This is a genomic window from Kluyvera genomosp. 3, assembly GCF_011765685.1.
Lineage (GTDB): Bacteria > Pseudomonadota > Gammaproteobacteria > Enterobacterales > Enterobacteriaceae > Kluyvera > Kluyvera georgiana_A.
The window spans coordinates 3,831,086-3,945,817 of sequence record NZ_CP050321.1; the positions used below are offsets into that span (position 1 = coordinate 3,831,086).

Consider the following 114,732-nt stretch of genomic DNA (forward strand, 5'->3'; position numbering starts at 1 on the left):
AAGCGCGCCGTTTTATGCCATCAAACTCTTTACCGGCGATTTAGGCACCTCGCGCGGGCTGGTCACCACCGCCGACGCGCAGGTGATTAACCAGCAGGGTCAGCCTATCGATGGGCTCTATGCCGTCGGCAACGATATGGATTCGATGATGGCAGGCACCTATCCCGGCCCTGGCATTACCCTTGGACCGGCGCTCACGTTTGGCTATCTGGCCGCCCTGCATATGACTCAGACCTCACCCTACACTTCAGGAGAAACATCATGATCTACGAAAAACGTACTTACACCATCAATCCACTGAAGATGGCTGACTGGCTGGCGCTGTACAAAAGCGACGCCTACGCGGTGCAGACCGAGCATCTCGGCAAGCTGATTGGCTTCTTCTTCACCGAGATCGGCGTGGTGAATCAGGTCGTTCATATCTGGGCTTACGAAAGCCTGGACGACCGTCTGGTGCGCCGCGCGCGCATGGCACAGGACGAGCGCTGGCTGACCTTTTCACGTAAAAATCGCGAGCTGGCAGCGGTTGAACGTCTGGAGTCGGTGCTGATGCGCCCGACCGATTTCTCTCCGCTGCAATAAGGAGCCACGCATGAGCAGGCTCGTTGAGGTGGATATGCTGGTTATCGGCTCCGGCGCGGCGGGGCTGTCTGCCGCCGTAACCGCGGCGCTGCACGGCGCCCGGGTGCTGGTCGCCGAAAAAGAGTCGACGATTGGCGGCACCAGCGCCTGGTCCGGCGGCTGGCTGTGGATCCCGCAAAATCCGCTCGCCCGCGAAGAAGGCATTATCGAGGATGACGCGGCGCCGCTGGCCTATCTACAGGCCGAGATGGAGGGGCGTCCAGCCGATGCGCGTCTGCGGACTTTTTTGCGTTATGGGCCGGAGATGGTGGAATTTTTCCGTCGCCGTACCGCCGTGCAGTTCCTCTCCGGCAGCAAAATGCCGGACTTTCACAATAGCCGCGGCTCCGCCAACGGCGGTCGTTCGGTGACCGCCCAACCCTATGACGCTCGCGGGCTGGGCGACTGGCTGCATCGCCTGCGGCCGCCGCTGGAGACCATCAGCCTCGCCGGGATGGGCATCGCGGGAGGGACGGATATGGCGCACTTTTTTAACGCGACGCGTTCACCCCGTTCCGCGCTGTATGCCGCTCGACGCCTTGCCCGTCACGGCTGGCAGCGACTGCGTTACGGGCGTGGTCGTCATCTGGTGAACGGCAACGCGCTGGTGGCGCGCCTGCTGCGTTCGGCGCTCGACGCCAACGTCCATTTTCAACTCAATGCGCCGGTGACGCGGTTATTACAGGACGCCAGCGGTGTCACTGGCGCCATTCTCTGTAGCGATGACGGCGAGATTCAGGTTAACGCTCGCGCGGTAGTGCTGGCCTGCGGCGGCTTTCCACATGACAAACAGCTCTTGGCCGAACAGGTGCCGCACGCGGCGCAGGGCTATGGTCACTTTTCCGCCGCGCCGCCGGGCAATCAGGGCGATGGCATTCGCCTTGGTGAAACCGTGGGCGGGCAGTTTGACGATTCACTTAAGCACCCGATGGCGTGGGCACCGGTCTCCCGCGTGTCACTGGCCAGTGGAATACAGCTGGCGTTTCCGCATCTTGTTGAACGTGCCAAGCCGGGGTTTATCGCGGTGCGCGATAACGGCAAACGCTTCGTCAATGAAGCCGACTCGTATCATGACTTTATCGCCGCGTTGCTCAAGGCGACGCCGGAGGGAGAAAAACCGGCTGCCTGGCTGATTGCCGACAGCCGCGCGCTGCACCGCTACGGCCTTGGCCACGCGCGTCCGACACCGTTCCCGATAAAAGCCTGGCTGCGTACCGGCTACCTGCAAAGCGGCAACACGCTGGCGGAGCTGGCACAAAAATGCGGCATCGACGGTTCAGCACTCAGCGATACCGTCGCTCGCTTTAACGGCTTCGCCCGTCAGGCTCGCGATGACGACTTCCAACGCGGCGCATCGGCCTACAACCTCGCGCAGGGCGACGCCCGCCACCAGCCTAGCCCGACGCTGGGTACGCTGGAACAGGCGCCGTATTACGCGGTGCGAATTCTTCCCGGCTCGCTGGGTTCCTTCAGCGGACTGAAAACCGATGAACAGGCGCGCGTGCTGGACGGAGAACAACAGCCTATCCCCGGATTATTTGCCGTGGGTAACGATATGTCGAGCGTGATGCAGGGGTTCTACCCCAGCGGCGGCATCACGCTTGGCCCTGCCATGACCTTTGGTTATCTGGTGGGAAAAAACCTGGCCGCAAACATAACATCTTAAAAAAATTACGCATTTAGCCAGGGAAAGGCGCCAAACATAACAAAAAATCTTACCTGCAACTGTACTGGAGTCTGTATGAATATGCGTTCCCTCTCGCTAGCAGCACTCACCGTGCTGGACGTTTCACCGCCGGAACAGGTGCGTATCGCCGCGCTCACCGGCTACAGCCACGTGGGCATTCGTCTGTTGCCCGCAACGCCTGATGACCCTGACTACGACATGCTCGGCGATACGCCGACGGTACGCGAAACCCTGGCCGCGCTACGCGATACCGGGATACGCGTTTCCGACGTGGAGATTGTGCGCCTGACGCCGGACTTCAACCTTGATGCGCTGCGTCCGTTCCTCGAAACCGCCGCCCGGCTGGAGGCCCAACAGGTGCTGGTGGCCGGCAATGACGATAACCTGCGCCGCTGCGCGGACAACCTTGCCCGGCTGGCGCAGGCCGGAGAAGCCTATGGCCTGACCATGAACCTGGAGCCGATGCCGTGGACCCATCTTCCCACGCTCGCCTCCGCGCAGAAGTTAATTGCCGCCAGCGGGCAGCACAACGTTGGCATCCTCGTCGATGCCATCCACTTCTGGCGCGCGGGTGAGTCACTGGACGCGTTGCGTGCGCTGGCGCCACAGCAGCTGAACTACATGCAGCTGTGCGATGCCCCGGCGCGAATCCCCACAGACACCGGAGAACTGATTTACCAGGCCCGCTGCGCACGCCGGGTACCAGGCGAAGGCGAACTGGATTTGCGCGGCCTGCTGGCGGCATTACCGCCCACGCTGCCGGTTTCGCTGGAAGTCCCGCTGGACGGGGCTCAGGGAGCTTTACCGGCACAACAACGCGCAGCGCTGCTGTTTAACGCGGCACAATCCTTCCTGTAAACAGGAGTACGCTATGTCACAGACACAACGCCTGGATGTCAGAGAGTTAATCAATTCCAACCCGCTCAGCCGCTACCAGAAGCTGGTTATTTTCCTTGGTTTTTGCGTCATCGCGCTGGACGGTTTCGATATCGCCATCATGGGTTTTATCGCCCCCACGCTTAAACAAGAGTGGGGCGTCAGCAACCACGAGCTGGGCTTTGTCATCAGTACCGCGCTGATTGGCCTTGCGCTGGGCGCGCTTTTCTCCGGCCCGCTCGCAGATTGGCTGGGGCGCAAGAAAATCATCATCAACAGCGTGTTTTTCTTCGGTTTCTGGACCGTGGCGACGGCGTTTTCCCAGAACATTGAGCAGATGATCTTTTTCCGCTTTATGACCGGACTCGGACTGGGCGCGGCGATGCCAAACATGAGCACGCTGGTGTCGGAATACGCACCTGAGCGCAAACGCTCGTTTATCATCACCGTCATTTTCTGCGGTTTCACCTTCGGTGCCGCCATTGGCGGGTTTGCCGCATCATGGCTCATCCCGCAGTTTGGCTGGCACTCGCTGATGGCGCTGGGCGGCATACTGCCGCTGCTGTTTGCCCCCATTCTTATCTGGAAACTGCCGGAGTCCGCGCGTTTTCTGGTGATCAAGCAGGCGCCTGCCGCGCGGATCCACGCCATCCTTCAGCGTTTCTACCCCGGCCAGGTGAGTGAAAACGTGCAATTTATTTTGCCGCAACAGCCGATCAAAAGCAGCGCCATGCGCATTGTGCTGTCGCGCGAGTACCTGTTCGGTTCGCTGATGCTGTGGTTGGTCTATTTCATGGGGCTGTTCCTGGTCTATATCCTCGGCAGTTGGTTGCCAACACTGGTAAAAGAGATTGGCCTGACCGTCAGTCAGGCCGCAATCATGACCGCCATTTATCAGGCAGGCGGCACCGTTGGTTCGCTGTTTGCCGGCTGGCTGATGGATCGAATTGATCCGCATCGGGCGCTGGGCGTCATTTTCGCCGTGGGCGGATTATTCACCATGGCGATTGGCTACGCGGGGGTGAATTTCCCGCTGCTGTGCCTGCTGGCCTTCGTTAGCGGCGCGTGTCTGAACGGCGCGAATACCGGGATGAACGCCCTTTCCGCTCGCTTCTATCCCACGCAGGCTCGCGCCACCGGATCCAGTTGGATGCACGGCGTTGGCCGCATCGGCGCCATTCTTAGCGCCTTCGCGGGTGCAGAAATGCTGGCGCTGGGGCTCGATTTTAAATCGGTGTTCCTGATCCTCGGCATTCCGGCGGCATTGACCGTACTCGGTCTGGCCGCGAAAGGGTACTGGGCAGCAGGCCCGGTCGACGCTCGCTCATCTCTCCCTACCACGCTGCGGAGCCCATCATGAATCGTATTCGTCTTGCCGTGATTGGCGCTGGCGCCATCGGACGTAAACATATTGAGGTGATCAATCAAACGCCGCAGGCCGAGCTGGTCGCCCTGGCCGATCCGTCGCCACAAGCGCAGGCGCTGGCAAAATCACTCGGCGTGGCATGGTATGCCGACATCAACGATATGTTGGATCAGGCCAGGCCGCAGGGCGTGATTAACGCAACGCCGAACACTCTGCACGTGCCGTGCGCCATTGCCTGCGTGGAGCGGGGGATCCCGGTGCTGGTTGAGAAACCGGTCGCCGAATCTCCGGAGCGCGCGCGAGAACTGGTGGATGCGGCAACAAGGCACGGCGTCCCGGTGCTGGTCGGCCATCACCGTCGGCACAATGCGCTGACGGCGGCGGCAAAGTCGCTTATCGATAGCGGCGAATTGGGGCAGATTGTTGCCGTTTCGGCGCACTGGATCCTGCAAAAACCGGACGACTACTTCGATGTCGCCTGGCGACGGGAACCAGGGGCCGGGCCGCTGCTGGTGAATCTGGTGCACGATATCGATCTGTTGCGTTATCTGCTGGGGGAGATTGACGATGTGCAGGCGATGACCAGCAACGCCGGGCGCGGCTTCGCCAACGAAGACAGCGCGGTGGTCAACCTGCGCTTCGCCTGCGGCGCGCTGGGCAGCGCGGTGCTGAGCGACTGTGGCGTCAGCCCGTGGAGCTGGGAGATGAACTCGGCAGAGAACGCAGTCTACGCGCATACCGCGGAAAACTGCTATCTGATTTCCGGCAGCAAGGGGGCGCTGGCGATTCCGCAGATGCGCTGGTGGCGCTACGGCGAGCAGAGCGGTTGGCACGCTCCGCTGTTGCAGGAGACGCTGGCCGTCGAGCCCATCGACCCGTTTATTTTGCAGCTGCGTCATTTCCTGCAGGTGATTCGCGGTGAGGCAACGCCAATCATTGATGCGGCAGATGCGTTACGCTCGCTGGAAGTGATCGACGCGATCCGCCAGCAGGCGGCCTGATCGGAGACTGACCCGGCGGTTTCACGCCGCCGGGTTATCACTTATGCTGCTATTCCGCACAAATGATTCAATAATGTAATATTTGTTAATTAACCCTCTGTTTACCCTTCTCTCTCCCCGCACTACACTACTCCCAGCTTTTATATAGAGGTGGGAATGAACGATTACAAAATGACGCCGGGTGAGTTACGCGCCACCTGGGGTTTAGGGACCGTATTTTCTTTGCGTATGCTCGGTATGTTTATGGTCCTTCCGGTTCTGACCACATACGGCATGGCATTGCAGGGCGCCAGCGAGGCGTTGATTGGCCTGGCGATTGGCATTTATGGTCTGGCACAGGCGGTGTTTCAGATTCCCTTCGGGCTGATTTCGGACCGCGTTGGCCGCAAACCGCTGATCGTCGGTGGACTGGCGATTTTTGTTCTGGGCAGCGTGATTGCCGCGATGTCCGACTCCATCTGGGGGATTATTCTTGGCCGTGCCTTACAAGGCTCCGGGGCGATTGCCGCTGCGGTGATGGCGCTGCTTTCCGACCTCACCCGCGAACAAAACCGCACCAAAGCGATGGCGTTTATCGGCGTCAGCTTCGGTGTGACTTTCGCCATTGCGATGGTGCTGGGGCCGATTATTACGCATAAACTCGGTTTGCACGCGCTGTTCTGGATGATTGCCGGGCTGGCAACGCTGGGGATTCTGCTCACGCTGTGGGTGGTGCCGGACAGTAAAAATCACGTGCTCAACCGCGAGTCCGGCATGGTCAAAGGCTGCTTCAGCAAAGTGCTGATGGAGCCCAGGCTGCTGAAGCTCAACTTCGGCATCATGTGTCTACACATCCTGCTGATGTCCACCTTCGTCGCCCTGCCGGGGCAGTTAGAGTCGGCGGGTTTTCCGGCCGCTGAGCACTGGAAAATCTATCTGGTGACTATGGTGGTGTCGTTCATCGCGGTGGTGCCGTTTATCATCTACGCGGAAGTGAAGCGCCGCATGAAGCGCGTGTTCGTGCTGTGCATTGCCCTGCTGCTGATTGCTGAAATCGTGCTCTGGGGGTCCGGAAACTATTTCTGGGAACTGGTGGCGGGCGTGCAGATTTTCTTCCTCGCCTTTAACCTGATGGAAGCGCTGCTGCCGTCGCTTATCAGCAAAGAGGCGCCAGCGGGCTATAAAGGCACGGCAATGGGGATTTATTCCACCAGTCAGTTCCTGGGCGTCGCCATCGGCGGTTCGCTCGGCGGCTGGATTGACGGCCTGTTTGATTCACAAACGGTGTTCCTCGCCGGCGCGCTGCTGGCGACGGTCTGGCTGCTGGTCTCCATGACCATGCAGGAACCACAGTACGTCAGCAGCCTGCGTGTCGAGATCCCAAAAGACGTTGCCGCGGACGATGCGCTACGTGAACGCCTGCTGGCGACGGACGGGGTGAAAGAGGTGCTGGTGGTGGCTGATGAGCACTCGGCCTACGTGAAAATCGACAGCAAAGTCACTAACCGCTTTGAAGTTGAACAGGTGATTGCCGCCCATTAAGCGGCATCGGCCCACACGGTGGTGTGGGCCGTACTTTCGCCGTTAGTCGCGGAAGTTTTTAAACTGGAACGGCTGGCCGAGATCGCCACCACGCACCAGCGCCATTACCGACTGTAAATCATCGCGGGATTTCCCGGTCACACGAATCTCTTCGCCCTGAATTTGCGCCTGCACCTTCAGCTTGCTGTCTTTAATCAGCTTGACGATTTTCTTCTGCACCGCGCTTTCGATGCCCTGCTTCAGCTTAGCTTCGACAAACCAGGTCTTACCGCTGTGGACAAACTCTTCCGGCACATCGAGAGATGCGCCTTCAATGCCGCGCTTCAGCAGCTTGGCGCGCAGAATATCCAGCAGCTGGTTCACCTGGAAATCAGACTCGCTCAGCACCTTAATGGTTTTATTGGCTTCATTCAGCTCAATTTTCGCTTCTACACCGCGAAAATCGAAACGCGATTCAACCTCACGGGCCGCGTTATCCACACCGTTGCGCGCTTCCTGAAGATCAACTTCAGAGACAATATCGAAAGATGGCATCTTTTCCCCTCCCTTAGTTTCTTTTGCGTTGCATAATACCTACAACGCGGCATAACTCAACTTGTTATCCCCGGAAGCTCAGTGGATAGCGCTATACTCACACTCATTCGGGTCATCAGCGTGAAGTATGACATACCAGCAGCATCTGGTGTGGTAAGGAGGATGTTTGAAAATAACAGTATTGGGATGTGGCGCGCTGGGTCAGCTATGGATGACGGCGCTCTACAAAAAAGGATTTGAAGTACAAGGATGGCTACGTGTACCTCAGCCCTACTGTAGCGTCAATCTGATAGAGCTGGACGGCAGTGAGTTTAACCAATCGTTGACGGCCAACGATCCTGATTTTCTGGCGCAAAGCGATTTATTGCTGGTCACACTCAAGGCCTGGCAAGTCTCCGATGCGGTCAGAGCCCTGGCTTCACGTCTCCCACAAACTACGCCTATTTTGCTGATTCATAACGGTATGGGCACATTGCTGGAGCTGAACGACCTCAAGCAGCCGATTCTACTTGGTGCCACCACGCAGGCCGCACGGCGCGACGGGAACGTGATCATTCACGTGGCCAATGGCACTACCCATATCGGTCCGGCCAAACGCTACGACGCCGACTACAGCCAGCTGGCGGAAACCCTGCAAAACGTCCTGCCGGACGTGGCCTGGCACGATAATATTCACTCCGCCATGTGGCGAAAACTGGCGGTCAACTGCGTGATTAATCCCCTTACCGCGCTGATGAACTGCCCGAACGGCGATCTGCGTGGCCATCAGGAGCAAATTGCCCTTATCTGTGAAGAGGTTGCGCAGACCATGACGCGGGAAGGATTTCATACCTCTCCGGAAAGTCTGTTATTTTATGTGAACCAGGTGATTGACCTGACAGCAGAAAATATCTCATCGATGCTGCAGGACATCCGCGCGCTGCGCCATACGGAAATCGACTACATTACCGGTTTTCTGCTCAAGCGCGCGCGTGCGCACGGTATCCCCGTGCCGGAAAACACCCGCCTGTATGAACTGGTTAAACGTAAGGAGAGTGAATATGAGCGCGTCGGCACTGATTTGCCTCGCTCCTGGTAGTGAAGAGATGGAAGCCGTCACCACTATCGATTTATTAGTGCGTGGTGGTATTCAGGTCACCACCGCCAGCGTCGCCAGCGACGGCAACCTGACGATTACCTGCTCGCGCGGCGTGAAGCTGCTGGCCGACGCCCCGCTGGTGGAAGTGGCGGACGGCGATTTCGATATCATTATCCTGCCTGGCGGCATTAAGGGCGCGGAGTGCTTTCGCGACAGCCCGCTGCTGGTCGAAACGGTGAGGCAGTTTCATCTCTCCGGGCGTATCGTTGCCGCTATCTGTGCGGCAGCGGCGACCGTCCTCGTGCCGCATGATATTTTCCCCATCGGCAATATGACCGGCTTCCCGGCGCTGAAAGATAAAATCCCGCCAGAGCAGTGGATGGATAAACGCGTCGCGTGGGATCCGCGCGTCAATCTCCTCACCAGCCAGGGGCCAGGAACATCAATTGATTTTGGCCTGAAGATTATTGACCTGCTGGTCGGGCGCGAAAAGGCGTATGAAGTGGCGTCGCAGTTGGTAATGGCTGCGGGCATCTATAATTACTACGAAGCTTAATCAGCGGTCTGCCCGGCGGGCCGTCCTTTCGCCCCAACCGTGAGGGTTCGTAGTATGTCTGAACACGCGACCGATACCCGCGACTTATCCATTTCTCGTCTTCTGAACGCGCCCAGAGCCTTACTCTGGCGCGCCTGGACTGACCCGGAGCTGCTCAGCCAATGGTGGTGCCCCAAGCCCTGGACCACCGAGGTGCTCGCCTTTGACCTGCGCCCCGGCGGCGAATTTCATACGCTAATGCGCGGGCCTGATGGTGAAAGCAGCGATAATCCAGGCTGTTTTCTGGAAATCGTTCCGCAAGAAAGGTTGGTGATGACGACGATGCTGACCGCCGACTGGCGTCCGGCCACAACGCCGTTTGCCATGACAGTCATCGTCACCTTTGCCGATGAAGGCAGCGGCTGCCGCTATACCGCGCGGGTTCTGCATCCGGATGATGCTACGCGCGAACAGCATGAACAGATGGGGTTTTACGAAGGCTGGAATATCGTGATTACCCAGCTGGAAGCATTCGCCAATACGCTCAAGTAGCGCATTTGTCAGACTGATATAAAAAAACCCGGCCAGGCCGGGTTTTTCTTTTCGTTACGGACGATAAACCTTCACGTTTTCAAAGCCCTGCTCGCGCAGATACAGCGCCTGCAGACGGCTCATCACGCCACGCTCGCACCACAGCAGATAGGTTTTGCTGCGATCAAGGTCGCCAAACTGGGTGCTGAGTTTATAGAACGGCAGCGAAGCCACTTCTACGCCCTCTACTTTCAGCGGTTTGTCATCCTGCTCATCAACGGAGCGGATATCGAGAATCACGTCGTTGGCGCTAAAGCCGCTGACGGTTTCCACTTCCACCACCTCTTGCTGGGTCTGCTGGGCGATTTCGCGGATATCGACGTTGTTCGCTTCCGCCACCACTTTGTCGAGGATCGCAAAGTCGAAGTTCTCTTCTTCCGCTTCGATTTTCGCCTTCACCGCTTTGATGGTCGGGCTTTTTGAGATCACACCGCAGTATTCCGGCATGGTACGGGCAAAATCTTCGGTACCGATTTCACGCGCCAGATTGATGATGTGCTCTTTATCGTGCGAAATCAGCGGACGCAGAATCAGGGTGTCGGACACGTTGTCGATCAGACGCAGGTTGGTCAGCGTCTGGCTGGACACCTGGCCGAGCGCTTCGCCGGTCACCAGCGCCTGCACGCCGTAGCGTTCAGCCACTTTCGACGCCGCACGCACCATCATACGCTTGAGCACCACGCCCATCTGGCCGTCGTCGACTTTCTCGAGAATTTCGCCCACTACCGGTTCGAAGTTGATCGCCACAAAACGCACGCGATGCGAACTGCCGAAGCGGTTCCACAGGTAGTGCGCGACCTGACGAACGCCGATTTCATGCGCCGCGCCGCCAAGGTTAAAGAAGCAGTAGTGTACGCGGCAGCCGCGACGCATCAGCATATAGCTGGAAACGCCGGAGTCGAAACCACCGGAGATCAGCGACAGCACGTCTTCCTGGGTGCCAATCGGGAAACCGCCAATACCTTCATAACGTCCTTTTACCAGCAACAGACGATCGTTCTCGATTTCGAGATTGACGGTCACGTCCGGGTCGGTCAGCTTCACGCGCGCCGTTTCAATATGCTGGTTCAGACCACCGCCCACGTAACGCTCCACCTCAATGGAGGTGAATTCGTGCTTACCGCGGCGTTTTACGCGCACGCAGAAGGTTTTGTTTTCCAGCGCTTCGCGCCACAGTGGCAGCGTCTGCTCGAAAATATCGTGCAGGGAGGTGAACGGCACGTCTTCCACTTCGAGGATATGGTGAATCCCCGGAATGCGCGTCAGCGCGTCGCGGATAACCAGACGCTGGTTCTCATCTTTTGCGCGAACTTCGATGTGATCCCAGTGACGAACGACGGCGAGCGTTTCATCGTAGTGTTTAAGAACGTTACGAATGTTCCCGGTTAAAATTTTAATAAAGCGCAAACGCACAGATTGGCTTTTGATGGTGATTTCCGGGAACAATTTAATGATAAACTTCATGGCGGCAATGGTTCGTTGGCAAGCCCGACGGGCTTTGAGCAAAAAGATGTATCGCAGCGTACCAGCGGTCGCTACGTCCAGGACGCGGAGTATATCATCATCCCGCTGACCATTGCGTGTTATTTGCTTCACACTCAGACTCCGTTACCATAGACGCAGTCGCGACATAACAAGAGCCAAACATTCACTATGCCAAAGAAAAATGCAGCCCCGGCCAGTTTCGAAACCGCGTTAACCGAGCTGGAGCAAATAGTTAATCGTCTGGAAAGCGGTTCTCTGCCGCTGGAAGAGGCGCTGAACGAATTCGAACGCGGCGTGCAGCTGGCACGTCAGGGGCAGAGCAAACTGCAGCAGGCGGAACAACGCGTGCAGATTCTGTTGGCCGATAACGAAGATTCTCCCTTAACACCTTTCACGCCGGACGCTGAATAAATGGATTTTTCGCAACAGCTGGATGCCTGCGTCACTCAGGCGAACGACGCGCTGCGCCGTTTTATCGCGCCGCTGCCGTTTCAGAACACTCCACTGGTCGAGGCGATGCAATATGGCGCACTCTTAGGCGGTAAACGTCTGCGCCCGTTCCTGGTGTACGCCACCGGGCAGATGTTCGGCGTCAGCGTCGCCACGCTGGATGCGCCCGCGGCGGCGGTGGAGTGCATTCACGCCTATTCGCTGATGCACGACGACTTGCCGGCGATGGACGACGACGACCTGCGTCGCGGCCAGCCGACCTGCCATATTAAATTTGGCGAGGCGAGCGCAATTCTGGCCGGTGACGCGCTGCAAACGCTGGCGTTTTCTATACTCAGTGATGCGCCGATGGATAAGGTCCCCGACCGCGATCGCCTGGCGATGCTCTCCGAGCTGGCAACCGCCAGCGGCGTGGCGGGCATGTGCGGTGGCCAAGCGCTGGATCTGGAAGCCGAAGGGCAACAGGTTAATCTGGAAATGCTGGAACGCATTCATCGCCACAAAACCGGCGCGTTGATTCGTGCTGCCGTGCGCCTGGGGGCGCTCAGCGCGGGTGAACAGGGGCGTCAGGCGCTGCCGCTGCTGGACAAATACGCCGAAAGCATCGGTCTGGCATTCCAGGTTCAGGATGACATTCTGGATGTGGTGGGGGATACTGCGACCCTCGGAAAGCGCCAGGGTGCCGACCAGCAGCTCGGCAAGAGCACCTATCCGGCACTACTGGGCCTTGAGCAAGCCCGGACCAAAGCCAGTGACCTCATCGCTGAGGCTCGCCAGTCGCTAGAGCAACTGGCCGCACAATCACTGGATACCACAGCACTGGAAGCGCTAGCGAACTACATCATCCTGCGCGACAAATAAACAATAAATGAGTCTCAGATGAGTTTTGATATTGCCAAATACCCGACCCTGGCGCTGGTCGATTCCACTCAGGAGTTGCGCCTGCTGCCAAAAGAGAGCCTGCCGAAGCTGTGTGACGAGCTACGCCGTTACCTGCTCGACAGCGTGAGCCGTTCCAGCGGACACTTCGCCTCCGGGCTTGGCACGGTGGAGCTCACCGTGGCGCTGCACTACGTCTATAACACGCCGTTCGACCAGCTTATCTGGGACGTCGGCCATCAGGCCTACCCGCACAAAATTCTAACCGGCCGTCGCGACAAGATTGGCACCATCCGCCAGAAAGGCGGCCTGCATCCGTTCCCATGGCGCGGTGAGAGCGAATACGACGTGCTGAGCGTCGGCCACTCTTCCACCTCCATTTCCGCCGGTATTGGCATCGCGGTCGCGGCAGGCAGAGAGAACAAACAGCGTCGTACCGTCTGCGTGATTGGCGATGGCGCCATTACCGCCGGGATGGCGTTTGAAGCGATGAACCACGCAGGTGATATCAAGCCGGATATGCTGGTGGTGCTGAACGACAACGAAATGTCGATTTCCGAGAACGTCGGCGCGCTGAACAACCATCTGGCGCAGTTGCTCTCCGGAAAACTCTACTCCTCGCTGCGCGAAGGCGGCAAAAAAGTCTTCTCCGGCGTACCGCCGATTAAAGAGCTGCTCAAGCGTACCGAAGAACATATCAAAGGCATGGTGGTGCCGGGCACGCTGTTTGAAGAGCTGGGCTTTAACTATATCGGGCCGGTGGACGGCCACGACGTGCTGGGGCTGGTCAATACGCTGAAAAACATGCGCGACCTGAAAGGCCCGCAGTTCCTGCATATTATGACCAAGAAAGGTCGCGGCTATGAGCCCGCAGAGAAGGACCCGATTACCTTCCACGCGGTGCCGAAATTTGACCACACCAGCGGCAAGCTGCCCAAAAGCAGCGGCGGCCTGCCGTCATACTCCAAAATCTTCGGCGACTGGCTGTGTGAAACCGCAGCCAAAGACAGCAAGCTGATGGCGGTTACCCCCGCGATGCGCGAAGGCTCCGGTATGGTCGAGTTTTCGAAAAAGTATCCGGATCAATACTTTGACGTGGCGATCGCCGAGCAGCATGCGGTCACCTTCGCCGCCGGGCTGGCGATTGGCGGCAACAAACCTGTCGTAGCGATCTACTCCACTTTCCTGCAGCGCGCCTACGATCAGGTGATTCACGACGTGGCGATTCAGAAGCTGCCGGTCCTGTTTGCGATCGACCGTGCAGGCATCGTCGGCGCCGACGGGCAGACGCACCAGGGGGCGTTCGATCTCTCCTATCTGCGTTGCATCCCGGACATGGTTATCATGACGCCGAGCGATGAAAACGAGTGCCGCCAGATGCTGTATACCGGCTATCACTACGGCGACGGCCCAAGCGCGGTGCGCTATCCGCGCGGTTGCGGTACCGGCGCGGAACTGCAGCCACTGGCGAAACTGCCGATCGGCAAAGGCGTGGTGAAACGCGAAGGCGAGAAGCTGGCGATCCTCAACTTCGGTACCCTGCTCGCGCAGGCCGAAGCGGTCGCCGCGAAGCTGAACGCCACCCTTGTCGACATGCGCTTTGTGAAGCCGCTGGATGAAAGCCTGATTCTGGAAATGGCCGCGCGTCACGAATCGCTGGTGACGCTGGAAGAAAACGCCATTATGGGTGGCGCGGGCAGCGGCGTGAACGAAGTGCTGATGGCGCATCGCAAACCGGTGCCGGTGCTCAATATCGGCCTGCCTGATTTCTTTATTCCTCAAGGTACTCAGGAAGAGATGCACGCCGAGCTCGGCCTCGACGCCGCGGGCATCGAAGCGAAGATCGCGGCCTGGCTAGCATAATCCTCCCCCTCGCTCCTGCTATGCTTAAAGGTAAACCTCTTACCCGCTAGCAGGAGCTGAATCATGCAATACGATACGTTAGGACACACCGGCCTTCGGGTCTCTCGTCTTTGTTTGGGCTGTATGACGTTTGGCGAGCCGGATCGGGGTAAACATGCCTGGACGCTACCGGAAGACAGCAGCCGCCCGATTATTCAGCGCGCGCTGGAAGGCGGCATCAACTTTTTCGACACCGCCAACAGTTACTCTGACGGCAGCAGCGAAGAGATTGTTGGCCGCGCGCTGCGCGACTTCGCCCGCCGCGAGGACGTGGTGGTCGCCACCAAGGTCTACCATCAGGTTGGCGATCTTGAAGAAGGTCTCTCCCGCGCGCAAATTCTCCGCTCGATAGACGACAGTCTCCGCCGCCTCGGCATGGAGTACGTCGACCTGCTGCAAATCCACCGCTGGGACTACCGTACCCCAATTGAAGAGACGCTTTCAGCGCTGGACGAGGTGGTGAAATCCGGTAAAGCGCGCTTTATTGGCGCGTCTTCCATGCATGCCCGTCAGTTCGCCCACGCGCTGGCGCTACAGAAGGCCAACGGCTGGGCGCCATTTGTCACCATGCAGGATCACTACAACCTGATTTACCGGGAAGAAGAGCGCGATATGCTGCCGCTGTGCGCGCAGGAAGGCGTGGCGGTGATCCCATGGAGCCCGCTGGCGCGCGGACGCCTGACGCGACCGTGGGGTGAAACCACCGCACGGCTGGTGTCCGATGAGTTTGGTAAAAGCCTTTATAGCACTACCGAAGAGAACGATGAGCAGATTGCCGGTGAACTGGAACGCGTGGCCGAAGAGGTCGAGGCTAGCCGGGCGCAAACGGCGCTGGCGTGGCTGTTGAGCAAACCGGGCGTAGCGGCGCCGATTATCGGCGCATCGCGCGAGGATCAGTTGGATGAATTGTTGAACGCGGTAGATATTACGCTGACGCCAGAACAGATTGCGTCGATGGAAGCGCCGTATCAGCCGCATCCGGTGGTCGGGTTTAAGTAAGGTGCAAGGATACCCCTCACCCTAACCCTCTCCCCAAAGGGGCGAGGGGACTGTACGGTGCTGGTTTTTGACTATACCCAGCCGCACTGACTCGGTTTTCACCCTCTCCCTTCCAGGGAGAGGGCCGGGGTGAGGGTTAACGCCTCACAGGACGTGATGTCCCACCACATACAATATCGCGGCCGAAATGACCCCGGCGACGATGTCGTCGATCATAATCCCCATCCCGCCGTGGACGTTACGGTCAAACCAGCGGATCGGCCAGGGTTTCCACATATCAAAAATACGGAATACCACGAACCCCGCCAGCACCCATTGCCAGGTCATAGCCGGGATCGCCATCAGGGTAATCCACATCCCGATAAACTCATCCCACACGATACTGCCGTGATCGTGGGTGCCCATATCCCGCGCCGTGCGGCGGCAAATATAGACCCCAATACAGATACCGAACATCACCACCAGCGAATAAATTTGCAGCGGCAAAAACGTCAGCAGATACCAGAACGGAATGGCGGCAATAGAGCCCATCGTTCCCGGCACGATCGGGCTTAAACCGCTGCCAAAGCCCGTTGCCAGCAGGTGCCACGGGTTGCGCAAGTTCAGGCGGCTTTTTGCGATATCATTCTTAGCCAAAGTGATCGTACCCCTTCCAGTCCAGCGTCACCGCCTTCCCATCTTGTGTGAAATGCATGCCTTCAACATCGGCGCTAATCTGCCCGATGCAGGTAAACGGTGTCCCCAGTTGGCCCAGCGCCACTTCCAGCGCGCCGCGATTCAGCTCCGGCACGGTAAAGCAGAGTTCATAATCTTCACCGCCGGAAAGCGCCCAGCGGCAGGCTTGCTCTGTGGAGACATGGCGCTTCAGCGCTTCAGAATACGGCATGGCATCCAAGTCGATCCGCGCGCCGAGACCGCCGCTTGCCTTAAGGATATGCCCCAAATCGGAAATCAGCCCGTCGGAAAGATCGATTGCTGAACTGGCCAGATCGCGCAGCGCCTGCCCTTGCAGCACGCGCGGCGTTGGGCGCAGGTGACGCTGACGCAGATACGCCGCGTCTTCAGGGTTATCAATCACCAGCTGGTTGAGGATCAGCGCCAGCCCGGCGGCGCTATCGCCCGGCGTGCCGGTGACATAGATCCAGTCGCCCGGCTTCGCGCCCGAGCGCTTCAGCGCCCGGCCAACGGGTACGTAACCGTGAATACCCAGCGTCATTGACAGCGGCCCTTTGGTGGTGTCGCCGCCAATCAGCTGCATATCGTAGTAGCTTAACTGGTCAAACAGGCTGTCGCTGAATGCCTGCAGCCACTCTTCATCAACCGCGGGCAGGGTCAGCGCCAGCGTCAGCCACGCCGGATCCGCGCCCATTGCCGCGAGATCGCTCACGTTCACCGCCAGCGCTTTATAGGCCAGATCGGCCGGGTCGATATCGGGGAGAAAATGGTTGCCCGCCACCAGCGTGTCGGTGCTGATAGCCAGCGTCTGTTTTTCGGGAATATTGAGTAACGCGCAGTCGTCGCCGATTCCGGTGTCGACATCGAGACGGGCGTTTCGTACTCGGTCAAAATAACGGGCAATCAGGGAAAATTCGCCGCATGCCATACGTTATGCCTCAGCAGAAGGATAAAACAAGGCCGGGGGGATGGCGTTAAGCCACCCGCGCACCGGCCTGGAGATTACTTTTTGTGGGGACGAATAGCAGGAGCGGCTTTATCCAGCACGCCGTTGACAAACTTGTGGCTGTCTTCAGCGCCGAAGGTTTTCGCCAGCTCGATGGCTTCGTTGATGGCCACTTTGTACGGCACATCGTCACGTTTTGACAGTTCAAACAGTGCAATACGCAGTACGGCTTTTTCCACCTGGCCCAGCTCGTCGAGCAGACGGGACAGGTATGGCTTCATCAATCCGTCGAGGTACGCGCTGTTAGTCGCCACCCCGGACAGCAGTTCACGGAAGTACAGGACGTCAACGTCTTTCACGTCTTGTTCCGCCAGGAACTGGTATTCAACATCGGCGATGTCGTTCTGGGACAACTGCCAGGAGTAAAGCGCCTGGACGGCACACTCACGGGCGCGGCGACGAGCAGCAGGTTTCACGGATTTCCCCTTACAAAAATCAGGCCTTGATGGCTTTCAATACATTAATCATTTCAAGCGCGGTCAGTGCTGCTTCAGCACCTTTGTTACCGGCTTTTGTGCCAGCGCGTTCGATGGCTTGTTCAATACTTTCGGTGGTCAGAACACCAAAGGCTACCGGGATTTCGCTGTCCTGAGCGACGTGCGCCAGGCCATTGCTTGCCCCGCCAGCAACATATTCGAAGTGAGCAGTACCGCCACGGATAACCGTACCCAGCGCGATCACCGCATCGTATTTACCGGTTTTCGCCAGTGCGCCAGCCGCCAGAGGCAGTTCATAAGCACCTGGAACCCAAACAACGGTGATGTTTTCATCTTTAACCTGACCAATGCGCTTCAGGGCGTCGATAGCACCTTCCAGCAGGCTGTCATTGATAAAGTTGTTGAAACGCGCGATGGTGATGGCGACGCGAGCGTCCGGGGTAGCAACGTTAGCTTCAATAATGTTCATACTGTTCCTTTGGGTTCATTTGCCCCGCAGGGGGGCGGATTTTATCATAATATTCTGGGCGCTGCTTCCTCTAATTCGGAAAGCCTCACGCAGTCGTTAAATGCAGGCAGACATCCGGTCCAACCTGGCGTATCTCGTTGAATTTGAAATGGGGGGCGTCAGCCAGTTTCTCAAGCCCCGGCAGCACACATAATCCGCGCGCATCACTTCCTAACAGTTTAGGCGCGATATAGACGATAAGCTCGTCCACCAGCCCCGCCTGAATCAGCGCGCCGGCAAGCGTTGGCCCCGCCTCCACCCAGATGCTGTTAATCTGCTGTTTGCCCAGTTGCATCATCAGCAGCACCAGATCGAGATGGCCGTTATGCTCCGGCACTTTCAGCGTCTGCACGCCTTCCGGCCAGACGCGGGTATCATCTTCGGTACGTGCAAAGAGCGTTTCGCCCGGCTGATGCACGATGCGATGCTCCGGCGTCACGCGATTGCCGCTATCAATCACAATGCGCAGCGGCTGACGCAGATTTTCCTGCGAGTAGTTCGCCTGTGTTTCTGCGCTCAGTTCGTCCCAGCGCACGGTCAGCGCCGGGTCGTCGGCCAGCACCGTGGCGCTGCTGGTTAAAATAGCGTGGCTTTCGGCGCGCAGGCGCTGCACATCGCGACGCGCCTGTGGCGAGGTGATCCACTGGCTTTCACCGCTGGCCATTGCCGTACGCCCATCGAGCGATGCACCGAGTTTGAGCTGTACGTATGGAAAACCGGTACGCATCCGCTTGAGGAAGCCTTTGTTCAACGCTTCGGCCTCACTCATCATCAGCCCATGGCTGACTTCAATACCCGCCTGCTGTAAACGATACAGGCCGCGCCCCGCAACCTGCGGATTCGGGTCCTGCATAGCGGCAACCACGCGCGAGACACCCGCGGCAATTAACGCATCGCAGCACGGCGGCGTACGACCATGGTGGCTGCACGGTTCCAGCGTTACGTAGGCCGTTGCGCCTTTGGCCTTTTCACCCGCCATGCGCAGCGCGTGCACTTCGGCGTGCGGTTCACCGGCGCGATAGTGAAAACCTTCACCGACGATTTCGCCCTGATTGACAATCACGCAGCCGACGCGTGGGTTGGGATGGGTGGTAAAGCGCCCGCGCGCCGCCAGTTTAAGCGCGCGCGCCATGTACATTTCATCGTGCATAGCTTAGTCCTGTAAGCGGGCGATCTCTTCGCCAAACTCTTTGATATCTTCAAAGCTGCGGTAGACAGAGGCAAAGCGAATATAGGCGACTTTATCCAGCTTTTTCAGCTGTTCCATCACCAGATTACCCAGCAGTTTGCTCGGCACTTCGCGCTCGCCGGTGGCGCGCAGGTGCGATTTAATATGGTTAATCGCCATTTCTACGTCATCGGCGCTCACCGGGCGCTTTTCCAGCGCTCTCAGCATACCGCTGCGCAGTTTGTCTTCATTAAACGGTTCGCGCACGTCATTGCTTTTTACCACGCGCGGCATCACCAGCTCCGCGACCTCAAAGGTCGTGAAGCGTTCGTTGCACACCAGGCATTGCCGACGGCGGCGAACGGAGGAACCTTCTCCCACAAGACGGGAGTCAATCACTTTAGTGTCTACGGCGAAACAGAATGGGCAGTGCATACGACGTCCTGACGATGAGGGTGAGTGTAATGAAATCTATTTTACCCTGAACTGCGAAGACAACAAAGGCGGCATGTTTTTGAGACAATGGATCGATGCCATCAGCTCTATTGCACGCTACCATTGCGTTATCCCGAAGAGAAGGAACAGACAGAATGACAAGACGTTACCTAAGAATTGCCCTGCTGGGAAGCCTCGTCAGCCTGAGCGCCTGCGCGCAGCAGTCAGAAGTGAAACAAATGCATCAAAGCATTAGCGCGCTGAGCAGCGAGATGACGCAGCTTAACAAAGAAACGGTGAAAATCACTCAGCAAAATGCGCTGAACGCCAAATCGACGAAGGGCGCGTATCTGCTGCCGGGGGCCAATACCCCTGCCCGTCTGAATAGCCAGATAGGCACGTTGCGCATGTCATTGCGTAACGTTGCCGCCAACGCTCAAGGGACGGCGCTTACGTTGCGCATCTCCGGTGAGTCCAACGATCCGCTTCCGGCTTTCACCGGCACCGTGGAATGGGGACAGATCCAGGGCACCACCGAGCAGTATCAGGAAGTGAACGTGCAAAATCAGCTGTTCTCCGCCCCGGCCAGCGTGCTGGCGCCAAGCGACGTCGATATTCCGCTGCAGCTTAACGGCGTCACGCCGGACCAGCTGGGCTTTGTCCGCATCCACGACGTTCAGCCCGCCAACGCGCAGTAATCTCGCTAATCGGCACTGTGACATGCGGTGCCGCCCTTCCCCCTATGCTCCCTCTATTGACCACATTTCCTGTATGTAAACAATTGCAATAATTCACCCCATCAGTACAATCGCCGCGTCTAAACTACGCAAACGTGAACGCAATCGATTACGCGTTTGAAAAATGTGTGAAGTGTGACTGATTTTCGTGAGCAAGGATTCATATAATAGGCTCGCAGAAACACGAAACATTTTGAAAAACTTCGGTGATAAAAATCACTCTCTTTCGAATTTTTTTATTAGTGGCATAAATATGAAAAAAACATTACTGGCAGCCGGTGCCGCGCTGGCGCTCTCCGCATCTTTCACTGCTAACGCAGCAGGCGACTCTCAGCCGCAGTATGTCTCTGACTGGTGGCACCAGAGCGTAAACGTGGTAGGCAGCTACCACACCCGCTTCTCTCCGAAGCTGAACAATGACGTCTACCTCGAGTATGAAGCGTTTGCGAAGAAAGATTGGTTAGACTTCTATGGCTACATCGATATTCCGAAGACCTTCGACTGGGGTAACGGTAACGATAAAGGCGTCTGGTCTGACGGTTCCCCGATGTTTATGGAAATCGAACCACGCTTCTCTATTGATAAGCTGACCGGCGCAGACCTGAGCTTCGGCCCGTTCAAAGAGTGGTACTTCGCGAACAACTACATCTACGATATGGGTGACAACAAAGCCAGCCGCCAGAGCACCTGGTATATGGGTCTGGGTACCGATATCGATACCGGCCTGCCGATGGGCCTGTCTCTGAACGTGTATGCGAAATATCAGTGGCAGAACTACGGTGCCGCGAACGAAAACGAGTGGGATGGCTACCGCTTCAAAGTGAAATACTTTGTGCCAATCAGCGATCTGTGGGGCGGTAAGCTGAGCTACATCGGTTTCACCAACTTCGACTGGGGTTCAGATCTCGGCGACGAACCAAACCGCACCAGCAACTCCATCGCCTCCAGCCACATTCTGGCGCTGAACTACGATCACTGGCACTACTCTGTCGTTGCCCGTTACTTCCATAACGGCGGCCAGTGGCAAGGTGGTTCGAAAATGAACTGGGGCGAAGGTGATTTCAACGGTCAATCGACCGGTTGGGGTGGCTACCTGGTTGTGGGTTACAACTTCTAAGTTTTGCCTTACCGCACGGCTATGCTGTGCGGTAAGTTTTTCCACGCACGCTCGTCAATAATATTACTTCGCTTTTATATATCCCTCATAAATACAAAACAAATTAAAATAAATACATTTAATGAATTAAATTCACGCCCTTAATATATAAAAACCACTCAAACGCATATCCGATCACGCTTTTATTCAAACAACATCACCAGCTTGTGATCTATTTATCAATCCACATTAATGCAAATGGGAAAACGTTTTCTCTCTCCATATACTAAGCCCGTCCACAAATACGGAAAGAGCATGACCATAACGCATAACGACAGAAAAAAACTCACGATTAAAGATATTGCTCACGCTGCCGGAGTGAGTATTAGCACCGTATCGAAAGTAATAAACAGCACAGGTTCAATCAGTCACATAACAAAAGAAAGAGTTTTATCCGTTATTAATGAATTCGATTACAGGCCTAATGAAATTGCACGCGCGCTGCATCAAAAGAAAACATATACCATCGGCTTGTTATCAACAGATGATTACGGACGTTTCAGCTTACCTGTTTTAAAGGGTATTGAGAATGCCTTACTTGAAGCGCAGATTTCGGTATTTCTTTGTAACGCCAGCGGTTCGCCTCAGGAATTAAAGCGACACGTTGATTTACTGCTGGCAAAGCGCGTCGACGGTATTATCGTCACCGCAGCCAAAACGGATACCCGCGATCCGCTGCCGTTAAAGAAACACGATACGCCGGTGGTGTATGTCTATACCAACGTCGACGATGACAACGAACTCTGCGTTCTGCCTGACGATTTCGGCGCTGGCGCTCTGGCCTGTCGTCATTTAATCGAGCAGGGCAGCCAGAATATCGTGCAGATCGCCGGTCCGGCATATTATCTGGCGGTGCAGCAGCGTCATGAGGGCTACCGCCAGGAGATGAGCAAAGAGGGGTTGATCGTCAGAGCGCCTGAATATGGTTCCTGGACATCAGCACATGGTTATCGTGCAATGCAATCTATTCTTGCACGGTACCCTGAAATTGACGGTGTTATTGCTGGCAATGATTTAATTGGACACGGTGTTTTACAGGCGCTCTATGAATATGGGAAATCAGTTCCTGATAATGTCGCCGTGATCGGCTTTGATAACTGGCAGGTTATTACCGAATTATGTCGCCCGAAACTAAGCAGTATTGATTTTTGCCTGACGGAATTAGGCCGCGTCGCTGGCCAATGCTTAATAAAGAAAATAGATGGACACGATCTCAGGGGGAAAATTGCCGTCCCCTGTTTTTTACAACGCGGAGAATCAAGTTGTCGTTATTCTCAAAATTAATAAGAATGAGGTGTTTATGTTGTCTAAATTTATACATACCACCGTGGCTGCCTGTATTATATCCACATCACTCAGTGGATTAGCGCAAGCCAGAGAGACCATTACCTTCTGGGGCCGCTCGAATCAAACATCACTGGAACTGCTGGTTGATGCTTACAACAAGTCGCAGGATAAAGTTGACATTAAGCTAAATATGATTCCCGGCGAGTCGATGATGACCAAGCTCAGCGCTTCTATTGCCGCCGACAGCTCACCAGACCTTGTTTCACTCGATGTCTCCTTTCTTCCCCAGCTTAATGGCGCGGAACAGCTCACTGACCTCACCGACATTCTTGGCAATCGAGATTACGTGAAGCAGCTTAGCGGTTCGCTGAAAACCATCGGGGTTTATAAAGAGCGGCTGTATGGCATTCCTTTCTCTGCTGAATCATCACTTCTGTTTTATAACAAAAAGATTTTCCGCCTCGCCGGACTGGATCCGGAAAGACCGCCAGAAACGCTACAGGAATTACGCGAATACGCCGAAAAAATCACCCAGTTAGGCGACGGATACTACGGCTTTGCTATTCCCGGCACCTGCTCCGGTTGCCTGGCCTTTACATTCCTCCCTTATATGTGGGCCAACGGTGGAGACCTGTTTGCCAAAGAAGGCGCCGAATCGATTGTCATTTCCGAGAGTAATAAAAGGACGCTGGCATTCTTCCACCAGATGTACAAAGACGGCTTAATGTCCCCACTCTCCAAAGCAGACAGTTCACTTAACGACGGATTTGCCACAGGCAAAATCGGCATGGTTGGCACTGGCGCGTTTACCTTTAAGGTTTTCAACGATAACTATCCCAACCTTGAATACGGCGTAGGCTACTACCCTGGAGAGAAAAAAGGCGATTGGGCCTCGTTCGCGGGCGGCGACGCGCTGGCGATTCCGCTGGGCAGCAAACACCAGAAGGAGGCCATCGCCTTTATCGACTGGGCGATGTCAAAAGAGACCCAGATTGAGCTACTGGCGAAGAATGGCTTTGTTCCCACCCGCATCGATGCCAGCGATAACCGCTACAATCGCGAGGACAGCCGTTTCCTGCTAGCGACAAAAGCCCTGGCAAAAGGCCGCTCCGTCTACCTCCCCGCATTTAACGAAGCCATTAGCGCTCCCAGCAGTCCTTTTCTGACCTTAATACAGAAATCGGTATTCGAGGGGGATATTGATAACGCCCTTAAAACGGCCGATCAGAAGTTTAAGCAGATTATTAAGATGTCGCAGGAATAATCTAAATCAATACCTTATGCCCTAAATCCCGTTGGAAATATCTCTACGGGATTTATGTAAGCGCTTACATCACTAACATCATGAGGTGTTTATGGTTTCGAGAAAAATTGTTTCCACCGTTTCAATATGCGCTTTCAGCATCATGTTTAGCTGCGCGCTTCAGGCCAAAGAAGTGGTTAATTTTTGGGGCCGCAGTGAGCAATCATCGCTGCCCATGCTGGTCAATGAGTTTAATAAATCCCAGGATAAGATCACGGTAAAACTGAATGAAATTCCGAATATTCAGATGCTGACAAAACTGAGCGCAGCGGTCGCCGTGAACAATCCCCCCGACCTGGTAGCAATTGATCTGGTCTACTTTCCAGAACTTAACCGCTCCGAGCAACTCATCGATCTCACGGATAAAATCGGCACGATGGATTACGTGAGCCAGTTGAGCGACGCGCTAAAGGCCATCGGCAGCTACAACGGTAAATTTTACGCCGTCCCTTTTGCAGCGGAATCCTCCCTGCTTTTTTATAACAAGACGCTTTTCCGCGAAGCCGGATTAGATCCCAATCGTCCACCAGAAACGCTGGGAGAACTGCGCGAATATTCAGAAAAAATCCGTGCGCTGGGCAAAGATTATTATGGCTTCGCCATTCCAGGAACCAGCTCCGGCGGACTCGCCTTTACCTTCACCCCCTACTTTTGGGCAAACGGCGGGGATATTATTTCTGCCGATGGTAAAAAGTCCGTGGTCAACTCTGAAAACAATAAACGAACGCTCACCTTCTTCCACAATTTGTACAAAGATGGGCTCATGTCGCCGCTCTCCCGCACCGACTCCGCACTTAACGACGCGTTCAGTTCAGGAAAAGTGGCGATGGTGGGCTCCGGCGCTTTTACCTTTAAAGTCTTTAAAGATAATTACCCCAACCTCGACTATGGCGTCACCTATTTCCCTGGCGAGGAAAAAGGCAATTGGGCCTCCTTTACCGGCGGCGATGCTTTTGCTCTACCGGTGGGAAGCAAGCATCAACAGGCCGCTATCGATTTCATTAACTGGACGCTATCCAAACAGACGCAAATTGAGTTGATGGCAAAGAACGGCTACGTGCCCACGCGTATGGACGCCAGCGATAACCCCTATAGCCAGCAGGACCCCAAATATCTTCTGGCCAACAAAGCGCTGGCAAAAGGGCATACCCCTTTTCTGGTCCCCTACAATGAGACCTTCAATGCCATCAATAGTCCTTATCTAACCATGATCCAGAAAGCCGTTTTTGAAGGGAAAATTGATGAAGCCCTGAAAACAGCGGATCAGAAAATGAATCAGATTATAAAAATGTCGGAAGAGTAAGCGTGCTTACTGTCTGAATGAATACATTAATGAAACATTCTGCCGTAATGGCGGTTGGCAGAATGTTGACTGAGGCATCTGGAATGTTTGCTAAAACTCAACAACCGCAAGTGCAGTTTACTCACCAGACAGCATTGCCGGTATTCAGGAAAAATAACCGAAAGGGATATTTAGGTTTTTTATTCATCCTCCCCGTACTGGTCATTGTGGTGTTCTTTTTCATTACACCATTAATCATGACCGCATGGATGTCATTTTTTAAATGGCCGATGTTTGGCAAAACAAAATTCATTGGATGGATTAATTACACAAATATTCTCCAGGATGATGTCTTCTGGCACGCCCTGAAGTTTACGTTTATCTATGCGATCATTATGACTCCGCTTATTTTCATCTTTTCGATGATTCTCGCCTCGCTGGTAAAAGATAGTCATAAACCGGGCGTTTCCCTCTTTCGCAGCGTCTATTTTTTACCCACGGTCATTGGATTTGGCACAGCCAGTATTTTGTGGAAGTGGCTGCTGGATGTTCGCTTTGGCCTACTCAACCACCTTGCTGTCTCATTGCACCTGGTTGATTCGCCAATTATGTATCAGGACTCACTAAGCCAGGGCTTTATGGTCGTCGTGAGCATGGTGCTCTGGAAGACGCTGGGCTTCAATATGATCCTGCTACTGGTTGGCCTACAGGGCATCAGCAAAGATATCTACCAGGCTGCACAGGTCGACGGCGCCGTTGGCTGGCGACGGTTACGCTATATCACCCTGCCGTTAATGCGGCGGACCTTTATGCTGACGCTGATTCTCTCCGTCTCCGGATCGCTGCTGGCTTTTGATCAGTTCTACATCATCACTAACGGCGGGCCAATGGATCAAACCATAACCAGCGTGTTCTACATCTATAACAACTCATTTATTAATGGCCGCCTGGGCTACGGCGCTGCGCTCTCCATTATTCAGCTGTTTATTCTGATGGTGATTAGTGTTCTGCAAATCTGGTTATTACGCGACAAAGAAGGACGGGCATAGAATGAACGGGGATGTCGTCTTATACATCAAGAGAAAACAAAACGGGCTGGTGACGTTTCTCTTTTACGCTATTCACGGCTGTTTACTTATCGTCTTTCTCTATCCGCTGCTGTGCGTTGCGCTGGCGTCACTAAAACCCGCAGCCGATTTAGTATTGATGCCGCCCAAGTGGTGGCCCTCAATTTTCACGCTTGATAACTTCAATAAGATGTTATTTTCTAATGACAATATGTCCCGGGCGATTATGCTATCGGGTATTGTCTCATTTCTGACGGTTATCGGTACGGTCATTCTGTCGACGCTGGCCGGGTATGGTTTTTCCCGATTTACCTTCCGGGGGAAAAATGTTTTCTTTGTACTGATCTTATTAACCATGATGATTCCCTCGCAGCCAATCCTGACGCCGCTGTTTATCATCATTACCAAAATGGGTCTGCAAAATAATATTTTCGGTCTGGTATTGGTCTATATCACCTTCCAGCTACCGTTCAGTATCTTTATGATGCGTAACACGTTTGACAGCATCCCAAAAGAAATTGATGAAGCCGCAGAGCTGGACGGTTGCTCGCCGTTAAAAATTCTCTTTCGGGTCATGCCGCGGATGGTTTCACCGGGGATTGTTACCGTTATCGTGACAACCTTTATTGCCGCATGGAATGAATTTCTCGTCGCGCTAATATTTATGACCGACTCCGATAATTACACCATGCCCATTTTATTGCTGATGACCAGCGCTGGTAAATACGGCACCGTCGATTGGGGATTACTCCAATCCTGTACCGTATTTGCGATGCTGCCGTGCATTCTTATTTTTCTGTTTCTACAAAAACATTATGTCAGTGGTTTAACCAGCGGTGCGACGAAAGGTTAATGGCTCACGCCCTCTACTTTAAAAGGATATTTCGCATGAAGTTAAGTACTGTCTCAGCTATTCCGGGCACGCTATCATTTATCCCTCCCGGAAAAATCCTTCCTCAAGGCTGGCTGAAGCGCCAGCTGACGCTTCAGGCCCAAGGGCTATCCGGGCAACTGGAGGATATCTGGCCGGATGTCGGCGCGAACAGCGGCTGGCTTGGCGGCAGCGGTGAAAGCTGGGAACGCGGGCCCTACTACCTCGATGGCTTGCTGCCGCTCGCCTATTGCCTGCAGGATCGGTCGCTGATCGAACAGAGCCAGAAATGGGTAGAGTGGATGCTGAATAGCCAGGATAACGACGGCTGGTTTGGCCCACAAAACAACGTCGACTGGTGGCCGAGAATGGTGGCGCTGAAGGTACTAACCCAGTACGCCGACGCCACTGGTGACGCTCGCGTACTGCCCTTTATCCAGCGCTATTGCCACTATCAACTTCGGCATTTGCCCACACGTCCCCTGAGCGACTGGGGCAAAGCGCGCGCCGCCGACAATGTGCTGTCAGTGCTGTGGGCGTGGAAACAGCTACCAGAAGATGACTTGCTCCCTCAGCTGGCGAAAGTGTTGTTAGCACAAGGGGATAACTGGCCTGATTTTATTCTCCATCGGCTTCCTACCGGCCCGGTGACCTACTTCTCTCACCTCACTCATGTGGTTAACGTCGCCATGGGGATGAAATATTCCGCCATGCAGGACGACACACAGCAGCAGCGTCTGCGCCTGGAGGAAATTAAGCGCTGCTTCGCCGAGCTGGACATCTATCACGGCCAGCCGCAGGGAATATTTTCCGGTGATGAATTTCTGGCGGGCTCGGCCCCGGAGCAGGGTGTTGAGCTTTGCGCTATCGTTGAACTGATGTTCTCGCTGGAAAATATGCTGCGCATTTATGGTGATGCGCAACTGGCCGAACGGCTGGAGCGTGTCGCTTTCAACGCCCTTCCAGCTGGCGTCAGCGCCGATATGATGTCGCATCAGTACCACCAGCAACCTAACCAGATTGCTGCCAGCATCGCGCCCCGTAACTGGACCTACAGCGGCGATGACTGCAACATCTTCGGCCTGGAGCCGAACTTTGGCTGCTGCACCGCTAACTTCCATCAGGGCTGGCCAAAATTTTGCAATAGCCTGTTTATGCAGGATGAAGCGAACAACCTCGCCAGTATGGTCTACGCACCTTGCCGCGTCACTACCGACGCATGGGACGTCTGCGTGCAGACCGACTATCCGTTCAACACCGATCTAATCTTTACCGTAAATCATGCGCCGACGGGCGACAAAACGCTGTGGCTACGTATTCCCCAATGGAGTACCGGCTCAGCCATTACGGTAAACGGCGCCCCCCTGAGCTATAGCGATGGCAAAGGCTATTTTGCGCTCACCCGTGAATGGCGGGCCGGTGATGTTGTCACCCTGACCTTTGAACGCCAGGTTCGCACGGAAAGACGTATTCATAACGCCGTTAGCGTTTACTACGGCCCGCTGCTGATGGCGCTGACGCCCGGTGAAATCTGGCGGCCTATCCCTGGCGGCTCGCCCAGCGGCGACTGGGAATTGCAGCCGAAGAAAGAGTGGAACTATGCGCTGGATATTCATCCTCATCAGGGCGTCGTCGTCCGTGAACTACAGCTTCATGCTTCCGGAGAGCAGCCGTTCGCGCTGGAGTCCGCGCCGATTAAGCTTCGCCTTAGCGCTTACCGTTTGCCGACATGGAAGGTCGTCGATAATTCCGCAGGGCCGATGCCCAACAGCCCGGCGCACGCCGCCCTGAGCGTGCAGTCCTCGGTGCTGCTGGTTCCATACGGCTGCGCGCGGTTGCGTATCGCGCAGTTTCCGTGGCTGGACGGCCGTGAAAAACAGACTGACGTAGCGTAAGGACAAAACCATGGCAACAATAAGATTGGAGTCCGTCTACAAAGCCTATTCGGCAAAACAGGTAGTCATCAATAACATCAATCTGACCATCCAACAGGGCGAATTCTGCGTCATTGTTGGACCTTCCGGCTGCGGAAAATCCACGCTGTTGAGGATGATCGCCGGGCTGGAAGAGATCTCCGCCGGTGAGTTATACATCGACGATAAACGCATGACCGAAGTGCCCTCTTCTGAACGAGGCATCGCCATGGTATTCCAGAACTATGCGCTCTACCCGCATATGACGGTGGAAGAAAACATGGGCTTCGCGTTAAAAATGGCGAAGATGCCGGAAGACGAGGTGAAACGCCAGGTCGCGGCGGCGGCGAAATCACTGCAACTGGAAGCGCTCCTGACTCGCCGTCCCGCCGCGCTTTCCGGCGGACAACGCCAGCGCGTAGCGATTGGCCGCGCTATTGTCCGCAAGCCCGGCGCCTTCCTGTTTGACGAACCGCTCTCCAACCTTGACGCCGGGCTACGCGCGCAAATGCGTCTCGAAATTGGCCGTCTGCACCGCGATTTTGAAAATGTCGCCACGGTCTACGTCACCCATGACCAGATTGAAGCCATGACCCTGGCGGACAAAATCGTGCTGCTCAACAGCGGTGATAGCGTAAACCGGTACGGTAGCGTCGCACAGATTGGCTCGCCAATGGAGCTCTACGAACAGCCGAGAAACAAGTTTACCGCCAGCTTTATCGGCTCACCGCAGATGAATTTTTTAGCGGCCCAGGTCGTCAAAATTCGCGCAGACTCGGTGAGTGTCAGGCTGGAAAGCGGAGAAATACTGGCTATTAACGTTGACGGCGCACAGCTTTCAGTCAGTGAAAACGTCACGGTCGGTATCCGTCCGGAGCATCTGCTGCTGGCAGACGGCAATGAGGAGAATCTCCTGCAACGCCGTATCCAGTTTATCGAGCAGCTCGGCGATGCGACCTGTCTTTATCTGGAGGGCGAACTGACCTGTAAACTCAATGGGTACCATCATCACCCTCGCGGCAGCATGATTCATTTGCAGCTGCCAGCACACCGCTGCCACTTGTTCGATCGCCATGAACAGGCATGTCCACGCCTGCCCTCACAGGGAACAACTCAGCCATGAATATTGAAAATCGGGAGTTTATTCAGCAATGTTGCGAGCAGGTGCGCCAGCAGATGGGCAGCAACACCATTGCAGCAACGCTCAGGCATGCCCTGACGAACACGCTTGATACCACGCTACAGCGCGGCGATCGCGGCGTATTTGTCATCACTGGCGATATTCCGGCGATGTGGCTGCGGGACTCCGCCTGCCAGATGCGCCCCTACCTGCTTTTCTGTCAGCAACATCCGGAACTGCAGGCAATGATTGCTGGCGTAATCCAGCAACAGATGCACTTTATTACTCTCGATCCTTATGCCAACGCCTTCAATCGCTATCCGGACTCAACGGGCCATCAGAGCGATCTAACCCACATGCAGCCGCAGATCTGGGAACGTAAATACGAGGTAGACTCGCTGTGTTATCCGCTACAGCTTGCATGGCTATTCTGGAAAATCACCGGGATAACAAGCTACTTTACGGACACCTTTACCCGCGCCTGCTCGCTGGTTCTCAATCAATGGGAAATCGAGCAGCACCATCATAGCCGCTCCCCCTACCGCTTTGAGCGCCCACACCCGCCGGCCCCAACGGACACTCTGGGCTATGAAGGAAAAGGCGCGCCGGTCAGCTATACCGGCATGACCTGGTCCGGTTTTCGCCCCAGTGACGATGCTTGCGACTGGGGGTATCTGGTGCCCGCTAATTTTTTCGCCTCGGTCGTGCTGGGTTACCTGGCGGAGATTGCACGCGAAGTACTGAACAATCGCCGCCTCGAACGTCGGGCCACCGCGTTGAAATCAGCCATTGAGGAGGGGATAGAAAAACACGCGGTCGTTCGTCATCCTGATTATGGTGAAATCTATTGCTATGAAACGGACGGCGCCGGGCATTACCTGTTGATGGACGATGCGAACGTGCCTTCCCTGCTTTCACTGCCGCTGCTGGGCGCGATCGCCAACGATCATCCGCGCTATCTGAATACCCGCCGGTTTATTCTCAGCGGCGATAACCCCTATTTTCATCGCGGACGTTTCGCACAGGGTGTTGGCAGCCCACACACGCCTTCAGGATTCATCTGGCCGATTGCGCTGGCGGTACAGGGGCTCACCGCACGCGATCCGGCGGAAAAACTCGCCATGATCCAGATGATGACGGCAACCGACGCGGGGAGCGGATTAATGCATGAATCGTTCGATCCCGACAATCCCGCTCGCTTTACCCGACCCTGGTTCTCATGGGCCAATGCCATGTTCTGCGAACTGGTGCTGGACTACTGCGGCCTGTCTGTAAGCAAACTGATTGCCAACAAGGAATAGTCTATGCCTGTTATTGTTAAAAATCCTCTGGTTGACGGCTGGTATGCCGACCCGGAAATTCGCTTCTATGAAAATCAGTACTGGATTTACGTCACTCGTTCCATCACCGACTATCAGATGCAGCGCAACATTGACGCCTTTTCCTCCCCCGATCTCGTTCACTGGCAAAAGCATGAAGGCATCATCCAGATGGACGATTTTCCGTGGATCTGGCGCGCGGTCTGGGCACCGACGATCGTCGAAAAAGACGGAAAGTATTTCTTAATATTCGCCTCAAACGACATCCAAAGTGATGAAGAGGAAGGAGGGCTTGAAATCGCCGTCGCCGATACTCCGGCAGGCCCGTTCCGCGCGTTACTGGAAAAGCCGTTAGTCGGCCGTTTTATTCATGGCGCACAGCCCATCGACGCCCATCTCTTTACCGATGACGATGGCAAAATTTATCTCTACTACGGAGGCTGGCGGCACTGTAACGTTGCGCAGATGAATTCGCAAATGAACGGCTTCATCCCCTTTGATAACGGCGAGATGTTCCGCGAAATCATTATTCCTGGTTACGTTGAAGCCCCCTGTATGATTAAGCGTCGCGGGCGCTACCATTTTATGTGGTCAGAAGGTAACTGGACGGACGGCAGCTATCGAGTCGTCACCGCCGATAGCGATTCTCCCTTTACCTTTAATGGCCCGAAAAGAACTATCCTTGCGGCGCAGGCTCTGGCAGACGGTCCGGGCCACCATAGCTGTATTGCGCTTAATGATAATGATGAATGGCTCATTGCCTACCATCGACGCATTCCTGGAGACAGTGAGGCCGGCCATCGAATGTTATGCCTGGATAAAATGGTTTTTGAAGAGGACCAGATACAGCCAGTGCTGATGACCGAAGCAATGTCTCTTTAAATTCGCAAAAAAGGCCAGAGGTCACCCTCTGGCCCGTTTCGGGCGCATGCTGCCATGCAGCGGTGAGTCGCGCCCACTACGCATTACTTCCTGTTATGCCACCAGCCTAAAAACAGGCTTGTTGCAATACCGACCAGCGTTGGTGCTGCCAGGTCATGCCAGAAAGCCATACTCAACTCCGTGAGCGTCATCGTGCCGCCTTGGTTGCAATGGCAACGGTTCGCGGCTATCCTCAACTTGTCTAGGGTCAAGTTAGCCCCCGTTATGTTGCCGGTGTATACCGAACAATGTGCGGGGGTTTTCTCTTTCCAGCGACAAGGCCACCGGGGATCAAGCCCCCGCAACATTGCGCCTCACCGGGTGACCCCGGCTTGTCGCTGATTCTACGCCTCTCGCTGTTATCCGCATGACTTTAAAACGAAAAAATCCCGACCTTGCGATCGGGATTCCAGTGACGATGTATGCGTTACAGCGCGCGGCGCTTATTTCTTTTTATTCAGCATCGCTTTCAGGTCAGCAAACGGGTTATAGGTCGCCTCGCCGACGTCTTTCTGTGCATCTTCACCGGCCACCACCGTCGAACCGTACTGATCCGCCTCGGTATATTTTGAGTGCTCGTGATCGTGGCAGAACAGGCACAATAGCTCCCAGTTGCTACCGTCTTCCGGGTTATTGGTATGGTCGTGATCCATATGATGGACCGTCAGTTCACGCAGGTTGGAGTAGACGAACTCACGCGAGCAACGCCCGCAGACCCACGGAAACAGTTTCAGCGCTTTTTCACGGTAGCCGCTTTCCAGCCGCACGTAGTTTTTAGGGATGATAGCCATAATAACCCGGTATGTAGTAATAAAAGTAAGGGAATGTCCCAGTCTAAAGGCGCAATAAAAAAGCCGCAACACCCTACGGCGTTACGGCTTTTATCAGCACCTGACAGCGTCAGCTTACGGCAGAATGGACGGCTGATCCGCCCCTTCCTTCTCAACCTTCTGCTGCAACATGTGCTCGCGCTTCATACCCAGCTTCAGCGCCAGCGCCGATGCCACGTAGATAGACGAAGCGGTACCGATGGAGACACCGATCAGCATCGTCAACGAGAAGCCTTCCAGTACCGGACCACCGAAGAGGTACAGCATCAGAATAACCACTAACGTCGTACCGGAGGTAATCAACGTACGGTGCAGCGTCTGGGTCAGCGACACGTTAAAGATTTCGTAAGGCGTCCCGCGACGAATTTTGCGGAAGTTTTCACGAATACGGTCCGATACCACGATACTATCGTTGAGCGAGTAACCGATGACCGACATCAACGACGCGACGATCGTCAGGTCAATCTCGATATGGAACAACGACAGGATCCCTAAGGTGATGATCACGTCGTGCGCCAGCGCGATAACCACGCCCGCCGCCAGTCGCCACTCAAAGCGGAAACCGACGTACACCAGGATGGAGATCAGCGCCACCAGCAGCGCCATCGCACCGGTTTGCGCCAAATCGGCCCCCACGCTTGGCCCCACGAATTCGATACGTTTCACGGCGGCGTTCTGGTTGGTGGATTCGTTAATCACACTCAGCACCTTACTACCCAGCACCTGCCCGCCGTCTGCGCCTTCAGTCGGCGGCATACGTACCATAATGTCGTGGCTGCTGCCGAAGTTCTGCAGCAGCGGGTCAACAAAGCCCGCTTTCTCCAGCGCATCGCGCATCACGTCCATATCCGCCGGTTTTTCCAGCGTAATCTCAATGACCGTACCACCGGTGAAATCGAGACCCCAGTTAAACCCGCGTACGCCCATCACGATGATGGCCGCAATCAGCAGGAAACCCGAGATGCCGAAAGCCCAGAAGTCCCAGCGCATAAAGTCATAGACTTTACGGCCGTGGTTCAATTGTTCAACAGTATATTCCTGTGCCACAACGCACTCCTCAGATTGACAGCTTGTTGATGCGTTTGCCGCCATACAACAGGTTTACGATGGCACGCGTACCGACAATCGCGGTAAACATCGACGTCGCTACACCGATACCGGTAGTAATTGCGAACCCTTTAATGGCCCCGGTACCGACGGCATACAGGATCAGGACTTTAATCAGCGTCGTAATGTTCGCATCAAAGATGGAGCTAAACGCGCCGGCATAGCCTTCGTTGATCGCCTGCTGCACCGAACGCCCGTTGCTCAACTCTTCTTTGATACGTTCGTTGATCAGAACGTTCGCATCGACCGCCACCGCAAGGGTTAACACAATCCCCGCAATCCCCGGCATACTTAACGTCGCGCCCGGAAGCAGCGACATAATGCCGACAATCAGCACCAGGTTTGCAATCAGCGCGCTGGTCGCAATCAGGCCGAACTTCTTATAGAAGAAGATCATGAACAGGATAGACACCACCAGACCGGCCAGACACGCTTCCAGGCCCTGCTTGATGTTCTGCATACCCAAGGTTGGACCAATGGTACGTTCTTCGACGATCTGAATTGGCGCAATCAACGCACCCGCGCGCAGCAGCAGCGACAGCTGACGTGCTTCGTTCGGGTTGCCAATACCGGTAATACGGAAGCTGTTACCCAGACGAGACTGGATATTGGCGATGTTAATCACCTCTTCCTGTTTCACCAGCACCGCACGACCGTTCGCGTCTTTCTTACCGCTGTCTTTGTACTCCACAAACAGGGTCGCCATCGGCTTGCCGATATTGTCCTTGGTGAAGTTAGACATGATGTTGCCACCCGCGCTATCCAGCGAGATGTTCACCTGCGGCTGGTTGTATTCATCCTGGCTGGAAGTGGAGTCGGTGATATGGTCACCGGTCAAAATCACACGTTTGTACAGCACAACCGGCTGACCTTCACGCGTGTTTTTCACCTCAGAGTCGCCAGGAATACGGCCAGAAGCGGCGGCAGCCTGATCGACGTTGGTGTTCACCAGACGGAATTCCAGGGTCGCCGTCGCGCCGAGAATTTCTTTCGCGCGAGCGGTATCCTGGATACCCGGCAGCTCAACCACGATGCGGTCTGCGCCCTGGCGTTGAACCACCGGCTCAGCCACGCCCAGTTGGTTAACACGGTTACGCAGAATGTTGATGTTCTGCTGAACCGCATATTCGCGTGCTTCACTCAGACGTGCGTCGGTCATAACCGCGCGCAGCGCCGTGCTGCCCTGACTGGTGATAACCATATCGCGGTGACGCGGGGTCAGATAAGCGATAGCCTGATCGCGCGCGTTAGCATCGCGGAACGTGATGCTCAGACCATAGTTATCTTCTTTGCGTACGTTGGAATACGGAATGTTTTTCTCACGCAGATCGCTGCGCAGACTGTCGATATTTTGTTCCTGCAATTTGCCCAACGCGGTGTCCATATCCACTTCCATCAGGAAGTGAACGCCGCCACGCAGGTCAAGACCGAGCTTCATTGGCTCTGCTTTAATCGCAGCCAGCCAGCGCGGTGTTGCCGGAGCAAGGTTTAGCGCCACGACATATTTGTCACCCAGCACGCCCATCAGCGCTTCACGCGCGCGCAGCTGGATGTCGGTGGTGTCGAAGCGCGCAAGAATAGCGCCCTCTTCCAGTGCCACAGACTTAGCGGTGATTTTTTCTTCTTGTAACGTTTTCTGGACCTGGATCAGCGTTTGCTCACTGGCGGCGACGCCGCGCACGCCAGTGATTTGAACGGCCGGATCCTCACCATACAGGTTGGGAAGCGCATACAGCAGACCGACGACAATCACGACGATCAGCATGACATACTTCCACAAAGGATAACGGTTTAACACGGCAGTTCCCTTTGGGAAAACGGAATATTACAGCGCCTTCATGGTGCCTTTCGGCAGAACGGCAGCTACGAAGTCACGTTTGATAACCACTTCAGTGGTGTCGTTCAGCGCGATAGCAATGTAGCCAGTTTCCGCTACTTTGGTTACACGACCGACCAGGCCACCGTTGGTCAGGACTTCATCGCCTTTTGCGATGGAGTTCATCAGGTTCTTGTGCTCTTTGGTGCGCTTTTGCTGTGGACGCAGGATCATGAAGTAGAAAATCAGACCAAATACCACCAGCATCAGAATCAGAGACATCGGGCTGCCCTGCGCCGGAGCACCTGTTGCCGCTACCGCATCAGAAATAAAAAAGCTCATTAAATTTCCCTCATTATTAAAATTAATCAACGTTCAAAGGTGGAACGGGTCGCCCCTGACGTTGGTAAAAATCGGTCACGAAGCTCTCTAATTTACCCTCTTCAATAGCCTTGCGTAAACCAGCCATTAAGCGCTGATAGTAGCGAAGATTATGAATGGTATTGAGGCGCGCGCCCAATATTTCGTTGCAACGGTCAAGATGATGCAAGTATGCACGCGAATAATTGCGACAGGTGTAGCAATCACACTCAGCGTCGAGCGGGCTCGTGTCGCTTTTATGCTTAGCATTGCGGATTTTTACCACGCCGTCGGTCACGAACAGATGACCATTACGGGCGTTACGCGTTGGCATAACGCAGTCAAACATGTCGATACCACGACGTACGCCTTCAACCAGATCTTCCGGTTTGCCAACGCCCATCAGGTAGCGCGGTTTGTCAGCAGGGATCTGCGGGCAAACGTGCTCCAGGATGCGGTGCATGTCTTCCTTCGGCTCACCGACCGCCAAACCGCCGACAGCGTAGCCATCAAAGCCTATCTCTACCAGACCTTTAACAGAGATATCGCGTAAATCTTCGTAAACGCTACCCTGAATGATGCCAAACAGCGCATTTTTATTACCGAGGCCATCAAAGCGGTCGCGGCTACGTTTTGCCCAGCGCAGCGACATCTCCATGGAGCGCTTCGCGTAGTCCCAGTCCGCCGGGTACGGCGTACATTCGTCGAAGATCATCACGATGTCGGATCCGAGATCGTACTGAATCTCCATGGATTTTTCCGGATCGAGGAAAATCGGATCGCCGTTGATCGGGTTGCGGAAGTGTACGCCCTGCTCGGTGATCTTACGGATATCGCCCAGGCTGAAGACCTGGAAACCGCCGGAATCGGTGAGGATCGGCCCTTTCCACTGCATGAAATCGTGCAGGTCGCCGTGCAGCTTCATGATTTCCTGACCCGGGCGCAGCCACAGGTGGAACGTGTTGCCGAGAATAATCTGCGCGCCGGTGGCTTCAACTTCTTCCGGCGTCATGCCTTTCACGGTGCCATAGGTACCGACAGGCATAAAAGCTGGCGTTTCCACTACGCCACGATCGAAAACCAGGCGGCCGCGGCGAGCGCGACCGTCTGTGGTGTCCAGTTCAAATTTCATCTTAACTCCTGCGTCAGAAAAACAGTCCGACGTTTTAAATACTCATGTCGCGGATTTATTCCCCGACACGCTCAGAAATAGCCTGCGGATTGTACGTGATAAACATGGCGTCGCCGTAACTAAAAAAGCGATATTTTTGTTCTACAGCAGCCTTATAGGCATTCATGGTGTGCTGATAACCGGCAAAAGCGGAAACCAGCATAATCAACGTCGATTCCGGCAGGTGGAAGTTGGTGACCAGCGCATCAATCACCTGGTATTGATAGCCCGGGAAAATAAAGATCTGCGTATCGCCAAAGAACGGGGCAATCAGTTCATCTTTTGCCGCCTGCGCCGCGCTTTCCAGCGAGCGTACGGAGGTGGTGCCGACCGCAATCACGCGGTTGCCGCGCGCTTTCGCCGCCAGCACGGCGTCAACCACCTCTTGCGGCACTTCGGCGTATTCGGAGTGCATGATGTGATCTTCAATGCTGTCCACGCGCACCGGCTGGAAAGTACCTGCGCCCACGTGCAGGGTCACAAAGGCCATTTCGATGCCTTTCTCGCGCAGTTTCTCCAGCAGCGGTTCGTCAAAGTGCAGACCCGCCGTCGGTGCCGCAACCGCGCCCGGCTTTTCGCTATACACGGTCTGGTACAGCTCGCGGTCGGCATCTTCGTCCGGACGATCGATGTACGGCGGCAGCGGCATGTGGCCGATCGCATTCAGAATATCCAGCACGCTACGCTCGTCGTCGAACTCGACTTCAAACAGCGCGTCGTGGCGCGCGACCATCGTCGCTTTAATGCTCTCGTCGTCGCCCAGCAGCAGCTCGGCGCCCGGCTTCGGCGCTTTAGAGGCGCGAATATGTGCCAGAATACGTTTATCATCCAGCATACGCTCGACCAGCACTTCAATCTTGCCGCCGCTGGCTTTACGGCCAAACAGGCGCGCCGGGATCACGCGGGTGTTGTTAAAGACCAGAAGATCGCCAGGGTTGAGCTTGTCGAGCAAATCGGTGAAAGTACCGTGCGTCAGCGCGCCCGTCGGCCCGTCCAGCGACAGCAAGCGACAGCTGCTACGCTCGGCTTGTGGATAGTGGGCAATCAGGGATTCAGGTAGTTCAAAGGAGAAATCGGCAACGCGCATGACTGTGACTCTGGGCTTAATAATGAGGCGGGTAGTCTAGTGCCGGGGCGTCGTCCCTGCAACCCTTACCCCTCTGGATAAACAGTAAACCATGAATTTTCTCGCTCACCTGCATCTCGCACACCTCGCCGACAGCTCGCTGTCGGGCAATCTGCTGGCCGATTTTGTGCGCGGCAACCCGCAGCAGGACTATCCGGCCGCCATTGTTGACGGTATTCATCTGCATCGCCGCATCGACGTGATGACCGACAATCTGCCGCAGGTGAAAGAGGCCCGCGAGTGGTTTCGTCCCGAGACGCGCCGGGTCGCGCCAATCACCCTTGACGTGATGTGGGACCACTTTCTCTCCCGCCACTGGGCGCAAATTTCACCCGATATCGCCCTGCCCGATTTTGTGCGCTATGCCCATGAGCAGGTCATCACTATTTTGCCCCAGGCTCCGGCGCGATTTATTACCCTGAACGAGCACCTGTGGTCGGAACGCTGGCTTGAACGCTATGGCGAGATGGCGTTTATCCAGCGCGTACTGAACGGCATGGCCAGCCGTCGACCTAAACTCGATGCGCTGCGTGATTCCTGGCACGATCTGGACGCGCACTACGCCGAGCTGGAGACCCGCTTCTGGCAGTTTTATCCGCAAATGATGCGCCAGGCGAAAAACAAAGCGCTGTAGGCCTTGCGCTCTGGCCGGGAAGCGCTATTCTTAAAAACTTGGAAAAAATAAATTATTGATAGGTAAAACCTAATCAATTAATCGTCATAGCCTTTTTGTATTAGCCGCTTACCCTCCCTATACTGGCCCGCGTTGCGTTCCATTAACCTTATAAATTCAAAGGAGAACCCCATGGTTCTGGTTACTCGTCAAGCGCCTGACTTCACCGCAGCAGCGGTACTGGGCAACGGTGAAATCGTTGAGAAATTCAATTTCAAACAGCACACCCAGGGTAAAGCCACCGTTCTGTTCTTCTGGCCGATGGACTTCACCTTCGTCTGCCCGTCTGAGCTGATCGCCTTCGACAAACGTTACGAAGAGTTCCAGAAGCGCGGCGTTGAAGTGGTTGGCGTCTCCTTTGACTCTGAATTCGTTCACAACGCATGGCGTAACACTCCGGTCGACAAAGGCGGCATCGGTGCAGTGAAATACGCAATGGTTGCTGACATTAAGCGCGAAATCCAGAAAGCTTACGGTATCGAACATCCGGACGAAGGCGTTGCGCTGCGCGGCTCCTTCCTGATCGACGCTAACGGCGTTGTTCGCCACCAGGTGGTTAACGACCTGCCGCTGGGCCGTAACATTGACGAAATGCTGCGTATGGTTGATGCGCTGCAGTTCCACGAGCAGCACGGCGAAGTGTGCCCGGCGCAGTGGGAAAAAGGGAAAGAAGGCATGAACGCGTCTCCGGACGGCGTGGCTAAATACCTGAGCGAGAACGTCTCCAGCCTGTAATCGGCTCGCGTTCTGCTAAAAAGGCTCGCATTTTGCGAGCCTTTTTTGTTGTCGAAAGATTAGAACGAGAAGCAGGAACAGCCCAGCGCGCCCCAGAAAGCGCGGTCATCAGATACCGGCACGCCGGATTTACGCGCCAGATCGTGCTGATGCCCGTGCACGCCGCAGCTGCCGCAGCACTGGTGCATCTGCACTACCGCGCCGATATGATCGGATCCCGGAGGCGCTGAACGGTAGTGTCCCGGCACTTTGACCACCGGAGACCACTCCGGCAGCACCGGAATGGGCGGCGGCGCCAGCGGGGTAAAGTGCCCGGCGGCGTACACCACGCGGCCATCGACAATCGTCATTACTGACTCAATCCCCTTAATCTCCTCTTCCGGTACGCTGAAGTAATCCTTCGACAACGCCACCAGATCTGCCAGTTGCCCGGCGGCTATACGACCTTTTTTGCCCTGCTCGCTGGAGAACCAGGCGCTACCCGCCGTCCACAGCTCCAGCGCCACGTCGCGCGGCAGGCGATTTTCGTCGTCGTACATCGCCAACCCGCCCACGGTTCGCCCGGATACCAGCCAGTACAGCGCCGTCCACGGGTTATAGCTCGCCACACGCGTCGCATCGGTACCGAGACCAACCGGCACCTCCATCTCCAGCATCTTCGCCACCGGCGGCGTGTGTTTCACCGCGTCTTTCCCGTAGCGATCGACAAAGTATTCTCCCTGGAAAGCCATCCGGTGCTGCACCGCAATGCCGCCCCCCAGCGCTTTCACACGTTCGATATTACGTTCGGTAATGGTCTCTGCGTGGTCAAAGAACCAGTGCAGACCGTTAAACGGAATTTCGCGGTTCACTTTTTCAAACACATCGAGCATGCGGCTGATGGATTCATCATAGGTGGCATGCAGGCGGAACGGCCAGCGGTGCTCGACCAGATGACGCACCACGCGTTCCAGCTCTTCTTCCATCCCTGGCGGCAGATCCGGACGCGGCTGCAGGAAGTCTTCAAAATCAGCAGCCGAAAATACCAGCATCTCCCCCGCCCCGTTGGCACGATAAAAATCCGTACCCTGCCCCGGCTTGAGCATATCGGTCCAGCGCTCAAAGTCGTCCAGCTCCTGCTTCGGACGCTGGGTAAACAGGTTGTAGGCGATACGAATGGTCATCTGCTTGTTAGCATGCAGCTGTTCGATAATTTCGTAATCTTCCGGGTAGTTTTGGAAACCGCCGCCCGCGTCGATGGCGCTGGTCAGGCCCAGCCGGTTGAGTTCGCGCATAAACTGGCGGGTAGAGTTCACCTGCTGCTCCAGCGGCAGTTTCGGCCCTTTCGCCAGCGTAGCGTAAAGGATCATGGCGTTTGGTTTAGCGATCAGCATCCCGGTGGGGTTGCCGTTGTTATCGCGAACGATCTCGCCGCCCGCCGGTGCCGGCGTCTCTTTGGTATAGCCGACGGCTTTCAGCGCCGCGCGGTTGAGCAACGCGCGATCGTAGAGGTGCAGCACAAACACTGGCGTATCCGGCGCGGCTTCATTCAGTTCTTCCAGCGTCGGCATACGGCGTTCGGCGAACTGGAACTCGCTCCAGCCGCCGACAACGCGCACCCACTGCGGCGACGGCGTACGGTCGGCCTGCTCTTTCAGCATCCGCAGCGCATCCGCCAGCGACGGCACGCCTTCCCAGCGCAGTTCAAGATTGTAGTTCAGACCGCCGCGAATCAAGTGCAGGTGCGAGTCGTTGAGCCCTGGCACCACGGTGTGGCCATGAAGGTCGATAATCTGCGTGCCTTCGCCCGCATAAGACAACATCTGCGCGTCGCTACCGACAGCGAGGATTTTGCCATCGGCGATCGCCACTGCTTCGGCGCGCGGCTGTTGCGGGTCCAGAGTATGAATCTGCCCCTGAGTTAAAATCAGTGTGGCTGTTTGTGACATAACGTTCTCCTTGGCCAGCTCAGGCTTTTTTTAGCCAGCCGGCAAACAGGCGGGTCACGATGGGCATCCAGAACCAGACCACCAGCGCGACCACACAGGCATCGTTGAGAAAATGCAGCAACAAGGTTCCCTTTAACGAGGGCAGCAGCGCGCCGGTAATGGCGGGCACCAGGTTAGTACTGGGGAAAATCACCAGCAGCGTTATCAGAAACTGTTTCCAGCGTTTCGGCTGGCGGACATGCGCTGCGGGCGGCGTAAACCAGAAGGCGGGTTCGGTACGAATTTCAGTGTGATCGCCTTCACCGAGCAATGGCGCAATCTCATTAACCAGCTGGCGACGGACGTCAGACTGAGTCCAGGCGTAAAGATGCTCGAGGGTGTCAAAGCGAATAATAATATTCCACGCCGTCTGCCCGTCGACCGGGCGAATCACGTTCGCGCCCAGGTGGCCGGGGTAGCTCGCCGCCACGGGCATAATTTCGCCCAGCCAGGCTTCATATTGTGCGACGTGTTCAGGGCGAATGGCGTGAGTAATCACCAGCGTGACGTGCTTTTGCGTCATGACGATAGGTTCCTTGCGCTGACCAACCGACGGGGAGAGGCCCCGTCGGCATCCTCACCTTAGGCTTTACGTTCAGGTGCGCCATGCACCATGGTGTAGGCGTAATCCACGCCCATCCCGTAAGCGCCGCTGTGTTCACGTACCAGATCCATGACCGCGTCGTAGGTCTCTTTGCGCGACCAGTCGCGCTGGTACTCGAGCAGAACCTGCTGCCAGGTTACCGGCACTGCGCCAGCCTGTACCATGCGGTCAATTGAACGCTCATGAGCGTCAACGGAGGTACCGCCAGAAGTGTCGGTCACCACATAGACTTCATAGCCAGCTTCCAGCGCCATCAGGGCCGGGAAGGTCAGGCAAACTTCAGTCCACAGCGCGGAAATAATCAGCTTTTTACGCCCGGTGGCTTCCACCGCTTTAACAAACGCAGCGTCTTCCCAGGAGTTCATGGAGGTTCGTTCGATAGGCTTTACATCAGGGTGTACAGCAAGCAATTCAGGCCAAATGTAGCCACTGAAACTTTTGGTTTCTACGGAAGTATAAATAACCGGAACATTAAATATTTTCCCGGCTTTCGCTAACGCTACGGTATTATTTTTCAGCGTTTGACGATCGATATTTGCCACGCCAAAAGACATTTGCGGCTGATGGTCAATAAAAATAAGAGTAGAGTTTTGAGGGTCAATCAGTTCCCGAATAGACATAACACACCTTCTTAATCAATAAGTTAAAAGGCAACGATCTTACACTGCCGTCAGCAGCAGGATCCTGAATCAGAAAGCCTGTTGAGTATAGCGGGAAATTTCTAACAAGTTATTAAAGAAAACTTACCATCCTGTGACGGTATTATTTTCTTATTACGATGAATCTCATTCATGAATCAAAAAAATGCGCAGGTTTCATCTAATTTATTCACTAGCATTGTTTTTCCCTATTCGTTACAACTGAGTGGTTTATTTTTCAGGATATTTTTTTCTTATGCGCATTAATCTCGACGTCTTACTGATCCTTGACGCTATCGACAAACACGGTACCTTCGCCGCGGCGGCGGAATCACTGTTTAAAACACCCGCCGCCCTGAGTTATATGATCCAGAAGCTGGAAAGCGATCTGAGTATCGAACTGCTCGATCGTTCCGGGCATCGGGCAAAATTCACCGATACCGGACGAATGGTGCTGGAAAAGGGGCGGCTCCTGCTGAATGCGGCAAAAGATCTGGAAAAACAGGCACTACAGCTGAGCGCGGGTTGGGAGAAGGAGTTAGCGATTGCGCTGGATGACTCATTTCCTTTTGCCGCCCTACTGCCGCACATCGAAGCCTTTTATGCGCTGAACAGGCAAACACGCCTCAATTTCACCCACCATACGCTGGCCGGTTCCTGGGAAGAGCTGACGCATAACGGCGCGGATATCATACTCGGCGCCATCAACGAGCCGCCGACATCTGCGGCCTGGTCCTATCATATGCTCGGCACGCTGGACAATGTTTTCGTCGTTTCCCCCAATCACCCGCTTGCCGCGGTGCCGGAAGACTTAACCAATGAACAACTGTGCCTGCACCGCGCGGTGATCATCAGCGACAGTGCACGCTATTGCCACCCACTGCAAACTAATCTGATGGACGAGCAGCCGCAAATTCGTGTTGACGATTTTAATAGCAAGGTGATGCTGCTTCGCGCCGGTATCGGCTGTGGTTTTCTCCCCCGACATATCGCCAGCCCGTGGCTTAGCACCGGCGAGCTGGTCGAAAAATCGGTTATCTCTTTCCGTCAGAAGGATGTTGCCTATATGGCATGGCGTAACGGTAGCGATGGCTTAGCTCAGCGCTGGTGGCGGGAAACCCTACTCGCCAGCGCTGAGATTGCTCACCTGTATCAATGAGCGGTCCACACCGTGGCGGAAATGGCCGGGAGAGACAGCGTGGCATCAGCCTGTTGCCCTTCCCCTTCCCGGCGCTTCCACTCCCCCACAGCAAGCAGCGGCGATATCGGCAGCGTCACCTCACAGGATTCCCCGCGGTTAATCGCCACCAGTACACGTTCCGCGCCCAATACGCGCAGGAATACCACCACATCGCCTTCGGCGTACAGCACCTGGCATCCACCGTGGCGCAGGGCGGGTGTCGCTTTACGCAACGCGGCTAAGCGCTGATACAGCGCCAGCAGCGTTTGGTCCTGCAGGCTTTCATTCCATGGGAACGGCCTGCGGCAGAAGGGATCGTTATTACCATCCAGACCCACTTCATCACCGTAATAGATACACGGCACGCCGGGCCAGCAGAACAACCACACCACCGCCAACGGCAGACGCGCCACGTCACGACCGAGCAGCGATTTAAAGCGCGCGGTATCGTGGCTATCAAGCTGGTTAAACATGCGCAACTGCTGCTGATGGGACAGCCCGGCGCGGTAATCCTCCATCCACGCCATGCAGGTTTGCGCATCGATTTTCTGCGGGTCGTATGAAATATCAGTGTTGGCCAGGAACCCCCACAGCGGAAAGGTAAAGCCGCGGTAGTTCATCGCCGAATCTTCCGCATCCTGCTGCAACCACTGCCGCGCATCACCGAAGTGCTCACCAAAGACGAAGGCATCCGGGCGTGCCGCTTTCGCCGACTGCGTTATCGCCGCCACGTGCTTGAGGTTGTTCTTCGCTCCCCCTGCTTCGCCGAGCATATGCACCACATCCAGCCGCCAGCCGTCCATGCTCCATGGCGCTTTCAGCCAGTGACGCACAATGCTGTCCTCGCCGCCGTAGATTTCGTCAATCAACGCTGATGACTGATAGTCGAGCTTCGGTAGGCTGGAATAGCCTAACCAATCCAGCGCCTTGCCTTCGGCAGAAAAACTGTAGCGATCCCGCCACGGAGATCTCGCATCATGGCACGCGCCGTTGTCGCCGCGGTGATGTCGGTCGAACCAGGCATGTGTGTCGCCGCTATGGTTGAAGACGCCGTCGAGTATCAGCCGCATGCCTTCACGCTGCGTGTTGTGCCGCAGGCGCAGCAGCGCATCGTTACCACCAAACTGCGGATCCACTTCCCGGTAATTCTCGGTATCGTACTTGTGCACGCTCGGCGCGGTGAAGACCGGGTTCAGGTACAACGCGGTTACGCCCAACGCCTTGAGGTACGGCAGCTTCTCGCTGATACCGTCAAGATCGCCGCCGTAGAAGGTCGAGCCGCCGGCTTCGGCGGTCAATGGTTCATCCCAGTCGCGCAGGATGATGTCGTGCCCGGCGGCATGATGATGATAGACCTTGTCCTGCTGTGCACTGCGCTTCTGACTACGCGCGAAACGGTCGGGGAAGATCTGGTAGAAAATCTGTTCGCTTACCCACTGCGGGCTGTCATCCGGGCAATCATAGGCAAAGAGTTCCAGCTTGGCTGGTGGGAAGGCGCTCAAACCTTTTGGCGCGAACCATAATTGGCGGTCACTCCACAACAGCTTAAACGCATAGCGACGGCGCGGCTGGCCCTCGTGCAGCGCGATTTCTGCACGCCACTGCACAACATCAACTACAGGCGATTTACCGCGACGGTGCATGGGCACCGTTGTCTCTTCGTTGTCCACTTCCGCGCGCATCGTCACCCGCTGCGGAAGGTCATCGCCGCGCAGCCACAGCGTGATAATCAGTTTATCCTGCCGCTGCTTAATAAAGGGCGCAACCGGAAGGTGCCAGGCGTTTAACATCATCTATCCCCTATCATCAAAATGAGCACACCTTGCCATACGTCCCTGCCCCTCTAATCCTCTTTCACACTTTTTTGTAGGGAGGAGGACGGGGGCGCAGATTGCACAGACAAAAAACCCGGCGCAAGGCCGGGTTTAACAACGTTCGCAAAGATTAGCGACTGCGGCGGGTTTTAAACATCCACCCCACCAGCAGCAGGATAATCCACGCAAAACCAACGTACAGCGAGATGCGCGTATCCGGGTGATAGCCAATCAGGCCGATGATAAAGACCAGGAACACCAGCCCCACAATCGTGGTCGCAACGCCGCCCGGCACCTTAAACTTCAGCGCCTTCACTTCATCAGCCGACAGGCGGCGACGGAACGCCACCTGCGACAGCAGAATCATAATCCACACCCACACGGTGGCGAAGGTGGCCAGCGACGCGATCACCAGGAAGACGTTTTCCGGCATGATGTAGTTCAGGTACACCGCAAACAGCAGCGCGATGGTCATCACCATCACCGTCACCCACGGAATACCGCGGCGCGAGGTTTTCGCAAACACTTTCGGCGCGCTGCCCTGCTCAGCCATGCCGTGCAGCATACGGCCTACGCCGAACACGTCGGAGTTAATCGCCGACAGCGACGCCGTCAGCACCACAAAGTTAAGAATACTGGCCGCGAAGGTAATCCCCAGATGCTGGAAAGTCAGCACAAACGGGCTGCCGTCGGTACCCACCTGGTTCCACGGGTAGATGGACATAATCACGAACAGCGTACCCACGTAGAACACCAGAATACGCATCGGCACCGAGTTGATGGCGCGCGGAATGGATTTCTCCGGATCTTTCGCTTCCCCGGCGGTAATACCGATAATCTCGATACCGCCGTAGGCGAACATCACCATCTGCAATGACATCACCATGCCGAGCCAACCGTTGCTGAAGAAGCCGCCGTTGCTCCACAGGTTATGAATACCCGTTGGCTGCCCACCGTTGCCGATGCCCCAGATAATGATGCCAAAACCGGCCACGATCATGATGATGATAGTGGCGACCTTGAAGAAGGAGAACCAGAACTCCAGCTCGCCAAATACCTTCACGCTCATCAGATTAATGGCGCAGATAATCAGCACCACGCTGAGCACCCAGATCCAGTGCGGCACCGCCGGGAACCAGACGCCCATATAAATGCCGAACGCGGTGACGTCGGCAATGGCGACAATCAAAATCTCAAAGCAGTAGGTCCAGCCGGTAATATAGCCCGCCAGTGGGCCGAGGTTTTCCTGCGCATAGCGGGAAAACGAGCTGGCCGACGGGTTATGCACCGACATCTCGCCCAGTGCACGCATAATGATATAAGCGGCCACGCCGCCGATAATATAGGCCAGCAGCACGCTTGGCCCGGCCATCTTGATGGCGTCGGCGGAGCCGTAAAACAGCCCCGTACCAATTGCCGATCCGAGGGCCATAAAGCGAATGTGTCGGGTGCTTAACCCGCGCTTCAGCTTGTTGTTTTCCATCGTTTCCAGTGCCATGTCATACCCATCATCCCCGCGTCACCGCGAACGACTTAGGTGAAAGTACCCAAAATAAAAAACCACGGAACATCACGTTCCGTGGTTAAAACACCTGACTCTGCGACGCGAATTAATGCGCGCTTGATGTCACCTGACGACCCGCCATACGGTCCCAGACAATCGCCAGAACCGCCATAACGACCGTCGGCATCAGCCATGCCAGACCCTGCTCGGCCAGCGGCAGACGAGCGGCCCACCCCGGCAGCACGTCTGCGAACGCAGAGGCTTTAATCCCGTCAAGGATACCAAAAACAAGGCTGATGAACATCGGTGGTGCAATAACGCGGCCCGAATTATGCCACCAATTACGCGTAAAGCTGAGTACTACAAGTGCGATACACGGTGGATAGATGGCCGTCAGCACCGGAATCGAAATCTGAATCAGATGGCTGAGCCCCAGATTTGATACCGCCATTGAGAACAAACCAAGGATAAACACCAGCGTACGGTAGGAGAACGGCAGGTACTGAGCGAAGAACTCGGCACAAGCGCAGGTCAGGCCGACCGCGGTCACCAGACAGGCGATGAAGATCAGCGCCGCCAGCAGGAAGCTCCCGGCACCACCGAAAGTGTGCTGAACGTAAGCATGCAGAATGGCCGCGCCGTTGGCGTTCTGATCGACCAGAATCGCGCTGTCAGAACCCAGGCGGAACAGCGCCAGATACAGCAGCGTCAGGCCGACGCCAGCCATCAGGCCAGCCCAGATAGTGTAGCGAGTCAGTAAACGCGCTTCCGTCACACCGCGAGAACGCGCGGCATTGACGATAACAATCCCGAAGACCATCGCGCCAAGCGTATCCATGGTCAGGTAACCGTTGACGAAACCATTAGAAAACGCGGCGGTTTCATAGGCATCCAGCGCATGGCTGATCGGGCCAGCGGGCCAGATAACCGCAGCAACGGCCAGCACAATCAGCGCCAGAATTTTCAGCGGCGCCAGGAAGTTGCCGACGGTATCGAGCAGCTTGCCCGGATACAGCGAGACCAGAATCACCAGCGCAAAATAGATAAGGCTATAGATAAACAGCGGCAGCTCACCGCTACCGGTCAGCGGCGCAATACCAATTTCAAACGAGACGGTCGCGGTACGCGGCGTAGCAAACAGCGGCCCAACCGCCAGGTAGCAGACGGTGGCAAGCAGCACGCCCGCCACTTTGCCGATTGGCGTGCTCAGGCTATCAACGCCGCCGCCCACTTTTGCGAGCGCGACCACGGTAAGCACCGGAAGACCCACAGCAGTAATCAGAAAGCCAATCGCCGCGGTCCAGACGTGAGGACCGGCCTGCAGACCAACCATAGGAGGAAAAATGATGTTACCTGCGCCAACAAACAACGCAAAGGTCATAAAGCCCAGAGCGATGATGTCACGCGATTTTAATTGATGGGTCATATGTAACTACTGCCTGTGGATGTGGTGTTGTAAAACAAATTTATCGCAATGGATTCAGCGGAATGATACAGAGCAAACCAACGATAAACTCAGAGGGATATGCTCCCTTCGCGGAGTAAATAAGAATAGTTTTTTGATTTACCGCGTATATACAGTCTGTTTACGACCGTATGGGGGCCAATTTAAACGCTTATAACGTTTTAAAGCAACACGGGATCGCAAAACCAGATGATTATATTGATACTCAATTAATGGCCAGACTTATTAACTGGATTTAAGAAAAACATCCGGCTAATCATGCGAACAAAAAACAACCAGACGTTCGTTAATCAGGCAGCGTTTCCTTGACTGCAAAGCAAACAGACCAGCCGGGGCTGGTCTGTGGAAAGTTAAGATGACAAGCTGGCGATCAGTCGCTGTTTTTGGCAATTAAACGTTCCGGCAGCAGGAAGCTAAAGCACGATCCCTTGCCGACTTCACTGCTAATCTCCAGGCGACTGTCGTGGTGGCTGACGGCATGTTTCACAATCGCTAACCCCAGCCCACTGCCGCCGGTCTGCCTGGAGCGCGCTTTATCCACGCGATAAAAGCGTTCGGTCAGCCTTGGCAGATGCTCTGGCGCGATACCTGGCCCGTTATCTTCGACGCTAAACAGCGCCCCGTGCGGCGCACGCTGCCAGCGCACCGTAATCAACGTGCCTTCCGGCGTATGATTGACGGCGTTATAGACCAGATTCGACATCGCGCTACGCAGTTGATCCTCATTGCCCAGCACCTTCAGCGTTTCATCCACTTCAAAGCGGAACTGATGCTTCTGCTGGCTCAGCGTCTGCGCTTCACGCTCGACCACGCGCAGCATCATCGGTACGTCGATTTTTTCATTCAGCGCGAGCGTCGGCGAGGCTTCAATCTTCGACAACGTTAACAGCTGCCTGACCAACCCTTCCATGCGCTGGGTCTGCTCGCGCATGGTGTGCAGCGCTTTTTCGCGCACGTTCCCTTCCAGCACCTGCTCGTGCATCATCTCCAGGTAACCTTGCAGCACGGTGAGCGGCGTACGTAACTCGTGGCTAACGTTGGCGAAGAAATTCCGCCGAGCCCCTTCCAACTGGTGCATCTGCGTCACGTCGCGCGCCACCATCAGCAGCTGACGGTCGGTATACGGCATAATGCGGATTTCCAGATGGCGACCGTTATTCAGCACCAGATGCAGCGGCTTGAGAAAATCGCGCTTTTTGAGGTGTTGGGTAAATTCGGGGTAACGCAGCAGGTTGAGGATGTTCTGCCCGCTATCGTCGGGCCAGCGAAGCCCCAGCAGCTGCTGGGCGAGGCCATTACACCAGAAGATCGCCCCTTCTTCCGTGGTCAACACTACGGCGTCTGGCAGCGACTCGGCGCCGCTACGAAAGCGTTTAATCAGATTTCCCAGCTCGCGGCGACGTTTTTTATTACGCAACTGCATCTGGTTAAGCCCGTACAGCAGCGGCTCCCAGCTGCCGCGACCCGGCGGCGGCGTCATACTTCTATCGACCCACAGCCACCACGACAAACGCAACAGATTCCAGAAATGCCAGATCAGCAGGCCGGTCACTGCCGCCAGTAAAAACCACGGCAGATAACCAAAAATCAGTCCCAGTACGACAGCCGGGAGACAACATAATAGCAGCTCCAGGGCCAGCCTTTTCCATGACAGCCGTTCCAGCACGCGTCACTCTCCTGTCAAAAATTAGAATCGGGCGGAGAAACGATAGCCCGTGCCGCGAACGGTTTGCACCATACGATCGTGGCCGCTGTGCTCCAGCGCCTTACGCAAACGACGAATGTGAACGTCGACGGTGCGGTCTTCCACATACACGTTAGTGCCCCAGACGTGGTTCAGCAGCTGTTCTCGGCTGTACACGCGCTCCGGGTGAGTCATAAAGAAGTGTAATAGCTTAAATTCAGTCGGCCCCATATCGAGGGGATTTTCACCGGTCATCACGCGATGGGAAGTGGGGTCGAGGCTCAGGCCCTGCATCTCGATCACCTCTTCCACCGCCATCGGGGAAATACGCCGCATCACGGCTTTAATGCGCGCGACCAGCTCTTTCGGCGAGAATGGCTTAGTAATGTAATCATCCGCGCCCGTCTCCAGGCCGCGCACTCGATCTTCCTCTTCACCGCGGGCGGTTAGCATCACCACCGGAATATCGCGGGTTAAGGCTTCACGTTTGATATGCTTAATAAATTGCAGCCCCGAACCGCCCGGTAACATCCAGTCGAGCAGAATAAGGTCGGGCCAGGGTTCATTCAGTTTACTCACTGCGGTATCGTAATCTTCCGCTTCTACTGGCTGAAAACCGTTTTGTTCCAGCACGAAACAGACCATTTCGCGGATTGGCGCTTCATCTTCAACGACCAGAATACGTCTTGCCATTATTTGCCCTGTTTTTAGACATCAGTATTATATACGGCGTCATTATGCGTCAGATTTATGACAGTTTTATGATAAACATGACCGTTTGATGATCGCGCTTAACCGTTTATGACACGCGCCATACGCGCTCATCGACCCCAGCGTAGGTGAATGTTTATAATCAACTTTACGTCACTTCTTACGGAATCGCTATGCGCATTATCCATACCTCGGACTGGCACCTCGGCCAGAACTTCTACAGCAAGAGCCGCGCGGCCGAACACGATGCCTTTCTGCGCTGGCTGCTGACCACCGCCGAGGCGGAGCGCGTAGACGCGATTATCGTCGCGGGCGACATCTTCGATACCGGTTCGCCGCCAAGCTATGCGCGCGAGCTGTATAACCGGTTTGTGGTCAATCTTCAGCAAACGGGCTGCCATCTGGTAGTGCTGGCGGGCAACCATGACTCGGTGGCGACACTTAACGAATCGCGCGATATTCTGTCATTCCTCAACACCACGGTGATTGCCAACGCCGGCCATGCGCCGTTTATTCTGAATCAGCGCGACGGCACGCCCGGCGCAGTGTTCTGCCCGGTGCCGTTTCTGCGTCCGCGCGACATCATCACCAGCCAGGCGGGGCTTTCTGGCAATGAAAAAGTACGTCAGGTACTGGAAAGCATCACTGATTACTATCAGCAGCAGTATCAACAGGCCTGCGAGCTACGCGACAACCTGACGCTGCCGATTATCGCCAGCGGCCATCTGACCACCGTCGGCGCCAGCAAAAGCGATGCGGTGCGCGATATCTATATTGGCACGCTGGATGCTTTCCCGGCGCAGAATTTCCCACCGGCCGATTACATCGCGCTGGGGCATATTCACCGGGCGCAGAAAATCGGCGGCAGCGAGCATATCCGCTACAGCGGCTCGCCTCTCCCGTTAAGCTTTGACGAAACCGGCAAAGCGAAAAGCGTGAATCTGGTGACCTTTAGCGACGGTAAGCTGGCGGAAGTGACCCCGCTAACCGTCCCCATCACGCAGGCGCTGGCGGTGATCAAGGGCGATTTCGACAGCATCAGCGCCCAGCTCGCGGCGTGGGAGAAAACCGATACCGAGGCCACCACGTGGCTCGATATCGAAATCACCAGCGACGAATATCTGCATGACATTCAACGTAAAATCCAGACCATCACCGACGAACTCCCGGTCGAGGTCCTGCTGGTGCGCCGCAGCCGCGAGCAGCGCCAGCGCATTCTGGAAAGTCAGACGCGTGAGACCCTGAGCGAGCTGAGTATTGAAGAGGTGTTCCAACGCCGCCTGGCGCTGGAAACACTTGAGGAACCGCAGCAGCAACGCCTGCAAACGCTGTTCAACGAAACGCTAAACAGCCTTGGCGAGGAACAACAACCATGAAAATTCTCAGCCTGCGCCTGAAAAACCTCAACTCGCTCAAAGGCGAGTGGAAAATCGACTTCACCCAGGAGCCTTTCGCCAGCAACGGTCTGTTCGCCATCACCGGCCCGACCGGCGCGGGCAAAACCACCCTGCTCGACGCCATTTGCCTGGCGCTGTACCACGAGACGCCGCGCCTTAATACCGTTTCGCAATCACAAAATGACCTGATGACCCGCGACACCGCCGAGTGTCTGGCGGAAGTCGAGTTTGAAGTACAGGGTATTGCCTATCGCGCCTTCTGGAGCCAGAACCGCGCGCGCAACCAGCCGGACGGTAATTTACAGGCGCCGCGCGTCGAACTGGCACGCTGCGCCGACGGGCAAATTCTGGCGGATAAGGTCAAAGACAAGCTGGAGATGACCGCGTCGCTGAGCGGGCTGGACTATGGCCGCTTTACCCGCTCGATGTTGCTTTCACAGGGCCAGTTTGCCGCCTTCCTCAACGCCAAACCGAAAGAGCGCGCCGAGCTGCTGGAAGAGTTGACCGGCACCGAAATTTACGGCCAGATTTCCGCGCAGGTGTTTGAAAAACATAAGCAGGCGCGTAACGACCTCGACAAGCTTCAGGCCCAGGCCAGCGGTGTGGTACTGCTGAGCGAAGAGCAGCAACAGTCCCTACAACAAAGTTTGCAGGCGCTTACTTCCGATGAAAAGCAGTGGCAACAACAGCAGGCGATTGCCCTCACACATCAGCAATGGCTGTCACGCCGAACGGAGCTGGAACAAGACGAGCAGAAAACCCAGCTGGCGTTGAAAGAATCCCAGCAGGCGCTGGAAGCGGCGCAGCCGCAGCTTGCCGTGCTGAGCCGCGCGCAGCCCGCTGAAGCGCTGCGCCCGCACTGGTCACAGATGCAGGAACAGGCCGCCACGGTGGCCAAAACCCGTGCGCAGGTTCTGCAAGTGAATACTCGCTTACAGGCAGCACGTACCCAGCGAGATCGCATTCGCTACAGCGCGGAACGCCAGCACGCCACGCTCACGCAATCGCTGCAACAACAGCAACAATGGCTGCAGGCGCATGAACATATTCAGCGCTGGCAAGGCGAGCTAACCGGCTGGCGTAGCGCGTTTGCTCAGCAGACCCGGGAACGTGCACAGCAACAAACGCAAGAACAGCGCCGTAATGCGCTGGCGGCACAGCTGAACCAGCTGCCGCCTTCCACGCTAACGCTCACCCAGGAAGAGGTCGCCGCCCGAATTGCCGAACACGCGGCGTCGCGCCCGCAGCGCCAGCAGCTCAGCACCCTTCATGCGCGCTTTATCCCGCTCCACGCCCGCCGACAGCAGCTGATGGATGCTCAGCAGCAGCGCCAGCAGCAGTTGGAGAAAATCACCGCCGAACTGACCCAACTGCGTCTGGTCTATAAAGAGAAAAAACAGCAGTTGGCCGACGTTAAGGCCATTTGCGATTTGGAAGACACCATCGTTAAGCTGGAAGCCGAGCGCGCGCGTCTCCAGCCGGGCGCGCCGTGTCCGCTGTGCGGTTCCACCGGCCATCCGGCGCTGGCCGATTATCAGGCTTTAAAACCGGACGCCAACAAAGCACGTCGCGATGCGCTGGAAAAAGAGGTTTCGCAGTTGGCCGAAAACGGCGCGGCGCTGCGTGGCCAGCTGGAGACGCTGCAAAAGCAGCAGCAGAAAGAAAATGACGAGCTCGCATCGCTTTCTCAGCAGGAGCAAGCACTTACCTCCCAGTGGCAGGAGACGCTCCAGCATCTGCATATCGATCTGCAACCATCTGACGATATCAACGGCTGGCTGGCCGCACAGGATGACGCCGAGCAGCAGCGTTATCAGCACCAACAACGCCTGACGCTGGAACAGCAGCTTCGCGAGCTTGAGGCGCAGCTAACGCAGCTACGCGAAGAACAGGAGCAGCGCACTGCCGCGCTTAATCAATCGTTCACGGCTTTTGGCCTGACACAACCGGACGCTGGCGATGAAAACAGTTGGCTGACGGCGCGCGAAACCGAGATAGCCCAGTGGCAACAGCAGCAGGCGCAGCTCCAGAGCACTCAACAGCAGCTGGCGTTAATTCAACCGCTGCTGGAAACGCTACCGAACGCCGAAAATGCCGACGACGGTCAGCAGGCCTCGCTTGACGGCTGGCAACAGGCGCATCATAACTGTGTGTCGCTGGAAAGCCAGTGGCAAACGCTCCAGCAACAAGAAAAACTGGAAAATGAGCGTCTTCAGCAGGTGGAACAGACCTTCGACCAGCAGCTTTCCGCCTCGCACTTCCCGGACCGACAGGCATTTCTGGATGCGCTACTGGATGCCGGCGAACGCCAGCGTCTGGAACAGCTCAAACAGACGCTGGAGACGCAGCACCAGCAGCGCCAGACCCTCGCCGCACAGGTACAGGAAGCGTTGCAACATCATTTGACCGTGCGCCCGGAAACGCTGACAGCCGATTTGAGCCTTGCCGACGTGCAGGAACAGCTTCAGCAGCTTGCCCGCCAGCTTCGCGAGAACAGCGAGCGCCAGGGCGAACTGCGCCAGCAGCTCAAGCAGGACAGCGACAATCGCCAGCAGCAGCAGTCACTGTTCGTTGAGATTGAAAAAGCCAATGCCGTGCTGGAAGACTGGGCGCATTTAAATGCGCTCATTGGCTCCAAAGAGGGGGATAAATTCCGTAAATTCGCCCAGGGACTGACGCTGGATAATCTGGTGTGGCTCGCCAACGAACAGCTCAGCCGCCTGCATGGTCGTTATCTGCTGCAACGTAAAGCCAGCGATGCGCTGGAATTAGAGGTGGTTGATACCTGGCAGGCGGACGCGGTGCGCGATACCCGCACGCTCTCCGGTGGCGAAAGCTTCCTCGTCAGCCTCGCGCTGGCGCTGGCGCTCTCCGATCTGGTCAGCCATAAAACCCGTATTGACTCACTGTTCCTCGATGAAGGCTTCGGCACGCTGGACAGCGAAACGCTCGATACCGCGCTGGATGCGCTCGATGCGCTGAACGCCAGCGGCAAAATCATCGGCGTGATCAGCCACGTTGAGGCGATGAAAGAGCGGATTCCGGTGCAAATTAAGGTGAAGAAAATCAACGGGCTGGGGTATAGCCGACTGGATAAAATGTTTAGCGTGGAGTGAGGTTCCCCTCACTTCGGCCCTCTCCCGAAGGGAAAGGGAGAAAACCACGCAGAACGGCGGCTTTAGCCACCAACAACACAAGACGGTTCCCTCTCCCTTTGGGAGAGGGTTAGGGTGAGGGCTAAATCACGCCGGCCACAACCACGCCGCGCCGCGAACCCCGCTGGAATCCCCGTGCAGCGCTTTACGAATCGGCGTCTCGCACTCACCGCCAAACACCCATTCTTTCACCAGCTGCGGTACCGTCTGGTATAGCCGTTCAACGTTGCTCATCCCGCCGCCCAGCACAATCACGTCCGGGTCGAGAATATTCACCACGTGCGCCAGCGATTTCGCCAGCCGCTGCTCATAGCGACAGAGCGCCTGTTCTGCCAGCGCATCACCTTCATCCACCAGGCGCATAATCTCGCTGCCCTTAAGCGCTTTACCGCTCAAGCGCTGATAGTCTGTGGCAAAACCGGTACCGGAAATAAAGGTCTCAATGCAGCCCTGCTTACCGCAGTAGCACGGCACTTCCGCACGATAGCGCAGCTCGTCATCATTCATCCACGGCAGTGGATTATGCCCCCACTCACCCGCTGTGCCATTGCCGCCGATATGCACGCGGCCGCCAATCGCCACGCCCGCGCCGCAGCCGGTACCAATGATCACCGCAAACACCGTCTGCGCGCCCGCCGCCGCGCCGTCTACCGCTTCCGACACCGCAAGACAGTTGGCGTCGTTCGCCAGCCGCACCTCGCGGTTCAGACGACGGCTTAAATCTTTATCAAACGGCTGGCCGTTAAGCCAGGTTGAATTGGCGTTTTTCACCACCCCGGTATAGGGCGAAATCGAGCCGGGAATGCCCATTCCCACCGTCCCGGTTTGCCCGGTCGCCTCTTCGGCCAGTGCGACGAGATGCGCAATGTTCTCAATGGTTTGCTGGTAGTCACGCGGCGTCGGCAGACGGTGACGATAGAGCTGCTCCCCGCGATCGCTCAGCGCGATAACTTCCGTTTTCGTTCCACCCAGATCGATACCAATTCGCATTCATCACTCCTGTTTAAAACAATGCAAGGCCAGAGACAATTCGTTATCATTGCACGCTGATTTAACGATAACACCGTGGAAATTATCATGCTGTGGTTCAAAAATTTAATGGTTTATCGTCTCAGCCGCGACATCTCGCTGCGCGCGGAAGAGATGGAAAAACAGCTCGCTGAGATGACCTTCACCCCGTGCGGCAGCCAGGATATGGCGAAAACCGGTTGGGTGCCGCCGATGGGTTCACACAGCGATGCGCTGACGCACACAGCGAATGGTCAGATCATTATCTGCGCGCGCAAAGAAGAGAAGATCCTGCCCTCTCCGGTGATTAAACAGGCGCTGGAAGCGAAGATCCAGAAACTGGAAGCCGATCAGGGTCGCAAGCTGAAAAAGACCGAAAAAGATTCCCTGAAAGATGAAGTGCTGCACTCTCTGCTGCCGCGCGCTTTCAGTCGCTTCAGCCAGACGATGATGTGGATCGACACCGTTAACGACCTGATTATGGTCGACTGCGCCAGCGCCAAAAAAGCGGAAGATACGCTGGCGCTGTTACGTAAGAGCCTCGGTTCTCTGCCGGTCGTACCGCTGACGCTGGAAAACCCGATCGAACTGACGCTGACCGAATGGGTGCGCTCTGGCACCACGGCGCAGGGCTTCCAGCTACTTGATGAAGCCGAACTGAAAGCGATCCTCGAAGACGGCGGCGTGATCCGTGCGAAAAAACAGGATCTGGTTTGCGACGAAATCGCCGTCCACATCGAAGCCGGTAAGCTGGTGACCAAGCTGGCCCTCGACTGGCAGCAGCGCATTCAGTTCGTGATGTGCGACGACGGCTCGATTAAGCGCCTGAAGTTCTGCGACGAACTGCGCGATCAGAACGAAGATATCGATCGTGACGACTACGCCCAGCGTTTCGATGCCGACTTTATTCTGATGACCGGCGAGCTGGCGGCGCTGATTAAGAGCCTGGTGGAAGGGTTAGGCGGCGAAGCGCAGCGTTAATGAATGAGGTGTTTCCCTTCCTGCCGCAGCAGGAAGGGAAACTATTACAGATAGCGGCACAGATAAGAGGTCGGCTCAGCAACCTGCAAGTTAAACTCGCTGTGGCCCGGCACGTTGAAAACTTCCCCGGCAGCATAGACTTTCCACTCAGTTTCCCCCGGTAACAACACGTTCAGCGCGCCGCTGATCACGGTCATTTCTTCCGGCTGCGCGGTACCGAAGGTATATTCGCCTTCCGCCATCACGCCCACGCTCGCACGCCCGGTGCTGCTGCTGGTAAAACCAATGGATTTCACTTTTCCGTCGAAGTATTCGTTGCTTTGAAGCATAAACAGGCCCTTATTATCGTGTCGTCAAAAGACCAATATAGGGGGGCGAACAGAAACCTGTCACGCGAAATTCTCCCGTTAACACAATAATTCTGCCGCCAGTCTGGCGACCAGCACATTCGACAGTAAAACAGGCACATCCAGCGCTTTTTGTAATAGGTCACGGTGACGCTGGTGATAGCTGAGTGAATCCAGTACCAGCACGTCGGCCCCCTGTTCCAGCAGTGAACTGCCTGCGGAAATCAGGTGCTGATCGGTATCGAGGTTCGGGTTGGCCAGCGCGTAATAAGGTGAGGTGGGCAGCATCTGCCACTTCTCCTGCTGGGCATTTAAAATGCCTTCGACAGGCACAAGCACCCCGACCTGGTGTCCCTCAACGATAGAGGCGACCAACGGTGGAATAATGCGCTGAGGTTCCAGCAGCATCGCATTGCGCGCCACCATACTGCGTAATTTGAACGTGTTCAGTAACAGGATGACGTCATAGGATTGGTTGTCCAGCACCTCAATAACGGCCTGGAGGCTCAACTCCACCTTCGGACGGGATACTTCAACAAATTGGTTATCATTTAGCAGAACCAGTAAGCGCTCTTCACCGGGTTCTGGTGCATACTCTTCCATGACGTCAGCACGATTCATTTTGCCTAGCAGGCTGATGTGGGTTATCTGATCTTCCCTGATGTGCTCGGTCAAAAGCGGCAACACTTCACTGACGGGCACCACCCCTATCGTAAGAATCGCCATCGTTGCACTCATGTTATTTACCTTCTGCTTTTCTGAAAGTTCACTTTACAAATAGCCACCTGGATGGATGAAAAATACCGCTCAGAAGCGTAGCACCTGCCGCGGGAGGCGGAATGTAAAGATTCCAGTTGTTTCCAGTACTCTCCTGATATGTTTTGATTTTAACTTTTCTATAACATACAGAATAGGTGAAAAATGTGATTTACGCCCGATATAACCGCAAAATAAAAAAGGTTATATCGGCAGCGTGCATCACAGCATGAGGAAGAGATGGGGAGAAAGCGATGCGTTTCGCTAGCTGGCGGTGGCCAAGTGCAGAGCGTCGAGGATCAGCGTCACCACTCGCTCCGGCGAGGCGGAAGCGTCGACGATGTAATGGGCGGTTTCACGGTACAACGCATCGCGCTGAGCCAGCACATCGGCGACCTCTTCGCTAATGGGTTTACCGGTCAGCGTCGGGCGCTGGTCAGCTTCTGGAAAGGCTTCCAGACGGCGCGCTAAAACGGGAACCGGCGCATTCAGGTACACCACAACGCCGTTCTGGCGCATAAACTCGCGGTTTACCGGTGCAAGGATAATTCCACCGCCCGTGGCGATAACCGCCCCTGGCTGGGTGACGGAGATTAACGTTTCGGTCTCTCTGGCGCGGAACCCCGGCCAGCCTTCCGCCGCCACAATATCCGCCACGCTCATGCCTGAGCACTGCTGTAACACCTGGTCAGTATCAACAAAACGGAAATCGCAGGCATGGGTAAGCGCTTGACCTATTGTTGTTTTTCCGCAGCCTCTGGCTCCGATAAGAAAAATAGGTTGTGTCATTACCTGGAATTCCCCCTGATGACGCAAAATTGCGGGACGTGCATGTGAAGCGTGAATAATACCACCAAACTAGTACACAAGTAAGTGTAAACTTTAGGTTACAAAAAGATTCAGCCTGCGTATTTTATCCGCTTTATATCCAGCCATCGTCTGCTTTTAAAGCGTAAAAAAATAATTCCACAAGCCGTTGCGCTAACAGTACATGAAACTGTCTTGTTTTGACAAGCCGAACGACGCGGCAAAGGTAGCATATTCCGGTGACAGAAATCCTGTCAGCCGCGTTTTACCGCCAACAGCCACTTGTCCAGCTCTGCGGCGAACTGCTGGCGATCGCGCTGGGAAAGCGCGCTGGGGCCGCCGGTTTGAATACCGCTGGAACGCATTGTGTCCATAAAATCACGCAGAGTCAGACGTTCACGGATAGTGGCATCGCTGTAGCGTTCACCACGTGGGTTCAGCGCCGCCCCGCCCTTTTCCAGCACCTCAGCGGCCAGCGGAATATCGGCGGTTATCACCAGATCGCCCGGTTGGCACAGGCGCACAATTTCATTGTCGGCAACGTCAAACCCCTTTGGCACCACCATCGCGCGGATGAAGCGCGACGGCGGCACGCGTAGATACTGGTTTGCCACCAGCACAAGCTCAATCTGTGTACGGTCTGCGGCGCGGTAAAGCACCTCTTTAATCACGTTCGGACACGCGTCGGCGTCCACCCAAATCGTCATACTCACTCCGCTTAACGCTGGCTGTTAAAGGGCGATTATACGGTAAGCGCGTCTTCGGACGTAATAATGTGCAACCAGCGTCACAAAATTACGTTACCCATCGCCGGGAATGGCCTATAACAGTACACTACAAAAAAACAGACAGAGGGAGAGACATGATGGAGAAGAAAATTGGCTTCATTGGCTGCGGTAATATGGGAAAGGCCATTCTGGGCGGCCTGATTGCCAGCGGGCAGGTACTTCCTGGGCAGATTTGGGTTTATACCCCTTCCCCGGATAAAGTCGCCGCGCTGCGCGATGAGTTCGGCATTAACGCGGCGCAAAGCCCGCAAGAAGTGGCGCAGGTGGCAGATATCGTCTTTGGCGCCGTGAAGCCGGGCATTATGGTGAAGGTACTGAGCGACATCGCTTCCAGCCTGAACAAAGATTCACTGGTGGTCTCCATTGCCGCCGGGATTACCCTCGATCAGCTGGCGCGCGCGCTGGGTCACGATCGTAAAATCGTCCGAGCCATGCCGAATACGCCGTCACTGGTTAACGCAGGGATGACGTCGGTCACGCCAAACGCGCTGGTCACGCCGGAAGATATCGCCGATGTGTTGAATATTTTCCGCTGCTTCGGAGCCGCAGAAGAAATTGCCGAACCGATGATCCACCCGGTGGTGGGCGTTAGCGGCTCTGCGCCAGCCTATGTATTTATGTTTATCGAAGCCATGGCGGATGCCGCCGTGCTGGGCGGTATGCCGCGCGCCCAGGCCTATAAATTCGCCGCGCAGGCGGTCATGGGCTCCGCGAAGATGGTGCTGGAAACCGGTAAACATCCGGGTGAACTGAAAGATATGGTGTGCTCGCCAGGCGGCACCACGATTGAAGCTGTGCGCGTGCTGGAAGAAAAAGGCTTCCGCTCGGCGGTCATCGAAGCGATGGCAAAATGCATGGAAAAATCGGACAAGATGAGCAAGTCCTGATGACGCTGGCCCGGCACACGCTGCCGGGCCAGGCTAGCTTGCCATAAGAAGTGAATTTACTTTTTCTTCAAACAAGTACTCATAAAGGTTTTACGCTCGTCGCCCGTCAGGGTCTTCTGAGCGGCCTGCGCGTTACAATCCTTCATTTTTTGCTGCTGCGGCGTTAACGCTTTGCCGTCTGCGGTCGCCCCTTCCCCTTTCAGACAGCTGCTCATATAAGTTTTGCGCTCATCCCCCTTCAGGGTTTTAGCCGTCGCCTGCTGATTGCAGCTACTCATCCGCTGTTGCTGCGGCGTCAGGGTCTTCTCCGGCGCGGCTGCCGTCGTCGCCGCAGACACGGCGCTGGCCGCAAACACGCCACACAGTAGGGTAATCAGTAATGTTGTTTTCATTGCACCATCCTTTTGTGAGTAGAACTCTGTAAGTCTGGTCGCTGGCAGGAATTTTACCAGGCCGGCAGCGAATTATATGCCGCTGGCCTGGTCGGGAGATTACAGCCCCAACGCGGCTTTCATGGTGTAGTAGAGATCAGTCTGGTCGGTCAGGCCCACTACGTTAGCGGCATGCGGGCCGTAGGCAGCGATACGCAGCTGGGTGCCAGTATGCTCCATTGACTCCTCTTCCGAGTTACCGTAGCTCATCACCATCACTGACCCATCTTTGGTGTTCAACGCCTGCGTCAGGCCCGGCGCTTTGGTTTCCGGTGGAATAATCTGGCTGGCGTGCGCGTGGTCAGCGGTGACGATCACCAGGGTATTGCCGTCTTTTTTCGCAAATTCCAGCGCTTTTTGCACCGCTTCATCCAGATCGACCGTTTCGCCAATCTGGCCGCACGGATTCGCCGCGTGATCCTGTTTATCGATCGACGCCCCTTCAACCTGCAGGAAGAAGCCTTTCTCGTTGGCGCTCAGCAGGGAGATGGCTTTGTCGGTCATCTGCGCCAGAGTCGGCACGCTGGCATCACGTTTCGGGTTCGGCGTACAGGTCACCGCTGGCTTATCCAGGTTGCCATGATAAGAGGCCTTCGGCCCTTCCCAACGAACCGGCATATTGCCGTTAGAGAACAGCCCCAGCAACGGCTTGTCCTGGTTAGCCTGAGTAATCGCCGCCAGCGTGGTGGCGTTATCCACTAACTGATAGCCGCGCGCCTGCGCCTGCTCACGCAGGGTTTTACCCTGCCATTCACCCGCTGTCGCAGTTTCGGCGAAGGTTTTTGCGCCGCCGCCCAGCGTCACGTCTGCGCGGGCATTCAGCAGCTGTTCGGTAATGGACCCTTTACCGCCTTTTTCCAGCGCGTTGGTCGGACATTTTTCGCTGGTCACGCTCGGGCCGTAACACTTACGCGAAGTGACATGAGAAATCTGCGCTGCAGGGGTCGCATCCTGCAATTCGGCGGTAGACACGTTACCGGTCGCCAGGCCGGCCGCTTTCGCCAGCTCAAGAATCGTCTGGTGATCTTTTTCATGGATATCGACGCCCAGCGCGCCGTTATAGGTTTTCACGCCGGTACTCCAGGCGGTGGCCGACGCGGCGGAGTCGGTCACGTAGTCCGGCTTACCGGTCTTTTTGTTCAGCGCATAATGGGTGTACTGGCCGGTTAACGGCAGTGCGTCAATACCTTTAAAATAACCGCCCGCGCCTTCCGCGTAGTTACGCGCAGCGGTAATTTCAGAGTCGCCCATCCCATCGCCAATCAGCAAAATAACGTTTTTGGCCTGTTTATTATTTAAGGAGGCGCGAATCGCGTCGGTTTGATCGGCAGATAAACGGCGAGCACCGCCTGGCTGGGTGATGTCCCCTTGCGCGGCGCGGTTATCGAGAACAGCGGTAGAGGTCTCCGCGTGAACGGTAGGCAGACCCAGCAGAGGTAATAATGCGGCAACGATAGTACGGTATTTCACGTTAGTTTCTCCATGTATAAATACTTAAAAAAAGAAAACATGGAGACTGTAAGAAAAGAGCGTGACAGTTTAATGACAGCGTGAAATAAGCAAAGACCTACTATTTTTCGGGGGCTAGAAATAACCGTTTAACATGGTTATATAATAATTCGCGATGATGATCGGAAGCATCTTCCGGCGGTGTAAGCTTATTCAACGTGGCGGCAATGTGGCTTTCCAGATCGGACTCAGGCTGCTGTTTCATATGCAGTAGCAGCGTAGTCACCACCACTTCCAGCGCATCAACCTGAATACGTAGCGCGTTTGCTTCATCTTCCTTTTCGGCTAGTTTTACCAGCAATTCAGCAATGAAATTTTTCATCGCGCGTTTTCCTTATGGATAGCGATGGGCTGGATGCAGGCCCTGAAAAAATAAATAGACCGCTAAAACATACGGTTCCATTCCCCTTTGGCAAGCAGGAATAGAATTACAATATCCAGACAATTCTGCAAGTGAAACCCGCAAAAATATAATCCCTATGAATATCATGGAATTAGTTTCATTTTTCGCCAGCGAAACGTTTCTCTCGCATAATAATGCAGGGCTATCAAACAAAGTTGAATAACAGTGAAATGAATCGATGGAAATAACGTTGTGCCGCTATTTCCATCGTTACCGTGATATTACTGGCGAACCGGCTGGGTACGGCGGAGCATTACCGCCAGTTGCCATAGGTTAATCAGCACAATCACCGCGGTGGCGATAAATACCCAGCGGAATCCGGCCATTGCGGAAATGGATGCGCCAATCAGCGGCCCCGCCACATTACCCAGATACATAAACGACTGGTTATAGCCGAATATACGCCCGGTAACGCGCTCGCTAATATATTTGAGCAACAGCGTTTGTACCGCCGGCAGCATCGCGCCATCGGCGAAGCCAAGAATAAAACGGAGAATGCCAAGCTGTAGCGGCGTAGTCACAAACGACATGGCAAAGAACAGCACCACGGCAAAGACCAGCGTGCCCAGCAAAATGCGGGCCGTGCCAATACGGTCCCCGAGCTTGCCCAGCCTTGGTGCGGAAATCAGCGCCGATACGCCGGGCACAGCGGCAATCATGCCGCTTAAGAAGGCAATGTTAGTGCTATCCGGCGACATCGATTTAATAAACAGCGCCAGAATTGGGCTAATCGAGCCGTTACACAGCTGAATCACCATCGTCGTCACAAACAGGCTGATCACCAGCCCGGGATACGGCAGTGAGGCAAATACCGCCTTACCGCTCAGCTTCTCGCCTTTTTCCAGCACCGGGCGGGAGCCCTCTTTGATTAAAAACAGCGTCACCAGGAAGCTCACCATCAGCAGGAATGCGGTGATAAAGAACACCATTCGCAGCCCTACATGGTCAGCCAGAAAACCGCCGAGCAGCGGCCCGCCGATCACGCCGGTGATCTGCGCCGTCGAGAGAGTGCTGAGCGCCCAGCCGCTGCGCTCACGCGGCACCTGCGAGGCCACAAGGGCCATTGCGTTAGGAATATAGCCGGACGTTAAGCCCATAATGGCGCGTAGGAAAAAGAGCTGCCAGACGTTGGTGGCGAAGGCCTGCAGGAGAATCGCCACCGCCATCCCGAGCGATGCACGCAGCAGCATTAACTTGCGGCCTTTACGGTCCGCGAGGCTTCCCCACATTGGCGAAACGATCGCCGAAACCAGAAAGGTGACGCTGAAGGTCAAGCCTGACCACATGGACAGCGATTCGTGCGAGGTGACGCCAAGCTGCGCCACATAGAGCGGTAAAAAAGGCAAAATCTGGCTAATCGCTAGCCCGGTGAAAAAACAGCCGAACCAGACGGAAATAAGGTTAACCTTCCAGGATTCCATAACGACGCGTTTGACTTCAATTGACGGGAACAAGTTGTCAGGTTAGCAACTCGCTTCTCTCGCCGTATTGTCAGAGATGCTCAATCGATAACTTCAGGATTTTATCAGTCAACAAACGCATTTTTGTGATACATATCACGATGAAAATGCAGAACATTAGTGACTTATGCTTAGCACCTGAAGATGATTTGCGCGGAACGATATGGAAAAGGCAGATAGCCCGCATCGCCCGTGGTATGTTATGTGCTTTGCGTTTTGGAATGGATGGATTGAGAGAATGGCAAAGTTGCGGGTTGGGATTGTTTTTGGCGGCAAATCGGCGGAGCACGAAGTCTCCCTACAGTCCGCGAAGAATATTGTTGAAGCGATTGATAAAACGCGGTTTGACGTGGTGCTGTTAGGCATCGATAAACAGGGGCAGTGGCACATCAGCGATGCGCAGAACTATCTGCTCAACGCTCAGGACCCCGCCCGTATCGCGCTGCGCCCTTCTACGACGACGCTGGCCCATATTCCAGGCCGCGAACGCCAGCAGATGATCGACGCCGAAAGCGGCCAACCGCTGGATGCCATTGATGTGATTTTCCCCATTGTGCACGGCACGCTGGGGGAAGATGGTTCCCTGCAGGGGATGCTACGTATGGCAAACCTGCCGTTTGTCGGCTCCGACGTTCTGGGCTCAGCCGCCTGCATGGATAAAGACATCACCAAGCGTCTGCTGCGCGATGCCGGGCTGTCTATTGCGCCGTTTGTTACCTTGACGCGCCGCAACCGCGACAATTTCACCTTCGACGAGATCAAAGCGAAGCTGGGTCTGCCGCTGTTCGTTAAGCCTGCGAATCAGGGCTCTTCGGTTGGCGTCAGCAAGGTCAACGATGCGGAGCAGTATGCGAAAGCCGTGGCGTTAGCCTTCGAATTCGACCATAAAGTCGTAGTGGAACAAGGTATTAAAGGCCGTGAAATCGAATGTGCGGTGCTGGGCAATGACGATCCGCAGGCCAGCACCTGCGGTGAGATCGTGCTGAACAGCGAGTTCTACGCGTACGATACCAAGTACATTGACGATAATGGCGCGAAGGTGGTGGTTCCTGCAGCGATTCCCGCCGAAGTGAACGATAAAATCCGCCATGTCGCGATTGAGGCTTATCAAACGTTAGGCTGTAGCGGTATGGCGCGCGTGGATGTGTTCCTGACTGCCGATAACGACGTGGTGATTAACGAAATCAACACCTTGCCTGGTTTCACCAACATCAGCATGTACCCGAAACTGTGGCAGGCCAGCGGTCTGGACTACACATCATTGATTACCCGCTTGATCGAGCTCGCGCTGGAACGCCATCAGGCCGATAAAGCGCTGAAAACATCAATGAACGATTAAGACTTGTATGCGGGGCACGGCAACGCGCCCCGATACATCGTGACCTTTTACTCTTCTCTACGACGAATAATCAACCCTGCCAGCCAGAAGCTAATCACCCACGTTACCAGCCCCACGGCATAGGTTTGCCAGCCCTTCGCTTCAAAACCCAGCAGGCCAACAATTCCGTTAAGAATAAAGATAAGACCAATCGCAAATGCGTAGTAGTGCCAGTCGCGGCGGATTTTTACAGGCAGGTTCATAGCGGCTCCATCACAAAGAAAACAGGATGCCATAAACCCGCGACAACGTCTGTGGTGTGAACGGCAGTTAGCGAATGTTAATGGGATTTAACCTCAAGCTGAAGCGGGAAATGCGTAAATCGGACAGCAAAACCAGGAATATTCTGGCTCAAAATTTACCATAAATCCGATATTGACAATTCCTATCTACTGCCACACTCACCCCAGTAACACGCAATCATCCGTCTTCACGTGATCCTGGAGGTCCCAATGACAGATTTTACCTTGTCAAAACTCATGTTCAGTGGGAAGAAAAAGGCGTCCTCCGCGTCAGGCAACCTCGCGTACGCGCTTTTCGTCCTGCTGTGCTTTTCAGTAGGCGCGCAACTGCTATCGCTGGTGCTGCACGCTCCAGGTATCTATGAGCACCTGATGCAGATTCAGGATAGCGGCCGTCCGCGCGTGGAAATTGGCCTCGGCGTGAGTACGCTGTTTGGCCTGGTGCCCTTCCTCGCAGGCTGCGCCATCCTTGGCGTGGTTTCCCTGGTGCGCCGCCTGCGTCATCACGATTAATTCAGCGCCATGCATTTGGCCCGGCGCTCATCAACCCGTTTAGCAAACCACGCCGTGGTTAACTGACGGGTTATTTTCGGGCTCTCCAGCTGAATCCCCGGCAGCATCTCGCGGGCCAGCGGTTTACCCGCTTTTTGCTCGGCAATTTTATACACCCCTTTGTACAACGCGGTGCTTTCAAACGCCTGGCTATCGCCTTTTTGTAGCTGACGGTGAATTTCAGCGTTGCTCAGCGACAGCTTGTCCGCCAGTTTCCTGACCGCTTTCTCCGTGCTGCCCGGCTCATCGCTGCCGTAAAGGATAACGTCGCCATCCAGCGCCAGTTTCACGCCGGTGGCTTTACTGACCGCATACTGGAAAGCCGCGTTACGGCTAGCGTACCAACCGGCATTAAAGTCGGCGTAGCGATAAACAGGCGCCGTGTAGCTCGCCGGGTAGTTAAGCAGATGGTAGGTGCCGAACCACAGACCGCCGCGCAGCGAGAACACCTCCTGGCGGACGGTGCCCTCCATCTTCCACGGGTAGTTATCCTGATGCTGTTCGGCAAAGGCGATGCTGACCTGCATCGGCCCGCCGGTGTGGACCGGGTTAAGCGAGCCAAACAGCTTCTGCCCCATCGGCACCATGCCGATAAAGTCGTCGAATATCGCACTCAGCTGTTTTTCGGTTTTCACGTTATCCAGCCGTTCGCTGTAGCTTTTACCGTTGGGCGAGTTGATTTTCAGCGCGGTGTGCACCAGGAAAACCGGGATATGCATCTTCTCCGCTCGGCGGTCGATCTCCTGCCAGGCGATTTTGCTCAGATTAGGTACCGACGGGTCGGACTGATAGTTCGACTCCTGTTGCGCGACCGCCAGCACCGAACAGATATTCTCCTCCGTCGGCGTCAGCTTCTGGCTCTCGAAAGTCTTCGCCAGCGCCTGCGCCCAGGCGTCTCTGTCCTTCACGCTGGCGGGCATTTTTTGCCGCACCACGCTTGCCACATCGACCGGTTTTTCGCCCTCTTTCAGCTGCGGTGCCTGCTGGCTGGTACAGGCGCTTAACAGCGCGGCGGCCAGCAGGGTCAGGGCAAACGAACGGTAACGCGTTGTGGCTATCGCCATGGGCTATCCTTATCAAAAATAAACGGTTTTCTTAACTTTGCGGCTGAACGATTTCATCCGGCAGATCTTTGTTATCCAGCTCTCGTTCGAAGCTGCGCAGACGTTTGTAGATAGACATCAGCTCCACCAGCGTGGTCCAGGAGCTGATCAAATACTGGAACGAACTACGAACCTGATCGAATACGTTACTGATCTGCGTCATCAGACCGAGCGTAATCGTACCGGCTACAATCGACGGAAACAGCAGGAACAGACCGAAAACGGTATCTGCCTGTATATACACGATGCGTGCAATATTAAAATATGTGTAATGGAAATAGAGTTTAAAGTAGTTATGGCGCACGGCGTCAAACAGCTCGCGTACCGTTGGTGGTGTAGCGCGATTAGGATCATCCTCGCCGTACACCAATTCCTTACGATATGCCGCTTCCACCCGTTGATTCTTAAAATTTAACCCCGGTAGCTTGATACCGACTATCGCCAGTAAACCGGTACCGAGCAACGACCAGATAATGGCGGCAATCACCAGACCATAGGGTATATACCCAACAATCGGCAGTTCACGTACATGTGGGGAAAGTGCGACCAGTACCGGCAGAAAAGCAATCAGTTTCATGATCGCGTTCAGCAGGCTAACGCCCATATCCTCAAGCGTAGAGGCAAAACGCATGGTATCTTCCTGCACACGTTGAGCCGCCCCCTCGATATGACGCAGGTGCTGCCAGTGCGCGATGTAGTATTCGTTCATCGCGGTACGCCAGCGAAAGATATAGTGGCTAATGAAAAAGTTACTCAATACGCCAATGACTACCGCAATAAAGGCGATACCTAAAAAGATTCCAATTTCCTGATAAAACTGGCCAATTGCGACCTTATGCGGCGCGGAGAGCGCTTTTTGAATCAGATCGTAAAACGGCGCATACCAGGCGTTCACTGCCACGCTCACTTCTACCTGAAACCAGGTGACAAAAATAATCAGCGCCGTGCCCAGAATCGACCAGTACTGCCAGCGGTGCGGGCTGCGGATAAACCAGTAGCCGGCAAATAGCCCGACGCACACCAGATAGTAGGCATAAAACACCAGGTAGTTCAGCGACCAGAAACGCGCCGCGCTAATCGGCACATCATTGCTCGCGCCGGTCAGGCGCAGCAGCCAGCTACCGCCGCCCACCTGCCAGAAAATCACCGCGACCATTGCCCAAATAAACGCCGAGAGAAAAAAGGGACCCGGCTTAGGGAAAAAAGACTTAAACATCGTACTCTCCTGCTAACTTCTTATGATTCTGCGTTGTGCTGTGACAACAGAATACCGCCACGGATCGTTTTTACCGTAAAGAGGTATTAGGCAATGTAACTGTGCAATCAGACCGAAAAATACCGCCAGAGTTCGCAGGCGGTCCACGTCTCTATCATACGCGTCGGATCACAAAAGCGCGTATCCACATCGCGGAATAATCATCGCGTTTACGCTCGGTTACGTTTTTCCCGCTATCATACCGTTTAATGGCGCTGTGCCTGATGCCGATTCGATGTATTTTTAGTATAAATACGCATTACTCTCCCATTTCAATTCATGGATGCTTCCGTTGAAACGTAGTCTGCTTTTTTCTGCCGCGCTGTGCGTGGCGTCATTGACCTCGGTGCAGGCAGCTCAGCCACAGCCGATTACCGCGCCCGCGTTTGCGTCCGATATTGTTGACCGATACGCTAACCATATCTTTTACGGGAGTGGCGCGACCGGCATGGCCCTGGTGGTGATCGACGGCAACCAGCGCGTGTTCCGCAGCTTTGGCGAAACCCGTCCGGGCAACAACGTGCATCCGCAGCTTGACTCGGTGATTCGTATCGCCTCGCTGACGAAGCTGATGACCAGCGAAATGCTGGTGAAACTGCTCGACCAGGGCGTGGTGAAGCTCGACGACCCGCTGAGTAAATATGCACCGTCGGGCGCGAGCGTCCCGAGCTACAACGGCACGCCAATTCGCTTAGTGAACCTGGCAACGCATACCAGCTCTCTGCCGCGCGAGCAGCCGGGCGGCGCGGCGCATCGTCCGGTCTTCGTCTGGCCGACTCAGTCGCAGCGCTGGAGCTATCTGTCAACGGCAAAACTGCACGCCGCGCCGGGCTCGCAGGCCAGCTACTCTAACCTGGCCTTCGACCTGCTGGCCGACGCGCTGGGCAACGCCGCGCACAAACCCTATCCACAGCTGTTTGAAGAGCAGATCGCGCGCCCGCTGGGCATGAAGGACACCACGTTTACGCCGTCGCCGGACCAGTGTGGCCGTCTGATGGTGGCGGAAAAAGGAGCCAGCCCGTGTAATAACACGCTGGCGGCCATGGGCAGCGGTGGCGTGTATTCTACGCCGGGCGATATGATGCGCTGGATGCAGCAGTATCTGTCATCCGATTTCTACCACCGCAGCAGCCAGGCCGACCGGATGCAGACGCTGGTCTACAAGCGTAGCCAGTTAACCCGCGTGATTGGCATGGACGTACCGGGCCGCGCCGACGCGCTGGGCCTCGGCTGGGTGTACATGGCGCCGAAAGATGGTCGCCCTGGCATTATCCAGAAAACCGGCGGCGGTGGCGGCTTTATCACCTATATGGCGATGATTCCGCAGTCTAACGTCGGCGCTTTCGTGGTGGTGACCCGCTCACCGTTAACCCGCTTCGTCAATATGAGCGACGGTATTAATGAATTAGTGACCGAGCTCAGCGGTAATAAAGCCAACGTTATCCCCGCCTCTTAATATTCCGAAGGCAAACGCGTAATACCGACGAGTTTGCCTTTTTCCATCTGGATATAATCGCCCTGGCGCAGCGCGGCTAATACCTCGGCTATCACCGAACGCGATATTCGCGTACGTTGCTGAATATAATTCAGCACACCAATACGTGCGCGAATATTATCGTCCCAGTTGCGCATCATTAATAATGTGGCGCGAATCTGATGATAATGGTTAGCGCCAATTAACTGCTTATCGCGTTGTTCCAGCAAACGCGTCTGCCAGGCCATCCAGTAAAACGCTTCTCGCCAGAGCTGATAGCGGTCAAGGCATTGTAGGGTCTCTTTTGCCGGGAGGTAGTACCCCCGGCATTCGGCTTCGGCTGTGAGCGAATAACGGTTATGAATGGGGCTGGCCGCCGCGGCCAGACCAAAAATCGACGGTCCCTGAACCAGGCCAAAGAGAACGTTGTTCTCTTCGCGGCGTAGGGAAACCGCCCCTTTTTGTACCACGATGGTCATCTCCCCCAGGGTGCTGTCAACTGGCAGCACACTCTGCCCTGGTTGCAGATTAAAGCTCACGCCACGTGGCGCCAGATGCTTATCGAGCGCGATAAATTCGGCGTGTGGTTTACTGAGATAAGGCATGCGATGCAATCCGTGCAAATATCCCCCCTCTTCGTGATGGGGATAATGTCCTAAGATATACAGAATAGTTCCGGTTCTGTATGCGCTAGGTCCGAAAAAGAACCTGATGAACATAATAAAAAACTTTCCCGCTGAGTAAAGTAAAAACTTTTAAAAATCGTTTTAAAAAAACCATTAATCCAATATGAAAGATGAAAACAAAAATATTAAATATACTTAATCACAAAATAATAAAAATTAAGTATTCATTCCACTCATGAGGTATTAAGCAATATCCGTTCGTCGCGTTCCATGCCGCCTGGCCGTACGATGAGCATAACCACCACTTTAGTAAAACATCTTTACCCTGATTCGGTTACAATAGTGGTCTTATTTCACAAACATCAGGCATACCATGACAGACTTACTCCATCGCCCCCGTCGCCTGCGCAAATCCGCTGCGCTGCGCGCCATGTTTGAAGAGACAACACTGAGCTTAAACGACCTGGTGTTGCCGATCTTTGTTGAAGAAGAAATCAACGATTACAAAGCCATCGAGGCCATGCCGGGCGTGATGCGCATTCCAGAAAAACATCTGGCGCGCGAAATTGAACGCATTGCTAACGCCGGTATCCGCTCGGTGATGACCTTTGGCATCTCTCACCACACCGACGCCACCGGCAGCGATGCCTGGAAAGAAGACGGTCTGGTGGCGCGTATGTCGCGCATCTGCAAGCAAACCGTACCGGAAATGATCGTCATGTCCGATACCTGCTTCTGCGAATACACCTCTCACGGCCACTGTGGCGTGCTGTGCGATCACGGCGTGGACAACGACCTGACGCTGGCTAACCTCGGCAAACAGGCGGTGGTTGCGGCGGCGGCGGGTGCCGACTTTATCGCCCCTTCCGCGGCGATGGACGGCCAGGTACAGGCTATTCGCCAGGCGCTGGACGCGGCGGGCTTCACCGATACCGCGATCATGTCCTACTCCACCAAATTCGCCTCCTCCTTCTACGGCCCGTTCCGTGAAGCGGCCGGCACCGCGCTGAAGGGCGATCGCAAAACCTATCAGATGAACCCGATGAACCGCCGCGAGGCGATTCGCGAATCACTGCTCGACGAAGCCCAGGGCGCCGACTGCCTGATGGTCAAACCGGCGGGCGCCTATCTCGATATCCTGCGCGATATCCGTGAACGCACCGAGCTGCCGATTGGCGCCTACCAGGTTAGCGGCGAGTACGCGATGATTAAGTTTGCCGCACAGGCCGGCGCCATTGACGAAGAGAAAGTGGTGCTGGAAAGCCTCGGCGCCATCAAACGCGCGGGCGCGGACCTCATCTTCAGCTACTTCGCCCTCGATTTAGCCGAGAAGAAAATTCTGCGTTAATCCCCCCAACGCCCCGCCATGCGGGGCGTTTTGTCATAAAACGTCACCAAACTGCCATCTAACCGACATCTCCCCCTTCTACTGTCACAGCAGGACAGAGGAGGAGCCACTATGTTTAGTCTCGACAATGTCATCGACGACCTGTGGCCAGAGGTGAGGCCCGCCCCCTGGCAAAAGAGCGTGCTGAGAAAACTGCTGCATGAAGAAGAGTTTCAACAATTCGCGGCACGCCACCGTCACCTGAAAGGGCTGGATACCGTCGAACAGGTGCTGGAATACCTCAATATCCACTGCGATCTCCCACTACGCAGTCTCGAACAAATCCCCGAACAAGGCCCGCTGGTGATCATCGCTAACCATCCTACCGGCACGCTTGATGGTCTGGCCCTGCTCTACGCCGTTTCCCGCGTGCGCCGCGACGTCAAAGTGGTCACCAACCGGATGCTGACGCACCTTGAACCGCTTAGCTCACTGTTTATTCCGGTGGACAATATCAACGGTCGCACCGCTAAAGCCGCGCTCCAGCAAATGGACAGCCAGTTGCAAAACGGCGGCGTGCTGATTTTCTTCCCGGCAGGCGAAGTGTCGCGCCTGACGCGTCGCGGCATTCGCGATAAAAAATGGCACTCCGGTTTTATCAAGCTGGCGGCGAAATACCGCGCCCCGCTGCTGCCAGCGTGGATTGATGCGCGCAACAGTGCGCTGTTTTACGCCAGCACGCTGATGTCGCAAAACCTGCCGCTGCTGCTACTGATGCAGCAGATGTTCCGTCGCCGTAACAGCAGCCTGCCGTTAACGCTTGGTGAACAAATTTCGTGGTCCGCCTGGTTTAACCCGCAGTCCACGCCGCGTGAAATGACAGACCGGTGCTATCGCCACGTCCAGCGGTTAGGCAAAGGGCTGCCGGGCCTATTCAAAACCGAAAGCGCGATTGCTCGCCCGGAGGCGCGCGCGTTGCTTAAGCGCGAGTTCAACCAGGCGGAATGTCTGGGGCGCACGGCGGACGGGAAAATGATCTATTTATGGCAGCGTAACGACCAGGAGGATGCGCCGCTGCTGCGCGAACTGGGCCGTTTGCGTGAAATCGCCTTCCGCGCAGTCGGTGAAGGTAGCGGCAAACGCCGCGACGTTGACGGTTATGACGACGACTATCTGCATCTGATTCTATGGGATGAAGAAGATCTGGAAATCGTCGGCGCCTACCGCTTTATCCCTACTGCCATGCAGCTGGAAAAACGTGGGCTGGACGGCATCTACAGCTATAGTCTGTTCCACTACGATGAGCGGATGGATAATATTCTGCAACACGGTATTGAACTGGGACGCAGCTTCATTCAGCCGCGCTACTGGGGACGCCGTGGGCTGGACTACCTGTGGTCCGGCATCGGCGCGTATCTGGCGCGCTATCCGCACTACCGTTACCTGTTCGGTCCGGTCTCTATCTCCGGTGGGATGCCACCGGCGGCGCGCGACCTGCTGGTTGCCTTCTACCGCCTGTGGTTTCCGGCAACGCATCCGCTGGCGGAATCGCGCCGCCCGTACCCGGCGTCGTTACCGGACGTGCTGGCGCAGTTTAGCGGCGAAGATTATAGCGAAGACCTGACCCGGCTAAAGTCGCTGCTCGGCAACCTTGGCTGCGGCATTCCGCCGCTCTACAAACAATATTCCGAAGTCTGTGAAGCGGGCGGCGTGCAGTTTATCGATTTTGGCAGCGACCCGGACTTTAACAACTGCGTGGATGGGTTGGTACTGGTGGACTTAACCTATCTGAAGGCCAATCGCTATCAGCGCTACATCGGTGCGCATCTGGGCAGGTAGTTTCCCCTCTCCGTTCTGGAGAGGGTCAGGATGAGGAGCGGATTACGCCTCATCCTCCTGCGCTTCCAGCTGCGCAAAGCCGCCGTGCCCCTGCCAGCCTTCCAGCCGTTGATACACCACTTCGACCGCGTCTTTAATCGCCTCGGTCATCGGGTAATAGAAGCCGACGATATCCGGCTGAATGCCGAGGAAAACCACCTCACCCACGTCATCTTTCAGCTGATCCACCAGGTAGTTCAGCGGCATATTATGGGTGGTCATCATAAACATCTCGGCGATATCGTCCGGATCGATGATGCGGATCTCGCCGGGATTCAGCCCCATGTCGGTGGCGTCGACAATCAGCAGACGATCGGGATTCAGCTCGCGGATCGCGACGATGTCGTTTTCCGGCGCGCTGCCGCCGTCAATCACCACCCACGCCCCTTTCGGTTGGGCGAGGCACTTTTCCGCCAGCAGCGGGCCCGCGCCGTCATCGCCCATCATGCTGTTGCCGACACAGAGTAAAACGTCAGTCATGTTCATTCCTCAATCTTGCAAAAATCAGTCACGCAGGCGACGCACCATCAGATAGATGGCACTCTCCTGATGAATCGCGTGCAGCATATTGAGCATGGCCTGACTCCACTCCTGCTGCTGCATGGTTTGTACGGCGCGCGCTTTATCAAAGGCGTGGGCCAGCATCGACACATGGTTGCTGTCGATAACAATCTCACCGTACTTCGGCACGCCTTCCATTTTACGTCGCGCCGTACTGCCCTCTTCCAGGGTGGCGATCCACGCCCGGTAGTCGTCCCACGGGCAGGTCAGCGCGGCTTCGAGGCAGTCGATGACCCCGAGGTGGTGGCCAATCGCCAGGCTGTAATAGACAACCTGCTGCGCCTCGTCGGGCGTCGCATCGTTCTCATCAATAAATTTACGGCTCAGTTGACTGAACACCACCTGTTCGCTCATCGAATACGTGCCTCTTCTACTACATGGTTAAGCTGCGTGACGATTTCCGTCAGACGCGGATCGTTTTCCGTCTCCAGCCACTGCTGCACCTGAGCATCGCCCTGATTCAGACGCAGCATATAGTCGTCGGCAATCTGACGACCGTAGCGATAGCCCGCCAGACGGCGCGCGGCGCGGTCAACCTGCACACGCAGCGGTTGGACCATGTCCGGATGCAGCAGTTGCGCAGGCTGGGCGTCCAACTCACCCGGCGCACGGGCGTGGATTTTCTGCTCCAGCAGGCCCAGCGCCATGGCAAAGCCGTACAGCGTCGCCGCAGGCGTCGGAGGGCAACCCGGAATATACACGTCTACCGGTACGATTTTGTCGGTGCCGCCCCAAACGCAGTACAGGTCATGGAAGATACCACCGCTGTTACCGCACGCGCCGTAGGAGATACAGATTTTCGGATCCGGCGCAGACTGCCAGGCGCGCAGCGCCGGCGAACGCATGGCGCGAGTCACCGCCCCGGTGAACAGCAGAATGTCGGCATGACGCGGCGACGGCACCACTTTAATGCCAAAACGTTCGGCGTCGAACAGCGGAGAAAGCGTCGCAAAAATTTCAATCTCGCAGCCGTTACAGCCGCCGCAGTCCACGCGGTAAACGTAAGCGGAACGTTTGATGTTTTTCAGCAGCGACGCTTTCATGCTGGCGATAGATTCCTCTACCGTCATCGGCACCGGCATGCCGTTGGCGTCGCGTGGCCCTATTAAGTTGCTCATCAGATGGCCTCATTCATGTGGCGAGTCATGTCAATACGGTCGGAAGGCACCAAACATTTCTGACGCTTACATTCCGGGCACGTCTCAAAGCTTTCACGGTGATTTTCCGCGCGGCTGTCGCCGTTGTGCTTGAGCAGCGCAATGGCGTAATCAATCTCTTTTTGCACCGCAAACGGACGGTTACACACGCGGCAGTTGCAGATATCAAAGCGCGACTGCTGGAGGAAATCTTCTTTTTTCCACACCGCCAGCTCATACTCCTGCGACAGCTTAATTGCCGCCGTCGGGCACACTTCTTCGCAGCGGCCGCAGAAGATGCAGCGACCGAGGTTGAACTGCCACGCCAGCTGATTAGCGGCGCGATCGGTTTCCACCGTCAGCGCGTTCGACGGGCAGGCGTTAACGCATGCCGCGCAGCCGATGCACTGCTGCGGATTGTGTTCCGGCTTGCCGCGGAAGTTTTTATCTACCGGCATCGGCTCTAACGGGTAGGACGATGTCGTCGTGCCGGTTTTGATGACTTTTTTAATAAAGGTAAACATAGTTGCTCCCAGCTTGCGTGCGGGGTTTTCCCCTCACCCGAACCCTCTCCCTAAGGGAGAGGGGACAGATCGGCACTGTCAGTCAGTTCGCGCTCGATCTGCCCTTCCCCCTCGCCCCTTTGGGGAGAGGGTCGGGGTGAGGGGAAATCCCCCACGCAATGCCCCAATTATTTCAGCGGCGAGTTCTTACGCTCGATGCTGTAGCGCTCAAGCTCTTTGTACGGCACGACCTTGCTCTTCTTCTTACGCACATCGACCACAGTCATACGGTCAGTACAGGAGTAGCAAGGGTCGAGGCTGCCGATAATCAGCGGCGCATCGGACACGGTGTTGCCGCGCAGCATGTAGCGCAACGTTGGCCAGTTGGCGTAGGTTGCCGCACGGCAGCGCCAGCGGTACAGCTTCTGGTTGTCGCCGGTCATGCTCCAGTGGATATCGTCACCACGCGGCGCTTCAGAGAAGCCCAGCGCGAAGCGGTGTGGAATGTAGGTGAAACCTTCCACCGCCAACGGGCCGCCCGGCAGGTTATCAAGGCCGTAGTCAATCATGTTCAGCGCGGTGAACACTTCGTTGATTCGCACCTTCAGACGGGAAATAACGTCACAGCCCTGCTCGCTGTGCACTTCCATCGGCAACAGACCGTAGCCCACGAACGGGTGATCGGCGCGGGTGTCACGGGCGTGACCGCTGGCGCGAACCATCGGGCCGACGTTGCTGAAGTCGCGGGCGATTTCCGGGTCCAGGCGGCCGATACCGACGGTGCGCTGTTCCATGTTCGGGGTGCTCAGCAGAATATCCACCAGATCCTGCACGTCACGACGCATCTGCTGCGCCAGCTGACGGGTCTGGATCATGTCGTCTTTCAGGAAGTCGCGACGGATGCCGCCAATCAGGTTCAGACCGTAGGTTTTACGCGCGCCGGTGAGGATTTCCGCCATTTTCATGGACGCTTCACGTACGCGGAAGAACTGCATAAACCCGGAGTCGAAGCCGGTGAAGTGGCACGCCAGGCCAAGGTTCAGCAGGTGCGAATGCAGACGCTCCACTTCCAGCAGGATGGCGCGAATCATCTGCGCGCGTTCCGGCACCACGATACCCATCGCGTTCTCGACGGAGGTGGTGTAGGCGGTGCTGTGGGCAAAGCCGCAGATGCCGCACACACGGTCGGACAGGAAGGTTACTTCGTTATAACCCATGCGGGTTTCCGCCAGTTTTTCCATGCCGCGGTGGACATAGAACAGACGGTAGTCGGCGTCGATGATGTTCTCGCCGTCAACGAACAGACGGAAGTGGCCCGGTTCATCGGAGGTGACGTGCAGCGGGCCAATCGGCACCACGTTGTTCTTCTTGCTGCCCAGCTCGTTGATGAACTCGTAGGTTTCCGCGTCGGTGGTCGGCGCCGGACGCTGACGGTAGTCCATGCTGTCTTTACGCAGCGGATACAGCTCGTCCGGCCAATCGTCCGGCAGCACCAGACGACGTTCGTCCGGCAGGCCGACCGGGATCAGACCGTACATGTCGCGCACTTCACGCTCGCCCCAAACGGCAGCAGGCACGCGCGGCGTGACGGAAGGGTATTCCGGTTTATTGGCGTCCACTTCCACGCGCACGGTGATCCAGCACTTAGTGCCTTTCTCCATCGACAGCACGTAGTAGACCGCATAGTGTCCATTCAGTTTACGTTCGTCGTTGCCGAACAGCACCGATAGCCAGCCGCCCTGCTGGTAGTAAAGAAACTCGACGACTTCCGGCAGGTAGTTCACCTTCACGGTAATCGTTAACTGGTCTTTGGTCTGCCAGGCTTCGTCGAGCACCACGCCCGGGAAGGCCTGGTGCAGCGCAGCGAGGTAGTGTTGACCCACTTTTTCTTCAGACATGCTCAAAACTCTCTTATCACGCCACCAGCAAGGAGACGAAGGCTAAAAAGGCTAAACCGAACCCGGTCCAGGTGATACGACCGGTAATATCCAGACGCAGACGCGCCATGCTGTTTTCGAACAGTGCGATAATCAGCACGCCGACCACCAGCTTGACGATGGCGGCAACGATCGCGATAACCAGGCCGCTCACGCTAAAGCTGGTCATCTGGCCCCACGGGATAAATACGCCAACGAACATTTGCAGCACCACCAGCTGTTTCAGGCTGATGCCCCACTTCAGCACGCCGAAGCCGCTGCCGCTGTACTCGGACAGCGGTCCTTCCTGCAGTTCCTGCTCCGCTTCCGCCAGATCGAACGGCAGTTTGCCCATTTCGATGAAGGTAGCGAAGGCACAGGCGCAGAAAGCCAGCGCCAGCGGAATGCTGCGGCTGACCGGCCAGTGGTAAAGGGTGTCGGTGATATTGCTGATGTGCGTTGAACCGGCCACCAGCGCGGCGACCCACAGGCCCAGCAGCAGAATCGGCTCCACCAGCACGCCGAGCATCGCTTCACGGCTGGCGCCGATGGCGGTGAACGGGCTACCGGTGTCCAGACCGGCAATCGCGAAGAAGAAACGCGCCACCGCGAACAGATAGATCAGGGTGATGAGATCGCCCAGTCCCGGCAGCGGCGACGCCACGGTAACCACCGGCAGCGCGGTGGCGATGGTCAGCATCACGCCCACCATCACAAACGGCGTCAGGCGGAAGACCCAGCCGGAAGCGTCCGGGCCAATGCTCTGGCGACCCAGCAGTTTGATGATGTCGCGATACTCCTGCATCACGCCCGGCCCGCGACGGTTATGCAACCGAGCGCGCAGTACGCGAGTAATACCGGAGAGCAGCGGCGCGACGGCGAACAGCACCAGCGCCTGCAATAAAGCAAATAAGACCGTCATGTTCAGGCTCCTCGAGAGATGACAATCACGACCAGCACCGCCAGTTCAACCAGCGCCAGACGTTGCAGCAGCAGCGGCGCCGCCGCGTTCTGCCAGCCTGGAACCAGAGAGACCGGGTTGAGCCATTTACGCAGTTTGAGTACCGGGGCAAAGGCCTGTTTCACCGGCATTGCAAAACCGTGCGCGGTAATCACCATCGACTGTTCGTGGTCGTAGCCGCAGACCCACGCCGCGCCGCGCGAACGGCTCGGCAGGCGGTTGCCTTTGAGCAGCGCCAGAATGATGAACGGCAGCAGCGGGCAGGCAATCAGCAGCAGGGTAATCATCGGCTGGGACACCACGGTGTGCGCGGTCGCCATCGGCAGCGGCACGGCAGTACTCAGCAGCGGCAGCAGCCACGGTGCGGCAACGCCGCCCACGATGCACAGCAGCGCCATCACCACGGTGCTAATTGCCATCAGCAGCGGCGCGCAGCAGGCGTTTTCCGCCTCTTTGGTGCGCGGTGCGCCAAGGAAGGTGACGCCGTAGACTTTCGCCATACACATCACCGCCAGCGCGCCGGTAATCGCCAGGCCAACGGCCAGCAGCGGCCCCAGCAGACGACCAATAAACGCACCGCTGGTGCTCAGTTTGAAGAAGGACTGATAGATAACCCACTCACCGGCAAAGCCGTTCAGCGGCGGCAGCGCAGCCATCGCCATCAGGCCCACCAGCATCGCCAGCGAGATCATCGGCATACGCTTGCCAATCCCGCCCAGCTTTTCGATGTCGCGATGGCCGGTACGGAACCAGACCGCCCCCGCGCCGAGGAACAGCGTGGTTTTAAACAGGCTATGGTTAAGCAGATGGTACAGACCACCGACCAGGCCCAGCGCCACCATCACCGGCTGTTGCAGCGCCAGACCGGTGACGCCAACGCCCAGACCCAGCAGGATAATGCCGATGTTTTCCAGAGTGTGGTACGCCAGCAGGCGCTGAATGTTGTGCTCCATCAGCGCGTACAATCCGCCGACAAACGCGGTGATCATCCCCAGCACCAACAGGGCAATGCCCCACCACAGCGGCTGAGCATCTCCCAGCAGCGAGACGGTGAGAATGCCGAGCAGACCCACTTTCATCACCACGGTCGAAAACAGCGCGGCGGCCGGTGCGCTGGCATTAGCATGCGCCGAAGGCACCCAACCGTGCAGCGGGATAATGCCCGCCAACAGGCCAAAGCCCAGCACGCACAGCACCCAAATGTCAGAACCGACCGGCAGTTGCTGCGCACGTTCGTTCAGCAGCACCAGATCCAGCGTACCGTAACGCTGCCACAGCAGCAGGCAGGCAATCGCCAGCAGAATGGTGCCCAGACGGCCCAGCGCAAACCACAGTTTGCCGGAGGAGGCGCAGCCGGTAAGGAACGCGCCGCACAGCGCCATAATTTCCGCCATCACCACCAGCGAGCCGAAGCCGCTGGCGACAATCGCACAGACAGCCGCCGCCAGCAGCACGTTCACCAGCAGACCGTTGTTTTTCACTTTCGGGTGGCGATGCCAGTCGATGTTGTAGAGGCTGACAAACAGTCCGCACAGGCCAAGCGCAATCAGCCAGACCGCGTTCAGCGGCGTGACCAGCACGCTGTAGTGCACCAGCGACAGATGGCCCATCACCGGAAAGGCGTGAATCAGCACCTGCACCCCGGCCAGCAGCGCGCAAACGCTGCCCAGCGCGCCGCCAATCCCGGCGATAAACCCGCTCAGCGATTTTTTAAACGACAGCAAAAAGGAGAGCACCGCGGCGAAGGCAAACCACGCCACCGCGCTATTGATTAAGGTCATCACGCTCATTTCGCCTCTCCTTGTTGCGCCTGAAACAGCGACAGATCGCCTAAATCGGTGTGGAAGGTCAGCTCACGTTTGCGTTTGCTGACGCGGGCGATATCCATGTTGTTGACCAGATGCAGCGCTTTCGTCGGACAGGTGCGGATACAGGCCGGGCCTTCCTCATCGAAATGGCACAGGTCGCATTTCACCGCGATAGCGCGTACGCCCGGTACCCAGTCCAGCAGGGTACTGACGCGAGCCGGAGCAGGCGGCGCAGGCAGCGCTTTCGGCGTGTTGGCGTTCGCCGGGATATCCAGCGGGCGGCTACCGGAAAATTCAATCGCCCCAAACGGGCAGGCGATGCCGCACAGTTTGCAGCTGACGCACAGGCTTTCGTTAAGCTGTACGACGCCATCGACGCGGTTAATGGCATTTACCGGGCATACTCCGGCGCACGGCGCGTCTTCACATTGGTGGCACAACTGTGGCGCGGATTCTTTTTCATTGAGCATTACTCTGAGCCGCGGCATCGATTGCAGGCCATGGTGGCGATGCGTTTCCGAGCAGGCTGCTTCGCAGGTGCGGCAACCGATACAGAGGGTAGAGTCAGCAATTACAAAACGATTCACCAGGTCTTCCTCAGGTGACAGTCATTTTTGACGAAATCATGCAGAGCAGGTGTCATTTCGACACCCGTCGACACACCGATAATTCAGGCGATGGAAGCCTGATGAGATTGCTGCGCCAGGCCGCCGAAATTAACCGGGCTGTCGCTCTCCAGCGCCGCATACAGGGTGTCGTATACCGGCGAAATTTTTTCCAGGTAGTGTTCCAGCACCTGCTCGCGATCGCGGATATTGATGGTGCCATCAATAAAGCCGCTGGCGTTCAGCTCGGCGCGCGCAACGCACTCTTTATTCAGGCCATCCCGCGTTTCCACGTAGTACTCAACGGTGTGGCTGTTAAAGCCGCCTGACAGGCTGACGGAGACCACAAAATGTTCGAACAGCACGAAGCTCAGCTCTTTCTCCGGTGCGCAGTTCATCGCGTGATGCAGACGCGCTTTTGACAATGTGATCCCTTGAACCAGAGAGTTACAGTACACACGCCATTGATCCTGATGGCGGCGGTGACGATCGGCGATGTAGTCGGCCTTCTCGCTAATTTCCCAAATAGTCATGTCGGTTACCCGGTTAATAGAAACAAGCCTCCTAAGCACATTTCATGCCATATTTTTAATTATTTGATTTTTATTATTTTTCCAGAAATGACATGCCGCTAACGACATGTCATTTCGTCAGCGTGACATCGTCATCGACAGTCTTTCGCGACGCTTTTACATCTCTGGCATCGTTATTGCATTACGTCTGCGAGTTAAGAGAAACGGGAGGCGTTATGCACGAAATCACGCTCTGCCAGCGGGCGCTGGAAATTGTTGAACAACAGGCGATACAGAACGGCGCGAAGCGCGTCACTGGCGTCTGGATCAAGGTCGGCGCTTTTTCTTGTGTAGAGACGAGCGCAATGACCTTTTGTTTTGATCTGGTGTGCCGCGGCACGCTGGCTGAAGGCTGTAAACTCCACGTCGAAGAGCAGGAGGCGGAGTGCTGGTGCGAATCCTGCCAGCAGTATGTCCAGCTCGTGTCGGTACACGTCCGCCGTTGCCCGCAGTGCAACAGCGACAACCTGCGCATCGTCGCCGACGACGGTTTACAGATTCAGCGAATTGAAATTGATCAGGAGTAAAGTATGTGTACCACCTGTGGTTGTGCCGAAGGCAACCTCTATATAGAGGGCGATGAACGTAATCCGCATTCACTGTTCCGCAGCGCCCCCTTCGCACCGGCGGGCCGTCCGGCCCTGTCGATTACCGGCGTCAGAACGCAACAATTCCAGCCGCAGGCCGCCGATAACGGCGATCTGCACTACGGTCACGGCGAAGCGGGCACTCACGCGCCGGGCATGAGCCAGCGGCGGATGCTGGAAGTCGAAATCGACGTGCTGGATAAAAACAACCAGATTGCCGCCCGCAACCGCGCGCGCTTCGCCGCCCGCGAACAGCTGGTGCTGAATCTGGTCTCCAGCCCCGGTTCCGGTAAAACCACCCTGCTTACCGAAACCCTGATGCGCCTGAAAGATCGCGTCTCCTGCGCCGTGATTGAAGGCGACCAGCAGACAGTCAACGACGCCGCGCGCATTCGCGCCACCGGCACCCCGGCGATTCAGGTCAATACCGGTAAAGGCTGCCACCTCGACGCGCAGATGATTGCCGACGCCGCGCCGCGCCTGCCGCTCGAGAGCAACGGGATTCTGTTTATTGAAAACGTCGGCAACCTGGTGTGTCCGGCGAGCTTCGACCTTGGCGAGCGCCATAAGGTTGCGGTGCTGTCGGTTACCGAAGGCGAAGACAAGCCGCTGAAATATCCGCATATGTTCGCCGCCGCCTCGGTGATGCTGCTCAATAAAGTCGACCTGTTGCCGTACCTCAACTTCGACGTTGAGAAGTGCCTCGCCTGCGCCCGTGAAGTGAACCCGGATATTGAAATCATCCTCATCTCCGCCACCAGCGGAGAAGGCATGGACACCTGGCTAAACTGGCTGGAGACGCAGCGATGTGCATAGGCATTCCGGGACAAATTTCCGCCATTGACGGCGTGCAGGCAAAAGTGGACGTCTGCGGGATCAAGCGCGACGTCGACCTGACGCTGGTCGGCGCGGTGGATGAGAACGGCGAATCGCGCATCGGCCAATGGGTGCTGGTGCACGTCGGCTTTGCCATGAGCGTCATCAATGAGGAAGAGGCGCGCGACACCCTCGCGGCGCTGGAAAATATGTTTGAAGTGGAGCCGGACGTTGGCGCCCTGCTCTTTGGCGAGGAACGGTAATGCGTTTTGTTGATGAGTACCGCGCGCCGGAACAGGTGATGCAGCTGATTGCCCACCTGAAAAACCGCGCGCAACATCTGGCTTATACCGCCGAACGCCCACTGCGCATCATGGAAGTGTGCGGCGGCCACACGCATGCGATTTTTAAATTCGGTCTCGACCAGCTGCTGCCGGAGAACATCGAATTTATCCACGGGCCGGGCTGCCCGGTGTGCGTGTTGCCGATGGGACGCATCGACACCTGTATTGAAATTGCCAGCCATCCGGAGGTCATTTTCTGCACCTTCGGCGATGCCATGCGCGTGCCGGGGAAAAACGGCTCGCTGATGCAGGCCAAATCACGCGGCGCGGATATTCGTATCGTCTATTCGCCAATGGACGCCCTCAAGCTGGCGCAGCAGAATCCGACGCGCAAAGTGGTGTTCTTTGGTCTGGGCTTTGAAACCACCATGCCGACCACCGCCATTACGCTGCAACAGGCGAAGGCGCAGAACGTCGAGAATTTCTTCTTTTTCTGCCAGCACATCACGCTGATTCCTACCCTGCGCAGCCTGCTGGATCAGCCGGATAACGGCATCGATGCGTTCCTCGCGCCGGGTCATGTCAGCATGGTGATAGGCACTCACGCCTACGGCTTTATCGCCAGCGACTATCATCGTCCGCTGGTGGTCGCGGGTTTCGAGCCGGTGGATCTGCTACAGGGCGTCAATATGCTGGTGGAGCAGAAAATTGCCGAAGAGAGCCGCGTCGAGAACCAGTATCGCCGCGTAGTGCCGAACGACGGCAACGCGCTGGCGCAAAAAGCGATTGCCGAGGTATTTACGGTCAAGGGCGACAGCGAGTGGCGCGGCCTGGGATTAATCAACGATTCTGGCGTACAGCTGACCAATGACTATCAGCGTTTTGACGCCGAAAGCCACTTTAAGCCGCAGCCTCAGCGCGTCTGCGACGACCCGCGCGCCCGCTGCGGCGACGTGCTCACCGGCCGCTGCAAACCGCACCAGTGCCCGCTGTTTGGCGCAACCTGCAATCCGCAAAGCGCGTTCGGCGCGCTGATGGTCTCGTCCGAAGGGGCGTGCGCCGCCTGGTATCAATATCGCAGTCAGGAGTCCGAAGCATGAACACTATCCAGTTAGCCCACGGCAGCGGCGGCCTGGCGATGCAACAGCTCATCGACAGCCTGTTTATGAAGGCTTTCGCCAATCCCTGGCTGGCCGAGCAAGAAGATCAGGCGCGCCTGTCGCTGGCGTCATTGACCGCGCACGGCGACCGCCTCGCGTTTTCCACCGACAGCTATGTGATAGACCCGCTGTTCTTCCCCGGCGGCAATATCGGCAAGCTGGCGATTTGCGGCACCGCCAACGACGTGGCGGTCAGCGGCGCGATCCCCCGTTATCTCTCCTGCGGATTTATTATCGAAGAAGGTTTGCCGCTGGAGACGCTGGAAGCGGTGGTGAACACCATGGCAGAAACGGCCAAAGCGGCAGACATCGCTATCGTCACTGGCGACACCAAGGTTGTCGGTCGCGGCGCGGCGGATAAACTGTTTATCAACACCGCCGGGATGGGTGCGATTCCCGCCGACATTCATTGGGGTGCGGCAACGCTGACGCCGGGCGACGTGCTGATTGTCAGCGGCACCCTGGGCGACCACGGCGCAACCATCCTCAATCTGCGTGAACAGTTAGGCCTCGATGGCGAACTGCAAAGCGACTGCGCGGTGCTCACCCCGCTGATTCAAGCTCTGCGGCCGATTGCCGGCGTCAAAGCGCTGCGCGATGCTACCCGCGGCGGCGTCAACGCGGTGGCACACGAGTTTGCCGCCAGCTGCGGTTTTGGCGTCGAAATTCAGGAGCAGCATCTGCCGCTCAAAGACGCCGTTCGCGGCGTGTGCGAATTATTGGGGCTTGACGCGCTTAACTTTGCCAATGAAGGTAAACTGGTGATTGGCGTCAGCCGCGACGCGGCCGAAGAGGTGCTGGCCGCACTGCGCGCCCATCCTTTGGGCAGCAATGCCGCTATCATTGGCGAAGTGACCGAACGCCGGGGAGTGCGCGTTGCCGGATTATACGGCGTGAAACGCACGCTGGATCTCCCTCACGCCGAGCCGCTTCCGCGAATTTGTTAACAGACCACTCAAGGTCTGCATTTTATTATTATTATTATTTATCGCACCCTATGCGGTGCAGTTATGGGCAAGTGACATGTCGTATACACCGATGGGCGATCTCGGTCAGCAAGGGCTGTTCGATATCACCCGGACTCTTCTCCAACAGCCCGATCTGGCGGCACTGAGCGAAACGCTGGCGCAACTGGCGAAACAGTCTTCGCTGGCTGACAGCGCGGCGATCGTTCTGCTACAGCCGGGAAACCACCGCGCGGGCTATCACGCCACGCGTGAAGCCGGTCGGCCAATCGCTTACGAAGACGATAACCTGCTGGCAAACGGCCCGGTCCGACGCCTGCTCTCTCGTCCCGACGCGCTCCACTGTAGCTATGCTGAGTTCAGCGAAGCCTGGCCGCAACTGGCGGCCAGCGAGCTGTATCAGCCGTTTGGCCACTATTGTCTGCTGCCGCTGGCGGCGGAGGGGCGCATCTTTGGCGGCTGCGAATTTATCCGCCAGGACGACCGCCCGTGGACCGAGAAAGAGTATCAGCGTCTGCACATTTTCACGCAGATCGTCGCCGTGGTGACCGAGCAAATTCAAAGCCGGGTGACCAATAACGTCGATTACGATCTGCTGTGCCGCGAGCGCGATAACTTCCGCATTCTGGTGGCCATCACCAACGCCGTGCTGTCGCGCCTCGATATGGACGAGCTGGTTAGCGCAGTGGCGAAAGAGATTCACTACTACTTCAATATCGACGCCATCAGCGTGGTGCTGCGCAGCAACCGCAAGGGCAAACTGAATATCTACTCCACGCACTACATCGACGTTAACGATCCGGTGCACGATCAGAGCGAAGTGAACGAGTCAGGCACGCTGACCGAGCGGGTGTTCAAAAGCAAAGAGATGCTGATGCTCAACCTCAACGAGCAGGACAAACTCGCCCCGTACGAGCGCCAGCTGTTTGAGATGTGGGACGATAAAATCCAGACGCTGTGCCTGCTGCCGCTGATGTCCGGCGACCAGATGCTCGGCGTGCTGAAGCTTGCCCAGTGCGATGAAAAAGTCTTCTGCGCCGCCAACCTCAAGCTGCTTAAACAGATTGCCGAACGCGTCTCCATCGCCGTGGATAACGCCCTCGCTTATCAGGAGATCCACCGTCTGAAAGAGCGTCTGGTGGATGAAAACCTGGCGCTGACCGAACAGCTCAATAACGTCGACGGCGAGTTTGGCGAAATCATCGGTCGTAGCGAAGCGATGTTCAACGTCCTCAAGCAGGTTGAGATGGTCGCCCCAAGCGACAGTACGGTGCTGATCCTCGGTGAAACCGGCACCGGCAAAGAGCTGATTGCCCGCGCCATCCATAACCTGAGTGGCCGTAATAACCGCCGGATGGTGAAAATGAACTGCGCGGCAATGCCAGCGGGCCTGCTGGAAAGCGACCTGTTCGGTCACGAGCGCGGCGCGTTTACCGGTGCCAGCGCACAGCGCATTGGTCGCTTCGAACTGGCGGATAAAAGCTCGCTGTTCCTTGACGAAGTAGGCGATATGCCGCTGGAACTGCAGCCGAAACTGCTGCGCGTGTTGCAGGAGCAGGAATTTGAACGTCTGGGCAGCAACAAGCTGATCCAGACCGACGTGCGCCTGATCGCCGCCACCAACCGCGATCTCAAACAGATGGTGCTGGATCGCGAATTCCGTAGCGATCTTTACTATCGTCTCAACGTCTTCCCGATCCACCTGCCGCCGCTGCGCGAGCGTCCGGAAGATATTCCACTGCTGGTGAAGGCCTTCACCTTTAAAATCGCCCGCCGTCTGGGGCGCAATATCGACAGCATTCCGGCGGAAACGCTGCGCACCCTGAGCCAGATGGAGTGGCCAGGCAACGTACGTGAACTGGAAAACGTGATTGAACGCGCGGTGCTGCTGACCCGCGGCAGCGTATTACAGCTATCGATGCCGGAGCTGGCATTCGCGGGCGATGAGCCACAACCGGCCCCGGTGGCCGAAGCGGCGAAAGACGGCGAAGACGAATACCAGCTGATTGTTCGGGTATTGAAAGAGACCAACGGCGTGGTGGCCGGGGCCAAAGGCGCAGCACAGCGTCTCGGGCTGAAGCGCACCACGCTGCTGTCGCGCATGAAGCGTCTGGGCATCGATAAAGACGCGCTGATGTAACGCCGCCCCCGGCGTCGCTCCCTCAGACGGCGCCATTCAGTCCCCTCTCCCCCATGGGGAGAGGGTTAGGGTGAGGGGGCAGGCAGGGCATAAAAGAATATCCCTTTTAACGACATCGCATTCCCTCCCCATTGTTTCTTATTTTATGAAACACCGTTTTGTGAATCATTTCGCGTTCTGCAGTCTTAATGAATGATAAACAAGCGTTTTCTCCGGGAGACGCTTATGATTCGCTTACCTCTGTCCGCTACCCTTGCCCTATTATTCTCCGCGCAGACGGCCTTTGCTGCCCTGCCTGCATTTACCATTTGGCCCGGCGGCGAAGCGCCTGGCGCTAAAAGCAGCCCGGTCAGCTACGCGCTGGTCGAACGCAGCAAAGATCCCACCCTGCCCGACCGCGCGGTCACCGGCATCCGCGCGCCGGAAATCACCGTTTATGCGCCAGAACATCCGAACGGCGTGGCGCTGCTGGTCACGCCCGGCGGCTCGTACCAGCGCGTGGTGCTGGATAAAGAAGGCAGCGATTTAGCCGCGCCGTTTAACGCCAAAGGCTACACCCTGTTCGTCATGACCTATCGTATGCCCGCTGACGACCACGCCGAAGGAGCCAATGCACCGCTCGCCGACGCTCAGCGGGCGCTGCGTACTCTGCGCGCCCGCGCCGCCGAATGGCAGATTGATCCACACAAAATCGGCGTGATGGGTTTCTCCGCCGGTGGGCATGTCGCAGCCAGCCTTGAGACGCGCTATAGCGAGACGGTTTATGCCCCGGTCGATGAGGTCGACAAGCAGAGCGCGCGACCTGATTTCGTGGTGCTCGGCTATCCGGTCATTTCAATGGATAAGGCCATTGCCCATCCCGGCTCGCGGAAAGCGCTGATTGGCGACATGCCCAGCGCCGAGCAGATTAATCACTATTCGCCGGAGCTGAACGTCACCGCCCAGACGCCGCCGACCTTCCTGATGCACGCGGTGGACGACCCGTCGGTGCCGGTCGATAACTCGCTGGTGATGTTCAACGCCCTGCGTGAGCATAAGGTACCGACCGAACTGCATCTGTTTGCCGAAGGCAAGCACGGCTTTGGGATTCGCGGCGCCAAAGGGCTGCCCGCCGCCGCCTGGCCGGAACTGGCGATGAACTGGATAGCGTCGCTGCGTTAGCCGCGCCTGATGGCGCTGCGCTTATCAGGCCTACAGGTCCGCGCTGGATGTAGGCCGGATAAGGCGAAGCCGCCATCCGGCAATCTGGTTTATCACCAAGACAAAACTCAGATCTCATTTTTTCTTTTTGATCACAATAATCCAGTAAATCACCCCATTCTCTTCTGTCTCCCCGCCCCGCATTTGCCTAACGTAGAAGCCATAAGAAACGTCAGGTTAATCGCCCAGGAGCCAGAAAAATGACTACCCGTATCCAGCGCCTGAAAGAGGCCCTCTTTGCCAACCCGCGTGAAATCTCCCTTGAGCGCGCCGTCCTCTACACCGAAAGCCATCGCCAGACCGAGGGCGAGCCGGTAATTATTCGCCGCGCCAAAGCCACCGCGCATATTCTCGATAAGGTTGCTATCAGCATCCGCGACGACGAGCTGATTGCCGGCAACCGCACCATCAAACCGCGTGCCGGGATCATGTCGCCAGAAATGGATCCTTACTGGCTGCTCAAAGAGTTAGATCAGTTCCCCACCCGCCCGCAGGATCGCTTCAACATCAGCGATGACGACAAGCGCCTGTACCGCGAAGAACTGTTCCCGTACTGGGAAAAGCGCTCAATGAAAGACTTCATCAACGCCCAGATGACGGACGAGGTGAAGGCCGCCGTGAGCACGCAAATTTTCAGCGTCAACCAGACCGACAAAGGCCAGGGACACATCATTATCGACTACCCGCGCCTGCTGAATAATGGCCTCGACGCGCTGGTCAACGAGATGCGCGATCACCTGCGCCAACAGCCGGATAATGATTTTTACCGCGCGGTGCTGATTCTGCTGGAAGCCTCACAGCGGCACATTCTGCGCTACGCCGTCCTCGCAGAGACGATGGCCGCGCAGTGCAGCGATCCACAGCGCCGTCGGGAGCTGGAAGCCATTGCCACGATCTCTCGTCATAACGCCATACATAAACCGGAAAACTTCGGCCAGGCCTGCCAGCTGTTCTGGTACATGAACATCATTTTGCAATATGAATCGAATGCCAGCTCCATCTCGCTGGGGCGCTTTGACCAGTACATGCTGCCGTTCTGGCAGGCGTCGCTGAATCATGGCGCCGATCCCGCGGTTATGCAGGAGCTGCTGACGTCGCTGTGGGTGAAATGCAACGATATCGTCCTGTTGCGCTCCACCAGCAGCGCCCGCTACTTTGCCGGCTTCCCGACCGGCTACACCGCCCTGCTCGGCGGGTTAACCGAAAATGGCCGCAGCGCGGTGAACGTGCTCTCCTTTGCCTGTCTGGATGCCTACCAGAACGTGCGCCTGCCGCAGCCGAACCTCGGCGTGCGGGTCAACGAACTGATCGACCGCCCGTTTCTGCGCAAAACCGCCGAGACCGTGCGCCTCGGCACCGGCATTCCGCAGATCTTCAACGACGAAGTGGTGGTTCCGGCGTTCCTTAACCGCGGCGTGTCGCTGGAAGACGCGCGCGACTACGCGGTGGTGGGCTGCGTCGAGCTGTCGATTCCAGGCCGGACCTACGGGCTGCACGACATCGCCATGTTCAACCTGCTGAAAGTGATGGAAATCGTCATGCATGAGCATGAAGGCGATGAGCAAATCACCTACGACAGCCTGCTGGCGAGCATTCGCGACAAAATTCGCCACTACATTCAACTGATGGTCGAAGGCAGCAACATCTGCGATATCGGCCACCGCGACTGGGCGCCGGTGCCGCTGCTCTCTTCGTTTGTCGAAGACTGCATCGAAAAGGGCAAAGACATCACCGCTGGCGGCGCGCGCTACAACTTTTCCGGGGTGCAGGGCATTGGCATCGCCAACCTCAGCGACTCACTGCACGCCCTTAAAGGCATGGTGTTTGACCAGCAGCGCATGAGCTTTGATGAACTGCTGGCGGTGCTGAAGGCCAACTTCGCCACGCCGGAAGGGGAAAAAGTTCGCGCCCGGTTAATCAATCGCTTCGAGAAGTACGGCAACGACATCGACGATGTTGATAACATCAGCGCCGATCTGCTGCGTTTTTACTGCAAAGAGGTGGAAAAATACCGCAACCCGCGCGGCGGCCAGTTTACGCCTGGCTCTTATACCGTTTCCGCGCACGTGCCGCTGGGGTCGGTGGTGGGCGCGACGCCAGACGGACGTTTCGCCGGTGAACAACTGGCGGACGGCGGGCTATCGCCGATGGTCGGCCAGGACGCACAGGGGCCAACGGCGGTGCTGAAATCGGTGAGCAAGCTGGATAATTACCTGCTCTCCAACGGCACGCTGCTGAACGTTAAATTCACCCCGTCAACGCTGGAAGGTGAAAGCGGCCTCAACAAGCTGGCGGATTTCCTCCACGCCTTTACCAAACTGAAATTGCAGCATATTCAGTTCAACGTGGTGAACGCCGAAACGCTGCGCGAAGCCCAGCAGCGTCCGCAGGATTTCGCCGGTCTGGTGGTCCGCGTCGCGGGCTACAGCGCCTTCTTTGTCGAGCTGTCGAAGGAGATTCAGGATGACATTATCCGCCGCACCGCGCATCAGCTGTGAGGTGATTGAGACGCGCGCCGACACGGCGCGCATTTTCAACATCCAGCGCTATTCGCTTAACGATGGGCAGGGCATCCGCACGGTGGTCTTTTTCAAAGGCTGCCCGCACACCTGCCCGTGGTGCGCGAATCCGGAGTCGATGTCGCCCAGGATTGAAACCGTGCGCCGGGAAAGCAAATGTCTGCACTGCGCCACCTGTCTGCAGGACGCCGAAGAGTGCCCTTCCGGCGCGTGGGAAAATATTGGCCGCGACGTGACGCTGGAGGAACTTGAAGGCGAGGTGCTGAAAGACGAGGTGTTCTTTCGCGCGTCCGGCGGCGGCGTGACGCTCTCCGGCGGCGAAGTGCTGATGCAGGCCGAATTCGCCGCTCGCCTGTTACAGCGGCTGAAACAGTGGGGTATCCGCACGGCGATTGAAACCGCAGGCGATACCTCGCCGCGCCGTCTGCTGCCGCTGGCAAGAGTGTGCGATGAGGTGCTGTTCGACCTGAAAATGATGGATACCGAACGGGCCCGTACTGTCCTGAACATGAACCAACCGCGCGTGCTGGAGAACTTCCGCCTGCTGCTAAACGAAGGCATTAAGGTTATTCCGCGCCTGCCGCTGATTCCCGGCTTTACCCTTAACCGAGAAAACGTGGCGCAGATTCTGGCGTTCCTCGCGCCGCTGCCGGTGGATGAGGTGCATTTACTGCCGTTCCATCAGTACGGTGAGCCAAAGTATGCTCTGCTGGATCGCGCGTGGGTCATGGCGGGGATTCACGCGCCGGAAGCTGAGGAGATAGCGCCCATTCAGGCGATGGTTGAGCAGGCCGGGTATCGGGTTGTCATTGGCGGATAAACCGACGAAGCACCGGCCAGGCCGGTGCTGCACGAGTTATGACGCGCGATAAAACGGCTTATCCCCCAGAATCGTCGCCCGGTGCATAATCCGCCGCTGCGGCAGATAATCGGCGTTAGCGTAGTGCTGCGTCACCCGGTTATCCCAAATCGCCACGTCGTTCGGCTGCCAGCGCCAGCGCACCTGAAATTCCGGTTTAGTCACGTGGGCAAACAGATAGCTCAGCAGCGCCTCGCTCTCTTTCTCGGTCACGTCGACAATCCGCGTGGTAAACCCTTCGTTGACGAACAGCGCCTGCTTACCGGTCACCGGATGGGTACGCACCACCGGATGCAGCAGCGGCGGGTGCTTCGCCACCGCTTCCAGCCAGCGCTGATGCTCTTCCTCGGTTTTACGATATTTGTATTCCTGGAACGATTTACGGAAATCGTGCTCGGCGCGCAGACCGCTCAGCAGTACCTTAAACGGCTCTGAGAGCGCCTCATAGGCGGCAATCCCGCTGGTCCACAGGGTGTCGCCGCCGGTCGACGGCAGCTCTTTCGCCGCCAGAATCGCCCCGGCGGGCGGCGTGTCGATAAAGGTCACGTCGGTGTGCCAGTTGTCGTTATCCGGCGGATTATTGTCGTGGGTGTCCAGCACAATAATTTCTTCCACGCCCGGCGCATGCGGATACACCGGATGAATATGCAGATCGCCAAAGCGCTGGGCCAGCGCGCGCTGCTGCTCGGGGGTAATCAACTGCTCACGCAGGAAGACCACCTGATGACGCAACACCGCGTGGTATAACTGTTCGAACTGGTTGTCGCTCAGCGAACGGGTCAGGTCCGCGCCGGACACCTGCGCGCCGATGTACGGCCCAAGTGGGGTAATCGCCAGACGTTCACTCATTGTACTTCTCCATGCCAGGGGGTCAGACGACGCTGAAGCGCACGCAGACCGAGTTCCAGACCAAAAGCGATAATTGCGATCACCGCAATCCCCGCCAGCACCACGTCGGTAGCCAAAAACTCCCCGGCGGACTGCACCATAAAACCTAAACCACGGGTGGCGGCGATAAGCTCGGCGGCCACCAGCGTTGACCAACCCACGCCTAAACCAATGCGCAGACCGGTTAAAATCTCCGGCAGCGCGCCGGGTAAAATCACCAACCACAGCACCTGAGCGCGGCTGGCGCCCAACGACTGCGCGGCGCGAATGCGTACCTGTTGCGCGCTTTTCACCCCTGCCAGCGCCGACATGGCAACCGGCGCGAAAATCGCCAGATAAATCAGTAATATTTTCGACGTTTCGCCAATACCAAACCAGATAACCATCAGCGGCAGATAGGCCAGCGGCGGCACCGGGCGATACAGTTCAATAATCGGATCAAGGATGCCGCGTATTGTCGGGCTCAGGCCCATCGCAATCCCCACCGGGATCCCGACGAGCGTCGCCGCCAGCAGCGCGACAAGAATACGCCCGAGGCTCGCCGCCAGATGCTGCCACAGCGTCGCGTCCATAAAGCCCTGCGGGCTGGCGATGGTCAGCAGTTTATTCAGCACCTGAACCGGCGAAGGCAGAAACAGCGGGCTAATCAGCGCTAACGCCGCCACCGCCCACCAGATAGCCAGCAGCGCCGCCAGCGTCGTCAGGCTCAGCGTCAGATGGCGTGACAAGGGCCAACGCAGCTTCGATGCACGCTGACGCGGTTTATCATTAATCACCACGCTCATGAGAAGGCCTCCCGTTGTTCGAACACCCGGCTGAGTACGTACTCGCGTTGGGCAATAAAGCGCGGATCGGACTTAATGCTGCGGCAGGATTCCCCGGCGACAAAACGACGGGCGAAGTCCAGCGACAGACGTTCCTGCACGCGGCCCGGCCCCGGCGACAGCAGAATCAGCTCGGTGGCCATAAATATCGCCTCTTCGATGTCGTGAGTGATCAGCAACACTTTCTTACCCGTCTCATGCCACAGCTTCAGCAGCAGCGTCTGCATTTGTTCGCGGGTAAACGCGTCAAGTGCGCCGAACGGCTCATCCAGCAGCAACAGTTGCGGATTGGCCGCCAGCGCGCGGGCAATGCCCACCCGCTGGCGCTGACCGCCGGAAAGCTGCCAGATAAAGCGCTTTTCCGCGCCCTCAAGGCCAACTTTCTTCAGCATCTGCGCGGCGGTTTCCCGACGCTCAGACTTGCTGATGCCCGCAAGCTGTAGCCCCAGCGCGACGTTATCCTGCACGTTGCGCCACGGCAGCAGCCCTTCATTCTGAAAGACCACGCCGCGCTCGGCGCCCGGCCCGTCAACGCGTTTTCCGTCGAGGATGATGCTGCCGTGCTGATATGGCACAAATCCGGCAATCAGGTTCAGCAGCGTGGTCTTACCGCAGCCGGACGGCCCCAGCACCACCAACAGTTCACCGCTGTCCAGCGTGAGACTGATATCCGCCAGCGCCGGTTTACCGCCGTAGTCGGCGGACAGATGCGAGATTTGCAGCATCATGACCTCCTTACTTCACAAAACGGTCGGTAACGTACTGGCTGTAGTCGGTCGCCACGGCGGGCACTTTGCCCTGTTCTTTGAGGAACTGCGCGGTATCGACAATCGCCTTATTCACCGGGCCGTTAAGCGCCTGCGCCTGCTGGTCGGCGGTGAGATAGGTATTGCCTTTCACCAGCCCCGGCACGTCCGCTTCCGGCACGCCGCTCAGGCGCGCCAGCTTGCTGATGTTGTCGGGCTGCGCCAGCCATTTATCCGGGTTATCGATATAGCCACGCTGAGCGTCAATCGCGCTTTTCGCGAATGCCTTCACCACCTCAGGATGCTGCTCGGCAAAATCTTTACGCACAACCCAGACGTCCAGCGTCGGTGCGCCCCATTCGCCTACTTTTGAAGAGTCGGTCAGCACGGTGCCGTCTTTTTCCAGCGCGTTCACCGCCGGTGCCCACACGTAGGCGCCATCAATGTCGCCACGCTGCCAGGCGGCAATAATCGCCGGCGGCTGCAGGTTGATAATCTGTACCTGACCCGGCTTGATGCCCCAGTGCTTGAGCGCGGCCAGCAGGCTGTAGTGGGTGGTGGAGATAAACGGCACGGCAATGCGTTTGCCAATCAAATCTTCGGGTTTAGTGATGGCCTTTTTCACCACCAGCGCTTCAGAGTTGCCGAGCTGTGAGGCCAGCAGGAAGACTTCAATCGGCACCTGCTGACTGGCGGCCACCGCCAGCGGGCTGGAACCGATATTGCCAATTTGCACATCGCCGGAAGCCAGCGCGCGCACGATGCTCGCGCCGCTGTCGAACTTACGCCAGTCCGGCTTTGCACCGCTCAGCTTTTCGAAGGTTTTATCCGCCTGCGCCACTTTGGCAGGTTCTGCGGAAGTTTGATAGGCGATAGTGACGTCCACGGCCTGCGCCTGGAAAGCCAACAGCGCCAGCGCGGCGGCGATAAAGGTGAAACGCGATGCGATTGCCATAATGTCCTGCTCCCATGTCTTGTTATGTGAGCAGTATTTCCGGCACGAGGGGGTTTGATAAAGGAATTAAAAGTGCTGGTTAATGCCAATTTGTTTTTAGAAAAAAATCGGCAAAGGATAGTTCAGAAATGGGATTACGCAGAGGACATTGTAGGCCGGATAAGCGAAGCGCCATCCGGCCTACAGGTGATCCGCGCGGATACTGAATCAGCAGTGCGCTTTCAGCGCCGCAATATCCTTTGGCGTAGTTCGGCAGCAGCCGCCAATCAGCTTCGCTCCGGCAGCCAGCCACTGCGGCAGATAGCCTTCCAGCGTGGCGCAGGCTTCACCGTGGTGATGCCAGGTTTTACTCACCGCATCATAGTGCTCACCCGAGTTCGGATAGACCACCAGCGGCAACGGCGTCAGGCTGTGCAGATACTCCAGCGCCTCGACGGTTTTTTCCAGCGCGATACAGTTAATCCCGACCGCCAGAATCTGCGGGTAATCCGCCAGCAACGCCAGCACATCGCGCAACGGCGTGCCGTCGCTCAGATGCTGAGCATCGCGTAGCGTAAACGAGAACCACGCCTGCGCCACCGGATACTCGGTCAGCAACTGCGCCAGCGCACGAATTTCATCAAACGACGGCAGGGTCTCACAGGCCAGCAGATCGACACCGCCATCCAGCAACGCTTCAACGCGCGGGCGGTGGAAATCCAGGAACACCTGCGCGCTGCGCTGGTAGTCGCCGCGGTACTCCGAGCCATCCGCCAGGTACGCGCCGTACGGCCCCACGGAACCGGCAATCAGCAGCCCGTGGGCCGCCGGGTTTTCCGCGCGATACGCATCACGCGCCTGACGCGCCAGCTCGACGCTTTTAATAATCAGCGCCCGCGACTGCGTTTCATCCAGCCCGCGGGCGGCAAAACCGTCCGGTGTGGCCTGATAGCTGGCGGTGATCGCTACCTGCGCCCCGGCTCGGAAATAGTCGAGATGCACGTCGTAAATCAGCTGCGGATTTTCCATCAGCACTTTGGCCGACCACAGGCTGTCGGCCAGATCGCAGCCGCGCGCCTCCAGTTCGGTGGCCATCGCCCCGTCGAGTAATACGAAGGGACGATCGTTCAGAATGGCGGTTAAAGGATTATTCTGCGACATGCTGCGGCTCCTGTTGGCTCTGGCGCGAGCGCGTTAAGAAATAGGCACCATAGCACAGCGCCACGAACGGAATCCCGCACCACAGCGCGATACGCTGCGACGGGTCAAAGGCCAGCCCCACGCAGGCCACCAGGCACAGCACGAAGCCCAGCACCGGCACCAGCGGATACCACGGCGCGCGGTAGTGCAGCTCGCTCAGCGCCTTGCCCTGCTGGAGATGACGGCGACGGAACACGAAATGCGAGGCGCAGATGCTTATCCACACCGCCACTACCGCAAAACCGGAAATAGCCGACAACGCCACAAAAACGGTATCCGGGGCGACGATGCTGGAGAACAGCGCCAGCAAGCCGCCAAGCATACTCACCGATAGCGCCACCAGCGGCACGCCGTTATTGGTCAGCTGCGAGAAACAGCGCGGCAACGTGCGCTCGTTGGACAGCGACCACAGCATACGACCGGAGGCGTACAGCCCGGAGTTGGCCGCCGACAGAATCGCCGTCAGGATCACGAAGTTAAAAATGTCCGCCGCATAGGGAATGCCCACCTTCTCAAAGACCAGCACAAACGGACTTTTTTCGACGCCCGCCTGCTGCATCGGGATCAGCGCCGCCAGCACGAACACGGTGCCGATAAAGAAGATAATCAGCCGCGCGATAGTGGTACGAATGGCTACCGGGATCACCTTGTGCGGGTTCTCGGTTTCACCGGCGGCAATGCCGATAAGCTCGGTGCCGGAGAAAGCAAAATTCACCGCCACCATCGTCATCAGAATCGGCAGCCCACCGTGCGGGAACCAGCCTTCGACGGTAATATTACGCAGCCCCGGCGCCGGTGAGCCGTCCTGCATGGGGATAAACCCGAAGATGGCCGCGCCGCCCAGAATAATAAACGCGATGATGGTGATAACCTTCACCAGCGAGAACCAGAACTCCCCCTCGGCGAAAAAGCGCGTCGAGATAACATTCAGGCCGAAAATCAGCACGCAGAACAGCAGGCACCAAATCCACACCGGCACCTGCGGGAACCAGTACTGCATACAGAACCCGGCGGCGGTAAAGCTCGATCCTAGCGCTACCGTCCACGTCAGCCAGTAGAGCCACGCCACGGTGTAGCCGGTGGCCGGGCCGAGATAACGGGCGGCATAAACGTGGAACGCGCCGGTTTCCGGCATCGCCACCGACAGTTCGCCGAGGCATTGCATCACCAGCCAGACCACCAGCGCGCCGATCAGATAGGCCAGCAGCGTACCCGCCGCACCGGTGGTGGAGATGATATAGCCGGTATTGAAAAAAAGCCCTGTGCCAATAACACCGCCCAGCGACAGCATCACCAGGTGGCGGGTCTTCATGGTGCGCTTCAGTTGCCCACCTTGTTGTTGTGTTGTGTTTTGCATTATTACCTTCTAAACGTATGGACATCTAAACATCCAAATGAGAAGGAGGTTATACAACGATTGTTAACGAATTGCAAAGCGGTGGGGAGCAGCAGGAATGAAGGAAGGGTGCGACTTGTTCCCCTCACCCTGGCCCTCTCCCCGAAGGGGCGAGGGGACCGGATGGTGCAGTGGGTGGGTATGGCGCGGGTTTGCTCCCTCTCCCTTCCAGGGAGAGGGCCGGGGTGAGGGTATAGCGCGGACGCTTACTCGTCGAAGAACCAGTATCCCTGGTTAATCAGCGCCGTCAGTTCCGCGACAAACGCCGGATTTCGCAGCGCCTCGCCAAAATGGGTTTTATCCAGTTCGGTATAGCGGCACAGCATGTCAGCCGCCTGCGGCTCGCAGGTTTCCAGCTTCTCGCTGTTGATAAAGAAGCTCTCACCTACGTTCAGTACCCGCAGCCCGTTGAGGCGGCGCAGGGTTTCCCCATCTTCCAGCGCAGCAAGCACCTCTTCCGGTTCGAACGGCGGCTCCGCTGGGGCAATATCCAGCTCGTGGCGCGGCGTACTGGCAAAACTGCCGAACCACTGTTTAAAATCGTTCGGCTGACGGATCATGTCGATCATCATCATCCGCAGACGCTCCAGCTCGTGCTCTTCCACCTTACCCGCGTGTTCGCGACAGGTCAGATCCGGGTCGGTGTAGTACTTCTCGCCGAGATCGTTCTCCAGCACGTAGTCGGCGAAGCTGCTGATCAACTCGCGACCGTTCGGGCCACGGAAGCCGACGGAGTAGTTCAGCGTATCTTCATAGGTATACCCATCGTGTGGGAATCCTGGCGGAATGTAGAGGATATCGCCCGGTTCCATTTCCACTTCAATAATCGGCGTAAACGGCTCAACGTGCAGCAGCGCCGGATGCGGGCAGTGCTGTTTTAACGGCAGCGCGTCGCCCACGCGCCAGCGACGACGGCCCATCCCTTGAATAATAAAGACGTCATACGGATCGATATGCGGGCCAACGCCGCCGCCCGGCACCGAGAAGGAGATCATCAGATCATCGAGGCGCCAGTCCGGCAGCACGCGGAACGGGCGCACCAGTTCGGCGGCAGGTTCGTGCCAGTGGTTCACCGCCTGCGCCAGCAGCGACCAGTTCTTCTCCCCCAGATGGTCAAAATCCTCAAACGGGCCGTTGCTCGCCTGCCACTTGCCGTCAACGTGGCTCACCAGACGGCTGTCAACTTCCATCTCCATCGCCAGACCGGCCAGTTCGTCAGGCGTAATCGGGTCGACAAAATTCGGGAACGCGTTTTTCAGGACCACCGGTTGTTTCTGCCAGTATTTCTCCAGAAACTCCGGCCAGTTAAGGTTGAGTTGATAAGCCATGTTTTTTATACCATCAGTAGAGGGGTAGGCTCGATTATAAGGAGGGCTGCCCGGCGTCCGCTTTGTGATGAATCAATTGCGGATGTACACTGATGAATAGAATTCATAACGTCTTACTATTTTGCCTGATTATCCGTTCAGAAAATCAATATATTCTATCGGCCTTTAACACTCCCGAATGGAACAATATGACTGGTACTCCGGCGCGGAAGACACCCGCCAAAGGTCAGCATGGCCTGCTTTTTGTTGTCATCCTCAGTGCCTTAATGGCTTTTACCTCGCTCTCAACCGATATTTATCTTCCCGCCATGCCGGTGATGGCGCGCGATTTACACGGCAACGTCGAACTCACGATTACCGGTTTTTTAGTCGGTTTTTGCATTGCCCAACTGCTCTGGGGGCCGCTAAGCGACCGTTTTGGCCGTCGCTTGCCGCTGTTTATCGGCCTGGGACTATTTATCATCGGTTCGATCGGCTGCGCGCTCTCGCGCAATATTGAGCAGATTGTCTTTTGGCGTGTATTCCAGGCGCTGGGGGCCTGCACTGGCCCAATGCTGGCGCGTGCGATGATCCGTGACCTATTCAGTCGTACCCGCGCCGCGCAAATGCTCTCGACGCTGATCCTGATGATGGCCATCGCTCCCATTGCCGGACCGCTACTCGGCGGACAGATCATTGTGTTTGCCAGCTGGCACGTCATTTTCTGGCTGCTGGCTGTGATTGGCGTACTGATGTTCTTTACTCTCTTCTGGCTACCGGAAACGCTGCCGGAAGAGAAGCGTGTTAAAGCGTCGCTGGGCGGCGTGTTTAAGAACTACGGCCTGCTGTTAACCAACGTCGCCTTTATGCGCTACACCCTGTGCCTGACCTGCTTTTACGTCGCCGCCTACGCGTTTATCGCCGGGTCGCCATTCGTCTATATCAGCTACTTCGGCGTCGATCCGCAGCACTACGGCTGGTTATTCGCGCTGAACGTTGTTGGCGTCATGCTCATGAGCGTGGTAAACCGCCGAATCGTCCACCGCTATCCGCTGGAGACGCTGCTAAAGATATCGCTGTTGGTGGCGGGCGCGGCGGCAATCGTGTTGGCGATTGCCGCGCGCTGGCAGATGGGAGGTCTGCTGCTGATCGTGGTGGCAGTGTTCATACTGTTTTCGATGAATGGGATTATCGCCGCCACCTCGACTGCCGCCGCGCTGGACGCCGCACCAAACGTCGCGGGTTCCGCCTCAGCGCTGATTGGCGCATTGCAATACGGTAGCGGGATTATTTCGTCACTGCTGTTGGCGACGCTCAGCGACGGCACGCCGTGGACCATGGCGTGGATCATGGCGCTGTTTACCCTCGCCAGCACCGCAATAGCCCTGACGACGCGCGCCAGGGCCGTGGCGTAATCAGGCGCTGACTACGCGGTTGCGCCCCTGCTGTTTGGCCCGGTACAGCGCCGCATCGCTGCTGCTGATAAGCTCAGCGGCGATGTCCGCGACGCTTTGAATGCTGCACACCGACAGCGGCGAATCCCAGGTCATCACACCCAAACTGATGGTCAGCACGCTGCCGATGGGGTTGGTTTCATGCACAATCTCCAGCGCCATTACCCGCTCGCGCAGGCGTTCAGCCACCGCCAATGCGCCTTCCGCGCTGGTGTCCGGCAGTATCACCAGAAACTCTTCGCCACCGTAGCGGCTCACGCTATCGCCCGGGCGCAGACCGCCTCTCAACGCGTCTGCTACGGCGCGCAGCACCTGGTCGCCCGCCGGGTGACCATAGGTGTCGTTGTAGCGTTTAAAGAAGTCGATATCCGCCATGCACAAAGACAGGGGCGAGCCCTCGCGCTGTGCACGGGTAATTTCATAGCTCAGACGGTCATCCATGTAACGACGGTTGAACAGGCCGGTAAGATGGTCGCGTTCGGCATACTGCAATAATGTCTGATTAGCGTGGGCGAGCTGCTGTTCCGCCAGCTTGCGATCGGTGATGTCCATCCACGCCGAAGAAATACCCGCCACGTTGCCGCCCGCGTCGTACACCGCCATAGGCTTAATGTAGAAATAGCGACCATAGAGAAACAGCTCTTTGCTGGCAATCTCTTCACCGCCGTCGAGCAGAATGAAATCCTGCTGGAACAGCAGGTGCCATTCCGGCATCAGCGTTTTGAGCAACTGCCCCACCAACTTTTCCTCTGGCTGCCCCAGCAACTCACCCATCGCCTTGTTCGCTTTCGTTAACATGCCGTGACGATCAATCACACACAGCGCCAGCGGCGTGTTCTGGTAGATAGATTCCAGCTGCAACACCCGCTCGCCGAGCTGGGAGATATCCCGATCGGTACCGCGATAGCCAGTCAGTTGGCCGTTTTCATCAAACAGCGGAATACCGCTGGTTTCGAGGATCACCGCCCGACCGTCTGCCCGCAGGTTACGATTAATCAGGCCCGAGAAGGGTTTGTGCGATGAGAGCACATCGCGGAAGGTGCTCTCCAGCCGCTCGGCCTCGCCCGGCACCATAAAATCAAACGGCGTACGGCCCAGCACCTCTTCGGCCGAGTAGCCGAGCAGGCGCATCACCACTTCTGAGGACCAGACATAGCGCCCCTGCGTATCCACTTCCCACACCCAATCGGTGTTATGGTTGAGGAGATCGGCCAGCCTGCCGGAATCCATCGGGTCTTTCTGTACGAACGGCTTCTCCATTGTCATTCACCCTCTCCTTTGGTGCGATCGGCCTGACGAAGTGGTGTTTTTTTAACCACTTCATCAACCAAAACAAAATGACCTGTTATTTAATAGCCCGGAAGGCTTTGACGATTTGTGCGGCTGCACTATTTTATACCAAAGATAAAGGAGCCGTGCTCGTGATTGCAATTCAATATTTGTGTCCAAAATGTGCCGGTGTTACTGAAATAACCGACATTGAAAAAATAAAAAACGCGGAAGATCAATATCCGTTAACCTGTCACGCTTGTGGCGCGCCTTTCAGTAAAGACGCGCTTATCAAATTCGCCCGTCAAAAAGCCGAAGAAATGATTAACGAAGCCTTATTTCAATTAAAAAACTCGTCGCTTCAAGGAAATAAATAACCCGATAAGTTTTTCCTCAGCTACCACAGGAAAATATTAGATCTCATCCCTGTAGCGCTATTTATTTATTTTTCTTCATTTTCCCTAATCTATTTTTTAGTCCGTATTCAGGGCCTTACGCGCACAGAAGTGATAGCGCAAAAAATCGACGTTTGCTAACGTGGTTTCTCCATTCACTACGGCAAGGAGAGACACATCGTGTCACAGCCGCTGATTACTGCTCTCATCCCCGGAACCGGGTTTCCTGAACTCGACAACTACCGCAGCCGTCAGGCCGCTTTCTATAGCGATGACTACGGTCAACGCGCCCGCTATCGCCAGCACAACGAGGCCCTGCTTCAGCAGAACCGGAGCCCGCAGGTCGTTTTCTTCGGTGACTCCATTACCGACGGCTGGGATTTAGCGCAGAGCTTTCCGGGAAAAAACTACCTCAACCGCGGTATTGGTGGGCAAACCACCGCGCAGATGCTGGTGCGCTTTCGCCAGGACGTGCTAAACCTGCGCCCGCAGGCAGTGGTGATCCTCGCTGGCACCAACGACATCGCGGGCAATACCGGGCCAGTGAGCAATCTGGAAATTGAAGAGAACATCATGACGTTCGCCGAGCTGGCCACGCTACACGGTATTCAGGTGGTGATATCGTCCGTGCTTCCGGTCCATGATGCGAATCCTGACTCGCAGGATCTCTACGCCCAGCGTCCGCGCGAGCGCCTTATCGCGCTAAATCACTGGCTGAAAAGCTGGAGCGCGACACAAGGCTTTGTCTGGCTGGATTACGCTACGCCAATGACGGACGCATGCGGCAAACTGATTACCCGCTACTCCGATGATGGTCTGCATCCCAACGCGGAAGGCTATCGCGTGATGGCCCCACTGGCGGAAAATGCCGTTCAGGCGGCACTGTCGAAGGGAGATGGGGACTCTCCTTCCGGCTCACGATGATTCATTGGCGCTGCGGCCATCGGGCAATCGATCCTGACCTGCCCGATGGCATCCAGGTAGTGAAGAAGGCTTAAGCCAGCGCTTCGGCCTCCATCATCACCGGATGAAAACGGCGTTTGAAATAGATAAGGCCATGCCCCTCTTCTTCCGCCAACGCGATATGCTGAACCTCCACCAGATAGACCAGATGGCTACCGATGGTCTGCACCTGGCGTATCTCGCCTTCCAGACATGCCAGCGCCGCCTTTAGCACCGGCTGCCCCAGCGCGCCGCGCTGCCAGCCTGCGAGATTAAAGCGCTCGTCCATCGCCATACCGGTCATGCCGGCAAAGTGACGCGCCATGATCTCCTGTTCATGGTTGAGCACGTTGATGCACAGCTTACCGTTGCCCTGGAACACCGGGTTCATGGCGCTGTTGGCGTTGATACACACCATCACCGATGGCGGCGTATCCGTCACCGAACAGACGGCGGTAGCGGTGATCCCGCAGCGACCCGCTTCCCCTTCGGTGGTGACGACGTTAACGGCGGCCGACAGGCTGGCCATGGCATCGCGAAAACGCAGACGTTGTTCATCTAATTGCATTGTGACCTCCCGCTGCCAATTACTTCAGCAGCTTATCCAGCAGATTAATATCAGCGTTGTTGTGCAGGTGTGGCACCGTCCAGCCGTTCTGGTCGTATTCAGACAGGCAGCGATCGACCATCGCCATCATTTTGTCCATGTTGCCGGAGGTCTGGGCCTGGCGCAGACACTGCAGGCGGATCTCATCCTGGCTACCGGAGTAGTTAATTTCGTACAGCTCGTGACGGCCGCCGAACTCGCTGCCGATGGCATCCCACATCAGTTTTAAGATCTTGATGCGCTCCACGTGATCCATGCCGTTGGAGCCGCGCACGTATTTCGCCAGATATCGATCAATCTGCGGATTGTTCAGATCGCGGGCGCTCGACGGCAGGTAGATCAGGCCGCTGGTCACGTTACGTTCGATAATATTTTTGATTTTGGCGTAGGCCATCGGCGCCATCACGCGGTAGGTTTGCAGCGCCGCGTGATCCGGCAAATACGCGCCGTTAACCCACGGGGTCGCTTCAGAACACATGGAGTCGCTCAGCGCCCAGAACATGTTGCGCCACGCCACCACTTCGCCAAGATCCGCCTGCACGCCGCGGAACTCAGAAGTACCGGTGCACTCCAGCGATTTCTTCAGCAGGCCGGTAATAAAGTCGAGCTTCACCGCCAGACGCACGCACGCCTGTAATGGGTACATACGGGCAAAACCACCTTCCATCGTCCAGCGACGGCAGCGATCGAAATCGCGGTAGATCAGGACGTTTTCCCAGGGGATCAGCACGTTATCCATCACCAGAATCGCATCGTTCTCGTCAAAGCGGCTGGAGAGCGGATAGTCGTATGGGGAGCCAGTTGCACCCGCCACCATCTCGTAGGAAGCGCGAGAAATCAGCTTTACGCCCTCGGCATCCATCGGTGCGACGAACATCAGCGCGAAGTCCGGGTTTTCGCCCATCACCTGCGCGGAGCCGAAGCCGATCATGTTGTAATGGGTCAGCGCCGAGTTGGTCGCCACCACCTTCGCGCCGCTCACAATAATCCCGGCGTCGGTCTCTTTCTCCAGCTTGATGTAAACATCTTTCACTTCATCAGCCGGTTTGTGGCGGTCGATGGGCGGGTTAACGATCGCGTGGTTGAAGTACAGACCGGTTTCCTGAATGCGCGAGTACCAGTGGCGGGCGTTCTGCTCAAACTGGCCGTAGAACGCCGGGTTCGCCCCCAACGCGCTGCCGAAGGCCGCTTTGTAGTCCGGAGTACGCCCCATCCAACCGTAGGAGAGACGTGACCACTCGGCGATGGCATCGCGCTGCTGACGCAGGTCGTCGGCGCTTTTCGCCACGCGGAAAAATTTATGGGTGTAGCCGCCGCTGCCGGTATCAGTGCTCCAGCACAGCTTGTCCTGCATTTCCGGCTTGTGCAGCGCATCGTACAGCTGGCCGACAGAGGCTGCCGCGTTGCGGAAGGCGGGATGGGTAGTGACATCCTTGACGCGCTCGCCGTAGATGTAGATCTCACGGCCATCCTGGAGGCTTTTCAGGTACTCTTCACCGGTTAACGGACGTTTGGTGTCTGCGCGGAAATCTTCAGGTTTCATTCGGGTACACTCCAGTATTCATCGGATTTGTTAAATTTATGTTTTGTTCTTGTTTCGTAATTGAAGCGTTTAAAACGCAGACGGTGAAGAGACTTTTGGGTCAACGGCTGGTACTTTTCGGGCGGGGGGCGGTTCTGTGATCTGGGTAGGGTTTGGCGCGTGTTTGCCCCTCACCCCGGCCCTCTCCCCAAAGGGCGAGGGAGAAAACCCGCACGGTCGGTCCCCTCTCCCCTATGGGGAGAGGGTTAGGGTGAGGGGGGGAACCTACGACACCGGGACTTTCTGCGCGCGAAACGCGCTCGGCGAACACCCCACTAAGCGATTAAAAAAGCGCGCAAAATAGGCCGGGTCCTTAAAGCCAAGCTGCCAGGCAATCTCGCTCACCGCGCTGTCGGAAAACAGCAGCAGACGCTTGGCCTCACGCAGCTGTCTGTCAAAAATCAGCCTTTTCGGCGGACGATTAGCGAAGCGGCGGCAGATATCCGTTAGCCTGGATTCGGTCAGATGCAGCTCGCTGGCGTAGTCCGGCACCGTCCAGTGGCGGTAATAGTGGTTATCAATCATCTGGTTAAAGCGCTGGAACAGCTTCAGTTCGCCGCGCACACCGCTGGCCGCGTGGTCGTCGAGCGGCGCGTTGCGCAGCAGCAACGTGAACACCGCCTGCGCCAGCAACACCAGGGTATGCTCGCGCCCCGGCAGCTCAGAGGTCGACTCGCGCTGAATCAGCCGCCAGTAGTGCGCCAGCGCCGCCAGTTCGTCGGGTTTGTCCGCCAGCGACAGGCACATTCCCGGCAAGCCGAACGCCTCACGGGTGCCGGGGTATAGCACCTCCAGCAGCGGCCAGATCAACTCTTCCCGCACCGTCAACACGTGACCGTCGCTGTCCGACTCGGTGATAAAGGCGTGCGGGACCGACGGCGGCGTCAGCACAAACAGCGGTGCCTGCACCGAGTAGCGGTGATCGTCGAGCTGCAGCTCAATCTGCCCGGTATCGAGAAAGTGCATCTGGAAAAACTGATCGTGTCGATGCGCCTGCATATCGCGGCCAAAAAACTCCGCCATGCGGGCAAACGACTGATAGTGCACATCCCTGGTGCCCAGACTCTCTTCATACTCGGTACTGATGTCGATATTGGTAATCACACGCTGGCACATAACGTCGGCTCCTTACGGCGTGGCGCGTGGGCGGGAAGATTTCATCGGTATCACCCAGATAATGGCCGCCCCCAGCACCAGTAGCGCTGCGACAAACCATAATCCGCTGTTAAAGCTGCCGGTCACATCTTTCAGCCAGCCAATCATAAACGGACTCAGCGCCGACCCAATGTTGCCGGTGGCGTTGATCACCGCGATGCCGATCGCCCTAGCGCGCAGGCTGATGGATTGATCCGGTGTGGTCCAGAAAATCGCCATCGCGCTAAACGATCCGGTCGAGGCCATCACGATCCCCAACAGTTGGATCAGGCTATGGTTGGTCGCCGAGGCCAGCAACCAACCGGCGGCGGCAAACAGGAACGGCAGCGCCGTGTGGTGCTTACGCTCCTGGTACTTATCCGAATGGCGGCTCCAGTAGATCATGCCAAGAATGGTACAAATCTGCGGGATTGCCGCCAGCAGGCCGATGGTGATGTTGCTGCTGCCCTCGTTAAAGCTCTTGAGGATCTGCGGCGTCCAGATACTGATGGCGCTGAGCGTATTCGTCAGGCAAAAGTAGGCCAGCGTGTACATCAGGACGATCGGCGTAAACACTTCGCGCCACAGGCTGCGCTGCTGCATCGCGGTATGGCTAATCGCCCCTTCCGGCTGCACCAGCGTCAGGCGATCGTTATCCATCATTTCCTGTAAGCACTTTTTATCCTCGTCGGTCAGCCATTTGGCCTTCGCCGGGGAGTCGTCGAGCCAGTACCAGACCATCACGCCGAGCAGCACCGCCGGGAAGCCTTCCAGCAGGAACAGCCACTGCCAGCCGTGCATATTCAGCAGACCGTCCATCGACAGAATATAGCCTGAAACAATCGAGCCCAGCGCGGTGGTTACCGGCATGGCAATCATAAACAGGGCGTTGGCGCGGGCGCGGAAAAACGCCGGGAACCAGTAGGTTAAGTACAGCAGAATCCCCGGCAGGAATCCGGCTTCGGTGATGCCCACCAGCATGCGCAGCACGTAGAGGCTTTTCGGCCCGACGGCGAACATGGTGGCAGTGGAGGCGATACCCCACAGCACCATAATGGTGGCAATCCAGCGCCGCGCGCCAACAATGCTCAGCATAATGTTGCTGGGAATGCCGAAAATCACGTAGGTGGCGTAGAACAGCGTGGTGGCGAGGCCGAACATAGTGGCGTTGAGGCCGAGATCCGCCCCCATCGTCAGCCCGGCAAAGCCGATATTGATACGATCTAAGAATGAGAAGATAAACAGCACGAACAAAAACAGAACCAGACGACGAAACAGTTTGTTGATAACCGATTGTTGGCCTGCCGTCAGCCGCTTGTGCTGGTCGGCCGGGTTGAGTTGCTCCGGAATTGCAGGTGATGTGTCGCTCATTGTCCTTTCCTCTGATGGGAATTTGCGTAGGGTGAAGCAGTGTTGTTGCCCGGCGCGCTTCGCTTGCCGGGCCGACATGTCGATGGGTCTCCCCGGCACGCGTTAATACACGCCGGACGACCCGAGCGAGGTTTTCTCCGCGCCAAAGCGTGCCGCCAACGCCTCCGCGCCGCGCGCCAGCAGGGTGGTATCGACGCCGACGGCGACAAACAGCGCCCCCAGCTCCAGATAACGTTTCGCCAGCTGTTCATTCGCCATCAGAATGCCCGGCGCTTTTCCCGCCGCACGAATCTGCACGATGGCCTGTTCAATCGCCGCCTGCACTTCCGGGTGCTGCGGATTGCCGGCAAAGCCCATATCGGCGCTGAGGTCCGCCGGGCCGATAAACACGCCGTCCACGCCGTCGACGTCGAGGATCTGCGCCAGATTATTCAGCGCTTCACGAGTTTCAATCTGCACCAGCACGCACATGGCGTCGTTGGCCTGGTGGAGATAATCCGGAATGCGGTTCCAGCGTGACGCCCGCGCCAGCGCGCTGCCCACGCCGCGAATACCCTGCGGCGGATAGCGGGTTGCGGACACGGCGGCTCGCGCTTCGTCGGCGTTTTGCACCATCGGCACCAGCAGCGTTTGCGTGCCAACGTCCAGCAGTTGCTTAATCTGTACCGCGTCATTCCACGACGGACGCACCACCGGCTGGCTTGGATAAGGCGCGATCGACTGTAGTTGGGTCAGTACGGTCTGGACGTTGTTCGGCGCATGTTCGCCATCAATCAGCAACCAGTCAAACCCAGCGCCCGCCAGCAGCTCGGCACTGTAGCTGCTGGAGAGCCCGAGCCACAGGCCAATCTGCGGCAGGCCTGCTTTCAGCGCGTCTTTGAAGCTGTTCTTCATCATCGTCTTTTCCTTTTATACGAACCGGCAGGTAATCGCGCCCATGTTGCCGTAATCAACATGGAAGGTGTCGCCCTTACGCGCCGGTACCGGACGGGTGAACGAGCCGCCAAGGATAATCTGCCCCGCTTCCAGCTGAACGTCATACGGCGCCAGCTTGTTCGCCAGCCACGCCACGCCGTTCGCCGGGTGGTTAAGTACCCCTGCGGCAACGCCGGTCTCTTCAATCACGCCGTTGCGATACAGCAGCGCGGAGATCCAACGCAGATCCAGTTCATCAGGCTTAATCGGACGCCCGCCGAGGATCACGCCTGCGTTGGCGGCGTTGTCGGAGATGGTGTCGAATACCTTGCGCGGACGCTGGGTTTCCGGGTCCACGTTATGGCTGCGGGCGTCAATCAACTCCAGCGCCGGGATCACGTAGTCGGTGGCGTTATAGACATCGAACAGCGTGCAGTTCGGTCCGCGCAGCGGCTTTGCCAGTACGAACGCCAGTTCCACCTCAATGCGCGGGACAATAAAGCGGTCGGTCGGAATCTCGCTGCCGTCGTGGAAGAACATGTCGTCGAGCAGCGCGCCGTAGTCCGGTTCGTTAATCTGCGAGCTGGCCTGCATCGCTTTGGAGGTCAGGCCGATTTTGTGGCCTTTGAGCGTTCGCCCTTCGGCAATCTTCATCGCAACCCATTCACGCTGCACGGCGTAGGCGTCTTCGATGGTGATGTCCGGGTAATCCAGCGAGACGGCACGGATCTGCTCACGCTGTTTTTCAGCCTGATTTAGCCGCTGGGCGATCAGGGTACGGGTCTGTTTATCGAGCATAGTGATTCCTGTGGCTGTGTTTTCCCCCTCTCCCTGTGGGAGAGGGCCGGGGTGAGGGCATCAGGCCGCTGAGGTCCCCCCTCACCCTAACCCTCTCCCCAAAGGGGCGAGGGGACTGACCGAGTGCGTATTTTCTTCCGCCTCAAAAGAAGCGAAGGACTGGGCGGGCCAGTCTTATTTAAATAACGCGTGCACGTTGTTCTGTTTGTAATTCAGCGTCGGGTGCAGCTCGTCAATCTCAAACGACAGCGCCAGATAGCGGCTGTCCATCAGCGTGGCGAAGTGGGCTTTAATCAGCCCGAATAGCATTTCGCCCACCTCCTGACGGCTCTCCAGGCTGCGGCCTGCACCGATTTTCAACGTCATATGGACAAACGCGTAGTCATGCTTACCGTCGGCCATCTGCCAGGTATCCAGCCAGTGGGCGCGGCTGCGGATGCCGCCGATAGGGAAAATCCCGGTGGCGGCCAGCGCCTCGTTCACCTTGCTGAACAGGCCCGGTAAATCTGCCTGCTCGCGGATGTTGGTGGTGCATTCAGCAATAAAGTGCGGCATGGTTCATCCTCACGCAGGCAGCGGGAATACGGCGTTTACCTGCCCGGTGCCGGAGCTGGCGAACAGATCGGTAATAAACTCCACCTTGCCGTCGTACTTATCCCAGCCCAGCATTCCCAGCAGCATCACGGTGTCGTGCATGTTGCCTTCGCCGTAGCAGTAGTCGGCGTACTCCGGCAGCATGGTGCAAAACTCCTTGAACTTGCCCTCGCGCCACAGCTTGACCACACGTTCGTCCATCTGATGGTCAAACTCGCGGGTGTAGCTGTTCATCCCCTCTTCCGCACGCTGGTCGTCGATAAAACGGTGCGACAGCGAGCCGCTGGCGAACACCGCTACGGTGCCGTCGTATTTTTCGATGGCTTTCAGGATCGCCTCGCCCAATCTGCGGCTGTCGGCAAAGTCATGCACGGTGCAAAACGCCGAGATGGAGACCACCTTGAAGTGCTTATCGGCGTTCATATAGCGCATCGGCACCAACGTGCCGTACTCCAGCTTCAGGCTTGGAATGTTGTGCGCTTTGGCGCGCACGCCCAGCGCTACGGCTTCATCGGCAATCAGCTGGCCCAACTCGGGATTACCGTCATAGTCGTAGGTCATGTCGCGAATAAAGTGCGGCAGCTCGTTGCTGGTGTAGATGCCCTTAAAGCTTTCCGCGCAGTTAATGTGGTAGGCACTGTTCACCAGCCAGTGAGTATCGAACACGATGATGGTGTCGACGCCCATTTCACGGCAGCGCTTGCCGATCTCTTTATGCCCATCGATGGCCGCCTGACGGCAGCCAAAGTTTTTCCCCGGAATTTCAGAGAGGTACATCGACGGCACGTGAGTAATTTTTGCTGCTAACGCGAGCTTGCCCATATCACACTCCCCACTTAGGAATCGGGTGATCGCCCATTGAGATGCAGACGTTCTTCATCTCCGCGAACACTTCAAAGCTGTACTCGCCGCCTTCGCGCCCGGTACCGGAGGCCTTCACGCCGCCGAACGGCTGGCGCAGGTCGCGCACGTTCTGGGTGTTGACGAACACCATCCCGGCTTCGATGCCGCGTGCCAGACGCAGCACTTTGCTGATGTCCTGGGTCCAGATATAGGAAGCCAGGCCGTACTCAATGTCGTTGGCCAGACGCAGCCCTTCCGCCTCGTCTTTGAACGGCAACAGGCAGGCTACCGGACCAAAAATCTCTTCCTGCGCCACGCGCATCCGGTTATCGACGTCCGCCAGCACCGTTGGGCGCAAGAAGTTGCCGCCACGCAGGTGTGCTGGCAGGTCGGTGGGTTTTTCCGGGCCGCCGGCCAGCAGGGTCGCACCCTCTTCAATGCCGAGACGGATATAGCCGGAGACCTTTTCCCAATGCTGCTGGCTAATCAGCGCGCCGACCTGAGTATTCGGGTCGTTCGGGTCGCCGACGCGCAGGCGGTTGGCCCGCTCGGCAAAGCGTTTGACGAATTCCGGGTAGATGCTCTGCTGGATAAAAATGCGCGAGCCGGCAGTGCAACGTTCGCCGTTGATCGAGAAGATGGTAAACAGCGCGGCATCCAGCGCCCGTTCAATGTCGGCATCCTCAAAAATCAGCACCGGCGATTTGCCGCCCAACTCCATCGAGTATTTTTTCAACCCGGCGTTTTTCATGATGTTGCGCCCGGTGGCGGTGCCGCCGGTAAAGGAGACCGCACGCACATCGTGGTGGCGTACCAGCGCATCGCCCGCCGTCGCGCCATAGCCCTGCACCACGTTCAGCACCCCAGGTGGAATGCCCGCTTCCAGCGCCAGCTCGCCCAGACGGTCGGCGGTTAACGGCGACAGTTCGGACATTTTCAGCACCGCGGTGTTACCCAGCGCCAGGCACGGCGCGACCTTCCAGGTGGCGGTCATAAACGGTACGTTCCACGGCGACACCAGCGCGCACACGCCCACCGGCTGCACGAGGGTGTAGTTGAGCA

General features: G+C 56.7%; 111 protein-coding genes (2 of these 111 only partly in view). 49 read left to right on the forward strand and 62 right to left on the reverse strand.

Annotated elements, in window-relative coordinates; genetic code table 11:
- The 7 genes from GY169_RS17985 to GY169_RS18015 all read left to right on the forward strand — a co-directional run.
- Positions 1–265, forward strand: partial view of an FAD-dependent oxidoreductase gene (locus GY169_RS17985; protein ID WP_167576496.1) — the 3' portion only. Its footprint begins 1,430 nt before the window's first position; the window shows 265 of its 1,695 coding nt (coding positions 1,431–1,695); its start codon lies beyond the left edge, outside the window; the stop codon is at positions 263–265.
- Entirely contained in the window at positions 262–582 is a 321-nt protein-coding gene (locus GY169_RS17990) for an NIPSNAP family protein (RefSeq protein WP_064547897.1), read from the forward strand. The genes GY169_RS17985 and GY169_RS17990 overlap by 4 nt, the downstream gene beginning before the upstream one ends.
- 10 nt (positions 583–592) lie before the next feature.
- Positions 593–2,287, forward strand: coding sequence for an FAD-dependent oxidoreductase (locus GY169_RS17995; RefSeq protein WP_167576498.1), 1,695 nt, complete (start codon positions 593–595; stop codon positions 2,285–2,287).
- Between the two features lie 75 nt (positions 2,288–2,362).
- Positions 2,363–3,166 carry a sugar phosphate isomerase/epimerase family protein gene (locus GY169_RS18000; protein WP_167576500.1) on the forward strand — a complete coding sequence of 268 codons (804 nt, stop codon included), beginning with the start codon at positions 2,363–2,365 and terminating at the stop codon, positions 3,164–3,166.
- Positions 3,167–3,179: 13 nt separating this feature from the next.
- Positions 3,180–4,544, forward strand: coding sequence for an MFS transporter (locus tag GY169_RS18005; protein ID WP_167576501.1), 1,365 nt, complete (start codon positions 3,180–3,182; stop codon positions 4,542–4,544).
- On the forward strand, positions 4,541–5,551 hold the full coding sequence (locus GY169_RS18010) for a Gfo/Idh/MocA family protein (protein ID WP_191091010.1): 1,011 nt from the start codon (positions 4,541–4,543) through the stop codon (positions 5,549–5,551). Before GY169_RS18005 ends, GY169_RS18010 begins: the two co-directional genes overlap by 4 nt.
- A gap of 156 nt (positions 5,552–5,707) precedes the next feature.
- A complete protein-coding gene (locus tag GY169_RS18015) occupies positions 5,708–7,072 on the forward strand; it encodes an MFS transporter (protein WP_167576502.1) in 1,365 nt (454 codons plus the stop codon).
- Between the two features lie 42 nt (positions 7,073–7,114).
- Here the strand turns inward: GY169_RS18015 and GY169_RS18020 are convergent, their stop codons facing one another.
- Positions 7,115–7,606: a YajQ family cyclic di-GMP-binding protein gene (locus GY169_RS18020; protein ID WP_064547885.1), complete on the reverse strand. Its 492-nt coding sequence runs from the start codon at positions 7,604–7,606 to the stop codon at positions 7,115–7,117.
- 166 nt (positions 7,607–7,772) lie between these two features.
- On the opposite strand from GY169_RS18020, the gene panE reads away from it, so the two are divergent.
- From panE to GY169_RS18035, 3 genes are read left to right on the forward strand one after another with little or no spacing between them, the layout of a single operon-like run.
- A complete protein-coding gene (gene panE, locus GY169_RS18025; RefSeq protein ID WP_163445916.1) occupies positions 7,773–8,684 on the forward strand; it encodes a 2-dehydropantoate 2-reductase in 912 nt (303 codons plus the stop codon).
- Positions 8,647–9,240: a protein deglycase YajL gene (gene yajL / locus GY169_RS18030; RefSeq protein ID WP_167576503.1), complete on the forward strand. Its 594-nt coding sequence runs from the start codon at positions 8,647–8,649 to the stop codon at positions 9,238–9,240. The genes panE and yajL overlap by 38 nt, the downstream gene beginning before the upstream one ends.
- 54 nt (positions 9,241–9,294) lie before the next feature.
- Entirely contained in the window at positions 9,295–9,771 is a 477-nt protein-coding gene (locus tag GY169_RS18035) for an SRPBCC family protein (RefSeq protein ID WP_167576504.1), read from the forward strand.
- Between the two features lie 54 nt (positions 9,772–9,825).
- On the opposite strand, the gene thiI is transcribed toward GY169_RS18035, so the two are convergent.
- Positions 9,826–11,274 carry a tRNA uracil 4-sulfurtransferase ThiI gene (gene thiI, locus GY169_RS18040; protein ID WP_064547879.1) on the reverse strand — a complete coding sequence of 483 codons (1,449 nt, stop codon included), beginning with the start codon at positions 11,272–11,274 and terminating at the stop codon, positions 9,826–9,828.
- A 189-nt stretch (positions 11,275–11,463) separates the two neighbouring features.
- On the opposite strand from thiI, the gene xseB reads away from it, so the two are divergent.
- The 4 genes from xseB to GY169_RS18060 all read left to right on the forward strand — a co-directional run bounded on the left by xseB (position 11,464) and on the right by GY169_RS18060 (position 15,525).
- The gene (gene xseB / locus GY169_RS18045; RefSeq protein ID WP_163445913.1) at positions 11,464–11,706 is read left to right on the forward strand and encodes an exodeoxyribonuclease VII small subunit; all 243 of its coding nucleotides are present in this window, start codon (positions 11,464–11,466) and stop codon (positions 11,704–11,706) included.
- Positions 11,707–12,606: a (2E,6E)-farnesyl diphosphate synthase gene (ispA, locus tag GY169_RS18050; protein ID WP_167576505.1), complete on the forward strand. Its 900-nt coding sequence runs from the start codon at positions 11,707–11,709 to the stop codon at positions 12,604–12,606. It abuts the gene before it with no gap.
- A gap of 18 nt (positions 12,607–12,624) precedes the next feature.
- Positions 12,625–14,487 carry a 1-deoxy-D-xylulose-5-phosphate synthase gene (gene dxs / locus GY169_RS18055; protein WP_167576506.1) on the forward strand — a complete coding sequence of 621 codons (1,863 nt, stop codon included), beginning with the start codon at positions 12,625–12,627 and terminating at the stop codon, positions 14,485–14,487.
- 63 nt (positions 14,488–14,550) lie between these two features.
- Positions 14,551–15,525 (forward strand): aldo/keto reductase, encoded by a 975-nt coding sequence (locus tag GY169_RS18060; protein WP_167576508.1) that lies wholly within the window; start codon positions 14,551–14,553, stop codon positions 15,523–15,525.
- A gap of 144 nt (positions 15,526–15,669) precedes the next feature.
- Here the strand turns inward: GY169_RS18060 and pgpA are convergent, their stop codons facing one another.
- The 6 genes from pgpA to nrdR all read right to left on the reverse strand — a co-directional run bounded on the left by pgpA (position 15,670) and on the right by nrdR (position 19,754).
- The gene (pgpA, locus tag GY169_RS18065; RefSeq protein WP_223804031.1) at positions 15,670–16,161 is read right to left on the reverse strand and encodes a phosphatidylglycerophosphatase A; all 492 of its coding nucleotides are present in this window, start codon (positions 16,159–16,161) and stop codon (positions 15,670–15,672) included.
- Positions 16,154–17,128, reverse strand: coding sequence for a thiamine-phosphate kinase (gene thiL, locus GY169_RS18070; RefSeq protein ID WP_167576510.1), 975 nt, complete (start codon positions 17,126–17,128; stop codon positions 16,154–16,156). Before thiL ends, pgpA begins: the two co-directional genes overlap by 8 nt.
- Before the next feature lie 74 nt (positions 17,129–17,202).
- Entirely contained in the window at positions 17,203–17,622 is a 420-nt protein-coding gene (gene nusB, locus GY169_RS18075) for a transcription antitermination factor NusB (RefSeq protein ID WP_064547866.1), read from the reverse strand.
- 19 nt (positions 17,623–17,641) lie between these two features.
- The gene (ribE, locus tag GY169_RS18080; protein ID WP_001021161.1) at positions 17,642–18,112 is read right to left on the reverse strand and encodes a 6,7-dimethyl-8-ribityllumazine synthase; all 471 of its coding nucleotides are present in this window, start codon (positions 18,110–18,112) and stop codon (positions 17,642–17,644) included.
- A gap of 85 nt (positions 18,113–18,197) precedes the next feature.
- Positions 18,198–19,301, reverse strand: coding sequence for a bifunctional diaminohydroxyphosphoribosylaminopyrimidine deaminase/5-amino-6-(5-phosphoribosylamino)uracil reductase RibD (ribD, locus tag GY169_RS18085; protein WP_167576512.1), 1,104 nt, complete (start codon positions 19,299–19,301; stop codon positions 18,198–18,200).
- A gap of 3 nt (positions 19,302–19,304) precedes the next feature.
- On the reverse strand, positions 19,305–19,754 hold the full coding sequence (gene nrdR, locus GY169_RS18090) for a transcriptional regulator NrdR (protein ID WP_061282153.1): 450 nt from the start codon (positions 19,752–19,754) through the stop codon (positions 19,305–19,307).
- Between the two features lie 155 nt (positions 19,755–19,909).
- On the opposite strand from nrdR, the gene GY169_RS18095 reads away from it, so the two are divergent.
- From GY169_RS18095 to GY169_RS18145, 11 genes are all read left to right on the forward strand, one after another.
- Positions 19,910–20,452 (forward strand): DUF3251 domain-containing protein, encoded by a 543-nt coding sequence (locus tag GY169_RS18095; protein WP_167576514.1) that lies wholly within the window; start codon positions 19,910–19,912, stop codon positions 20,450–20,452.
- Positions 20,453–20,744: 292 nt separating this feature from the next.
- Positions 20,745–21,608, forward strand: coding sequence for a nucleoside-specific channel-forming protein Tsx (locus GY169_RS18100; protein WP_163445906.1), 864 nt, complete (start codon positions 20,745–20,747; stop codon positions 21,606–21,608).
- A gap of 294 nt (positions 21,609–21,902) precedes the next feature.
- The gene (locus GY169_RS18105; RefSeq protein WP_167576516.1) at positions 21,903–22,931 is read left to right on the forward strand and encodes a LacI family DNA-binding transcriptional regulator; all 1,029 of its coding nucleotides are present in this window, start codon (positions 21,903–21,905) and stop codon (positions 22,929–22,931) included.
- 16 nt (positions 22,932–22,947) lie between these two features.
- A complete protein-coding gene (locus tag GY169_RS18110; RefSeq protein ID WP_167576518.1) occupies positions 22,948–24,198 on the forward strand; it encodes an ABC transporter substrate-binding protein in 1,251 nt (416 codons plus the stop codon).
- Positions 24,199–24,289: 91 nt separating this feature from the next.
- Entirely contained in the window at positions 24,290–25,540 is a 1,251-nt protein-coding gene (locus GY169_RS18115) for an ABC transporter substrate-binding protein (RefSeq protein WP_167576519.1), read from the forward strand.
- Between the two features lie 269 nt (positions 25,541–25,809).
- Positions 25,810–26,568 carry a carbohydrate ABC transporter permease gene (locus GY169_RS18120; protein ID WP_223882182.1) on the forward strand — a complete coding sequence of 253 codons (759 nt, stop codon included), beginning with the start codon at positions 25,810–25,812 and terminating at the stop codon, positions 26,566–26,568.
- Between the two features lie 49 nt (positions 26,569–26,617).
- A complete protein-coding gene (locus tag GY169_RS18125) occupies positions 26,618–27,439 on the forward strand; it encodes a carbohydrate ABC transporter permease (RefSeq protein WP_223882115.1) in 822 nt (273 codons plus the stop codon).
- A gap of 35 nt (positions 27,440–27,474) precedes the next feature.
- A complete protein-coding gene (locus GY169_RS18130; RefSeq protein WP_167576525.1) occupies positions 27,475–29,352 on the forward strand; it encodes a beta-L-arabinofuranosidase domain-containing protein in 1,878 nt (625 codons plus the stop codon).
- Between the two features lie 10 nt (positions 29,353–29,362).
- Entirely contained in the window at positions 29,363–30,493 is a 1,131-nt protein-coding gene (locus GY169_RS18135) for an ABC transporter ATP-binding protein (protein ID WP_167576527.1), read from the forward strand.
- Positions 30,490–31,791 carry a glycoside hydrolase family 125 protein gene (locus tag GY169_RS18140; protein ID WP_167576529.1) on the forward strand — a complete coding sequence of 434 codons (1,302 nt, stop codon included), beginning with the start codon at positions 30,490–30,492 and terminating at the stop codon, positions 31,789–31,791. The genes GY169_RS18135 and GY169_RS18140 overlap by 4 nt, the downstream gene beginning before the upstream one ends.
- A 3-nt stretch (positions 31,792–31,794) precedes the next feature.
- Positions 31,795–32,691 carry a glycoside hydrolase family 43 protein gene (locus GY169_RS18145; protein WP_163445897.1) on the forward strand — a complete coding sequence of 299 codons (897 nt, stop codon included), beginning with the start codon at positions 31,795–31,797 and terminating at the stop codon, positions 32,689–32,691.
- Positions 32,692–32,774: 83 nt separating this feature from the next.
- Here GY169_RS18145 and GY169_RS23565 read toward each other — a convergent pair whose 3' ends face one another.
- From GY169_RS23565 to queA, 7 genes are all read right to left on the reverse strand, one after another.
- The gene (locus GY169_RS23565) at positions 32,775–32,882 is read right to left on the reverse strand and encodes a type I toxin-antitoxin system toxin Ldr family protein (RefSeq protein WP_163445896.1); all 108 of its coding nucleotides are present in this window, start codon (positions 32,880–32,882) and stop codon (positions 32,775–32,777) included.
- Positions 32,883–33,173: 291 nt separating this feature from the next.
- Positions 33,174–33,521 carry an HNH nuclease YajD gene (gene yajD, locus GY169_RS18155; protein ID WP_035895149.1) on the reverse strand — a complete coding sequence of 116 codons (348 nt, stop codon included), beginning with the start codon at positions 33,519–33,521 and terminating at the stop codon, positions 33,174–33,176.
- Between the two features lie 114 nt (positions 33,522–33,635).
- Complete coding sequence (gene secF, locus GY169_RS18160) at positions 33,636–34,607, reverse strand: protein translocase subunit SecF (protein ID WP_064547857.1); 972 nt, start codon at positions 34,605–34,607, stop codon at positions 33,636–33,638.
- Between the two features lie 10 nt (positions 34,608–34,617).
- Complete coding sequence (secD, locus tag GY169_RS18165; RefSeq protein ID WP_074398825.1) at positions 34,618–36,465, reverse strand: protein translocase subunit SecD; 1,848 nt, start codon at positions 36,463–36,465, stop codon at positions 34,618–34,620.
- A gap of 27 nt (positions 36,466–36,492) precedes the next feature.
- On the reverse strand, positions 36,493–36,825 hold the full coding sequence (yajC, locus tag GY169_RS18170) for a preprotein translocase subunit YajC (RefSeq protein WP_002890398.1): 333 nt from the start codon (positions 36,823–36,825) through the stop codon (positions 36,493–36,495).
- Between the two features lie 22 nt (positions 36,826–36,847).
- On the reverse strand, positions 36,848–37,975 hold the full coding sequence (tgt, locus tag GY169_RS18175) for a tRNA guanosine(34) transglycosylase Tgt (protein WP_012133574.1): 1,128 nt from the start codon (positions 37,973–37,975) through the stop codon (positions 36,848–36,850).
- Between the two features lie 55 nt (positions 37,976–38,030).
- Positions 38,031–39,101 carry a tRNA preQ1(34) S-adenosylmethionine ribosyltransferase-isomerase QueA gene (gene queA / locus GY169_RS18180; RefSeq protein WP_163445894.1) on the reverse strand — a complete coding sequence of 357 codons (1,071 nt, stop codon included), beginning with the start codon at positions 39,099–39,101 and terminating at the stop codon, positions 38,031–38,033.
- A 91-nt stretch (positions 39,102–39,192) separates the two neighbouring features.
- Between queA and acpH the strand changes: the two genes are divergently transcribed.
- Both acpH and GY169_RS18190 read left to right on the forward strand, forming a co-directional pair.
- A complete protein-coding gene (gene acpH, locus GY169_RS18185; RefSeq protein ID WP_167576531.1) occupies positions 39,193–39,774 on the forward strand; it encodes an ACP phosphodiesterase in 582 nt (193 codons plus the stop codon).
- Between the two features lie 171 nt (positions 39,775–39,945).
- The gene (locus GY169_RS18190) at positions 39,946–40,548 is read left to right on the forward strand and encodes a peroxiredoxin (RefSeq protein WP_167576533.1); all 603 of its coding nucleotides are present in this window, start codon (positions 39,946–39,948) and stop codon (positions 40,546–40,548) included.
- A 59-nt stretch (positions 40,549–40,607) separates the two neighbouring features.
- On the opposite strand, the gene GY169_RS18195 is transcribed toward GY169_RS18190, so the two are convergent.
- The 3 genes from GY169_RS18195 to GY169_RS18205 are packed head-to-tail and all read right to left on the reverse strand — an operon-like array spanning position 40,608 to position 43,739.
- Positions 40,608–42,476 carry an amidohydrolase gene (locus GY169_RS18195; RefSeq protein ID WP_163445892.1) on the reverse strand — a complete coding sequence of 623 codons (1,869 nt, stop codon included), beginning with the start codon at positions 42,474–42,476 and terminating at the stop codon, positions 40,608–40,610.
- 19 nt (positions 42,477–42,495) lie between these two features.
- Complete coding sequence (locus GY169_RS18200; RefSeq protein WP_065357845.1) at positions 42,496–43,038, reverse strand: antibiotic biosynthesis monooxygenase; 543 nt, start codon at positions 43,036–43,038, stop codon at positions 42,496–42,498.
- Between the two features lie 59 nt (positions 43,039–43,097).
- A complete protein-coding gene (locus GY169_RS18205; RefSeq protein ID WP_003021513.1) occupies positions 43,098–43,739 on the reverse strand; it encodes a hydrolase in 642 nt (213 codons plus the stop codon).
- Between the two features lie 274 nt (positions 43,740–44,013).
- Between GY169_RS18205 and GY169_RS18210 the strand changes: the two genes are divergently transcribed.
- Entirely contained in the window at positions 44,014–44,916 is a 903-nt protein-coding gene (locus GY169_RS18210; RefSeq protein WP_163445891.1) for a LysR family transcriptional regulator, read from the forward strand.
- Here the strand turns inward: GY169_RS18210 and malZ are convergent.
- The 5 genes from malZ to phoB form a co-directional block, all read right to left on the reverse strand.
- A complete protein-coding gene (gene malZ, locus GY169_RS18215; protein WP_167577337.1) occupies positions 44,910–46,727 on the reverse strand; it encodes a maltodextrin glucosidase in 1,818 nt (605 codons plus the stop codon). The two genes, GY169_RS18210 and malZ, sit on opposite strands and share 7 nt — an antisense overlap.
- Before the next feature lie 154 nt (positions 46,728–46,881).
- Complete coding sequence (gene proY / locus GY169_RS18220; RefSeq protein WP_167577338.1) at positions 46,882–48,234, reverse strand: proline-specific permease ProY; 1,353 nt, start codon at positions 48,232–48,234, stop codon at positions 46,882–46,884.
- Between the two features lie 127 nt (positions 48,235–48,361).
- Positions 48,362–49,681 carry a branched-chain amino acid transporter carrier protein BrnQ gene (gene brnQ, locus GY169_RS18225; protein WP_064547843.1) on the reverse strand — a complete coding sequence of 440 codons (1,320 nt, stop codon included), beginning with the start codon at positions 49,679–49,681 and terminating at the stop codon, positions 48,362–48,364.
- A gap of 409 nt (positions 49,682–50,090) precedes the next feature.
- Positions 50,091–51,386 (reverse strand): phosphate regulon sensor histidine kinase PhoR, encoded by a 1,296-nt coding sequence (phoR, locus tag GY169_RS18230; RefSeq protein WP_163445890.1) that lies wholly within the window; start codon positions 51,384–51,386, stop codon positions 50,091–50,093.
- Positions 51,387–51,407: 21 nt separating this feature from the next.
- Positions 51,408–52,097, reverse strand: coding sequence for a phosphate response regulator transcription factor PhoB (phoB, locus tag GY169_RS18235; RefSeq protein ID WP_035895131.1), 690 nt, complete (start codon positions 52,095–52,097; stop codon positions 51,408–51,410).
- 191 nt (positions 52,098–52,288) lie between these two features.
- Here phoB and sbcD point away from each other — a divergent pair, with 191 nt between their 5' ends.
- Both sbcD and sbcC read left to right on the forward strand, forming a co-directional pair.
- Positions 52,289–53,491, forward strand: a complete 1,203-nt coding sequence (gene sbcD / locus GY169_RS18240) for an exonuclease subunit SbcD (protein ID WP_163445889.1) — start codon at positions 52,289–52,291, stop codon at positions 53,489–53,491.
- The gene (gene sbcC, locus GY169_RS18245; protein WP_167576535.1) at positions 53,488–56,628 is read left to right on the forward strand and encodes an exonuclease subunit SbcC; all 3,141 of its coding nucleotides are present in this window, start codon (positions 53,488–53,490) and stop codon (positions 56,626–56,628) included. Before sbcD ends, sbcC begins: the two co-directional genes overlap by 4 nt.
- Positions 56,629–56,754: 126 nt before the next feature.
- On the opposite strand, the gene mak is transcribed toward sbcC, so the two are convergent.
- The gene (gene mak / locus GY169_RS18250) at positions 56,755–57,657 is read right to left on the reverse strand and encodes a fructokinase (RefSeq protein ID WP_167576537.1); all 903 of its coding nucleotides are present in this window, start codon (positions 57,655–57,657) and stop codon (positions 56,755–56,757) included.
- An 87-nt stretch (positions 57,658–57,744) separates the two neighbouring features.
- On the opposite strand from mak, the gene rdgC reads away from it, so the two are divergent.
- A complete protein-coding gene (rdgC, locus tag GY169_RS18255) occupies positions 57,745–58,656 on the forward strand; it encodes a recombination-associated protein RdgC (RefSeq protein WP_064547833.1) in 912 nt (303 codons plus the stop codon).
- Positions 58,657–58,700: 44 nt separating this feature from the next.
- Here the strand turns inward: rdgC and ppnP are convergent, their stop codons facing one another.
- The 4 genes from ppnP to GY169_RS18275 all read right to left on the reverse strand — a co-directional run bounded on the left by ppnP (position 58,701) and on the right by GY169_RS18275 (position 61,273).
- Positions 58,701–58,985: a pyrimidine/purine nucleoside phosphorylase gene (ppnP, locus tag GY169_RS18260; protein ID WP_065357852.1), complete on the reverse strand. Its 285-nt coding sequence runs from the start codon at positions 58,983–58,985 to the stop codon at positions 58,701–58,703.
- Positions 58,986–59,063: 78 nt separating this feature from the next.
- The gene (locus tag GY169_RS18265) at positions 59,064–59,741 is read right to left on the reverse strand and encodes an AroM family protein (RefSeq protein ID WP_064547829.1); all 678 of its coding nucleotides are present in this window, start codon (positions 59,739–59,741) and stop codon (positions 59,064–59,066) included.
- 282 nt (positions 59,742–60,023) lie between these two features.
- The gene (gene aroL / locus GY169_RS18270; protein WP_167576539.1) at positions 60,024–60,548 is read right to left on the reverse strand and encodes a shikimate kinase AroL; all 525 of its coding nucleotides are present in this window, start codon (positions 60,546–60,548) and stop codon (positions 60,024–60,026) included.
- Positions 60,549–60,820: 272 nt separating this feature from the next.
- Complete coding sequence (locus tag GY169_RS18275; RefSeq protein ID WP_064547826.1) at positions 60,821–61,273, reverse strand: YaiI/YqxD family protein; 453 nt, start codon at positions 61,271–61,273, stop codon at positions 60,821–60,823.
- Between the two features lie 158 nt (positions 61,274–61,431).
- Between GY169_RS18275 and proC the strand changes: the two genes are divergently transcribed.
- Positions 61,432–62,241: a pyrroline-5-carboxylate reductase gene (gene proC / locus GY169_RS18280; RefSeq protein WP_064547835.1), complete on the forward strand. Its 810-nt coding sequence runs from the start codon at positions 61,432–61,434 to the stop codon at positions 62,239–62,241.
- Positions 62,242–62,297: 56 nt separating this feature from the next.
- Here the strand turns inward: proC and GY169_RS18285 are convergent, their stop codons facing one another.
- From GY169_RS18285 to GY169_RS18300, 4 genes are all read right to left on the reverse strand, one after another.
- Positions 62,298–62,633, reverse strand: a complete 336-nt coding sequence (locus tag GY169_RS18285) for a PsiF family protein (RefSeq protein ID WP_167576541.1) — start codon at positions 62,631–62,633, stop codon at positions 62,298–62,300.
- Positions 62,634–62,732: 99 nt separating this feature from the next.
- On the reverse strand, positions 62,733–64,142 hold the full coding sequence (gene phoA, locus GY169_RS18290; RefSeq protein ID WP_167576543.1) for an alkaline phosphatase: 1,410 nt from the start codon (positions 64,140–64,142) through the stop codon (positions 62,733–62,735).
- A 100-nt stretch (positions 64,143–64,242) separates the two neighbouring features.
- The gene (locus GY169_RS18295; RefSeq protein ID WP_163445882.1) at positions 64,243–64,503 is read right to left on the reverse strand and encodes a sigma-S stabilization anti-adapter protein IraP; all 261 of its coding nucleotides are present in this window, start codon (positions 64,501–64,503) and stop codon (positions 64,243–64,245) included.
- 302 nt (positions 64,504–64,805) lie between these two features.
- Positions 64,806–66,005 (reverse strand): multidrug efflux MFS transporter, encoded by a 1,200-nt coding sequence (locus GY169_RS18300; RefSeq protein WP_163445881.1) that lies wholly within the window; start codon positions 66,003–66,005, stop codon positions 64,806–64,808.
- A gap of 277 nt (positions 66,006–66,282) precedes the next feature.
- Between GY169_RS18300 and ddlA the strand changes: the two genes are divergently transcribed.
- Positions 66,283–67,383 (forward strand): D-alanine--D-alanine ligase, encoded by a 1,101-nt coding sequence (gene ddlA, locus GY169_RS18305; RefSeq protein WP_167576545.1) that lies wholly within the window; start codon positions 66,283–66,285, stop codon positions 67,381–67,383.
- A 47-nt stretch (positions 67,384–67,430) separates the two neighbouring features.
- On the opposite strand, the gene GY169_RS18310 is transcribed toward ddlA, so the two are convergent.
- A complete protein-coding gene (locus GY169_RS18310) occupies positions 67,431–67,625 on the reverse strand; it encodes a DUF2754 family protein (RefSeq protein WP_065357860.1) in 195 nt (64 codons plus the stop codon).
- A 249-nt stretch (positions 67,626–67,874) separates the two neighbouring features.
- Here GY169_RS18310 and GY169_RS18315 point away from each other — a divergent pair, with 249 nt between their 5' ends.
- Positions 67,875–68,177: a DUF2755 family protein gene (locus tag GY169_RS18315; RefSeq protein ID WP_064547813.1), complete on the forward strand. Its 303-nt coding sequence runs from the start codon at positions 67,875–67,877 to the stop codon at positions 68,175–68,177.
- On the opposite strand, the gene GY169_RS18320 is transcribed toward GY169_RS18315, so the two are convergent.
- Together GY169_RS18320 and sbmA are read right to left on the reverse strand one after the other, a co-directional pair.
- The gene (locus tag GY169_RS18320; protein WP_163445879.1) at positions 68,174–69,280 is read right to left on the reverse strand and encodes a DUF1615 domain-containing protein; all 1,107 of its coding nucleotides are present in this window, start codon (positions 69,278–69,280) and stop codon (positions 68,174–68,176) included. The two genes, GY169_RS18315 and GY169_RS18320, sit on opposite strands and share 4 nt — an antisense overlap.
- A gap of 31 nt (positions 69,281–69,311) precedes the next feature.
- Entirely contained in the window at positions 69,312–70,535 is a 1,224-nt protein-coding gene (gene sbmA, locus GY169_RS18325) for a peptide antibiotic transporter SbmA (RefSeq protein WP_163445878.1), read from the reverse strand.
- A gap of 331 nt (positions 70,536–70,866) precedes the next feature.
- Here sbmA and ampH point away from each other — a divergent pair, with 331 nt between their 5' ends.
- The gene (ampH, locus tag GY169_RS18330) at positions 70,867–72,030 is read left to right on the forward strand and encodes a D-alanyl-D-alanine-carboxypeptidase/endopeptidase AmpH (protein ID WP_167576547.1); all 1,164 of its coding nucleotides are present in this window, start codon (positions 70,867–70,869) and stop codon (positions 72,028–72,030) included.
- On the opposite strand, the gene GY169_RS18335 is transcribed toward ampH, so the two are convergent.
- Positions 72,027–72,653: a helix-turn-helix domain-containing protein gene (locus tag GY169_RS18335; RefSeq protein WP_167576549.1), complete on the reverse strand. Its 627-nt coding sequence runs from the start codon at positions 72,651–72,653 to the stop codon at positions 72,027–72,029. The two genes, ampH and GY169_RS18335, sit on opposite strands and share 4 nt — an antisense overlap.
- A gap of 394 nt (positions 72,654–73,047) precedes the next feature.
- On the opposite strand from GY169_RS18335, the gene hemB reads away from it, so the two are divergent.
- On the forward strand, positions 73,048–74,022 hold the full coding sequence (gene hemB, locus GY169_RS18340; RefSeq protein WP_163445875.1) for a porphobilinogen synthase: 975 nt from the start codon (positions 73,048–73,050) through the stop codon (positions 74,020–74,022).
- A 111-nt stretch (positions 74,023–74,133) separates the two neighbouring features.
- Positions 74,134–75,840, forward strand: a complete 1,707-nt coding sequence (locus tag GY169_RS18345; RefSeq protein ID WP_167576550.1) for a lysophospholipid acyltransferase family protein — start codon at positions 74,134–74,136, stop codon at positions 75,838–75,840.
- Positions 75,841–75,882: 42 nt separating this feature from the next.
- On the opposite strand, the gene hycI is transcribed toward GY169_RS18345, so the two are convergent.
- The 9 genes from hycI to hycA all read right to left on the reverse strand — a co-directional run bounded on the left by hycI (position 75,883) and on the right by hycA (position 83,902).
- Positions 75,883–76,359, reverse strand: coding sequence for a hydrogenase maturation peptidase HycI (gene hycI / locus GY169_RS18350; protein WP_167576552.1), 477 nt, complete (start codon positions 76,357–76,359; stop codon positions 75,883–75,885).
- 24 nt (positions 76,360–76,383) lie between these two features.
- Positions 76,384–76,794, reverse strand: a complete 411-nt coding sequence (locus tag GY169_RS18355; protein ID WP_167576554.1) for a formate hydrogenlyase maturation HycH family protein — start codon at positions 76,792–76,794, stop codon at positions 76,384–76,386.
- Positions 76,791–77,558, reverse strand: a complete 768-nt coding sequence (locus GY169_RS18360) for an NADH-quinone oxidoreductase subunit B family protein (RefSeq protein ID WP_167576556.1) — start codon at positions 77,556–77,558, stop codon at positions 76,791–76,793. Before GY169_RS18360 ends, GY169_RS18355 begins: the two co-directional genes overlap by 4 nt.
- Positions 77,558–78,100 carry a formate hydrogenlyase complex iron-sulfur subunit gene (locus tag GY169_RS18365; protein WP_064547792.1) on the reverse strand — a complete coding sequence of 181 codons (543 nt, stop codon included), beginning with the start codon at positions 78,098–78,100 and terminating at the stop codon, positions 77,558–77,560. The genes GY169_RS18360 and GY169_RS18365 overlap by 1 nt, the downstream gene beginning before the upstream one ends.
- A gap of 167 nt (positions 78,101–78,267) precedes the next feature.
- A complete protein-coding gene (gene hycE / locus GY169_RS18370; RefSeq protein ID WP_163447251.1) occupies positions 78,268–79,977 on the reverse strand; it encodes a formate hydrogenlyase subunit HycE in 1,710 nt (569 codons plus the stop codon).
- Between the two features lie 16 nt (positions 79,978–79,993).
- Complete coding sequence (locus GY169_RS18375; protein ID WP_167576558.1) at positions 79,994–80,917, reverse strand: respiratory chain complex I subunit 1 family protein; 924 nt, start codon at positions 80,915–80,917, stop codon at positions 79,994–79,996.
- A 2-nt stretch (positions 80,918–80,919) separates the two neighbouring features.
- Positions 80,920–82,746 (reverse strand): formate hydrogenlyase subunit 3, encoded by a 1,827-nt coding sequence (gene hycC / locus GY169_RS18380; protein WP_167576560.1) that lies wholly within the window; start codon positions 82,744–82,746, stop codon positions 80,920–80,922.
- Positions 82,743–83,351: a 4Fe-4S dicluster domain-containing protein gene (locus GY169_RS18385; protein ID WP_163447245.1), complete on the reverse strand. Its 609-nt coding sequence runs from the start codon at positions 83,349–83,351 to the stop codon at positions 82,743–82,745. The genes hycC and GY169_RS18385 overlap by 4 nt, the downstream gene beginning before the upstream one ends.
- Before the next feature lie 83 nt (positions 83,352–83,434).
- The gene (gene hycA / locus GY169_RS18390; protein ID WP_064547782.1) at positions 83,435–83,902 is read right to left on the reverse strand and encodes a formate hydrogenlyase regulator HycA; all 468 of its coding nucleotides are present in this window, start codon (positions 83,900–83,902) and stop codon (positions 83,435–83,437) included.
- A 215-nt stretch (positions 83,903–84,117) separates the two neighbouring features.
- Here hycA and hypA point away from each other — a divergent pair, with 215 nt between their 5' ends.
- The 9 genes from hypA (at position 84,118) to GY169_RS18435 (ending at position 94,432) form a co-directional block, all read left to right on the forward strand.
- Positions 84,118–84,468 (forward strand): hydrogenase maturation nickel metallochaperone HypA, encoded by a 351-nt coding sequence (gene hypA, locus GY169_RS18395; protein WP_064547780.1) that lies wholly within the window; start codon positions 84,118–84,120, stop codon positions 84,466–84,468.
- Between the two features lie 3 nt (positions 84,469–84,471).
- A complete protein-coding gene (hypB, locus tag GY169_RS18400; protein WP_167576562.1) occupies positions 84,472–85,344 on the forward strand; it encodes a hydrogenase nickel incorporation protein HypB in 873 nt (290 codons plus the stop codon).
- A complete protein-coding gene (locus tag GY169_RS18405; RefSeq protein WP_064547776.1) occupies positions 85,335–85,607 on the forward strand; it encodes a HypC/HybG/HupF family hydrogenase formation chaperone in 273 nt (90 codons plus the stop codon). The genes hypB and GY169_RS18405 overlap by 10 nt, the downstream gene beginning before the upstream one ends.
- Positions 85,607–86,728, forward strand: a complete 1,122-nt coding sequence (gene hypD / locus GY169_RS18410; protein ID WP_167576564.1) for a hydrogenase formation protein HypD — start codon at positions 85,607–85,609, stop codon at positions 86,726–86,728. The genes GY169_RS18405 and hypD overlap by 1 nt, the downstream gene beginning before the upstream one ends.
- Positions 86,725–87,735: a hydrogenase expression/formation protein HypE gene (hypE, locus tag GY169_RS18415; protein WP_167576566.1), complete on the forward strand. Its 1,011-nt coding sequence runs from the start codon at positions 86,725–86,727 to the stop codon at positions 87,733–87,735. The genes hypD and hypE overlap by 4 nt, the downstream gene beginning before the upstream one ends.
- A gap of 76 nt (positions 87,736–87,811) precedes the next feature.
- Positions 87,812–89,893 (forward strand): formate hydrogenlyase transcriptional activator FlhA, encoded by a 2,082-nt coding sequence (flhA, locus tag GY169_RS18420; protein ID WP_064547770.1) that lies wholly within the window; start codon positions 87,812–87,814, stop codon positions 89,891–89,893.
- Between the two features lie 225 nt (positions 89,894–90,118).
- Complete coding sequence (locus GY169_RS18425; protein WP_167576567.1) at positions 90,119–91,054, forward strand: alpha/beta hydrolase; 936 nt, start codon at positions 90,119–90,121, stop codon at positions 91,052–91,054.
- A gap of 239 nt (positions 91,055–91,293) precedes the next feature.
- Positions 91,294–93,591 carry a formate C-acetyltransferase gene (locus GY169_RS18430; protein ID WP_167576569.1) on the forward strand — a complete coding sequence of 766 codons (2,298 nt, stop codon included), beginning with the start codon at positions 91,294–91,296 and terminating at the stop codon, positions 93,589–93,591.
- Entirely contained in the window at positions 93,557–94,432 is an 876-nt protein-coding gene (locus GY169_RS18435; protein WP_167576571.1) for a [formate-C-acetyltransferase]-activating enzyme, read from the forward strand. The genes GY169_RS18430 and GY169_RS18435 overlap by 35 nt, the downstream gene beginning before the upstream one ends.
- 36 nt (positions 94,433–94,468) lie before the next feature.
- On the opposite strand, the gene tauD is transcribed toward GY169_RS18435, so the two are convergent.
- The 7 genes from tauD to GY169_RS18470 form a co-directional block, all read right to left on the reverse strand.
- Positions 94,469–95,320 (reverse strand): taurine dioxygenase, encoded by an 852-nt coding sequence (gene tauD, locus GY169_RS18440; protein WP_167576573.1) that lies wholly within the window; start codon positions 95,318–95,320, stop codon positions 94,469–94,471.
- A complete protein-coding gene (tauC, locus tag GY169_RS18445) occupies positions 95,317–96,144 on the reverse strand; it encodes a taurine ABC transporter permease TauC (RefSeq protein ID WP_167576575.1) in 828 nt (275 codons plus the stop codon). Before tauC ends, tauD begins: the two co-directional genes overlap by 4 nt.
- Positions 96,141–96,908, reverse strand: a complete 768-nt coding sequence (gene tauB / locus GY169_RS18450; protein ID WP_163447314.1) for a taurine ABC transporter ATP-binding subunit — start codon at positions 96,906–96,908, stop codon at positions 96,141–96,143. Before tauB ends, tauC begins: the two co-directional genes overlap by 4 nt.
- Before the next feature lie 10 nt (positions 96,909–96,918).
- On the reverse strand, positions 96,919–97,884 hold the full coding sequence (tauA, locus tag GY169_RS18455; RefSeq protein ID WP_167576577.1) for a taurine ABC transporter substrate-binding protein: 966 nt from the start codon (positions 97,882–97,884) through the stop codon (positions 96,919–96,921).
- A 207-nt stretch (positions 97,885–98,091) separates the two neighbouring features.
- Positions 98,092–99,024, reverse strand: a complete 933-nt coding sequence (gene mmuM / locus GY169_RS18460; RefSeq protein ID WP_167576579.1) for a homocysteine S-methyltransferase — start codon at positions 99,022–99,024, stop codon at positions 98,092–98,094.
- Complete coding sequence (gene mmuP, locus GY169_RS18465; protein ID WP_167576581.1) at positions 99,011–100,420, reverse strand: S-methylmethionine permease; 1,410 nt, start codon at positions 100,418–100,420, stop codon at positions 99,011–99,013. The genes mmuM and mmuP overlap by 14 nt, the downstream gene beginning before the upstream one ends.
- 245 nt (positions 100,421–100,665) lie before the next feature.
- Complete coding sequence (locus GY169_RS18470) at positions 100,666–101,787, reverse strand: cupin domain-containing protein (RefSeq protein WP_167576583.1); 1,122 nt, start codon at positions 101,785–101,787, stop codon at positions 100,666–100,668.
- A gap of 188 nt (positions 101,788–101,975) precedes the next feature.
- Here GY169_RS18470 and GY169_RS18475 point away from each other — a divergent pair, with 188 nt between their 5' ends.
- Entirely contained in the window at positions 101,976–103,181 is a 1,206-nt protein-coding gene (locus tag GY169_RS18475) for a multidrug effflux MFS transporter (protein ID WP_163447217.1), read from the forward strand.
- On the opposite strand, the gene GY169_RS18480 is transcribed toward GY169_RS18475, so the two are convergent.
- Positions 103,182–104,486, reverse strand: coding sequence for a GGDEF domain-containing protein (locus GY169_RS18480; protein WP_163447215.1), 1,305 nt, complete (start codon positions 104,484–104,486; stop codon positions 103,182–103,184).
- A 155-nt stretch (positions 104,487–104,641) separates the two neighbouring features.
- Between GY169_RS18480 and GY169_RS23650 the strand changes: the two genes are divergently transcribed.
- Entirely contained in the window at positions 104,642–104,866 is a 225-nt protein-coding gene (locus tag GY169_RS23650; protein WP_411908128.1) for an ECs_2282 family putative zinc-binding protein, read from the forward strand.
- Between the two features lie 198 nt (positions 104,867–105,064).
- Entirely contained in the window at positions 105,065–105,808 is a 744-nt protein-coding gene (locus GY169_RS18490; protein ID WP_167576585.1) for an SGNH/GDSL hydrolase family protein, read from the forward strand.
- A 70-nt stretch (positions 105,809–105,878) separates the two neighbouring features.
- Here the strand turns inward: GY169_RS18490 and GY169_RS18495 are convergent, their stop codons facing one another.
- The 9 genes from GY169_RS18495 to hpaE form a co-directional block, all read right to left on the reverse strand.
- Positions 105,879–106,394: a 4-hydroxyphenylacetate 3-monooxygenase reductase subunit gene (locus tag GY169_RS18495; protein WP_163447209.1), complete on the reverse strand. Its 516-nt coding sequence runs from the start codon at positions 106,392–106,394 to the stop codon at positions 105,879–105,881.
- 19 nt (positions 106,395–106,413) lie between these two features.
- Positions 106,414–107,976, reverse strand: coding sequence for a 4-hydroxyphenylacetate 3-monooxygenase, oxygenase component (gene hpaB / locus GY169_RS18500; RefSeq protein WP_167576587.1), 1,563 nt, complete (start codon positions 107,974–107,976; stop codon positions 106,414–106,416).
- Positions 107,977–108,240: 264 nt separating this feature from the next.
- Positions 108,241–109,131: a 4-hydroxyphenylacetate catabolism regulatory protein HpaA gene (gene hpaA, locus GY169_RS18505; protein ID WP_167576589.1), complete on the reverse strand. Its 891-nt coding sequence runs from the start codon at positions 109,129–109,131 to the stop codon at positions 108,241–108,243.
- Between the two features lie 12 nt (positions 109,132–109,143).
- Entirely contained in the window at positions 109,144–110,520 is a 1,377-nt protein-coding gene (hpaX, locus tag GY169_RS18510) for a 4-hydroxyphenylacetate permease (protein WP_167576591.1), read from the reverse strand.
- Positions 110,521–110,622: 102 nt separating this feature from the next.
- Positions 110,623–111,414, reverse strand: coding sequence for a 4-hydroxy-2-oxoheptanedioate aldolase (gene hpaI, locus GY169_RS18515; protein WP_167577339.1), 792 nt, complete (start codon positions 111,412–111,414; stop codon positions 110,623–110,625).
- 15 nt (positions 111,415–111,429) lie between these two features.
- Complete coding sequence (hpaH, locus tag GY169_RS18520) at positions 111,430–112,233, reverse strand: 2-oxo-hept-4-ene-1,7-dioate hydratase (RefSeq protein ID WP_163447201.1); 804 nt, start codon at positions 112,231–112,233, stop codon at positions 111,430–111,432.
- Positions 112,234–112,407: 174 nt separating this feature from the next.
- Entirely contained in the window at positions 112,408–112,788 is a 381-nt protein-coding gene (locus GY169_RS18525) for a 5-carboxymethyl-2-hydroxymuconate Delta-isomerase (protein WP_167576593.1), read from the reverse strand.
- A gap of 9 nt (positions 112,789–112,797) precedes the next feature.
- Complete coding sequence (gene hpaD / locus GY169_RS18530) at positions 112,798–113,649, reverse strand: 3,4-dihydroxyphenylacetate 2,3-dioxygenase (protein ID WP_167576595.1); 852 nt, start codon at positions 113,647–113,649, stop codon at positions 112,798–112,800.
- A 1-nt stretch (position 113,650) separates the two neighbouring features.
- Positions 113,651–114,732, reverse strand: the 3' portion of a protein-coding gene (gene hpaE, locus GY169_RS18535) for a 5-carboxymethyl-2-hydroxymuconate semialdehyde dehydrogenase (RefSeq protein WP_167576597.1). Its footprint extends 385 nt past the window's final position; only the last 1,082 of its 1,467 coding nucleotides appear in the window; its start codon lies off the right edge, out of view; it ends in the stop codon at positions 113,651–113,653.

What these genes read in the sequence shown, in the direction of transcription:
- nrdR (WP_061282153.1), bottom strand. Translation starts at nt 19,754, where the DNA reads ATGCACTGCCCATTCTGTTTCGCCGTAGACACTAAAGTGATTGACTCC.
- GY169_RS18010 (WP_191091010.1), top strand. Translation starts at nt 4,541, where the DNA reads ATGAATCGTATTCGTCTTGCCGTGATTGGCGCTGGCGCCATCGGACGT.
- GY169_RS17995 (WP_167576498.1), top strand. Translation starts at nt 593, where the DNA reads ATGAGCAGGCTCGTTGAGGTGGATATGCTGGTTATCGGCTCCGGCGCG.
- GY169_RS18430 (WP_167576569.1), top strand. Translation starts at nt 91,294, where the DNA reads ATGACTACCCGTATCCAGCGCCTGAAAGAGGCCCTCTTTGCCAACCCG.
- GY169_RS18405 (WP_064547776.1), top strand. Translation starts at nt 85,335, where the DNA reads ATGTGCATAGGCATTCCGGGACAAATTTCCGCCATTGACGGCGTGCAG.
- GY169_RS18210 (WP_163445891.1), top strand. Translation starts at nt 44,014, where the DNA reads ATGCGCATTAATCTCGACGTCTTACTGATCCTTGACGCTATCGACAAA.
- hemB (WP_163445875.1), top strand. Translation starts at nt 73,048, where the DNA reads ATGACAGACTTACTCCATCGCCCCCGTCGCCTGCGCAAATCCGCTGCG.
- GY169_RS18145 (WP_163445897.1), top strand. Translation starts at nt 31,795, where the DNA reads ATGCCTGTTATTGTTAAAAATCCTCTGGTTGACGGCTGGTATGCCGAC.
- GY169_RS18195 (WP_163445892.1), bottom strand. Translation starts at nt 42,476, where the DNA reads ATGTCACAAACAGCCACACTGATTTTAACTCAGGGGCAGATTCATACT.
- GY169_RS18275 (WP_064547826.1), bottom strand. Translation starts at nt 61,273, where the DNA reads ATGACGATTTGGGTGGACGCCGACGCGTGTCCGAACGTGATTAAAGAG.
- tauC (WP_167576575.1), bottom strand. Translation starts at nt 96,144, where the DNA reads ATGAGCGTGGTGATTAATGATAAACCGCGTCAGCGTGCATCGAAGCTG.
- GY169_RS18015 (WP_167576502.1), top strand. Translation starts at nt 5,708, where the DNA reads ATGAACGATTACAAAATGACGCCGGGTGAGTTACGCGCCACCTGGGGT.
- GY169_RS18475 (WP_163447217.1), top strand. Translation starts at nt 101,976, where the DNA reads ATGACTGGTACTCCGGCGCGGAAGACACCCGCCAAAGGTCAGCATGGC.
- ribD (WP_167576512.1), bottom strand. Translation starts at nt 19,301, where the DNA reads ATGCACGATGAAATGTACATGGCGCGCGCGCTTAAACTGGCGGCGCGC.
- GY169_RS18095 (WP_167576514.1), top strand. Translation starts at nt 19,910, where the DNA reads ATGACAAGACGTTACCTAAGAATTGCCCTGCTGGGAAGCCTCGTCAGC.
- GY169_RS18480 (WP_163447215.1), bottom strand. Translation starts at nt 104,486, where the DNA reads ATGACAATGGAGAAGCCGTTCGTACAGAAAGACCCGATGGATTCCGGC.
- queA (WP_163445894.1), bottom strand. Translation starts at nt 39,101, where the DNA reads ATGCGCGTTGCCGATTTCTCCTTTGAACTACCTGAATCCCTGATTGCC.
- tauB (WP_163447314.1), bottom strand. Translation starts at nt 96,908, where the DNA reads ATGCTGCAAATCTCGCATCTGTCCGCCGACTACGGCGGTAAACCGGCG.
- GY169_RS18360 (WP_167576556.1), bottom strand. Translation starts at nt 77,558, where the DNA reads ATGAGCAACTTAATAGGGCCACGCGACGCCAACGGCATGCCGGTGCCG.
- ribE (WP_001021161.1), bottom strand. Translation starts at nt 18,112, where the DNA reads ATGAACATTATTGAAGCTAACGTTGCTACCCCGGACGCTCGCGTCGCC.
- hypD (WP_167576564.1), top strand. Translation starts at nt 85,607, where the DNA reads ATGCGTTTTGTTGATGAGTACCGCGCGCCGGAACAGGTGATGCAGCTG.
- GY169_RS18105 (WP_167576516.1), top strand. Translation starts at nt 21,903, where the DNA reads ATGACCATAACGCATAACGACAGAAAAAAACTCACGATTAAAGATATT.
- hycC (WP_167576560.1), bottom strand. Translation starts at nt 82,746, where the DNA reads ATGAGCGTGATGACCTTAATCAATAGCGCGGTGGCGTGGTTTGCCTTC.
- GY169_RS18100 (WP_163445906.1), top strand. Translation starts at nt 20,745, where the DNA reads ATGAAAAAAACATTACTGGCAGCCGGTGCCGCGCTGGCGCTCTCCGCA.
- hycI (WP_167576552.1), bottom strand. Translation starts at nt 76,359, where the DNA reads ATGACTGACGTTTTACTCTGTGTCGGCAACAGCATGATGGGCGATGAC.
- GY169_RS18035 (WP_167576504.1), top strand. Translation starts at nt 9,295, where the DNA reads ATGTCTGAACACGCGACCGATACCCGCGACTTATCCATTTCTCGTCTT.
- mak (WP_167576537.1), bottom strand. Translation starts at nt 57,657, where the DNA reads ATGCGAATTGGTATCGATCTGGGTGGAACGAAAACGGAAGTTATCGCG.
- hpaX (WP_167576591.1), bottom strand. Translation starts at nt 110,520, where the DNA reads ATGAGCGACACATCACCTGCAATTCCGGAGCAACTCAACCCGGCCGAC.
- GY169_RS23565 (WP_163445896.1), bottom strand. Translation starts at nt 32,882, where the DNA reads ATGACGCTCACGGAGTTGAGTATGGCTTTCTGGCATGACCTGGCAGCA.
- flhA (WP_064547770.1), top strand. Translation starts at nt 87,812, where the DNA reads ATGTCGTATACACCGATGGGCGATCTCGGTCAGCAAGGGCTGTTCGAT.
- acpH (WP_167576531.1), top strand. Translation starts at nt 39,193, where the DNA reads ATGAATTTTCTCGCTCACCTGCATCTCGCACACCTCGCCGACAGCTCG.
- thiL (WP_167576510.1), bottom strand. Translation starts at nt 17,128, where the DNA reads ATGGCATGCGGCGAATTTTCCCTGATTGCCCGTTATTTTGACCGAGTA.
- mmuM (WP_167576579.1), bottom strand. Translation starts at nt 99,024, where the DNA reads ATGTCGCAGAATAATCCTTTAACCGCCATTCTGAACGATCGTCCCTTC.
- GY169_RS18285 (WP_167576541.1), bottom strand. Translation starts at nt 62,633, where the DNA reads ATGAAAACAACATTACTGATTACCCTACTGTGTGGCGTGTTTGCGGCC.
- sbcD (WP_163445889.1), top strand. Translation starts at nt 52,289, where the DNA reads ATGCGCATTATCCATACCTCGGACTGGCACCTCGGCCAGAACTTCTAC.
- rdgC (WP_064547833.1), top strand. Translation starts at nt 57,745, where the DNA reads ATGCTGTGGTTCAAAAATTTAATGGTTTATCGTCTCAGCCGCGACATC.
- hpaH (WP_163447201.1), bottom strand. Translation starts at nt 112,233, where the DNA reads ATGCTCGATAAACAGACCCGTACCCTGATCGCCCAGCGGCTAAATCAG.
- dxs (WP_167576506.1), top strand. Translation starts at nt 12,625, where the DNA reads ATGAGTTTTGATATTGCCAAATACCCGACCCTGGCGCTGGTCGATTCC.
- hpaB (WP_167576587.1), bottom strand. Translation starts at nt 107,976, where the DNA reads ATGAAACCTGAAGATTTCCGCGCAGACACCAAACGTCCGTTAACCGGT.
- malZ (WP_167577337.1), bottom strand. Translation starts at nt 46,727, where the DNA reads ATGTTAAACGCCTGGCACCTTCCGGTTGCGCCCTTTATTAAGCAGCGG.
- GY169_RS18365 (WP_064547792.1), bottom strand. Translation starts at nt 78,100, where the DNA reads ATGTTTACCTTTATTAAAAAAGTCATCAAAACCGGCACGACGACATCG.
- GY169_RS18425 (WP_167576567.1), top strand. Translation starts at nt 90,119, where the DNA reads ATGATTCGCTTACCTCTGTCCGCTACCCTTGCCCTATTATTCTCCGCG.
- proY (WP_167577338.1), bottom strand. Translation starts at nt 48,234, where the DNA reads ATGGAAAACAACAAGCTGAAGCGCGGGTTAAGCACCCGACACATTCGC.
- hpaI (WP_167577339.1), bottom strand. Translation starts at nt 111,414, where the DNA reads ATGAAGAACAGCTTCAAAGACGCGCTGAAAGCAGGCCTGCCGCAGATT.
- hycE (WP_163447251.1), bottom strand. Translation starts at nt 79,977, where the DNA reads ATGTCTGAAGAAAAAGTGGGTCAACACTACCTCGCTGCGCTGCACCAG.
- ispA (WP_167576505.1), top strand. Translation starts at nt 11,707, where the DNA reads ATGGATTTTTCGCAACAGCTGGATGCCTGCGTCACTCAGGCGAACGAC.
- GY169_RS18205 (WP_003021513.1), bottom strand. Translation starts at nt 43,739, where the DNA reads ATGTCTATTCGGGAACTGATTGACCCTCAAAACTCTACTCTTATTTTT.
- yajL (WP_167576503.1), top strand. Translation starts at nt 8,647, where the DNA reads ATGAGCGCGTCGGCACTGATTTGCCTCGCTCCTGGTAGTGAAGAGATG.
- GY169_RS18300 (WP_163445881.1), bottom strand. Translation starts at nt 66,005, where the DNA reads ATGGAATCCTGGAAGGTTAACCTTATTTCCGTCTGGTTCGGCTGTTTT.
- GY169_RS18375 (WP_167576558.1), bottom strand. Translation starts at nt 80,917, where the DNA reads ATGACGGTCTTATTTGCTTTATTGCAGGCGCTGGTGCTGTTCGCCGTC.
- GY169_RS18000 (WP_167576500.1), top strand. Translation starts at nt 2,363, where the DNA reads ATGAATATGCGTTCCCTCTCGCTAGCAGCACTCACCGTGCTGGACGTT.
- GY169_RS18435 (WP_167576571.1), top strand. Translation starts at nt 93,557, where the DNA reads ATGACATTATCCGCCGCACCGCGCATCAGCTGTGAGGTGATTGAGACG.
- GY169_RS18120 (WP_223882182.1), top strand. Translation starts at nt 25,810, where the DNA reads ATGTTTGGCAAAACAAAATTCATTGGATGGATTAATTACACAAATATT.
- ddlA (WP_167576545.1), top strand. Translation starts at nt 66,283, where the DNA reads ATGGCAAAGTTGCGGGTTGGGATTGTTTTTGGCGGCAAATCGGCGGAG.
- yajD (WP_035895149.1), bottom strand. Translation starts at nt 33,521, where the DNA reads ATGGCTATCATCCCTAAAAACTACGTGCGGCTGGAAAGCGGCTACCGT.
- GY169_RS18135 (WP_167576527.1), top strand. Translation starts at nt 29,363, where the DNA reads ATGGCAACAATAAGATTGGAGTCCGTCTACAAAGCCTATTCGGCAAAA.
- tauA (WP_167576577.1), bottom strand. Translation starts at nt 97,884, where the DNA reads ATGGCAATCGCATCGCGTTTCACCTTTATCGCCGCCGCGCTGGCGCTG.
- GY169_RS18130 (WP_167576525.1), top strand. Translation starts at nt 27,475, where the DNA reads ATGAAGTTAAGTACTGTCTCAGCTATTCCGGGCACGCTATCATTTATC.
- GY169_RS18005 (WP_167576501.1), top strand. Translation starts at nt 3,180, where the DNA reads ATGTCACAGACACAACGCCTGGATGTCAGAGAGTTAATCAATTCCAAC.
- sbcC (WP_167576535.1), top strand. Translation starts at nt 53,488, where the DNA reads ATGAAAATTCTCAGCCTGCGCCTGAAAAACCTCAACTCGCTCAAAGGC.
- mmuP (WP_167576581.1), bottom strand. Translation starts at nt 100,420, where the DNA reads ATGCAAAACACAACACAACAACAAGGTGGGCAACTGAAGCGCACCATG.
- GY169_RS18315 (WP_064547813.1), top strand. Translation starts at nt 67,875, where the DNA reads ATGACAGATTTTACCTTGTCAAAACTCATGTTCAGTGGGAAGAAAAAG.
- tauD (WP_167576573.1), bottom strand. Translation starts at nt 95,320, where the DNA reads ATGAGTGAACGTCTGGCGATTACCCCACTTGGGCCGTACATCGGCGCG.
- proC (WP_064547835.1), top strand. Translation starts at nt 61,432, where the DNA reads ATGGAGAAGAAAATTGGCTTCATTGGCTGCGGTAATATGGGAAAGGCC.
- hycA (WP_064547782.1), bottom strand. Translation starts at nt 83,902, where the DNA reads ATGACTATTTGGGAAATTAGCGAGAAGGCCGACTACATCGCCGATCGT.
- aroL (WP_167576539.1), bottom strand. Translation starts at nt 60,548, where the DNA reads ATGACACAACCTATTTTTCTTATCGGAGCCAGAGGCTGCGGAAAAACA.
- tgt (WP_012133574.1), bottom strand. Translation starts at nt 37,975, where the DNA reads ATGAAATTTGAACTGGACACCACAGACGGTCGCGCTCGCCGCGGCCGC.
- GY169_RS18355 (WP_167576554.1), bottom strand. Translation starts at nt 76,794, where the DNA reads ATGAGCGAACAGGTGGTGTTCAGTCAACTGAGCCGTAAATTTATTGAT.
- GY169_RS18335 (WP_167576549.1), bottom strand. Translation starts at nt 72,653, where the DNA reads ATGCCTTATCTCAGTAAACCACACGCCGAATTTATCGCGCTCGATAAG.
- xseB (WP_163445913.1), top strand. Translation starts at nt 11,464, where the DNA reads ATGCCAAAGAAAAATGCAGCCCCGGCCAGTTTCGAAACCGCGTTAACC.
- GY169_RS18470 (WP_167576583.1), bottom strand. Translation starts at nt 101,787, where the DNA reads ATGGCTTATCAACTCAACCTTAACTGGCCGGAGTTTCTGGAGAAATAC.
- hypA (WP_064547780.1), top strand. Translation starts at nt 84,118, where the DNA reads ATGCACGAAATCACGCTCTGCCAGCGGGCGCTGGAAATTGTTGAACAA.
- GY169_RS18110 (WP_167576518.1), top strand. Translation starts at nt 22,948, where the DNA reads ATGTTGTCTAAATTTATACATACCACCGTGGCTGCCTGTATTATATCC.
- GY169_RS18295 (WP_163445882.1), bottom strand. Translation starts at nt 64,503, where the DNA reads ATGAAAAATTTCATTGCTGAATTGCTGGTAAAACTAGCCGAAAAGGAA.
- phoB (WP_035895131.1), bottom strand. Translation starts at nt 52,097, where the DNA reads ATGGCAAGACGTATTCTGGTCGTTGAAGATGAAGCGCCAATCCGCGAA.
- hpaA (WP_167576589.1), bottom strand. Translation starts at nt 109,131, where the DNA reads ATGTGCCAGCGTGTGATTACCAATATCGACATCAGTACCGAGTATGAA.
- sbmA (WP_163445878.1), bottom strand. Translation starts at nt 70,535, where the DNA reads ATGTTTAAGTCTTTTTTCCCTAAGCCGGGTCCCTTTTTTCTCTCGGCG.
- GY169_RS18525 (WP_167576593.1), bottom strand. Translation starts at nt 112,788, where the DNA reads ATGCCGCACTTTATTGCTGAATGCACCACCAACATCCGCGAGCAGGCA.
- hypB (WP_167576562.1), top strand. Translation starts at nt 84,472, where the DNA reads ATGTGTACCACCTGTGGTTGTGCCGAAGGCAACCTCTATATAGAGGGC.
- brnQ (WP_064547843.1), bottom strand. Translation starts at nt 49,681, where the DNA reads ATGACCCATCAATTAAAATCGCGTGACATCATCGCTCTGGGCTTTATG.
- thiI (WP_064547879.1), bottom strand. Translation starts at nt 11,274, where the DNA reads ATGAAGTTTATCATTAAATTGTTCCCGGAAATCACCATCAAAAGCCAA.
- hpaD (WP_167576595.1), bottom strand. Translation starts at nt 113,649, where the DNA reads ATGGGCAAGCTCGCGTTAGCAGCAAAAATTACTCACGTGCCGTCGATG.
- GY169_RS18190 (WP_167576533.1), top strand. Translation starts at nt 39,946, where the DNA reads ATGGTTCTGGTTACTCGTCAAGCGCCTGACTTCACCGCAGCAGCGGTA.
- yajC (WP_002890398.1), bottom strand. Translation starts at nt 36,825, where the DNA reads ATGAGCTTTTTTATTTCTGATGCGGTAGCGGCAACAGGTGCTCCGGCG.
- GY169_RS18020 (WP_064547885.1), bottom strand. Translation starts at nt 7,606, where the DNA reads ATGCCATCTTTCGATATTGTCTCTGAAGTTGATCTTCAGGAAGCGCGC.
- GY169_RS18115 (WP_167576519.1), top strand. Translation starts at nt 24,290, where the DNA reads ATGGTTTCGAGAAAAATTGTTTCCACCGTTTCAATATGCGCTTTCAGC.
- GY169_RS18200 (WP_065357845.1), bottom strand. Translation starts at nt 43,038, where the DNA reads ATGACGCAAAAGCACGTCACGCTGGTGATTACTCACGCCATTCGCCCT.
- GY169_RS18320 (WP_163445879.1), bottom strand. Translation starts at nt 69,280, where the DNA reads ATGGCGATAGCCACAACGCGTTACCGTTCGTTTGCCCTGACCCTGCTG.
- hypE (WP_167576566.1), top strand. Translation starts at nt 86,725, where the DNA reads ATGAACACTATCCAGTTAGCCCACGGCAGCGGCGGCCTGGCGATGCAA.
- ppnP (WP_065357852.1), bottom strand. Translation starts at nt 58,985, where the DNA reads ATGCTTCAAAGCAACGAATACTTCGACGGAAAAGTGAAATCCATTGGT.
- GY169_RS18265 (WP_064547829.1), bottom strand. Translation starts at nt 59,741, where the DNA reads ATGAGTGCAACGATGGCGATTCTTACGATAGGGGTGGTGCCCGTCAGT.
- GY169_RS18495 (WP_163447209.1), bottom strand. Translation starts at nt 106,394, where the DNA reads ATGCAATTAGATGAACAACGTCTGCGTTTTCGCGATGCCATGGCCAGC.
- GY169_RS18060 (WP_167576508.1), top strand. Translation starts at nt 14,551, where the DNA reads ATGCAATACGATACGTTAGGACACACCGGCCTTCGGGTCTCTCGTCTT.
- GY169_RS18310 (WP_065357860.1), bottom strand. Translation starts at nt 67,625, where the DNA reads ATGAACCTGCCTGTAAAAATCCGCCGCGACTGGCACTACTACGCATTT.
- GY169_RS18345 (WP_167576550.1), top strand. Translation starts at nt 74,134, where the DNA reads ATGTTTAGTCTCGACAATGTCATCGACGACCTGTGGCCAGAGGTGAGG.
- GY169_RS17990 (WP_064547897.1), top strand. Translation starts at nt 262, where the DNA reads ATGATCTACGAAAAACGTACTTACACCATCAATCCACTGAAGATGGCT.
- GY169_RS18140 (WP_167576529.1), top strand. Translation starts at nt 30,490, where the DNA reads ATGAATATTGAAAATCGGGAGTTTATTCAGCAATGTTGCGAGCAGGTG.